The organism is Micromonospora echinaurantiaca, assembly GCF_900090235.1.
Lineage (GTDB): Bacteria > Actinomycetota > Actinomycetes > Mycobacteriales > Micromonosporaceae > Micromonospora > Micromonospora echinaurantiaca.
On the sequence record NZ_LT607750.1, the window covers coordinates 3470655 to 3585997 of the forward strand.

At 68.7% G+C, this 115343-nt stretch carries 85 protein-coding genes and 17 pseudogenes (1 of these 102 only partly in view); 38 read left to right on the forward strand and 64 right to left on the reverse strand.

Annotated features, from left to right (window positions below; genetic code table 11):
• The first annotated feature begins 64 nt into the window (after nucleotides 1-64).
• The 5 genes from GA0070609_RS15690 (at nucleotide 65) to GA0070609_RS15710 (ending at nucleotide 4724) form a co-directional block, all read left to right on the forward strand.
• Complete coding sequence (locus GA0070609_RS15690; protein ID WP_088994499.1) at nucleotides 65-1459, forward strand: ABC transporter substrate-binding protein; 1395 nt, start codon at nucleotides 65-67, stop codon at nucleotides 1457-1459.
• Nucleotides 1456-2415: a carbohydrate ABC transporter permease gene (locus GA0070609_RS15695; RefSeq protein WP_088994500.1), complete on the forward strand. Its 960-nt coding sequence runs from the start codon at nucleotides 1456-1458 to the stop codon at nucleotides 2413-2415. Before GA0070609_RS15690 ends, GA0070609_RS15695 begins: the two co-directional genes overlap by 4 nt.
• Complete coding sequence (locus tag GA0070609_RS15700) at nucleotides 2415-3281, forward strand: carbohydrate ABC transporter permease (protein WP_088994501.1); 867 nt, start codon at nucleotides 2415-2417, stop codon at nucleotides 3279-3281. The genes GA0070609_RS15695 and GA0070609_RS15700 overlap by 1 nt, the downstream gene beginning before the upstream one ends.
• 196 nt (nucleotides 3282-3477) lie before the next feature.
• A complete protein-coding gene (locus GA0070609_RS15705) occupies nucleotides 3478-4092 on the forward strand; it encodes a class I SAM-dependent methyltransferase (protein WP_088994502.1) in 615 nt (204 codons plus the stop codon).
• Nucleotides 4093-4121: 29 nt separating this feature from the next.
• A complete protein-coding gene (locus tag GA0070609_RS15710) occupies nucleotides 4122-4724 on the forward strand; it encodes a class I SAM-dependent methyltransferase (protein WP_088994503.1) in 603 nt (200 codons plus the stop codon).
• Nucleotides 4725-4767: 43 nt separating this feature from the next.
• Here GA0070609_RS15710 and eccB read toward each other — a convergent pair whose 3' ends face one another.
• Nucleotides 4768-6156, reverse strand: a complete 1389-nt coding sequence (gene eccB, locus GA0070609_RS15715) for a type VII secretion protein EccB (protein ID WP_088994504.1) — start codon at nucleotides 6154-6156, stop codon at nucleotides 4768-4770.
• A 109-nt stretch (nucleotides 6157-6265) separates the two neighbouring features.
• Nucleotides 6266-7270, reverse strand: coding sequence for a zinc-binding dehydrogenase (locus GA0070609_RS15720; RefSeq protein WP_197700363.1), 1005 nt, complete (start codon nucleotides 7268-7270; stop codon nucleotides 6266-6268).
• A gap of 146 nt (nucleotides 7271-7416) precedes the next feature.
• Between GA0070609_RS15720 and GA0070609_RS15725 the strand changes: the two genes are divergently transcribed.
• Both GA0070609_RS15725 and GA0070609_RS15730 read left to right on the forward strand, forming a co-directional pair.
• Complete coding sequence (locus GA0070609_RS15725) at nucleotides 7417-8136, forward strand: polyamine aminopropyltransferase (RefSeq protein ID WP_088994506.1); 720 nt, start codon at nucleotides 7417-7419, stop codon at nucleotides 8134-8136.
• Between the two features lie 147 nt (nucleotides 8137-8283).
• A complete protein-coding gene (locus tag GA0070609_RS15730; protein WP_088994507.1) occupies nucleotides 8284-9282 on the forward strand; it encodes a hypothetical protein in 999 nt (332 codons plus the stop codon).
• 63 nt (nucleotides 9283-9345) lie between these two features.
• Here the strand turns inward: GA0070609_RS15730 and GA0070609_RS33230 are convergent, their stop codons facing one another.
• The 7 genes from GA0070609_RS33230 to GA0070609_RS15760 all read right to left on the reverse strand — a co-directional run bounded on the left by GA0070609_RS33230 (nucleotide 9346) and on the right by GA0070609_RS15760 (nucleotide 17103).
• Nucleotides 9346-9507, reverse strand: a complete 162-nt coding sequence (locus GA0070609_RS33230; RefSeq protein WP_157748183.1) for a hypothetical protein — start codon at nucleotides 9505-9507, stop codon at nucleotides 9346-9348.
• 12 nt (nucleotides 9508-9519) lie between these two features.
• Nucleotides 9520-11340: an acyl-CoA dehydrogenase gene (locus tag GA0070609_RS15735; RefSeq protein WP_088994508.1), complete on the reverse strand. Its 1821-nt coding sequence runs from the start codon at nucleotides 11338-11340 to the stop codon at nucleotides 9520-9522.
• 181 nt (nucleotides 11341-11521) lie between these two features.
• Complete coding sequence (locus GA0070609_RS15740) at nucleotides 11522-12685, reverse strand: hypothetical protein (RefSeq protein WP_088994509.1); 1164 nt, start codon at nucleotides 12683-12685, stop codon at nucleotides 11522-11524.
• Nucleotides 12682-13206, reverse strand: coding sequence for a SigE family RNA polymerase sigma factor (locus tag GA0070609_RS15745; RefSeq protein ID WP_088994510.1), 525 nt, complete (start codon nucleotides 13204-13206; stop codon nucleotides 12682-12684). Before GA0070609_RS15745 ends, GA0070609_RS15740 begins: the two co-directional genes overlap by 4 nt.
• Nucleotides 13207-13285: 79 nt before the next feature.
• Entirely contained in the window at nucleotides 13286-14461 is a 1176-nt protein-coding gene (locus GA0070609_RS15750; RefSeq protein ID WP_088994511.1) for an alanine--tRNA ligase-related protein, read from the reverse strand.
• Nucleotides 14462-14848: 387 nt separating this feature from the next.
• Complete coding sequence (locus tag GA0070609_RS15755) at nucleotides 14849-16000, reverse strand: fatty acid desaturase family protein (protein WP_088994512.1); 1152 nt, start codon at nucleotides 15998-16000, stop codon at nucleotides 14849-14851.
• Between the two features lie 14 nt (nucleotides 16001-16014).
• The gene (locus GA0070609_RS15760) at nucleotides 16015-17103 is read right to left on the reverse strand and encodes a ferredoxin reductase (RefSeq protein WP_088994513.1); all 1089 of its coding nucleotides are present in this window, start codon (nucleotides 17101-17103) and stop codon (nucleotides 16015-16017) included.
• An 85-nt stretch (nucleotides 17104-17188) separates the two neighbouring features.
• Here GA0070609_RS15760 and GA0070609_RS15765 point away from each other — a divergent pair, with 85 nt between their 5' ends.
• Nucleotides 17189-18418: a PucR family transcriptional regulator gene (locus tag GA0070609_RS15765; RefSeq protein WP_088994514.1), complete on the forward strand. Its 1230-nt coding sequence runs from the start codon at nucleotides 17189-17191 to the stop codon at nucleotides 18416-18418.
• Nucleotides 18419-18481: 63 nt separating this feature from the next.
• On the opposite strand, the gene GA0070609_RS15770 is transcribed toward GA0070609_RS15765, so the two are convergent.
• The 10 genes from GA0070609_RS15770 to GA0070609_RS15815 form a co-directional block, all read right to left on the reverse strand.
• The gene (locus GA0070609_RS15770) at nucleotides 18482-19285 is read right to left on the reverse strand and encodes a sugar phosphate isomerase/epimerase family protein (protein ID WP_088994515.1); all 804 of its coding nucleotides are present in this window, start codon (nucleotides 19283-19285) and stop codon (nucleotides 18482-18484) included.
• Nucleotides 19282-20433: a DUF993 family protein gene (locus tag GA0070609_RS15775; protein WP_088994516.1), complete on the reverse strand. Its 1152-nt coding sequence runs from the start codon at nucleotides 20431-20433 to the stop codon at nucleotides 19282-19284. The genes GA0070609_RS15770 and GA0070609_RS15775 overlap by 4 nt, the downstream gene beginning before the upstream one ends.
• 147 nt (nucleotides 20434-20580) lie before the next feature.
• Nucleotides 20581-21735: a Gfo/Idh/MocA family protein gene (locus GA0070609_RS15780; RefSeq protein ID WP_088997761.1), complete on the reverse strand. Its 1155-nt coding sequence runs from the start codon at nucleotides 21733-21735 to the stop codon at nucleotides 20581-20583.
• A gap of 112 nt (nucleotides 21736-21847) precedes the next feature.
• Nucleotides 21848-23938, reverse strand: coding sequence for a PQQ-dependent sugar dehydrogenase (locus tag GA0070609_RS15785; RefSeq protein WP_088994517.1), 2091 nt, complete (start codon nucleotides 23936-23938; stop codon nucleotides 21848-21850).
• Between the two features lie 37 nt (nucleotides 23939-23975).
• A complete protein-coding gene (locus tag GA0070609_RS15790; protein ID WP_088997762.1) occupies nucleotides 23976-24932 on the reverse strand; it encodes a LamG-like jellyroll fold domain-containing protein in 957 nt (318 codons plus the stop codon).
• 135 nt (nucleotides 24933-25067) lie between these two features.
• Entirely contained in the window at nucleotides 25068-25817 is a 750-nt protein-coding gene (locus GA0070609_RS15795) for an ABC transporter ATP-binding protein (RefSeq protein WP_088994518.1), read from the reverse strand.
• On the reverse strand, nucleotides 25807-26547 hold the full coding sequence (locus GA0070609_RS15800; RefSeq protein ID WP_088994519.1) for an ABC transporter ATP-binding protein: 741 nt from the start codon (nucleotides 26545-26547) through the stop codon (nucleotides 25807-25809). Before GA0070609_RS15800 ends, GA0070609_RS15795 begins: the two co-directional genes overlap by 11 nt.
• Nucleotides 26548-26614: 67 nt before the next feature.
• Entirely contained in the window at nucleotides 26615-27892 is a 1278-nt protein-coding gene (locus GA0070609_RS15805; protein ID WP_231928799.1) for a branched-chain amino acid ABC transporter permease, read from the reverse strand.
• Nucleotides 27876-28763: a branched-chain amino acid ABC transporter permease gene (locus GA0070609_RS15810; RefSeq protein WP_088994520.1), complete on the reverse strand. Its 888-nt coding sequence runs from the start codon at nucleotides 28761-28763 to the stop codon at nucleotides 27876-27878. The genes GA0070609_RS15805 and GA0070609_RS15810 overlap by 17 nt, the downstream gene beginning before the upstream one ends.
• 6 nt (nucleotides 28764-28769) lie before the next feature.
• Entirely contained in the window at nucleotides 28770-29996 is a 1227-nt protein-coding gene (locus GA0070609_RS15815) for an amino acid ABC transporter substrate-binding protein (protein ID WP_231928801.1), read from the reverse strand.
• A 117-nt stretch (nucleotides 29997-30113) separates the two neighbouring features.
• On the opposite strand from GA0070609_RS15815, the gene GA0070609_RS15820 reads away from it, so the two are divergent.
• Nucleotides 30114-31151: a LacI family DNA-binding transcriptional regulator gene (locus tag GA0070609_RS15820; protein WP_088994521.1), complete on the forward strand. Its 1038-nt coding sequence runs from the start codon at nucleotides 30114-30116 to the stop codon at nucleotides 31149-31151.
• A gap of 134 nt (nucleotides 31152-31285) precedes the next feature.
• Here the strand turns inward: GA0070609_RS15820 and GA0070609_RS15825 are convergent, their stop codons facing one another.
• Nucleotides 31286-32233: a sulfite exporter TauE/SafE family protein gene (locus GA0070609_RS15825; protein ID WP_088994522.1), complete on the reverse strand. Its 948-nt coding sequence runs from the start codon at nucleotides 32231-32233 to the stop codon at nucleotides 31286-31288.
• A 250-nt stretch (nucleotides 32234-32483) separates the two neighbouring features.
• Between GA0070609_RS15825 and GA0070609_RS15830 the strand changes: the two genes are divergently transcribed.
• From GA0070609_RS15830 to GA0070609_RS15840, 3 genes are all read left to right on the forward strand, one after another.
• Entirely contained in the window at nucleotides 32484-33614 is a 1131-nt protein-coding gene (locus GA0070609_RS15830; RefSeq protein ID WP_088994523.1) for a DNA glycosylase AlkZ-like family protein, read from the forward strand.
• Between the two features lie 111 nt (nucleotides 33615-33725).
• The gene (locus GA0070609_RS15835; protein ID WP_088994524.1) at nucleotides 33726-34256 is read left to right on the forward strand and encodes a hypothetical protein; all 531 of its coding nucleotides are present in this window, start codon (nucleotides 33726-33728) and stop codon (nucleotides 34254-34256) included.
• 14 nt (nucleotides 34257-34270) lie between these two features.
• Nucleotides 34271-35254: an endonuclease/exonuclease/phosphatase family protein gene (locus tag GA0070609_RS15840; protein ID WP_157748184.1), complete on the forward strand. Its 984-nt coding sequence runs from the start codon at nucleotides 34271-34273 to the stop codon at nucleotides 35252-35254.
• Between the two features lie 60 nt (nucleotides 35255-35314).
• Here GA0070609_RS15840 and GA0070609_RS15845 read toward each other — a convergent pair whose 3' ends face one another.
• Together GA0070609_RS15845 and GA0070609_RS15850 are read right to left on the reverse strand one after the other, a co-directional pair.
• Nucleotides 35315-35830 (reverse strand): DUF3995 domain-containing protein, encoded by a 516-nt coding sequence (locus GA0070609_RS15845; protein WP_088994526.1) that lies wholly within the window; start codon nucleotides 35828-35830, stop codon nucleotides 35315-35317.
• Nucleotides 35817-36272 (reverse strand): hypothetical protein, encoded by a 456-nt coding sequence (locus tag GA0070609_RS15850; protein WP_088997765.1) that lies wholly within the window; start codon nucleotides 36270-36272, stop codon nucleotides 35817-35819. The genes GA0070609_RS15845 and GA0070609_RS15850 overlap by 14 nt, the downstream gene beginning before the upstream one ends.
• Nucleotides 36273-36527: 255 nt before the next feature.
• Here GA0070609_RS15850 and GA0070609_RS15855 point away from each other — a divergent pair, with 255 nt between their 5' ends.
• Both GA0070609_RS15855 and GA0070609_RS15860 read left to right on the forward strand, forming a co-directional pair.
• Nucleotides 36528-37106 (forward strand): TetR/AcrR family transcriptional regulator, encoded by a 579-nt coding sequence (locus GA0070609_RS15855; protein WP_088994527.1) that lies wholly within the window; start codon nucleotides 36528-36530, stop codon nucleotides 37104-37106.
• The gene (locus GA0070609_RS15860; RefSeq protein WP_088994528.1) at nucleotides 37106-38245 is read left to right on the forward strand and encodes a GDSL-type esterase/lipase family protein; all 1140 of its coding nucleotides are present in this window, start codon (nucleotides 37106-37108) and stop codon (nucleotides 38243-38245) included. The genes GA0070609_RS15855 and GA0070609_RS15860 overlap by 1 nt, the downstream gene beginning before the upstream one ends.
• Nucleotides 38246-38362: 117 nt before the next feature.
• Here GA0070609_RS15860 and GA0070609_RS15865 read toward each other — a convergent pair whose 3' ends face one another.
• The 4 genes and pseudogenes from GA0070609_RS15865 to GA0070609_RS35185 form a co-directional block, all read right to left on the reverse strand.
• Nucleotides 38363-38758, reverse strand: a complete 396-nt coding sequence (locus GA0070609_RS15865) for a VOC family protein (protein WP_088994529.1) — start codon at nucleotides 38756-38758, stop codon at nucleotides 38363-38365.
• Between the two features lie 532 nt (nucleotides 38759-39290).
• Nucleotides 39291-39860, reverse strand: coding sequence for a DUF4396 domain-containing protein (locus GA0070609_RS15870; protein WP_231928806.1), 570 nt, complete (start codon nucleotides 39858-39860; stop codon nucleotides 39291-39293).
• Between the two features lie 234 nt (nucleotides 39861-40094).
• Nucleotides 40095-42890, reverse strand: coding sequence for an AfsR/SARP family transcriptional regulator (locus GA0070609_RS15875; protein WP_231928807.1), 2796 nt, complete (start codon nucleotides 42888-42890; stop codon nucleotides 40095-40097).
• Nucleotides 42891-43178: 288 nt separating this feature from the next.
• Nucleotides 43179-43499: pseudogene (locus GA0070609_RS35185) on the reverse strand (helix-turn-helix domain-containing protein); the annotation flags it as partial.
• Between the two features lie 126 nt (nucleotides 43500-43625).
• On the opposite strand from GA0070609_RS35185, the gene GA0070609_RS15880 reads away from it, so the two are divergent.
• A complete protein-coding gene (locus tag GA0070609_RS15880) occupies nucleotides 43626-44624 on the forward strand; it encodes a helix-turn-helix domain-containing protein (RefSeq protein WP_197700304.1) in 999 nt (332 codons plus the stop codon).
• Nucleotides 44625-44836: 212 nt separating this feature from the next.
• Here GA0070609_RS15880 and GA0070609_RS15885 read toward each other — a convergent pair whose 3' ends face one another.
• From GA0070609_RS15885 to GA0070609_RS15910, 6 genes are all read right to left on the reverse strand, one after another.
• Nucleotides 44837-45565, reverse strand: a complete 729-nt coding sequence (locus GA0070609_RS15885; RefSeq protein WP_088994531.1) for a hypothetical protein — start codon at nucleotides 45563-45565, stop codon at nucleotides 44837-44839.
• Between the two features lie 58 nt (nucleotides 45566-45623).
• The gene (locus GA0070609_RS15890; protein ID WP_197700305.1) at nucleotides 45624-47255 is read right to left on the reverse strand and encodes an MFS transporter; all 1632 of its coding nucleotides are present in this window, start codon (nucleotides 47253-47255) and stop codon (nucleotides 45624-45626) included.
• The gene (locus GA0070609_RS15895) at nucleotides 47252-47779 is read right to left on the reverse strand and encodes a DoxX family protein (RefSeq protein WP_088994533.1); all 528 of its coding nucleotides are present in this window, start codon (nucleotides 47777-47779) and stop codon (nucleotides 47252-47254) included. Before GA0070609_RS15895 ends, GA0070609_RS15890 begins: the two co-directional genes overlap by 4 nt.
• 98 nt (nucleotides 47780-47877) lie before the next feature.
• Nucleotides 47878-48540 carry a hydrolase gene (locus GA0070609_RS15900; protein ID WP_088994534.1) on the reverse strand — a complete coding sequence of 221 codons (663 nt, stop codon included), beginning with the start codon at nucleotides 48538-48540 and terminating at the stop codon, nucleotides 47878-47880.
• 41 nt (nucleotides 48541-48581) lie between these two features.
• Nucleotides 48582-50456, reverse strand: coding sequence for an amidohydrolase (locus GA0070609_RS15905; RefSeq protein ID WP_172899521.1), 1875 nt, complete (start codon nucleotides 50454-50456; stop codon nucleotides 48582-48584).
• Nucleotides 50457-50508: 52 nt separating this feature from the next.
• Nucleotides 50509-51573, reverse strand: coding sequence for an alpha/beta hydrolase (locus GA0070609_RS15910; protein ID WP_231928808.1), 1065 nt, complete (start codon nucleotides 51571-51573; stop codon nucleotides 50509-50511).
• Between the two features lie 213 nt (nucleotides 51574-51786).
• Between GA0070609_RS15910 and GA0070609_RS15915 the strand changes: the two genes are divergently transcribed.
• Nucleotides 51787-52926: an LLM class flavin-dependent oxidoreductase gene (locus GA0070609_RS15915; RefSeq protein ID WP_088994537.1), complete on the forward strand. Its 1140-nt coding sequence runs from the start codon at nucleotides 51787-51789 to the stop codon at nucleotides 52924-52926.
• Nucleotides 52923-53546 (forward strand): FMN reductase, encoded by a 624-nt coding sequence (locus GA0070609_RS15920; protein WP_088994538.1) that lies wholly within the window; start codon nucleotides 52923-52925, stop codon nucleotides 53544-53546. Before GA0070609_RS15915 ends, GA0070609_RS15920 begins: the two co-directional genes overlap by 4 nt.
• A 243-nt stretch (nucleotides 53547-53789) precedes the next feature.
• On the opposite strand, the gene GA0070609_RS15925 is transcribed toward GA0070609_RS15920, so the two are convergent.
• The 5 genes and pseudogenes from GA0070609_RS15925 to GA0070609_RS34360 form a co-directional block, all read right to left on the reverse strand.
• Complete coding sequence (locus GA0070609_RS15925) at nucleotides 53790-54767, reverse strand: helix-turn-helix domain-containing protein (protein WP_197700306.1); 978 nt, start codon at nucleotides 54765-54767, stop codon at nucleotides 53790-53792.
• 306 nt (nucleotides 54768-55073) lie between these two features.
• Nucleotides 55074-55898 carry an alpha/beta hydrolase gene (locus GA0070609_RS15930; RefSeq protein ID WP_197700307.1) on the reverse strand — a complete coding sequence of 275 codons (825 nt, stop codon included), beginning with the start codon at nucleotides 55896-55898 and terminating at the stop codon, nucleotides 55074-55076.
• Nucleotides 55899-56015: 117 nt separating this feature from the next.
• Nucleotides 56016-56849: pseudogene (locus GA0070609_RS15935) on the reverse strand (alpha/beta fold hydrolase); the annotation flags it as partial.
• 41 nt (nucleotides 56850-56890) lie between these two features.
• Nucleotides 56891-57739 carry an alpha/beta hydrolase gene (locus GA0070609_RS15940; protein WP_088994541.1) on the reverse strand — a complete coding sequence of 283 codons (849 nt, stop codon included), beginning with the start codon at nucleotides 57737-57739 and terminating at the stop codon, nucleotides 56891-56893.
• A 985-nt stretch (nucleotides 57740-58724) separates the two neighbouring features.
• A complete protein-coding gene (locus GA0070609_RS34360) occupies nucleotides 58725-58877 on the reverse strand; it encodes a hypothetical protein (protein ID WP_231928809.1) in 153 nt (50 codons plus the stop codon).
• Between the two features lie 285 nt (nucleotides 58878-59162).
• Here GA0070609_RS34360 and GA0070609_RS35330 point away from each other — a divergent pair.
• The 5 genes and pseudogenes from GA0070609_RS35330 to GA0070609_RS15970 form a co-directional block, all read left to right on the forward strand.
• Nucleotides 59163-59342, forward strand: a pseudogene (locus GA0070609_RS35330) (IS701 family transposase); the annotation flags it as partial.
• A 281-nt stretch (nucleotides 59343-59623) separates the two neighbouring features.
• Nucleotides 59624-59868: pseudogene (locus GA0070609_RS15955) on the forward strand (transposase family protein); the annotation flags it as partial.
• A gap of 161 nt (nucleotides 59869-60029) precedes the next feature.
• Entirely contained in the window at nucleotides 60030-61214 is a 1185-nt protein-coding gene (locus GA0070609_RS15960; RefSeq protein ID WP_088994542.1) for an NAD(P)/FAD-dependent oxidoreductase, read from the forward strand.
• Nucleotides 61215-61340: 126 nt separating this feature from the next.
• Nucleotides 61341-61724, forward strand: coding sequence for a DoxX family protein (locus GA0070609_RS15965; protein ID WP_088994543.1), 384 nt, complete (start codon nucleotides 61341-61343; stop codon nucleotides 61722-61724).
• A 171-nt stretch (nucleotides 61725-61895) separates the two neighbouring features.
• A complete protein-coding gene (locus tag GA0070609_RS15970; protein ID WP_088994544.1) occupies nucleotides 61896-62789 on the forward strand; it encodes an RNA polymerase sigma-70 factor in 894 nt (297 codons plus the stop codon).
• A 139-nt stretch (nucleotides 62790-62928) separates the two neighbouring features.
• On the opposite strand, the gene GA0070609_RS15975 is transcribed toward GA0070609_RS15970, so the two are convergent.
• Nucleotides 62929-63531, reverse strand: a complete 603-nt coding sequence (locus GA0070609_RS15975; RefSeq protein ID WP_088994545.1) for a transposase — start codon at nucleotides 63529-63531, stop codon at nucleotides 62929-62931.
• A gap of 301 nt (nucleotides 63532-63832) precedes the next feature.
• On the reverse strand, nucleotides 63833-64213 hold the full coding sequence (locus GA0070609_RS15980) for a nuclear transport factor 2 family protein (protein WP_088997770.1): 381 nt from the start codon (nucleotides 64211-64213) through the stop codon (nucleotides 63833-63835).
• An 87-nt stretch (nucleotides 64214-64300) separates the two neighbouring features.
• Between GA0070609_RS15980 and GA0070609_RS15985 the strand changes: the two genes are divergently transcribed.
• The 3 genes from GA0070609_RS15985 (at nucleotide 64301) to GA0070609_RS15995 (ending at nucleotide 67452) form a co-directional block, all read left to right on the forward strand.
• On the forward strand, nucleotides 64301-65131 hold the full coding sequence (locus GA0070609_RS15985; RefSeq protein ID WP_231928810.1) for a helix-turn-helix domain-containing protein: 831 nt from the start codon (nucleotides 64301-64303) through the stop codon (nucleotides 65129-65131).
• Nucleotides 65132-65493: 362 nt separating this feature from the next.
• Nucleotides 65494-65718, forward strand: coding sequence for a hypothetical protein (locus GA0070609_RS33235; protein ID WP_157748185.1), 225 nt, complete (start codon nucleotides 65494-65496; stop codon nucleotides 65716-65718).
• A 279-nt stretch (nucleotides 65719-65997) separates the two neighbouring features.
• The gene (locus tag GA0070609_RS15995) at nucleotides 65998-67452 is read left to right on the forward strand and encodes an alkaline phosphatase PhoX (protein ID WP_088994548.1); all 1455 of its coding nucleotides are present in this window, start codon (nucleotides 65998-66000) and stop codon (nucleotides 67450-67452) included.
• 376 nt (nucleotides 67453-67828) lie between these two features.
• Here GA0070609_RS15995 and GA0070609_RS16000 read toward each other — a convergent pair whose 3' ends face one another.
• Complete coding sequence (locus tag GA0070609_RS16000) at nucleotides 67829-68116, reverse strand: DUF2277 domain-containing protein (protein WP_088994549.1); 288 nt, start codon at nucleotides 68114-68116, stop codon at nucleotides 67829-67831.
• Nucleotides 68117-68337: 221 nt separating this feature from the next.
• On the opposite strand from GA0070609_RS16000, the pseudogene GA0070609_RS33625 reads away from it, so the two are divergent.
• Nucleotides 68338-68490 (forward strand): annotated as a pseudogene (locus GA0070609_RS33625) (site-specific integrase); the annotation flags it as partial.
• A 2009-nt stretch (nucleotides 68491-70499) separates the two neighbouring features.
• Here GA0070609_RS33625 and GA0070609_RS16010 read toward each other — a convergent pair.
• From GA0070609_RS16010 to GA0070609_RS33240, 3 genes and pseudogenes are all read right to left on the reverse strand, one after another.
• On the reverse strand, nucleotides 70500-70709 hold the full coding sequence (locus tag GA0070609_RS16010) for a hypothetical protein (RefSeq protein WP_088994551.1): 210 nt from the start codon (nucleotides 70707-70709) through the stop codon (nucleotides 70500-70502).
• A 124-nt stretch (nucleotides 70710-70833) separates the two neighbouring features.
• A pseudogene (locus tag GA0070609_RS35335) lies at nucleotides 70834-71011 on the reverse strand (IS1380 family transposase); the annotation flags it as partial.
• 180 nt (nucleotides 71012-71191) lie between these two features.
• The gene (locus GA0070609_RS33240; RefSeq protein ID WP_157748186.1) at nucleotides 71192-71584 is read right to left on the reverse strand and encodes a VOC family protein; all 393 of its coding nucleotides are present in this window, start codon (nucleotides 71582-71584) and stop codon (nucleotides 71192-71194) included.
• A gap of 1265 nt (nucleotides 71585-72849) precedes the next feature.
• Between GA0070609_RS33240 and GA0070609_RS16015 the strand changes: the two genes are divergently transcribed.
• The 4 genes from GA0070609_RS16015 (at nucleotide 72850) to GA0070609_RS16030 (ending at nucleotide 78985) form a co-directional block, all read left to right on the forward strand.
• Nucleotides 72850-74139 carry an MFS transporter gene (locus GA0070609_RS16015; protein WP_088994552.1) on the forward strand — a complete coding sequence of 430 codons (1290 nt, stop codon included), beginning with the start codon at nucleotides 72850-72852 and terminating at the stop codon, nucleotides 74137-74139.
• 399 nt (nucleotides 74140-74538) lie between these two features.
• Nucleotides 74539-75738, forward strand: a complete 1200-nt coding sequence (locus GA0070609_RS16020; RefSeq protein ID WP_172899343.1) for an IS110 family RNA-guided transposase — start codon at nucleotides 74539-74541, stop codon at nucleotides 75736-75738.
• A gap of 725 nt (nucleotides 75739-76463) precedes the next feature.
• Entirely contained in the window at nucleotides 76464-76937 is a 474-nt protein-coding gene (locus GA0070609_RS35190) for an SCP2 sterol-binding domain-containing protein (RefSeq protein ID WP_088994553.1), read from the forward strand.
• A complete protein-coding gene (locus tag GA0070609_RS16030; RefSeq protein ID WP_088994554.1) occupies nucleotides 76934-78985 on the forward strand; it encodes an amylo-alpha-1,6-glucosidase in 2052 nt (683 codons plus the stop codon). The genes GA0070609_RS35190 and GA0070609_RS16030 overlap by 4 nt, the downstream gene beginning before the upstream one ends.
• Before the next feature lie 596 nt (nucleotides 78986-79581).
• Here the strand turns inward: GA0070609_RS16030 and GA0070609_RS34365 are convergent.
• Nucleotides 79582-79893, reverse strand: coding sequence for a transposase (locus GA0070609_RS34365; RefSeq protein WP_331716930.1), 312 nt, complete (start codon nucleotides 79891-79893; stop codon nucleotides 79582-79584).
• Between GA0070609_RS34365 and GA0070609_RS35340 the strand changes: the two are divergent.
• Nucleotides 79883-80530, forward strand: a pseudogene (locus tag GA0070609_RS35340) (IS5 family transposase); the annotation flags it as partial. The gene GA0070609_RS34365 and the pseudogene GA0070609_RS35340 sit on opposite strands and share 11 nt — an antisense overlap.
• 55 nt (nucleotides 80531-80585) lie before the next feature.
• Here GA0070609_RS35340 and GA0070609_RS16045 read toward each other — a convergent pair.
• The 4 genes and pseudogenes from GA0070609_RS16045 to GA0070609_RS16055 form a co-directional block, all read right to left on the reverse strand.
• Nucleotides 80586-81491 (reverse strand): nucleotidyl transferase AbiEii/AbiGii toxin family protein, encoded by a 906-nt coding sequence (locus GA0070609_RS16045; RefSeq protein ID WP_088994555.1) that lies wholly within the window; start codon nucleotides 81489-81491, stop codon nucleotides 80586-80588.
• Nucleotides 81492-81799: 308 nt separating this feature from the next.
• Nucleotides 81800-82016 (reverse strand): annotated as a pseudogene (locus GA0070609_RS34380) (IS5/IS1182 family transposase); the annotation flags it as partial.
• A 33-nt stretch (nucleotides 82017-82049) separates the two neighbouring features.
• A complete protein-coding gene (locus tag GA0070609_RS16050) occupies nucleotides 82050-83501 on the reverse strand; it encodes a nitroreductase family protein (protein ID WP_231928812.1) in 1452 nt (483 codons plus the stop codon).
• Between the two features lie 693 nt (nucleotides 83502-84194).
• Nucleotides 84195-85067, reverse strand: a pseudogene (locus tag GA0070609_RS16055) (IS5 family transposase); the annotation flags it as partial.
• A 242-nt stretch (nucleotides 85068-85309) separates the two neighbouring features.
• Between GA0070609_RS16055 and GA0070609_RS16060 the strand changes: the two are divergent.
• The 3 genes from GA0070609_RS16060 to GA0070609_RS34395 all read left to right on the forward strand — a co-directional run bounded on the left by GA0070609_RS16060 (nucleotide 85310) and on the right by GA0070609_RS34395 (nucleotide 87366).
• Nucleotides 85310-85735, forward strand: coding sequence for a DUF6924 domain-containing protein (locus GA0070609_RS16060; protein WP_157748188.1), 426 nt, complete (start codon nucleotides 85310-85312; stop codon nucleotides 85733-85735).
• A 508-nt stretch (nucleotides 85736-86243) separates the two neighbouring features.
• Entirely contained in the window at nucleotides 86244-86798 is a 555-nt protein-coding gene (locus tag GA0070609_RS34390; RefSeq protein WP_231928813.1) for a helix-turn-helix domain-containing protein, read from the forward strand.
• Nucleotides 86799-86949: 151 nt separating this feature from the next.
• Complete coding sequence (locus GA0070609_RS34395; protein ID WP_231928814.1) at nucleotides 86950-87366, forward strand: transposase family protein; 417 nt, start codon at nucleotides 86950-86952, stop codon at nucleotides 87364-87366.
• A gap of 188 nt (nucleotides 87367-87554) precedes the next feature.
• Here GA0070609_RS34395 and GA0070609_RS16070 read toward each other — a convergent pair whose 3' ends face one another.
• Nucleotides 87555-89294, reverse strand: a complete 1740-nt coding sequence (locus GA0070609_RS16070; RefSeq protein ID WP_088994558.1) for an AfsR/SARP family transcriptional regulator — start codon at nucleotides 89292-89294, stop codon at nucleotides 87555-87557.
• Nucleotides 89295-89633: 339 nt separating this feature from the next.
• Between GA0070609_RS16070 and GA0070609_RS16075 the strand changes: the two genes are divergently transcribed.
• Nucleotides 89634-90239 carry a CGNR zinc finger domain-containing protein gene (locus tag GA0070609_RS16075; protein WP_172899344.1) on the forward strand — a complete coding sequence of 202 codons (606 nt, stop codon included), beginning with the start codon at nucleotides 89634-89636 and terminating at the stop codon, nucleotides 90237-90239.
• Nucleotides 90240-90490: 251 nt separating this feature from the next.
• Here GA0070609_RS16075 and GA0070609_RS34400 read toward each other — a convergent pair.
• From GA0070609_RS34400 to GA0070609_RS16105, 7 genes and pseudogenes are all read right to left on the reverse strand, one after another.
• Nucleotides 90491-90706 (reverse strand): annotated as a pseudogene (locus GA0070609_RS34400) (integrase core domain-containing protein); the annotation flags it as partial.
• A gap of 30 nt (nucleotides 90707-90736) precedes the next feature.
• Nucleotides 90737-91531 (reverse strand): annotated as a pseudogene (locus GA0070609_RS35345) (IS5 family transposase); the annotation flags it as partial.
• A 104-nt stretch (nucleotides 91532-91635) separates the two neighbouring features.
• Nucleotides 91636-93019 (reverse strand): annotated as a pseudogene (locus GA0070609_RS35030) (NF041680 family putative transposase); the annotation flags it as partial.
• Nucleotides 93020-93123: 104 nt separating this feature from the next.
• Nucleotides 93124-94329: a CU044_5270 family protein gene (locus tag GA0070609_RS33250; RefSeq protein ID WP_172899345.1), complete on the reverse strand. Its 1206-nt coding sequence runs from the start codon at nucleotides 94327-94329 to the stop codon at nucleotides 93124-93126.
• The gene (locus tag GA0070609_RS16095) at nucleotides 94330-94914 is read right to left on the reverse strand and encodes an RNA polymerase sigma factor (protein ID WP_088997772.1); all 585 of its coding nucleotides are present in this window, start codon (nucleotides 94912-94914) and stop codon (nucleotides 94330-94332) included. It abuts the gene before it with no gap.
• Nucleotides 94915-94974: 60 nt separating this feature from the next.
• Nucleotides 94975-98517, reverse strand: coding sequence for a S8 family serine peptidase (locus tag GA0070609_RS16100; RefSeq protein WP_088994561.1), 3543 nt, complete (start codon nucleotides 98515-98517; stop codon nucleotides 94975-94977).
• Between the two features lie 487 nt (nucleotides 98518-99004).
• Nucleotides 99005-100239 (reverse strand): annotated as a pseudogene (locus GA0070609_RS16105) (IS110 family RNA-guided transposase).
• A gap of 318 nt (nucleotides 100240-100557) precedes the next feature.
• Here GA0070609_RS16105 and GA0070609_RS16110 point away from each other — a divergent pair.
• Nucleotides 100558-101697, forward strand: coding sequence for an ISL3 family transposase (locus GA0070609_RS16110; RefSeq protein WP_088994562.1), 1140 nt, complete (start codon nucleotides 100558-100560; stop codon nucleotides 101695-101697).
• Between the two features lie 54 nt (nucleotides 101698-101751).
• Here the strand turns inward: GA0070609_RS16110 and GA0070609_RS35035 are convergent.
• Together GA0070609_RS35035 and GA0070609_RS16120 are read right to left on the reverse strand one after the other, a co-directional pair.
• Nucleotides 101752-101976, reverse strand: a pseudogene (locus GA0070609_RS35035) (transposase); the annotation flags it as partial.
• A 1694-nt stretch (nucleotides 101977-103670) separates the two neighbouring features.
• Nucleotides 103671-104168 carry a pyridoxamine 5'-phosphate oxidase family protein gene (locus GA0070609_RS16120; protein ID WP_088994564.1) on the reverse strand — a complete coding sequence of 166 codons (498 nt, stop codon included), beginning with the start codon at nucleotides 104166-104168 and terminating at the stop codon, nucleotides 103671-103673.
• Between the two features lie 158 nt (nucleotides 104169-104326).
• On the opposite strand from GA0070609_RS16120, the gene GA0070609_RS16125 reads away from it, so the two are divergent.
• The gene (locus GA0070609_RS16125) at nucleotides 104327-104713 is read left to right on the forward strand and encodes an immunity protein Imm33 domain-containing protein (protein ID WP_231928816.1); all 387 of its coding nucleotides are present in this window, start codon (nucleotides 104327-104329) and stop codon (nucleotides 104711-104713) included.
• Nucleotides 104714-105087: 374 nt separating this feature from the next.
• On the opposite strand, the gene GA0070609_RS16130 is transcribed toward GA0070609_RS16125, so the two are convergent.
• The 3 genes and pseudogenes from GA0070609_RS16130 to GA0070609_RS35200 form a co-directional block, all read right to left on the reverse strand.
• Nucleotides 105088-108402, reverse strand: coding sequence for an AfsR/SARP family transcriptional regulator (locus GA0070609_RS16130; protein WP_157748191.1), 3315 nt, complete (start codon nucleotides 108400-108402; stop codon nucleotides 105088-105090).
• Nucleotides 108403-109004: 602 nt separating this feature from the next.
• Nucleotides 109005-109262 (reverse strand): annotated as a pseudogene (locus GA0070609_RS33875) (transposase); the annotation flags it as partial.
• Nucleotides 109263-109345: 83 nt separating this feature from the next.
• Nucleotides 109346-109773: pseudogene (locus GA0070609_RS35200) on the reverse strand (transposase); the annotation flags it as partial.
• Nucleotides 109774-110876: 1103 nt separating this feature from the next.
• Between GA0070609_RS35200 and GA0070609_RS16145 the strand changes: the two are divergent.
• Nucleotides 110877-112172: an MFS transporter gene (locus GA0070609_RS16145; protein ID WP_088994566.1), complete on the forward strand. Its 1296-nt coding sequence runs from the start codon at nucleotides 110877-110879 to the stop codon at nucleotides 112170-112172.
• A gap of 38 nt (nucleotides 112173-112210) precedes the next feature.
• Here GA0070609_RS16145 and GA0070609_RS16150 read toward each other — a convergent pair.
• From GA0070609_RS16150 to GA0070609_RS16160, 3 genes and pseudogenes are all read right to left on the reverse strand, one after another.
• Nucleotides 112211-113309 (reverse strand): annotated as a pseudogene (locus GA0070609_RS16150) (IS701 family transposase).
• Nucleotides 113310-113496: 187 nt separating this feature from the next.
• Nucleotides 113497-115029 (reverse strand): FG-GAP repeat domain-containing protein, encoded by a 1533-nt coding sequence (locus tag GA0070609_RS16155; RefSeq protein ID WP_157748193.1) that lies wholly within the window; start codon nucleotides 115027-115029, stop codon nucleotides 113497-113499.
• Nucleotides 115030-115284: 255 nt separating this feature from the next.
• Nucleotides 115285-115343 (reverse strand): IS5 family transposase gene (locus GA0070609_RS16160; RefSeq protein ID WP_408630666.1); it runs 819 nt beyond the window's last position. Within the gene, nucleotides 115285-115343 belong to an annotated coding region that runs on past the window's edge; the region does not span the whole gene.

A 115343-nucleotide genomic window follows, 5' to 3' on the forward strand; every position in this document is an offset into this window, starting at 1 on the left:
GTCTTGTAATTGATCAATCGACGGCGTTGAATCCCTCATGTACCCTTCGAGAGGAGTGCCACCGATGTCAGCACCTCCGATGCGGATGCTCGCCGCCACCCTGATCATGACACTCACCGGGGCCAGCCTGCTGGCCTGCGGGGACGACGATTCCGGCGGCGACGACAACACGATCACGGTGTGGAGCCTGGAGGACGTGGCCGACCGGGTCACCGCCACCAAGGCGATCATCGCCGACTTCACCGCGAAGACCGGGATAACCGTCGACCTGGTCACCGTCAACGAGGACCAGTTCCCCTCCCTGATCGCCTCCAGCGCCGCCGCCGGCGAACTGCCCGACGTGGTCGGTTCGGTGTCGCTGGCCGGTGTACGCACCCTGGCCGGCAACGAACTGCTGCACCCCGAGGCGAACGCGGAGGTGGTGGAGAAACTCGGCCGGCAGACGTTCTCGCCGCGGGCGCTGGAGCTGACCTCCGGCGACGGACGGCAGCTCGCCGTGCCCAGCGACGGCTGGGGGCAACTGCTCGTCTACCGCAAGGACCTCTTCGCCGCCGCCGGGCTGCCCGCCCCTGACACGTACGAGAAGATCACCAACGCCGCGCGGACGCTGCACCGCGGCGGCGTCGCCGGCATCACCGCGGCCACCGCCCCCGGCGACGTGTTCACCCAGCAGACCTTCGAGCACCTGGCACTGGCCAACAACTGCCAGCTCACCGACGACTCGGGCGCGGTGAAGCTGGACTCGCCCGAGTGCGTCGAGGCGTTCCGCTTCTACGGCGACCTGATGCGCAACTGGTCGGTCAAGGGCGGGCAGGACGTGGACACCACCCGGGCCACCTACTTCGCCGGCAAGGCGGCCATGCTGGTCTGGTCGCCGTTCATCCTCGACGAGCTGGCCGGGCTGCGCAACGACGCCAAACCCACCTGCCCGCAGTGCCAGGCCGACCCGACCTTCCTCGCCAAGAACAGCGGCTTCGTCACCGGGATCCAGGGCCCGAACGGCAGCGGGCCCGCCCAGTACGGCGAGATCAGTTCCTGGGCGGTGCTCGACGGCGCCGCCGCCGACCCGGCGAAGTCCTTCGTGTCGCACCTGCTCGACGAGGCGTACCCGCGCTGGTTCGGCATGTCGCCGGAGGGCCGCTTCCCGGCCCGCAAGGGCACCCCGGCCGAACCGGAGAAGTTCCTCACCGCCTGGAACACCAGCCAGGCCGGGGTGGACGCGAAGAAGCCGCTCGCCGAGGTGTACGGCGACGAGGTGCTCGCCGGGTTGCGCCGCAGCCCGGACACCTTCCAGCGCTGGGGCCTCACCCAGGGGCAGGGCAAGCTGGTCGGCGCGATCCTCGGTGAGCTGCCGGTGCCCAAGGCGCTGAGCGAGGTCGTCTCCGGCAAGTCGGACGCCGCCGCGGCCGCCGGACGGGCCAAGAAGGACGTGGAAGCCATCAAGGCGGGCGTCAATTGACCACCACCACACCCGGCACCGGCCGCTCCCCCACCCGGGAGCGGCCGGTGCCGGCCCGCCGCCGCAAGCCGCTCACCCTGCGCCGCCGCGAGTCCCGGGCCGGGCTCGCGCTGGTCGCCCCGACCCTGCTCGTCGTCGTCGCGGTGATCGGCATCCCGATCGTCTGGACAGTGGTGCTGGCCTTCCAGCGGGTCCGCCTGGCCACCCTGCGCCGGACGGGGCTGTTCGGCGAGTTCACCCTGGACAACGTCGAACGGGTGCTGAACACCCCCGGCTTCGCCGAGACGCTCTGGACCACCCTGGTCTACAGCGTCGGCGCCACCGCCGGCTCGATCGCGCTCGGCCTGGTGGCGGCGCTGGTGGTCCGCCGGCCGTTCCGGGGCCGCACCCTGGTCCGCGCGTCGATGCTGCTGCCGTACGTGGCCCCGGTGGTCGCGGTCACCTTCGTCTGGCAGGTGATGCTCGATCCGCAGCTCGGCATCGTCAACGACTGGGGCCGGCGGTTCCTCGGCTGGGACACCCCGGTGCCCTTCCTGTCCCAGGAGTCGACCGCCCTGGCCACCGTCGTCGCGTTCGAGGCGTGGCGCTACTTCCCGTTCGCGTTCCTGTTCCTGCTCGCCCGCCTCCAGGCGGTGCCCGGCGAGCTGGAGGAGGCCGCGCTGGTGGACGGGGCCACCCCAAGCCAGCGGTTCCGGCACATCCTGCTGCCCCAGCTGATGCCGGTGATCGCGATGCTCGGCGTGCTCCGGTTCATCATGACCTTCAACAAGTTCGACGACGTCTACCTGCTCACCGGCGGCGCGGCCGGCACCGAGGTGGTCAGCGTCCGGGTCTACGAGTTCCTCACCGCCCGTACCGACATCGGCGCGGCGGCGGCCCAGGCCGTGGTGCTGGCCGTGGTGCTCGTCGTGTTCGTGCTGATCTACCTGCGCTTCTTCGGACGGAGGGTCGGCTGATGGACCGGGACCGGGTCGAGACGGTGAGCCTGCGCTGGCTGCGCCGACTGGTGATCGCGGCCTTCCTGCTGGTCACCGTCTTCCCCTTCTACTACATGCTGGTGCTGTCGGTACGCCCCATCGAGCGGCTGCTGCTCGACCCCGGGTCGCTCGTCGTCGGCCTCGGCGAGCTGACCGTCAGCACGTACAGCGAGGTGTTGCGGGCCGCCGACGATGGCGGCCAGGGCTTCCTCACCTTCATGCGCAACAGCGGGCTGGTGGCGGTGGCGGCGACCCTGCTCACCCTGCTGGTGTCGATCCCCGGCGCGTACGCCGTCTCCCGGCTGCGGTTCTTCGGCCGCCGGCAGGTCCATTTCCTGTTCCTGGCGGTCTACCTGTTCCCGTCGATCGTCATCGCGATCCCGCTCTTCGTGGTCTTCACCCGGGCCGGGCTGCGCGGCTCGTTGTTCGGCCTGATCCTGGTCTACATCTCGCAGACCCTGCCGGTCTCGGTCTACATGCTGAAGAACTACTTCGAGACCATCCCGGTCAGCCTGGAGGAGTCCGCGGCCATCGACGGGGCCGGCCGGCTCGGCGTCATCCGGCGGGTCAGCCTGCCCCTCGCGATGCCCTCGATCATGGCGGTCGCGCTCTACGACTTCATGATCGCTTGGAACGAGTTCCTCTTCGCGCTGCTCTTCCTCGTCGACAAGCCCAACCGGTGGACCGTGTCGCTCGGGCTGGCGCAGCTCGCCGACGGGGTCGAGGTGCCCAAGACGGTGCTGATGGCCGGGTCGGTCATCCTCACCCTGCCCATCGTGATCCTCTTCTTCGCCAGTGAGCGGCTGCTCACCGAGGGTCTCACCAGCGGCGCGGAGAAGGGGTGACGGACGGCCGTCGGCGCGGGGCGTCGGTGACGCCCCGACACCGCCCGGTCACCCGGCGCACAGCTGCACAAACTGGCCGGTCAGTTACCCCACGGGCCGCCCCGGAGGCCGTAGCATCGGGGCCGGCCCGCCCCCGGGGCGGCCCCGGGGGAAACCGCGCGCACAGCTTCTACCGACGCAGATAGAGGATCCGGCGATGAGTCAGACAGGGCAGGAGAACCACACGGGCACCGCGGGCGAGGACTACACGCGCCGGCTGCAGCGACTGGGTGGCGCCCGGTGGAAGCAGCTGCTCGACGTGCAGGCGCCCTACCGCTGGAACCTGCGCCGGCTCCAGCTGGGCCGCACCCTCGACGTCGGCTCCGGCCTGGGCCGCAACCTGATCAACCTGGGCTCCGACAGCGTCGGCGTGGACCACAACCCCACCTCCGTGGCGCACTGCCGGGAACTCGGGCTGGAGGCGTACACCACCGAGGAGTTCCTTGCCTCCGAGTACGCCCGCCCGGACGCCTTCGACTCGATGCTCGCCGCGCACCTGCTCGAACACATGCCGGCCGAGCAGGCCCGCGAGGTGATCTCGATGTACCTGCCGTTCCTGCGCTCCGGCGGCCGGGCGGTGTTCATCACGCCGCAGGAGCGCGGTTACCGCAGCGACGCGACGCACGTCCGGTTCGTCGGCTTCGCCGAGGCGGCGGAGACCTGCCGCGAGCTGGGGCTGACCGTGGAGCGGCAGTACTCGTTCCCGTTCCCCCGCGCCTTCGGCAAGATCTTCACCTACAACGAGTTCATCACGGTGGCCCGGCTGCCCTGACCCGTCGGGGCGCTCGCTAGCGTTGGGGCATGGCGAACCCGACCCGCTGGGCCACCGACACCGGCCCGGAGCACTCGCAGTGGTACATCGACCGGTTCCGCCGGCTGGCGGCCGAGGGCGCCGACCTGGCCGGCGAGGCCCGGTTCATGGACGCGATGGTCGCGCCCGGGTCGCGGATCCTCGACGCCGGCTGCGGCACCGGCCGGGTCGGTGCCGCGCTCGCCGCCCGCGGGCACACCGTGGTGGGGGTGGACGCCGACCCGGCGCTGGTCGAGGCCGCCCGGGCCGATCACCCGGGGCCGCGGTGGCTGGTCGCCGACCTGGCCGAGCTGGATCTGGCCGCTGCCGGCGAACCCGAGCCGTTCGACGCGGCCGTGGTCGCCGGCAACGTGATGGCCTTCGTCGCGCCGGGCACCGAGCCGGCGGTGCTGGCCCGGGTCGCCGCGCACCTGCGTCCCGACGGCGCGGTGGTGGTCGGCTTCGGCACCGATCGGGGCTATCCGCTGACCGAGTTCGACGCCCACGCGGTGGCCGCCGGGCTGCGCCTGGAACACCGCTTCGCGACCTGGGACCTGCGCCCGTGGCGGGACGGCGCCGACTTCGCGGTCAGCGTGCTGCGCCGCCCGGCCTGACCGTTCCCGCCGCCGGGTTCGGCGCCGGGCGCCACGGCGAGCCTCAGGTCGGGGCGGCCACCACCCGGGCCGCCGCGGGGTCCAGGGTGGCGCCGGCCGGGACCAGGCTGACCAGTCCGGCGGGCAACCGGGCCGGCCGCACGTCGCGGTAGCCGAGCATGCCGAGCACCTCGCCGCCGGCCAGCACGTACCGGCGGCCCAGGTCGGTGACGACGGAGACGGCGCCGCCGGTGGCCCCCGGCGCGGCGACCGACTCGACGACCGCGCCCCGGCCCGGCTCGACCAGGACGTGGTCGGCCAGCACCCCGCCGCCGACCGGTGCCGGGGTCCGGGGCGTGGCCCCGAGGTCGGGCAGGGTCGCCCCGAGCCGGACGTCGACCACCGCGCCGTCGTCGCCGAACCGGGCGCAGAGCGCCGCCCCGTCCGGTGCGGCCAGCCTCGGCGGCACGGTCGGCGGCGCGGCCGGGCCGGTGGGCGCGAGGTCGGGCAGTTTCGGCAGCGCGGCGAACCGGCCCAGTGTGATCGACTCCGGCTCACGCTGGCCGGTGCGGGCGAGCAGCAGGCTGGCCTGTAGTTCGGTGATGCCGGCCAGCCCGTCCCGCAGGGCGACCGCGTACTGCCGGCCGCCGCCGGAGTTGCGTACCAGGTAGACGTCGCCGATCCGGGCGCCGGACACCCGCTCGGAGGGCTCACCCTCGTCGGGCAGCGCCAGCGGCGCCAGGTCGGCGCCGGCCGGCAGGACGTTGAGCAGCGCCGGGGCGACCGAAACCGCGCGGGCCCGGGTGGCCGCCAACGCCGCGAGCACCCGGTTGGCGTCCCGGACGAGGTGCCGCCGGTGCTGCCAGAGCAGGTGCAGCCCGCCGTCCGGGTGCCGCAGCAGCAGCGCGTCCTCGCCGAGCGGCCGGCCGCCGGCGGCGTCGACCCCGACCAGCAGCGCCGATCGGGGCGCTTCCGGCGCGGTCCCGGCCGGGGCCGCGGAGCAGACCGTCCAGGGCGCGGTGACCAGCCGGCCCGGGGCGGGCAGCGAGTCGGGGGCGTCGGCGATGCCGAGCGGAAGGCCGCGCGGCACGCCGTCGATGGAGCGGCGGGAGACCAGTACGGTCTTCGGCCGGTCCGCCCCGATGATCAGCAGCGCGGAGGCGTAGTTGAGCACCGGGTGCAGCTTCTGCTCCCGGTAGACGAACCGGGCGCCGGACTCCTTCTCCACGATCACCGCGCCGGCGTCGCGCCACTTGCTGCCGCCCCCGGCGAAGAGCCCGTAGAGCGCGGAGCCGCCCACTCCGATGGCCGCGACCAGGACGCTGGCCAGCGCGGCGCCGGCCAGCCGCCGGAACGGCGACTGCGCCGGGTCGGTTTCACGCATCACCAGCGCGGCGACCGCCCGCTGGACGGTGAACTGGTACGAGTGCAGCTGGTCCTGCCGCGACGGCATGGGATCCCTTCCGGCGAGTCGGTCGGGGCACAGGATAAGCGCTGCGTCGATATCCCGACGACCCTCCGTCGCGGGCTCGCGAGGGATTGGCGGGTGGGTGCCTGCGCGGTCAGGGCCGCAGGATCAGCCGGATCGGGTTGCCCTGCTTGCTCTGCACCCGCCGCACCGCCTGGTCCGCCTCGGCCAGCGGCAGCACGTCGCTGACCGAGGCGGACAGGTCCAGGCGTCGTTGCCGGGCCAGCGACACCAGCTGCTCCACGTGTTCGGCCTCCGAGCCGTAGTGCCCGAGCACCGCCTGTTGCAGGTAGTTGAACGGGCTGTCCGAGGGGATCGTGACCGGCTTGTTGGCGATGCCGGCCAGCACCAGCCGCCCGCGCCGGCCGAGCACGGTGAGCGCCTGTTCGCGGACCGCGGTCACCCCGGCGAAGTCGAACGCCACGTCCAGCCCGCGGCCGCCGGTCAGCCCCAGCACGGCGTCGCGGAAGGCACTGTCACCCGGGTCGAGCGCGGCGTCCGCGCCGAGGGACAGCGCCCGGTCGCGGGCCGCCGCGAGCGGCTCCACCGCGATCAGCGGGGCCGCGCCGACCAGCCGCAGCAGCTGCACGGCGTGCGCGCCCAGCCCGCCGACGCCCCAGACCGCGACCGCCTCGCCGGGCCGGGTCCGGCCGGTGTCGGTCACCGCCGCCCAGGGCGTGGAGACCGCGTCGGGGATGATGCAGGCCTGCTCGAACGGCAACTCGTCCGGGATCGGCACCACGGTCTCCTGGCTGGCCACGGCGTACTCGGCCCAACCGCCGTCGTAGTCCACGCCCCGGGTGAACACGGTGCCGCGCCGGTCCCGCTCGCCCGCCTGCAGCAGCACCCGCTGGCCGGGCTGCCACCCCTCGGCGCCGTCGCCGAGCGCGTCCACGACGCCGGCCACCTCGTGGCCGAGGGTGACCACGTCGCCGGGCAGGTAGAGCGGGGTGAGCGTGCCGTCGATCAGGTGTACGTCCGACAGGCACACCCCGGCCGCCGCGACCTTGATCCGCACCTGCCCCGGCGCCGGCTCGGGCACCGGCACCGTCTCCAGGCGCAGCGCCCGCTCCGTCAGGTGCAGTCGTCCGGCCAGCATCTCCGCCACGGTGCGTACTCCCTGTCCGGCTCCCGTCCGGGCGCCTCAGCCAGCCCGCATACCCGGTGCTGGCGGATCGATGCGTCGGCGCCCGCCGGCGCGCCCGCCGCCAACTCCGGACGTTCGGGCGGGTAGCATCCCCGCCGGTGAGCGCGCGATTCGAGGAACTGGCCTGGCGGGAGACCCCGATCGGCGCCATCAGCCTGCGCCGGCGCCGCGACCCCTTCCTCGACACCGAGGTGTACGAGGTGAAGCTCGACGACGAGTACCTGATGTCCAGCCTCTTCCCGGTCGCGGAGATCGAACTGGCCCGGCTGGGGCTGGCCGCGCTGACCGGCCCGGCCCTCGACGTGGTCGTGGGTGGCCTCGGCCTCGGCTACACCGCCCGCACCGCGCTGGCCGACGACCGGGTCCGGTCGCTGGTCGTGGTGGAGGCGATCGAGGACGTCATCGACTGGCACCGGCGGGAACTGCTGCCCTTCGCGGCCGGGCTGGCCACCGATCCGCGGACCCGGTTCGTGCGGGCGGACTTCTTCGCCGCGGTCGCCGACGGCACCGGCCTCGACCCGGACGCCGCCGAGCGGCGGTTCCACGCCGTGCTGCTCGACGTCGACCACTCCCCCCGCCAGGTGCTGCACCCGAGCCACGCCGCCTTCTACACGCCGGACGGGCTGCGCCGGCTCGCCGCCTGCCTGCACCCGGACGGGGTGTTCGCGCTCTGGTCGGACGACCCGCCCGACGCCGACTTCGAGGCGGTCCTCGCCGAGGTGTTCACCACCGCGCGGGCGCACGTCGTGCCGTTCGCCAACCCGCTCACCGGCGGGGAGTCGGCCAACACCGTCTACGTCGCGCAGACTCCGGCCTGACGACGCCGGGTACGGCCGTGCCCGGTTCCGCCGGCGGTAACCCGGCCGCTGTCGGCGATGCGACAGCGCTGCAACCCTCCGGTGCCGTTACGCGTCCTGCCGTGTATCGAGGCCTGGACAACCGGGCCACACACGGGGGAGGAATTCATGACCAACGTTTCCCGGCGCGGGATCCTGGCCAGTGTCGCCGCCGGCCTGATGGCTGCCTCGCTCGGCGTCGCCGCCACGCCCGGCGCGGCCACCGCTGCCTCCGGCCAGAGCATCCGCCTCTGCGCCCTCCGGCCGCTGGCCTACCCGGCCGACTCGTACCGGGCGTCGGCCGACGCCATCGACCCGACCGGCCGGTACATCGCCGGTTCCGGGCTGCGGACCACCGGTGGCGTCAACCAGCCGCTGCTGCTGGTCTGGGACGGCGGCCGGCTGACCACCATCGAGTCGTCCATCGCCGACACGGTGGTCGATGTCAACTCCAGCGGGGTGGTGGTCGGCAACGGCTGGGAGAACAGCATCGGCCGGCCGTGGCGCTACCACGCGGGCCGGGTCGAGTTCCTGCCCGTGGTGCCCTCGTACGGCATCTGGGTGACCGGGATCAACGGCGCCGGGGACATCGTCGGCTACGGCACCTCCGCCACGACGAACGAGAGCTTCCCGCTGCGGTGGCCCGCCGCCCGACCGGGCACCGTCGAGGTCCTCGACGCCCCCACCACCGGGCAGACGGACGGGATCACCGAGGACGGCACCATCGTCGGCACGGCCGGCTCGTTCACCGAGCCCACCGGCTGGCTGCGCGCCCCGGCCGGCGAGGTCCGCGAGCTGACCGTCCCCGGAGCGCAGTCAGCGCGGGTGCTGGGAGCCAGCGGCCGGTACGCGTTCGGTTGGGTCAACCTCGGCGGCCCGAACACCGTCAAGGTGCGCTGGGACCTCACCAGTGGCGCCAGCGCCGGCCTCGACCCGCGGTTCGAGTGGCTGACCGACGTCAACCGGCACGGCGTGGTGGTCGGCGGGAACCGGATCAGCCGGGGCGCCAGCTCGGTGGTGCTGACGGGCGGCGTCAGCGTCGGGGCCAACGCGATCTCGGACAACGGCATCGTGGTCGGCTTCCACCGGGGCACCCGGGTCAGCCCGGTCCGCTGGACCGGCTGCTGACGCACCCGCGCAGGTCCCGGTAGGTGGCGCGCGACCGTCCCACGGTCGCGCGTCACCGGCGGGTCAGCCGACGGGCGGGCCGATCCGCAGGACCCGCCGGGCCCGGCGCCGGTCCAACCAGTGCGGCGCCGACGGATCGGTGGGCTCGGCCCCGGTGACCAGGTCGAGCAGGATCAGCACCCAGAACCCGGCGGCGCTGGCGATGTTGCGGGCCCGGCAGCGCACCCACCGACCGGGTCAGAACCAGTCCTCGCGCATCTCCAGGGTGGTCCGGTCCAGACTCTCCAGCAGGTCGAACTGGGGGCCGGTACGAGGCAGCTCGTACCGGAAGAAGTACCGGGCGGCCTGCCGCTTGCCGGCGTAGAAGGCCACGTCGTCGCCGGAGTCGGTCGGGCCGGTCGCGGCCTCGACGGCGAGCAGCTGCTCCAGCCACATCCAGGCGATCACCACGTGGCCGACCGCCTCCAGGTAGACGCTGGCGTTGGCCAGCGCCAGCTCCGGATCGCCCCGCTCCCACAGCCGCCGCGTCACCAGCGAGACCCGGTCCAGCGCGCCGCCCAGCCGGGCGGCCAGCTCGGCGGCCTCACCCTCGGCCTTCCAGGCCCGGCCGACCGTGGCCCGGATGGTGTCGACCAGCAGCGCCAGGCCGGCCCCGTCCCGCATGGTCACCTTGCGGCCGAGCAGGTCCAGCGCCTGGATTCCGTGCGTGCCCTCGTGGATCGGGTTGAGCCGGTTGTCCCGCCAGTGCTGCTCCACGTCGTAGTCGCGGGTGTAGCCGTACCCCCCGTGCACCTGGATGGCCAGGTCGTTGGCGGCCAGGCACCACTGCGAGGGCCAGCTCTTGGTGATCGGGGTGAGCACGTCCAGCAGCAGCCGGGCCCGGTCCCGGTCGGCCTCGGCCGGCGCGGTCCGCTGCTCGTCGAGCAGCCGGCCGCAGTAGAGCACCAGCGCGAGCGCGCCCTCCACGTAGCTCTTCTGCGCCAGCAGCATCCGCTTGACGTCGGCGTGCGCGACGATCGGCACCTGCGGCACAGTCGGGTCCTTGTCGGCCACCGGCCGGCCCTGCGGGCGCTGCCGGGCGTATGCCAGGGCCTTCAGGTAGGCGGTGTAGCCGAGCGCCGTGGCGCCGGCGCCGACCCCGATGCGCGCCTCGTTCATCATGTGGAACATCTGCGCCAGCCCCTGGTGCGGCTCGCCGACGAGGTAGCCGACCGCGCCGGGGCGCCCGCCCGGGCGGTGCACCCCTTCGCCGAAGTTGAGCAGCGTGTTCGTGGTGCCCCGGTAGCCCAGCTTGTGGTTGAGGCCGACCAGCACGACGTCGTTGCGGGCGCCCAGCGCGCCGTCGTCGGCCAGCAGCACCTTGGGCACGATGAACAGCGAGATCCCCTTGACCCCCGCCGGCCCGCCGGGAATCCGGGCGAGCACCAGGTGCACGATGTTCTCGGCGAGCTCGTGGTCCCCACCGGAGATCCACATCTTGGTGCCGTGCAGCCGGTACGTCCCGTCGTCCTGCGGCTCCGCCCGGGTGGTGATGTCCGCCAGTGAGCTGCCGGCCTGCGGCTCGGACAGGCACATGGTGCCGAAGAACCGGCCCCGCACCATCGGCCGTACCCAGGTGTCGACCTGCTCGGCGCTGCCGTGCGCCAGCAGCAGGTTGGCGTTGCCCAGGGTGAGGAACGGGTACGCCGAGGTGGCCACGTTGGCGGCCTGGAACCAGGCGAAGCAGGCCGCCGAGACGGCGTGCGGCAGTTGCATGCCACCGACCGAGGAGTCCAGGCTGGCGGCCAGCAGCCCCGTCTCGGCGAACACGTCCAGGGCCGCCTTGACCTGCGGGATCAGCCGCACCCGCTGGCCGTCGAAGGTGGGCTCGGTGAGGTCGGCCGCCCGGTTGTGCGGGGCGAACCGCTCGGTGGCCACCCGCTCGGCGAGGTCCAGCACGGCGTCGAAGGTCTCCCGCGAGTGCTCGGCGTAGCGGGATCGTTCGGTCAGCCGCGCCACGTCCAGCCACTCGTGCAGCAGGAACCTCAGGTCACGGCGGGAGAGCAGAGTGGACGGCACGGGTCTCCTTCCTCGGCGGGCCGACGGCACCGCGATCCGGCCCGGCCGCCCTTCCGCAGCTCATCCTGGCCGATCGCGCCGCCCGACGCACCAACCGCGCGCCCGCGCCGCGTCGAGTCGGATCCGCTCGGGCCGGCCCGCCCCCGTCCCGCCGGGCCGGCCCGTCCGCGATCCCCGTCGGCTACGCCGGCCGCCAGGACGCCGGGTCGTCCCACCCGTCCACCAACCGGATGGACGCGGCCAGGTCGAGTGCGCCGGCCCGGCCACCCACCGCCGCCTGCCCCGCCACCGTCTCCGGGTTGACCTCGGCGACGCAACCGGTGCAGCCGCCGGGCAGCTGGGCGACCCGGTAGACGCCCGTACCGGAGAACTCGTCGGCCATGGCCCGCCGGCCGGCCACGGTGAGACCGGATGTGAACTGGCTGCCGTCCCCGGCGAAGATCCCATTGCTCACGCCGAGCATGTAGTCGGCGCGAACCTCCGCCGAGCCGACGTTCTCCGGCAGCACGTAGCGCAGGCTCGCGTCCAGCCACCCGCCCCGGAAGGTCCGGATCTCGGTGCCCTCCAGGACCACTCCCCCGGGGGCGGCGACCGACGCGAAGGGCACGGTCACCGCTCGCTCCTCCCAGACCAGCCCTTCGGCGATCTGGCGGGCGAGTTCCTCCGGGCGGTCGTACTCCCGGACGCTGATCGCGATCCAGCCGTCCGGGGCGTACTGCCAGGAGAGCACGGCAGCGTGCTGGTGGGTGTAGAAGAAGGCGGGCTTGCCGTTCACTGGCGCCACCGGCGCGCCGGGCAGCGGAACCTCCGGTGGGGGACCGCCCATTCGCCGGTCCTCGACCCGTTCCCGCTCGTTGTAGAAGACGTCCACCCCCCGGGCACCCATCCGGACGGTCACCGACGCGGAGAACGCCATGATCGGGCCCGCCTCGACCGGTCCGCCCGGGCTGATCGCGTCCGGCACACTCGCGTTGACCGTCACCATCCGGACGTCCGTCTCGTAGGTCTGGTGGCCCACGTTGGGGGGCAGCGAACCGAGCCGGAACGGCTGGCGGGTCGGGTCGAACCGCTCGGGCGCGACGGTGGGCGGCCCGGCCGGTGTCGGTGAGCCGCTGTCGGCCGGCGTCGGCGTCCGGGCGGCCCGGGGGCCACCGGCGAGGACGGTCCCGCCGAGCACCGCGACCACGGTCAGCACGGCGGCCGCCCCGGCGACGGCGAACCGCCGCCGCCGCAGCATCCGCTCGCCGCCGCTGACCAGTTCCGCCGCCGGCACGCCCCCGGCCGGCAGTTCGTCGGCCACCCGGCTCAGTAGGGTGCGCACCGCCCGCTCCTCGTTGTCGTTCATCGCGCCACTTCCTCCGCGTCCGTGTCCAGCGGCAGCCAGCGGCGCAGCGCGGCGAGGCCCCGCGCGGTCTGGCTCTTCACGTTGCCGGTCGAGCAGCCGAGCACCCCGGCGGTCTGCTCGACGGAGAGGTCCGCGTAGAACCGCAGCACCAGGACGACCCGCTGCCCCGGCGGCGCGGACGCCAGCGCGCGGCGAAGCGTGACCGCGTCCACCACGGCGTCGTCCGGGCCGCCCGGGTCGTCGCGGGGCACCGGCTCGGGCGTACGGTCCAGCAGCCGCACCCCCCACCAGCGGGACCGCCGTTCCTCCTGGAAGACCCGCACCAGCATCCGGTGCACGTACGCCTCGACGTCGTCGGCGCCCCGCACCCGTGGCCACTTGAGGTAGAGCTTGGTCAGCGTCTGCTGCACCACGTCGTCGGCCCGGTGCTGGTCACCGGTGAGCAGGTAGGCGGTGCGGCGCAGCTTCGGGGTGGTGGCCGTGACGAATTCGACGTACTCGTGCCGTTGGGTCGCCTGCATCCACCACTCCCGTCCACTGCTGTCACCGTAGGGATGGGCGCGGCGCCCGATCCGGTTGCACGCCTCCCGCGAAACGGTGTCAGCCCAGCTCACCGACCAGGTGGTCGACCAGGTCGCGGGGCAACCCGTGGGTGTCGTGCAGCCAGCGGTAGTCCTCGCCGGTCAGCGGCCCACGGGAGCGGCGCCGGCGGACCAGCGGCCGGCCCCGCCGCAGCAGCTCCCGGAACCGGCGCTCCTCGCCGCCGAACACCTCGCGCACCTCGCCGACGCCGGTCTGCTGCCCGAACCCGTCCAGGGTGTGCCGGATCGGCTCGGTCGGCAGGTCGGAGAGGGTGCGGGACGGGTCGTCGCGCCACAGGGTGGTGAGCACCCGGCGGACCAGTCGGCGCAGCACGTATCCCCGGCCGGTGTTCGATGGGCGCACACCGTCGCCGATGACGACCACGCCGGAGCGGAGGTGGTCGCAGACCTGGCGCAGCGGCACCTCGTCCAGCCGCCACAGGCCGCCGACGCCGCGCACCCACGGTCGCAGGCCGTCGCCCTCGAAGACCGACCGGGTGCCGCCCAGCACCATCTCCAGCCGCTCCAGCCCCATCCCGGTGTCCACGTTGGGCTGCCGCAGCGGCTCCAGCCGGCCGTCGTCGTGCCGGTGGTAGCGCATCTGCACGTGGTTCCAGACCTCCATCCACCGGTCGTCGGTGCCCGGGGTGCCGCGGGGCGGGCCGTCCCCGGTCCAGACGAAGATCTCCGAGTCGGGTCCGCAGGGTCCGGTCGGTCCGTTGGACCACCAGTTGTCCTCGCCGCGGGTCAGCTCCACCGGTACGCCGAGTTCCGCCCAGGTCTCCAGCGAGACCCGGTCCGGCCCGAGCTGCCCATCGCCGCCGAACACGGTCGCGTGCAGCCGGTCGGGTTCGACGCCGAAGCCCTCCCGTAGCAGCTGGTGGCCCCAGCGCAGGCTCTGCGCGACGTCGTAGTCGCCGAGCGACCACGAGCCGAGCATCTCGAACACGGTCAGGTGGGTGCGGTCGCCGACCTCGTCCAGGTCGGTGGTGCGCAGGCAGCGCTGGACGTTCACCAGCCGGCGGCCGAGCGGGTGGGGACGGCCCTCCAGGTGGGGCGTCAGCGGGTGCATCCCGGAGGTGGTGAACAGGACCGGATCACCCGGCGGCGGGATGAGCGAGCTGTCGGACACCGGCCGGTGGCCGCGCTCGCGGTAGAAGTCGAGGAAGGTGCGGACGATCTCGTCGCGGTTCATGGCGGGTGCCTCTCGGGTCGTGGTGACCGGAAAGGGTCCGCTGGCGCGGAACGGGCTGCCCCGGGACGCGACGAAGCCGGCGGACCGTTTCCGGTCGCCGGCGAAGGGGTCGGGAGATCAGGCGGCGGCGACCGACGAGCTGGCAGCTCGTGCGGTCGCGGCGATGCTTCGGCGCCTGGACTCCATGCCCCCGACTGTACGTCGCCCCGGGCGCCGCCGCCCACCCGGTTTCCCCGCCGGCGCCCGCCCCCTCCCGGGCGCCCGCGGGCTGCCGGTGGGCGGCGGGCCGGGGCCGACCCGGCGGGCGGAGTCCCGGCATCGGGGCCGGCCCGCGGGGCGGTGTCCCGGCGTCGGGGTCGACCCGCCGGGCGGCGCCGCGGTGCCGGGTCAGCCGCCCAGCGACGGCGCGAGGGCGCGCGCCGGCCGGTCGTCGGCCGGGCTCGGGTCGGCCGGGGTCCGGTTGGGCAGGGAGAGCCGGAAGACCTTCTTCCAGGCGGAGAAGACCTGCCGGGGCAGCGAGCCGGTGGTGTAGCGCAGCCCGTACCGGTCGAAGAGCGCCCGTACCTCGGGGGCGATCTCCTGGTAGCGGTTGCTCGGCAGGTCCGGGAAGAGGTGGTGCTCGATCTGGAAGGACAGGTTCCCGGTCATCAGGTGCAGCAGCCGGCTGCCGCTGATGTTCGCCGATCCGAGCATCTGCCGCAGGTACCACTCGCCGCGGGTCTCCCCCTCGATGGAGCGCTTCTCGAAGGTCTCCACGCCCTCCGGGAAGTGCCCGCACATGATCACCGAGTGGCTCCACAGGTTGCGGATCAGGTTCGCGGTGAAGGTGGCGGCCAGGGTGCTGAGGAACGAGGGGCCGGACAGCAGCGGGTGCAGCACGTAGTCCTTGAGCACCTGCCGGCGGATCTTGCGCCCGACCGCCCTGGCCCGGGCCCGGAACTGCGGATCCCGGTGCCGCCCCTGCTGCAGGTTCTTGCCCAGCTCCAGGTCGTACGCGGCGATGCCGTACTCGAAGAAGCACGCGTTGACGAAGTTCCACAGCGGCTGGCCGAGGTGCATCGGGTGCCACGGCTGGTCCTCGTCGACCCGCATGATGCCGTAGCCGAGGTCGTTGTCCTTGCCGACGACGTTGGTGTACCGGTGGTGCAGTTCGTTGTGCGAGTGCTTCCACTGGTCCGCCGGCGAGACGTGGTCCCACTCCCAGGTGGTCGAGTGGATCTTCGGGTCGCGCATCCAGTCCCACTGGCCGTGCAGGACGTTGTGCCCGATCTCCATGTTCTCCAGGATCTTCGCGACCGCGAGCCCGGCGGTGCCGACCACCCAGGCCGGCGGGAAGAGCGAGAACAGCAGCACCGCCCGGCTGCCCAGCTCCAGCCGCCGCTGGGTGGCGATGACCTTGCGGATGTACGCGGCGTCCCGCTCGCCCCGGCTGGCCACCACCCGGTCGCGGATCGCGTCGAGTTCCCGGCCGATGGTTTCGATGTCCTCGGCCGTCAGGTGCGCGATCGGGTTGTCGGACTTCTTCTGGATCACGGTCACGTCGAGGGCTCCGATCAGAGGTCGAGGTCGCAGGGGCCGGCGGCCGCCGAGACGCAGGTCTGCACGAGGACGCCGTCGCCGGGCACGGCGGTGGTGAGCTGGCCGCTGCGCAGGTCGCGGACGGCGCCCTGGCGCAGCGGCACGACGCAGCCGAAGCAGATGCCCATCCGGCAGCCCGAGGGCATCAGCACCCCGGCCCGCTCGCCGGCGTCCAGGATCGGGGTCGCGCCGCCGGCCTCGACGGTCACCGCGGCCCGGGTGAAGGTGAGCGTCCCGCCCTCGCCGGGCGTCACCACGGTCGGGCGGAACCGTTCGGTGTGCAGCCGGTCGGCGCAGCCGCGCGCCGTCCAGTGCTCCTCCAGCGCGTCGAGCAGGCCGACCGGCCCGCAGGCCCAGGTCTCGCGGTCCAGGTGGTCGGGCACCAGGGCGTCGAGGTCGGCGACGCCGAGCAGGCCGTCGGTGTCCGTGTGCCGTTCCACCAACCGGATCGCCCCGTCGGCGGCGAGCCGGCGCAGCTCGGCGCCGAAGATCACCTGGGCCGCGTTGGGCGCGGAGTGCACCACGACCACGTCGGCGCCGGCCAGCGCGCCAGCGCGGAGCATCCCCATCACCGGGGTGATCCCGCTGCCGGCGGTGAGGAAGAGGACCCGGCCCGGTGCGGGGTCCGGGAGCACGAAGTCGCCCTGGGCCTGGTCGAGCTGCACGATCGTCCCGGGCCGCAGCCGGCGGACGAGGTGGTTGCTGACCAGCCCGTCGGGGATGGCCTTGACCGTCACGGTGATCGGATCGCCGCGCCGGCCGGGCGCCGAGGTGACCGAATAGGCGCGCCACTGGCGTACGCCGTCGACGTCGACGCCGAGCCGCACGTACTGCCCGGGGGTGTGCCCACGCCAGCCACGGCCGGGGCGGATGACCAGCGTCGCCGCGTCCGGGGTCTCCGGGCGGACGGCGAGGATCCGGCCGCGCAGGTCCGCCGAGCGCAGCGGCGCGAGCAGGTCGAGGTAGTCCTCGGGCAGCAGCGGGGTGGTGACCGCGGCGGCCAGCCGCAGCAGTCCGCCCCGAACGGACCGCTTTGCCCGAGAGGCGGGGACTGTCGTGGTCATCTCTCGATGGTCGCGGCCCGCTGGCATAAAATCTTGGCTTTGGCGGGTGAAGCGATCCCGCATTCTTGTGCGGAGGGAACAACTCGTGACGGAGGGTACGGGAGCGACGTACCGCGCGGCCCGCTTGGAGCTCGACGAGCGGGTGGCCGACGCCCTGCGCGATCGGCTGCCGCTGCTCGCCGATCGCACGGTCACGGCGATCACCGCCGAGGTGCCCAGCTACTCCGGCGCCCTCACCGGCCAGATGCGCGCCAAGATCGCCAACGCGGTGCAGATCGCGCTCGGCACCTTCCTGCAGCTGATCGAGCGGCCCCGGACGGCCGACCCGAGCACCCCGCTGGTTCCCGCGCTGGAGGCCGCGTACGCCCTGGGCAGCGGCGAGGCGCGCTCCGGGCGGAGCATGGACGCGCTGCTGGCCGCCTACCGGGTGGGCGCCCGGGTCTCCTGGCGGGAGATGGCCGCCACCACCGTCGAGGGCGGGCTCGCCGCGGCGACCGTCGCCGAGTTCGCCGAGCTGATGTTCGCCTACATCGACGAGCTCTCCGCCGCCAGCGTCGCCGGTCACTCCGACGAGCTGGCCAGCGCCGGGCGGGCCCGACGACGCAACCTGGAACGGCTGACCCAGCAGTTGCTCGCCGGCGAGCCGGAGGAGGTGCTGCTGCGCAGCGCCGAGCGGGCCGACTGGCCGCCGCCGCAGACCCTCACCGTCGTCCTGCTGCCGCGGGCCAACCTGCGCTCGGCGCTGGCGCTGCTCGACGAGCACACCCTGGAGAGCCCGGAGGACCTGCCCACGGCGGAACCGGACGCGGAACTGGCCGTGCTGCTCGTCCCGGACGCCCACGGCGACCGGCGGCGCCAGCTCGCCCGGGTGCTGCACGGCAGGCGGGCCGTGCTCGGCCCGGCCCGCCCGTGGACCCGGGCCGCGTACGCCTACCAGCGGGCCGTGCGGGCGCACGCGCTCGGCATCGACCACCCGGCGGACGGCGCCCCGCTGGACACCGAGGATCACCTGGCCGAGCTGCTGCTCGGCACCGACCCGGAGACGCTGGCCGACCTGCGGGTCCGGGCGCTGGCGCCGCTGGCCGGGCTGCCAGCGGCCACCGCCGACCGGCTCGCCGAGACGCTGCGCTCCTGGCTGCTGCACCACGGCCGGCGTGACGACGTGGCGGCCGACCTCTTCGTGCACCCGCAGACGGTCCGCTACCGGATGGGCAAGCTGCGCGAGCTGTACGGCGACCGGCTCACCGACCCGGCCAGCGTCCTCGACCTCACCCTCGCCCTCGCCTACCCGATCAGCGCACCGCCTCCTTCGTGACGCCGGGCGACGGGAGCGGTGGCGACCGCGGAGGCGGGCCGGTCCCGGCCCGCCTCCGTCCGCTCAGGCCACGTGCTCCCGGTACCCGGCAATCGCCTCGTCCAGCACGACCCGGCCGGGCCGGGACCAGACCTCCTCGGCGAAAACCTCCACCTCGATCGGCCCGGTGTACCCGGCGGCGTCCACCGCCTCCCGGAAGCGCCGCAGCTCGACGCAGCCGGCGCCAGGCAGGCCCCGGCCGAGCAGCACCCCGGCGGGCAGCGGCGTGACCCAGTCGGCGACCTGGAAGCAGGCGATCCGCTCCGCCCGCCCGGCCCGGGCGATCTGCGCCCACACCTGGCCGTCCCACCACAGGTGGTACGTGTCCACCACGACACCCACCGCCTCCGGCGGGTACGGCTCGGCCAGGTCGAGCGCCTGGCCGAGGCTGGCGACCACGCACCGGTCGGAACAGAACATCGGATGCAGCGGCTCGACCGCGAGCCGTACGCCCGCGGCCAGCGCGTGCGGCACCAGCGCGCCGATCGCCTCGCCGACGTGCGCCCGGGCGGCGTCGAGATCCCGGCTGCCGGCCGGCAGCCCGCCGGAGACCAGCACCAGCACCGGCGCGCCGACGCCGGCCGCCTCGTCGATCGCCCGCCGGTTCTCGTCGAACCAGCCCGGCGCGTCGAAGAAGCCGCCGCGGCACAGCGAGGTGACGGTGAGGCCGGCGTCGCGGACCAGGGCGGCGGCCGCCTCGACGCCGAACCCGGACAGGTCCTCGCGCCACAGCCCGACGTTGTCGACGCCGGCGTCCACGCACCCGGCGACCAGGTCCGGCAGCGGCCAGCGGCGGGTGGTGGCCGAGTTCAGCGCGAACCGCTTCACTGCGCCACCCCCGCCGTGGTCAGGAACGCCCGCGCGCGGTGGGCGGCCAACTCGGCGTCGGGCAACAGACCGGCGGCGTCGGCGAGCCGCAGCAGCCGGGCCAGGTGCGCCGGCGACCGGCCCGACTGCAGGCCGCCGACCATGGTGAAGTGGTCCTGGTGGCCGGCCAGCCAGGCGAGGAAGACGATGCCGGTCTTGTAGTAGAAGGTCGGCGCACCGAACAGGTGCCGCGCCAGCGGCAACGTCGGGGCCAGCAGCCGGTCGTACCCGGCCAGGTCACCGGTGTCGAGGGCGCGCAGCGCGGCGGCGGCCGGCGGGGCGATGGCCGCCAGCACGCCGAGCAGCGCGTCGGAGTGGCCCTGCGCGTCGCCCCGGATCAGCGCCGGATAGTTGAAGTCGTCGCCGGTGTAGAGCCGCACCCCGGCCGGCAGGCGCCGGCGCAGCGCCACCTCGAACTCCTCGTCGAGCAGCGACAGCTTGATCCCGTCGACCTTGCCGGGGCAGCCGGCGATCAACGCCACCACGGTCTCCGCCGCGCCGGCCGGGTCGCCGTCGCCCCAGTAGCCGGCCAGCGCCGGGTCGAACGCCGGACCCAGCCAGTGCAGCACGACGGGACCGTCCGCGTCGTCGATCAGCCGGCCGTACACGTCGAGGTAGTCCTCGGCGGAGCGGGCCGCCGCGGCGAGGTGCCGGCTGCACATCAGCACCGGTCGGGCGCCGGCCTCCTGCACGTCGGCGAGCTGCTCGGCGTACGCCTTGCGGATCTCGTCGAGGGTGGCCGGGCCGGCCGGCAGTTGGTCGGTGGCGACGCCGGCGCAGATCGCGCCGCCCTCGGCCCGGGCCGCCGCCGCGGAGCGCCGCACCAGCTCCCGCGCCGTCGGGTAGTCCAGCCCCATCCCCCGCTGGGCGGTGTCCATCGCCTCGGCCACCCCGAACCCGTACGACCACAGGTGCCGGCGGAACGCCAGCGTCGCGTCCCAGTCGACGGCCGCGGGCGCGCCCGGCACGTTCTCGGCCCGCGGGTCGGCGACCACGTGCGCGGCGGCGTACGCCACCCGGCTGGTGAACGGCGCGCCCGGAGTGGCGTGCTCGCCGCCCGCCCCGGAGAGGGTGTACGCCCCGTCCGGCAGCCGCACCGTGGCGCTCATGCCGCCACTCCGCTTCGCTCCGTGCCGCCACGAGGCACCTTCGCGCTGAGCCCGATGATTCGCTCGCTCATGCCGGCACTCCGCTTCGCTCCGTGCCGCCATGAGGCACCTTCGCGCTGAACCCGATGATTCGCTCGCTCCGCTCGCTCATGCCGTCAGCCCCGGGATCTCCACCCGGCGGCCCTCCCGCGCGGACAGCAGGCCCAGCTCGGCGAGCTGCACGCCGCGCGCGCCGGACCACAGGTCCCAGCTGTACGGGGCGTCCTCGGCGACGTGCCGCAGGAACATCTCCCACTGCGTCTTGAAGCCGTTGTCGTACACCTCGTTGTCTGGCACCTCCTGCCACTGCGACCGGAAGTCGTCGGTGGACGGCAGGTCCGGGTTCCACACCGGCTTCGGGGTGCTGGCCCGGTGCTGCACCCGGCAGCGGCGCAGCCCGGCCACGGCGCTGCCCTCGGTGCCGTCGACCTGGAACTCGACCAGCTCGTCCCGGTCGACCCGGACCGCCCAGGACGAGTTGATCTGCGCGACGACGCCGCCGTCGAGTTCGAAGATGGCGTACGCGGCGTCGTCGGCGGTGGCGTCGTAGGGCTGGCCGTCCTCGTCCCAGCGGCGCGGGATGTGGGTGGTGACGTGCGCGGTGACCGCCCGCACCGGCCCGAAGACCTGCTCCAGCACGTAGTGCCAGTGCGGGAACATGTCGACCACGATGCCGCCGCCGTCGGCCGCCCGGTAGTTCCAGCTCGGGCGCTGCGCGGCCTGCCAGTCGCCCTCGAAGACCCAGTAGCCGAACTCGCCGCGCACCGACAGGATCCGGCCGAAGAACCCGCCGCGCACCAGCCGGTCGAGCTTGCGCAGGCCGGGCAGGAAGAGCTTGTCCTGCACGACGCCGTGCCGCACCCCGGCCGCGTCGGCGGCCCGGGCCAGCTCGACGGCGCCGTGCAGGGTGGTGGCCAGCGGCTTCTCGGTGTAGATGTGCTTGCCGGCCTCGATGGCCAGGCCGATGGCCTTCTCCCGCTCGCTGGTCACCTGGGCGTCGAAGTAGATAGCGGTGTCCGGGCGGGCGAGCGCCGCGGCGAGGTCGGTGGTCCAGTCGGTCAGCCCGTGCCGGTCCGCGACGTCGCGCAGCTTGGCCTCGTTGCGGCCGACCAGCACGAGTTCCGGCCAGAGCCGCCCGCCGCCGCGCAGCGGGACGCCGCCCTGCTCGCGGATCGCCAGCAGGGACCGAACCAGGTGCTGGCGGTAGCCCATCCGCCCGGTCACGCCGTTCATGACGATCCCTATCGGGATACGTGCCGTCATCGCCTCGCCCTCCAGGTAAGCGGGGTTCTCGCGCACCCGGCCGGGTGCCGCAGCTCGGGGTGCCCCGGCGGGGTACGGCGGCCGCGTCGCCGCCGCACCCCGCCGGTGCGGGTCAGGCCGGCGTGCCGGTCACCGTGAGGTGGCGCAGCCGGCCGACGTTGTCGAAGGAGCCGAAGCCGACCCGGCCGAAGCCGAACGTGGTGTCCTTCGCGGTCATCAGCGGGTCCTTGTGCCCGTCGACGTAGACCGCGATCTCCCCGGTGGCCGGCAGGTGCTTCACCCGCACCTTGTGCCAGTCGGCGTCGGTGATCGCCGGGTTGGCGCCGCGGGACCGCCCGTTCCACTGGTGGTCGATGCGTTCCCGGTCGGCGTTGTCGACCTTGAAGATGCCGTTGTGCGGGTAGATCGTGTGGTCGGTGGAGAGGTGGGCGTAGTAGAACTCGGTGTCCGACCGCCAGCCGAAGACGATGATGACGTCCCGGTTGGTGATCTCCACCGGCGTGTCCAGCCGTACCCGGGCCTCGACCTCGACCGACGACCAGGCCGGCCCGGCGGTCAGCACCGCGTACTCGAACGGCCGGCGCGGGCCGGGCCGGCTCTCCCCGGCCTCGGCGAGGATCACCTCGTCCTTGGTGAACTGCCACTTCGACGGGGTCACCGGCGCCCAGTTGTGCGCGCCGGCGGTCCGGCGCAGCCGGGTGTCGCCGACGTCGCCGGCGGCGAAGACCCGGGTGCCGGTAACCTTCCAGACCTTGCCGTTGGCCTTGGCCAGGATGTAGAGCTCGCCGGCGGCGTCGGTGCCGAAGCGCAGGTCGACCCGGTTGGGGTCGCCGGGCGCGCCGGGGCCGGAGAGGTCCTGCATCCGCACCGGGTTGCCGGCGGCGTCGAAGAGCGCGAGGCGGTGGATCGGGGCCAGGCCGGCACCCCGGCGCATCTTGTTCGCCTCGGTGTAGAGCACCCGGCCGTCGACCAGGTCGCCGAAGACGTACTTGCCGCGCAGCGCGGGCAGTTCCCTGCCCCGGTAGACGAACCCGCCGGCCACCGCGACCCCCACGTCCGAGGCGCAGTTCCAGCCGGGTGCCGGGTCGTGGTCGTACGCGGCGACCGGATAGGTGTAGCCGTGGTCGGCGTCGTCGGCAGGCAACGGCAGCAGCTTGTCGCAGGGGTTGGTCGCGGTCTTGTCGAAGACGTACGCGCCCTCCCGCTCGCTCCAGCCGAAGTTGTCACCGGCGCGCACCTCGTAGATCGCCTCGACGGCGTGCTCGCCGATGTGGCCCAGGTACATCCGGCCGGTGGCCCGGTCCCAGCTGAACCGGTGCGGGTCGCGGAAGCCGACCGCGTAGATCTCGCCGAGCGCGCCGGCCCGGCCGACGAACGGGTTGCTGGCCGGGATGCCGTACTGACCGTTGGCGGAGTCGCTGCCGCGCGGGTCGATGCGCAGCAGCTTGCCGTGCGGCATGGCCAGGTTCTGCGGGTCGGTGTTGCGCACCCCGAGGCCGCCGTCGCCGACGGCCAGGTACAGCAGCCCGTAGTCGCTGTCGTGGCGCTTCGCCGTGGGGTTGAAGTTGATCTCCTGGACGCCGTGGATCTGGCCGCCGAACCCGATCCGCAGGATCTCCCGGCGGCTGCCGGCGAAGGTGTCGGCGGCCGGGTCGGTCGCCGTCCACTCGGTGATCACCCCGTGGAACAGCGTGGTGGACTGGGCGTAGTCCGGGACCTCGGTGGTGGCCGACGCCTGTTCGGTGTGGATGGTGTAGAACCGGCCGTTGCTGCCGAACTCCGGGTGGAAGGCGACGTAGCCGAAGCCCTGGCCGAGCCCGCGGCCGGAGAAGAACTGCGGTGCGAAGGTCGCGGCCACGTCCAGGTAGACGTGCGGCACGCCGTCCTCGACCAGGTAGAGCTTGCCGTTGAGGTCGGGTACGGCCCGCCGGCCGGATCGGTCGGGCAACTCCATGATGGTGTTGATCCGGGCGGTGCGCATGAGCCGCTGGTCGGTCGGCGCGGGGGTGGGGAACGACTGCGGGAAGCTGGCGTACTCGGTGAGCACCAGGCCGAGCCGGGACTGGGTGGGCATCTCGGTGACCGGATCGTCGATCGGGTCGGCGGCCCGGGCGGGCGCGGCGACCAGGGTGGACAGGGCCAGGGCGGCGGCCGTGAGCCCGGCTGCCAGCGCGGATCTGCGGATGTTGCCGATACTGTGCACGCGGGTCTCCTTCTCGGTGGGGTCGTGCCGAGGGTGGTCAGCGGGCCAGGTAGCGGTACTGCTTCTCGACGTCACGGGCGGAGGCCGCGGTGTCGAGGAACATCAGGGCGTCCATGCGGCAGTCGCACGGGTTGCGTTCCAGGTTGTCCTGCGGAAAGCTCCCGCCGATCTTGATGCCTCGCGGGTCGGAGGCGGTGGTGACGTGCGGGCCGGGTCCGGCCACCAGCCACGGGTCGTCGGTGCGGGTGTAGAAGCCGTCCAGCGGCCGGCCGTTGCGGTAGAGCGCCATCGTTCCGGTGGTGAAGTCGAAGGTGGCGGCCAGGTGCACCCACTCCCCCTTCGGCAGCAGGCTGCGCCAGTCGGCGCTGGCGGCGAAGGTCTGCGAGTTGCCGCCGTCCAGCCGCCGGCCGAGGGCGACCAGGCGCAGTTCGCCGTTGACGTCGATGAGTTCGAGCAGCGCCCGGACGCCGTGGCCGTCGGAGTCCCCGGTCAGCACGCCGGCCAGACCGATGGCGTTGAACCGGTCGTCCGGGTTCGGGGTGGTGGTGTTGGGCAGCGGGGCGTCCATCTCCAGCTTGAACCAGCCCATCACGGTGGTGCCGGCGACGGCGCTGAACGGGCGCAGGGTGCGTACGCCGCTGGCCGAGAAGATGCCGGCCTTCCAGTCGTCGTTGCCGGCCTGGGCCGGGTCGACCTGCCGGGTCTGCAGCGCCCTGCCGCTGCCGGGGTAGGCGCGGTCCGGTACGCGCATGGCGGCGCCCCCGTTGACGAGTTCGATCTCGGTGCCGGAGCGGCCCTGGTCGCGCTCAAGCGCGACGTCGCCGGGCACCGGGTGGTCGAAGTCGTAGTAGGCGACCAGGTGCTCGCGCAGGGTGGGGTGGACGTCGCGGGGACGGTTCCGGTCCGCCTGGGCCGGCGCTGTTCCGGCGCCGGCCAGCACACCGGCCGCCAGCAGGGCGGCGGTGACGGCGGCGGCGCGTCTGGCTCTGGTCATCGCGTACACCTCTCCTCGTGTCCGCGTGGCGCGTAACCGCTTTCGTAAGCGCTTACGCGTCGCGCCCGGATCATCTCGTCGTGCCGTTCGTCGCGGGGTCGCCTCGGAAGTCGCGGGGTCGTTCGCGGGTCGGGGTCAGCGCTTCGGCGTGACCGCCGGCTCGGCGGGCCGCCCGCCGAGATACAGCTCGCCGAGCTGGGGGTCGGCGAGCAGTTGCGTCGCCGGCCCGGAGATGTGCACCCGCCCGAGGTCGAGTACGCAGCCCAGGTCGGCGGTCTCCAACGCCCGCCGGGCGTTCTGCTCCACCAGCAGCACCGCGGTGCCGGCGTCGCGCATCCGCACCACCTGCTCGAACACGGTGCTGGTCGCCTTCGGGTCCAGCCCCATCGAGGGCTCGTCCAACAGCACCACCTTCGGGTCGACCATCAGCGAGCGGGCGAACTCCACCTGCTTCTGCTGGCCGCCGGAGAGCAGCCCGGCCAGCGCGTTCCAGCGCTGCGCGACCACCGGGAACAACTCCCGGACGAACTCGGCCCGCTCGGCGATCAGCGCCTTGTTCCGCAGCGTGTAACCGCCCAGCAGCACGTTCTCCGCCACGGTCATCTCGCGGAAGACGCTGTGCCCCTGCAGCACGTGGGCCACCCCGGAGGCGAGCATCCGCTGCGGGCCCTGGCCGGTCACGTCCACCCCGCCCACCAGGATCCGCCCGGAGCGCGGCTTGAGCAGGCCGCTGGCCACCTTCAGCACGGTGGACTTGCCGGCCCCGTTCGGGCCGACCAGGCAGACGATCGTGCCGGCCGGCACCGAGACGGTGAGGCCGCGCAGCACCGGCGCCGCGCGCCCGTAGCCGGCGTGCACGTCGACGAGTTCGATTTCAGACGCCAAGGTAAGCCCCCAGGACGCGTTCGTCGGAGCGGATCAGCGACGGCGGACCCTCGGCGATCGGACGCCCGCGGTCGAACACCACGATGTGGTCGCTGACGCTCATCACCAGGTCCATGTTGTGTTCGACGATGACGAAGGTCCGCCCCTCGGCGTTCAGCTCGCGCACCAGGGAGCCGATCCGGTCCAGCAGCGCCGGGTTGACCCCGCCGGCCGGCTCGTCGAGCAGCACGGTCTCCGGGTCGCTCATCAGCACCCCGGCGAGTTCCAGCAGCTTCTGCTGCCCCCAGGACATGGTGCGCGCCTCGGCGTCGGCGAGGTGCTCGATGCCCAGCCGGGTCAGCCATCCCCGGGCCCGGTCCACCTCCGCCCGGGTGTGCGCGCCGCGCAGCAGCCCGGCCAGCCCGCCCGGGCGGACCGCCGCGAGCACGTTGTCCAGGGCCGACATCCGGGGGAACACCCGGCACAGCTGGAAGGTGCGGCCGATGCCGGCGCGGGCGATGGCGTGCGGCGCCCGACGGGTGATCTCCTGCCCCCGGTACGTCGTCCGCCCGCCGTCGGGCCGGATCATCCCGGTGACGCAGTTGAAGAACGTCGTCTTGCCCGACCCGTTCGGCCCGATCAGCGCGTTGACCTGGCCGTGCCGGAATGTCACGGTGGCGCCGTCGAGGGCCACCACGCCGCCGAACGCCTTGGTCAGCCCCTCGGTCGCCAGACCGGCCAGCCCGCTCATGCCGCCACTCCGCTTCGCTCCGTGCCGCCCGGGGGCAGTGCCGCGCTGAGCCTGATGACTCGCTCGCTCATGGCCGCTCCTTCGTCGGTTGCGCGCCGCCGGGGGCCGCGGCGGCGTCGACCGGTTCCCGCGCCCCCGCCGTACGCTCGTCGCGCAGTTGCGCGGCGGTGACCTCGCGGATGGAGCTCTGCGCGTTCCCGGACAACCGGTTGGCCAGCGCGCCGATCGCCGGCAGCACGCCGTCGGGCATGAACAGCACCACGAGCGCGAGCAGCAGGCCGGTCGCGACCAGGTGCAGCGGGGTGTTGCCGAACTCGACCTTGAAGTACTCCAGCGCGATGCCGACCACCAGGGCGCCCACCAGCGGGCCGAACAGGTGCCGGACGCCGCCGAGCAGCGCCATCAGCACCAGGTAGGAGCCGGTCAGGATGGAGAACTGGAAGACCGGGTCGAGGTCGCCGAACCAGAGCGCGTAGAGCCCGCCGGCCAGCGCGGTGAAGCCGGCCGAGACGACGAACACCACGAGCTTGTACGCGAAGGTCGGTGTGCCCAGCGCCTCGGCCTTGTCCTCGTCCTCGCGGATCGCCTTGAGCCCGAGGCCGAACCGCGAGCGGTCGATCAGCCACCAGGCCAGCAGCGCGAGCCCGAGCAACCCGGCGAAGAGGAAGTAGAACACCCGGTGGTGCTCCGGGCGCAGCAGCCCGGGGAACGGACGCGGCACCACCAGGCCCCGCGAGCCGCCGGTGAGCGAGGCCCAGCTCTGGAAGACCAGCAGCAGGATCAGCACCAGTGCGATCGAGACGATGACGAACGACGCGCCGCGCACCCGCAGCGCCGCGTACCCGATCGGCACGGCGAGGGCGGCCACCAGCAGCGCGGCGACGGCCAGCGCCACGAAGCTGGGCAGCCCGGCCCTGGTGACCAGCAGCGCGGTGGCGTAGCCGCCGAGGCCGGCCAGCGCGCCGTGGCCGAGGGAGATGTAGCCGGTGAACCCGCCGACGAAGTTCCACGACGTGGCGAGCACCGCGTAGTTCAGCACCACCACGCCCGCCGACAGGATGTACGGGTTGGGCGCCAGTGACGGGAAGGACAGCACCGCGGCGGCGAGGGCCAGCAGCGCGACCGCGCGGAGGACGGGCCCGATCCGCCCGCGTCGTACCACCGTGGTCGCCGGGTTGGCCGCTGCGGTGCCGCCGCCCGTCGCCGGCTCGGCCTCGGCGCCGCCGCGCGGCACGGCGCCGGCCGGGGTGGTGGCCGGGTCCGGCCGGGCGACGCTGGCCGGGGTGACGGCCGGGTCCGGGCCGGTGGGGGCCGGGGTGACGGTGGGGTCAGAAGCGCTGGGCAAGGCGACCTCCGAAGAATCCCTGTGGCCGGAACGCCAGCGTGGCGAACAGGGCGAGGTAGAAGATCGTCTGCGCCCAGGTGGTGCCGAGCGGGATCTGCAGCAGGCTCTGTGCCATCCCGAGCACCATGGCGGCCATCGCGGCGCCCGGCACGCTGCCGAGGCCGCCGACCACGATGATGGCCATCAGCGGGCCGATCCAGTGCCAGTGCAGCGACGGGTAGATGGTGGTGTCCAGCGCGAGGGCGGTGCCGCCGACCGCGGCGGTGGCCAGGCCGATGCCGAAGCCGTACCCGGCCACCTTCTCGGTCTCGATGCCGACCAGCCGGGCGGCGTCGCGGTGCTGGATGGTGGCGCGCAACGCCCAGCCGAACGTGGTCTTCTTCATCAGCAGGTAGAGGGTCGCCAGCGCGACGGCGGCGAGGCCGAACGCGATCAGCTTCACCACCGCGATCCGGGCGCCGAAGAGGCCGAAGCTGGCCGAGCCGTAGCCGAGCTGGATGCGCCGCTGGGTGCCGGTGAAGGCGTAGCCGAGCAGCCCCTCGATGGTGACCGCGATGGCGAACGTCAGCAGCACCGACATCATGGTCAGCGTGGCCGCGCGTAGCCGGGCCAGCAGCAGCCGTTGCAGCAGCACGCCGGCGCCGAAGAAGAGCGGCACGGTGACCACCATCGACAGCAGCGGGTCGACCCCCAGCCGGGTGTGCGACCACCAGGCCAGGTACGCGGCCAGGATGAGGAACGCCGAGTGGGCGATCATCACCACCCGCATGATGCCGAAGTAGAGGGTCAGGCCGGCTGCCAGGAGGGCGTAGAGCCCACCCAGCAGCAGACCCAGGATGACGCTCTGGAAGAGCAGCGCACCGGAGGGCATCGCCGCCTACCAGGCCGGCTTCGGGTAGACGAGGTCGGCCTCCTTGGCCTCGGCCGGGAGCACGATCTGGATCTCGCCGCCGACCCACTGCTGGATCATGTGGGCGCCCTTCGGCTTGCCGGTCTCGTCCCAGGACAGCGGGCCGACCACCGTCTCGACGGTGTTGCCGCGGACCCACTCGACCAGCTTCTTCTGGCACTCGCCCTGCTCGGCGCAGCCCACCGCGGTCACCGCCGCCGCGACGACCTGGCCGGTCGTGTACGCGTTGGCCTCGTCCTCCTCGGGCGCGGTGCCGAACTGCGCGGTGTACTTCTCGACGAACTCCTTGTTACTGGGGTAGGGCGCCTTCTGCGTGTAGCCGGTCGGCGAGAGGATGCCCTCGGTCTTGTTGCCGATGGCCGCGGCGAACTCCGGGTTGGTCGGGGCGGTGGAGAAGGCCGCCAGCTTCGGCTGGTACTTCAGCTGCTGGAGGGCGACGATCAGGTTCACGCCGTCCTGGTACTGGGAGCCGCCCACCACGATGTCGGCCCGGGAGGCCGCGATCTTCGCGGCGATGCTGCCGAAGTCGGTGGTGTTCGGCGGGTAGACCTCGTCGACGACGGTCCGGATGCCGGCCGCCGCCAGCTTCTCCTTGAGCCCGTACGCCGTGCCCTGCGCGAACGGGTCGTCCATGGCCGCGTACGCCGCGGTCTTCGGCCGCTGGTCGGCCGGCAGCGCCAGCAGGTACTCGGCCAGGTGGTTGTAGTGATCGTTGGCCACCGCCGGGGCGGCGTAGAACAGGTTCTTGAAGCCCTGCTCGAAGACCTCCTTGGCGGCGCCGGCCGGCTCGACGAAGAGCATGCCGTACTCCTCGGCCACCCGGGCCGCGGGCACCACCAGGCGGGTGGAGAACGGCCCCACCACGAGGTCGACCTGGTCGGAGCCGATGAGCTGCTCGTAGTCGGCGACCACCCGGTCGGCGTTGGACTGGTCGTCGAGGATCTTCAACTCGACCTTGCGGCCGAGCAGACCCCCCTTGTCGTTCGTGATCTTCGCCCAGGCCTCGTACCCGCGCTGCACGCCCTTGCCCGGCTCGGAGAAGTCTCCGGTGAGCGGGAGGGAGATGCCGACCACGATCGGATCGTCGCTTCCGGCGGAATCCCCGCCGCCGTCACCACCGCAGGCCGCCAGCGCCAGCGTCATCGTCGCGCCGATCGCCGCCATCCATCGGATTCGTCTGTATCGGTTCGTCATCCCGCAACGCTCCTTTGCCGGGGACGGAAGCGCTTACGAAAGCGCTTTCGTAGCCTAGGCTGTGTTCTGCACCACTGGCAATACCGTCGATGCATCGATGTTTCCGGGGAGTTGCGGATGCCCAAGCCTGGCCCGAGGCTGCGCCTCGTCGACGTCGCCGAGCGCGCCGGCGTCTCGCTGGCCACCGCGTCCCGCGCCCTCTCCGGGCGGGAGGGGGTGAGCGAGGAGGTCGCCCGCCACGTCCGCCAGGTCTCCCGCGAGCTGGGTTACGTCGCCAACCCGTACGCCCGCACCCTCGCCGGCGGCGCCAGCTCCACTGTGGGCCTGGTGGTGCACCAGGTCGACGACCCGTACTTCTCGGAGATCGCCGGCGGAGTCATCCAGGTCGCCGCCGAGGAGGGCCTGCTCGTGCAGATCTGCCACTCCGGCCGCGACCCCGACAACGAGCTGCAACAGCTGCGGCACCTGATCGCCCAGCGGGTCGGCATCATCCTGATCGCCGGCTCCGGCTACAACGATCCCGGCATCGAGGCGGCGGCTCGCGCCGAGCTGTCGGAGTTCCAGCGCGGCGGGGGTCGGGTCGCCGTCATCGGCCGGCACGCCCTCGGCGTGGACGCCGTGCTGCCGGAGAACGAGGCGGGCGGCCGGGCGCTCGCCGAGCACCTGCTGGAACTCGGCCACCGGCGGATCGCGGTGGCCGCCGGCACCGCGGCGCTGACCACCGTCGCCGACCGGCTCGCCGGCGTCTCCGCCGCGCTCGGCCGGCACGGCCTCGCCCTCGCCGACCTGCCCGTGGTGCACTGCGACTTCACCCGCGACGGTGGCCGGGCGGCCGCCGAGCAGATCCTGCGCGAGCATCCGGAGACCACCGCGATCATCGCGCTCAACGACGCCATGGCGATCGGCGTGCTGTCCACGCTGCGCGCGCACCGGGTGCCGGTGCCCGAGCGGATGTCGGTGGTCGGCTTCGACGACGTCTCGGTGGCCGCCGACCTCGCGCCCAGCCTCACCACCATCCGGCTGCCGATGACCGACATGGGCCGGATGGCGCTGGGCCTGGCACTCAAGCCCCGCGCGGCCCGCCCCCGCCGCCGCCCCACCGGCCACTCCCTAATCGTCCGCGACTCCACCGCCCCCGCCCCCGCCCGCGGTTGATCATGAAGTTATCGACGCGACACGCCGAGGCAGCCGTCAACAACTTCATGATCGACGGGCCGGGTCGGGTGGGGTGGGTACGGGGGTCGGCCCCGTCCCTCGGTGGGGACGGGGCCGATCGGGGTGGGTGTGGTTCAGATGGCTGGGGCTGGGGTCTTCTGGTCCGGTTCGGCGGTGGCGGCCGCCTCGGCCTCGGCGATGATCCGCCGCTCCTCCTCCCGGTTGGCCAGGTACCGGCGGACCGAGTAGGCGAGGGCGGCCGCCCAGACGACGTAGATGACGGCGTAGACCGGGTAGCGGACGCTGTCCGGCGCGTCGATCCAGTCGCTGCGCAGCAGGGTGCGGGTGTTGGTCAGGATGATGATGCCGCCGACGGCTGAGCCGAGCACCCGCGGTGGGATGTGCCGCACCAACCAGGCGGCGATCGGCGCGGCGATGATCCCGCCGGCCAGCAGGGCCACCACCCAGGCGAAGTTCACGCCCTCGGAACCGATGCCGACGATGAAGCCGATGCTCGCCGCGACGGCGACCAGGAACTCGCTGGTGTCGATCGAGCCGATCGTCTTGCGCGGCTCCAGCCGGCCACTGGCCAGGATGGCCGGCGTGCCGACCGGCCCCCAACCCCCACCGCCGGTGGAGTCGACGAACCCGGCCACCACACCGAGCGGGGAGAGGAACCGCTTGCGCAGCGGCTTGCCGAGGTTGCCCTTGGGCAGACCGACGGCGGTGAACCGGATCAGGATGTAGAGGCCGAGCGCCAGCAGGATGAGCGACATCAGCGGCGCGGCGGTCTCGGTCGACAGGCTCGACAGGAACGTGGCGCCCGCGAACGCGCCGATGGCCCCCGGAATGCCGATCTTCCAGACCACCTTCCAGTCGACGTTGCCGAACCGCCAGTGCGCGGCGCCGGAGACCAGGGTGGTGCCGATCTCGGCCAGGTGCACGGTGGCCGAGGCGGCGGCCGGGTTGGTGCCGATGGCCAGCAGCAGCGTCGTCGAGGTGACCCCGTACGCCATGCCGAGACTGCCGTCGACGAGCTGGGCGCCGAGGCCGACGAGCGCGAGCAGGATGAGTTTTCGCATGTCAACCACCAGTCCGGTGTGAGGGTTGGTCAGGTTCGTCGGTCGATCGGTCGTCGTCGGTCCGTCGGGCGGCGCTGCCCGGTCGGCGGATCCACGCGGGGTGGGCCGCGCTCGGCTTCCCGATATTTCCCACTGGTTAGGTGGAGAATAGGAGTGGGAGTCGGCCGGGACAAGCCCCCGTCCCAGGTACTGGTCGCCGAACCGGTCGCGGGCGTGGCCTTCCGCCGTACCGGTCCCCTAGCCTCGATCCGTGACCGTCCATGAGCTGTCCCGCGCCGACGCGCGTCGCATCGCCGTACGGGCGCAGTTGCTGGACGGTTCCCGGCCAACCGATCTGCTCGCCGTGGTGCGGCACCTGACCCTGCTCCAGATCGACCCGACCGCCGCCGTCGCGCCGAGCGCCGACCTGGTGGCGTTCAGCCGGCTCGGGCGGTCGTACGAGCCGGCCCGGTTGGCGGCGGCGCTGGCCGACCGGGTCCTGCTGGAACTCCGCGCGATGATCCGGCCGAGCGAGGACCTGGCGCTCTACCGCGCCGACATGGCCGACTGGCCCGGTCGCGGAGAGTTGCGCGCCTGGCAGAAGGACACCCGCGACTGGGTACGCGCCAACGACGCGTGCCGGCGTGACATCCTCGAGCGGCTCGCCGCCCAGGGGCCGCTGACGTCCCGGGAGATCCCCGACACCTGCCAGGTGCCGTGGACGTCCACCGGGTGGACCAACCACCGTAACGTCATCCAACTGCTGGAGCTCATGGTGCGGCGTGGCGAGGTGGCGACCGCCGGGCGCCGGGGCCGGGAGCGGCTGTGGGACCTGGCCACCCGGGTCTACCCGGCCGACCCGGTGGTCCCGGCGGACGAGGCGCGCCGCGTCCGCGACCGACGACGGCTGCGCGCGCTCGGCATCGCCCGCGCCCAGGGGCCGGAGTGCCCGGTCGAGCCGATGGACGTGGGGGTGGCCGGGGAGCCGGCCGTGGTCGAGGGCGTCGCCGGTCTGTGGCGGGTGGATCCGGCGTACCTGGGGCAGCAGTTCGCGGGGCGCGTGGCACTGCTGTCCCCCTTCGACCGGCTGATCCACGACCGCAGGCGCACCGTCGAACTCTTCGGCTACGACTACCAACTGGAGATGTACAAGCCGGTGGCCAAGCGCCGTTGGGGCTACTACGCGCTGCCGATCCTGTCCGGCGACCGGCTGGTCGGCAAGCTCGACGCCACCGCCGACCGCCCGGCCGGCGTGCTCCGGGTCGACGCGATCCACGAGGACGAGCCCTTCGACCCGGCCACCGCCGCCGCGGTGCGCGCCGAGATCAGGGAGCTGGCCGACTGGCTGCACCTGGACCTCGCGCTCCCCGGAGGCCGACCCACGCGACGGTCGTCCGGGTAGCCGGGGGCAGCAACCGCGAACGGATCCCGGTACCAAGCTGCGGCGAAGCTGTGTGCCGATCGTGATCGCTCGGGACCCGGCTGGTGACGTCGTGCTGGAAGCATCGGAGTCGTGCGCAGGCTGACTCTTCCCGGGATCCTGGTCCTGCTGCTCGGGCTGCTGGCCGGCTGCACCCCGCCGGACCAGCCGATCGTCGCCCTGTCCGTCCAGGATGGTCGGCCAGTGGGCGTCCTGGTCACCTGCGACGGCGCCTTCTCCCAGCTCAGCGTCCACGAGGACGACGCCTACGAGGGCACCGGCACGTCGACCCGCTGGCACATCAGCGGCAGGCCGGCGCAAGAGGTGGTGGAGGTTCCGCTACTCGGTCCGCCACCGCAGGGTTGGGACCTCCATGGCAGCGGCGAGACCCCCGCCGCAGGCGGTGGCGGCACGGAGAAGACCCGACCGCTCACCGAACTGCGGCCCGGCGCCAGCTACGGCCTCGGCGGGCGGAGCAGCGGTAACGCCATCACCGTGACGTTCACCATCGCGGACTTCGACCGGATCGGACCGGACCAGGTGCTGGCGCCGAAGGACTACCGGACGACGAGAGTCATGACGCGGAACGACTTCGTGCGCGCGGCCCGGAAGAGCTGCGACTGAGCCCGCCGCAGGGGATGTCGACACGTCGAGCCGTCCCGTCGCCGCCGGTCGACCGGCGGCGACGAATCCGGGCCCTGGTCGTGCCGGGTGTGCTGCTGCTGGTGGCGGCGCTCGCCGGGGACGCGTACGTCCGCCCGAGCGACCCGGCCGAGCAGACCGCGCCCGGGGTGCGGACGTTCTGTGCCGGGTCGGGCCCCTGCGCCGAGCTCGGCGGCCTGACCGGACACCGGCGGGACGAGCCGGCGGCGTCCCGGCCGGGCGCGCCGTTCGCCGCGCTGCAACTCAACCTCTGCAACAGCGGTTTCGCGTCGTGCTACGCCCAGGTCAACAACGGCCGGGCGGTGGCCGAGGCGTACGCGGCGATCACCGAGCTGCGTCCGCAGGTGGTGACCCTCAACGAGGTCTGCCGGGACGACGTGGTGACCGGCCTCCACCCGGCGATGCTCCGCGCGTTCCCGGGTGACCCGGTGTTCTGGGCGTTCCAGCCGGCGGCCGACCGAATCGTCCGCTCGCGGCCCTACCGGTGCCGCAACGGCGAGCCGTACGGCATCGGGATCCTCGGCCGGGTCGACCCCGCGGCCCGGGGTGGCGTCTCGGTGTTCAACGGGCTCTACCCGCAGCAGGCCGACGGCCCGGACGAGTTGCGGGTCTGGCTCTGCGTGGCGGCGGCCGACCGCTACCACGCCTGCACCACCCACCTGACGTTCGCCTCCGCGGCGGTCGCGATCCGGCAGTGCCAGCACCTGCTGCGGGTCGAGATCCCCGCGATGCGGGCGGCCGTGGGATCGTCCACTCCGGTGCTCGTCGCCGGCGACCTGAACCTGGCCGCCGGCGGCTCGCCGGACGTCCGGGACTGCGTTCCCGCGGGCTACCACCACGTCGGCAACGGCAACGTGCAGCACGTCATCGCGACCAGCGACCTCAGCTTCGCCGACGCCCGCTCGCACCCGATGCGCCACACCGACCACAACGGCTGGTTCGTCAGCGCCGAACTCTGACCGCTCCCGGCCACCGGCGTTCCGCGCCCCGGCCCTGATCGGCGCGGTCCGACCCGTGCGTCAGCCCCGGGCCGGAGCGCGCGCCGCCAGGCCGCGTCCCGTCGCCGTCCAGCAAATCCCCCACAGCAGGAAGAACGGTGACCACAGCAGCAGGTCCCAGCGCGCCAGGTCGCGGGCCAGCGCGGCGTGCTCGACCGGCGGCGGGCGGACCCCGGCCAACAGCAGCCCGTCTCCGACGAACCCGAACCCCAGCACCCCGACCGACCGGGCGATCATGAATATCCCCAGCCCCCACGCGACCACCAGCAGCAGCCGACGCGGGACCGCCGCACCCCACGGGCGTACGGCGGCCAGCGCGACGACGACGCCGACCACGGCCGCACCGGCCAGCACCCAGTGGCTCGCCACGAACAGCGGATCCCGGGCCAACAACCGCTCGCGCAGCTCCGGGGGCAGCGGATCCTTGTCGGCCAGCGCGTTGGCTCCCAGCGCCTGCGCGAGCTTCATCGATCCGTACGCCGCCGCGCACACCGCCGCCCCGTACGCCCCGAGGACCGCCCGGTCAGCCCGCGACACGTCGCCTCGTCGCCGTCTCATAGGAGCGGATCGTCGCCAACAGCAGCCCGATGACGACGATCCCCAGCACACCGTGGTGCCACTGCCAGCCGACCCCGAGGCCGACGAACCCGTCCAGGATCATGATCAGGGCGCCGCCGCCGACGGCGAGCAGCATCCCGGCCAACGCCAGCAGCATCACGCCTCGCGGCAGCCAACGGCCCAGCGAGGTGACGGTGGCGAGGGCGAGGCTCGCCCCGAGCACGCCGGTCGCGGCGGCGGTCCACTGCGCCACGGCCGGGTCCAGGAAGTAGCCCTCGGCCTCGGCAGCCGAGACGGGCGGGCCGCCCGGGAACCCGAGCCGGGACTGCACGGCGAAGACGGCCTTGCCCAGGGCGTAACCGAGGAACAGCACCGCCATCGCGTACGCCGGCCAACGACGGGGATAAGCACGATCGACCATGATCGCGACGGTAACCACCACCCACCGGGCCTCGACTCCCGCCGAGCGGGGAGACCTCTCCCCCACGGGAGGGAGCACCACTCAAGGGTGTGGCACGAGCCGAGCCGGAACTGGACCACCGGCCAGGCTCTCGGCCCTGCGTCGGCTCGGAGGGCCGGAGGACGTCGGGGACGCCTTCCTTCCGTCGGCACCTCGGGTGTCGTGGCCTCAGCCGAATGGCCTTAGGTTTTTCACTACTAGGGGTAGGATGGGGGCATGGGACGAGCGAACCTGACCTCAGCGGTCGTCATCGCGGCGGCGGCGGAGCTGGCGGACCGCGAAGGTTTCGACGCGATCACCCTGTCGGCGCTGGCCCGCCGCTTCGGGGTGCAGACCGCGAGTCTCTACTCACATGTCCGCGATCGGTCCTCGCTGCTCGACGGCGTGCACGAGCTGGCACTCGGCGAGCTCGCCGACCGGGTCGCGATAGCCATCGGCGGCCGCTCAGGGCGAGACGCGCTCATCGCTCTCGCCGACGCACACCGTGACTACGCCCGCCGGTTCCCCGGCCGTTGGGCCGCTCTGCAACGCCCTGCCGCGTCATCGACCGTCGAATCGGAGGCGGCCGGCCACCTGGTCGCGCTGACGCTGGCGATGCTCCGCGGCTACCAGTTGCCCGAGACCGAGCTCGTGCACGCCACCCGGCTTCTCGGCGCCACCATCAACGGCTTCCTGGCGCTCGAGGCGAGCGGCAACCTCGCACACCGCGAGCCCGCCACCGAGCTCTCCTGGCGACGCGCGCTGGATGCGCTCGACACCGCCTTCCGCTCCTGGCCGACCGAAGGAAAGCCCTGATGCACGTCCTCCCCGAGCTCCTCCGCGGCGTCGCCGAGGTCGAGGTCACCCCGCGCGGCATCCGGCCGCACCGGCTACCCGCCTGGGTACGCGAGCAATTCCCGGACGGACAGCTGCTCTCGATGGAGAGCCAGCCCTCGGGCGTACGCATCGTGTTCCAGACGACGGCGAGCGCGATCGAACTGGTGACCCACCCGACCCGGATCGCCTACGCGGGCGCCGAGCGACCACGTGGGCGCATCGACGTCTACGCCGACGGCGAGCTCATCGTCCGCGACGTGCTGGACGGCGGCGATCGGGTCGAGGTTGACCTCACCAGTGGCCAGACCGCTCTCCACACCGGCGAGGCGCACACGACCACGGTCTCCGATCTGCCCGGGGGCCGTCACCGGATCGAGGTCTGGCTGCCGCACAACGAGACCATCGAGCTGGTCGAGCTGCAGGCCGACGCCCCGATCGAGCCGGACGACGTCAGGATGCCGCTGTGGGTGCATCACGGCAGCTCGATCAGTCAGGGCTCGAACGCGCTGGCGCCCAGCGAGATCTGGCCGGCCGTCGCCGCCCGTCACGCCGGTGTCGAGCTGCGCAATCTGGGCCTGGGCGGCAGCGCGGTGGTCGATCCGTTCCTGGCCCGCGTGATCCGCGACGCCCCGGCCGACTACATCAGCGTCAAGCTCGGCATCAACGTCGTCAACCTCGACGCGATGCGGCTACGTGCCTTCGTCCCCGCCGTCCACGGCTTCCTCGACACGATCCGCGACGGCCACCCGGAAGTCCCACTGCTCCTGATCTCGCCCCTGTTCTGCGGTGTCCACGAGGACACTCCCGGCCCGGGCGCGATCGACCCCGCCTCGATCGGCACCGACCAGGTACGGTTCGTCGCGACCGGAACACCCGGGGACGTCACCCTGGGACGCCTGACGCTCCAGGTCATCCGGCGCGAGCTGCGCTCGCTGACCGACCGCCGCGCGGCCGACAGGAACCTGCACTACCTCGACGGCACCTCCCTGTACGGCTCAGCCGACGCCACCGAACTTCCGTTGCCCGACGACTTGCATCCGAGCCCCGAGGCCCACCAGCGCATCGGCACCCGATTCGCCGCGTACGCCTTCACCGGGACCGGCCCGTTCGCCCGATGACCCAGCTGATCGCCGGCCGTCCAGTCGTAGTCGGTTGATCCGGCGTCTTCGCTGGTAGCTGTGGCCATGAATCCCAGGCACCCATTACGCAAGGTGAAGGGTGGGCGCGCCAGCGGCCTAGTTCTGTGGCGCCAGGGTGCGTAGGACGCAGAACTCGTTGCCTTCGGGGTCCGCCATGACCACCCAGTTTCGGTCCGAGCCTTGGCCGACATCCGTCTTGGTGGCACCGAGGCCGAGCAATCTGGTCACCTCGTCCTCGGTGCCGCCGTCGATCGGGCTGACGTCGAGGTGGAGCCGGTTCTTCACGGTCTTGCCCTCGGGCACCTTGATGAACAGCAGGGTGGGCGGCATCTGGCGGGCCCGAACATCCTCAATGGTCGGCACCCAGGAGCCGATCTCGACCTTGCCCTCACTCCGGTCGATCACCTTGAAGTCCAATACCTCGCACCAGAAGGCCGCGAGCCTCTCCGGATCGTGGCAATCAACGGCCAACTCGGTGAACCGACTTGTCATGACTCTCCCAGATAGTGCGGACGGGGCTCAGAGTATCGGCCGATGAGCCCCTGCTGTACTTAGCTGCCGCGCAAGATCGAGAGAGGCCGTCCGGACGCTTCCGAATGGCCCCTGAGCTGCGTCGGGACGGCCCGATCCGTACCGACGAATCCTTGGGCCCCAGACGCCAATGACGCCCGTGACGGTACCGACGACGAAGCTCCGGGTCGCCAACGTTGCGTCCCGGTGACGGATCTCGCGCGCGGACGGTCCGCGCTGGTCCGGCTACCGCCTTCAGACTGTGTAGAAAGCCCCCACCATTTCGCCGGCCACCATCGCGCTCGGCGCGTTGCTCGGCGGCGTCGTGGTTGACGCGACGTCCTGGCCGCCCAATGCCGCGAACGCGCCCGTATCCGCAGCGAACGACAACGACTGCTGGGGCCCACCCACCACCCACGCAGCACGAGCCCCACACCGTGAACATTCGTGGGTCAGAGCGCTGACGTTTCCTGAACGGCCGGGCCGGCGGTGGCGCGGTCGGCGGCGACCTGGGTCAGTGGTGATGCGGTGTGTAGGCATGGCCTCGGCCGTGCGCGATCAGCCACCGGTTGACCGGAAGCGTGACGATGAACGCCACTATCAGCGCGCTGCCCAGCGAGAGCCAGAAGAGGGGACTTCCGAGTCCGGCGCTGACCGCACCGGGTATGAGTACCAGGACGACATTCTCCACGGACACCATCACGGTGATCGAGACCGTCTCGGCGGCAAGTGCGACCCGGGTCGCCTGGCCGAGGGTGAGGCCGGCCTTCATCACCCGGCGGGCTGCCAGCGCGTACCCGAAGAGGACCGCCAATGCGACCGACAGCACGATCCGCGGTGTGTCGTCCAAGTCGATCAACGTTCCGATCGCCATGCCAAGGATCTCGCCGATGGCACAGCCGGTGAGGCAGTGCAGGGTGGCGGCGAGCGCCATCTGCCACGCGGCGTGCGCTGCCGCGTAACCAACAGGTTCGTTCACAATTGTTCCGTTCTTGTCGTGGTTGAGGGGGACTGGACGCGGGTGGGTGTCGCTGCGGATGGCGGCCGCACGGGCCCTGGTGTGGTCAGAGGTCGCCGAGGTCACCGCCCTACGGACGTTCCTCCCCACGAGGTGGTCGTGACGGAACTCGGCCTTCGCCAAGATCCAGCCCGACCGTATGCCGCGCGCCGTGCTCAATCAGTGCGCAGACTGTGACTGAGCCCGAGATCGCCCGACGAAACGGGACAGAAGCGCGCGACCGAATACAGCGCGGATCCGCCGACTCGTTTCTGGGAGCGGCGACTCGCGGTCACCCCGGCAGCCGAGGGCGTCTCCACTTCACGAGAGCTTGGCTCCAACCGCTTCCGCGTCGGGATGCTCGAGGTCGGTGAGGATCTCCAGGGCCGACCGCCAGGCGTGACGCGCTGCCAGGAGGTCACCCGAGGCGTGCTGGACGTCTCCGAGCCGATTGAGGCTGACCGCCTCGGGATAGCGGTCGCCGGTCTCTCGCCGCAGCCGGATCGCCTCTTGGTAGGCGACGATGGACTCCTGGTGAAGCCCGAGCCGGTGAAGCGCGAGACCGATGGTGTCCCGGGTGGCGGCCTCGCTACGCGCGTCGCCCGACACGTTCAGCAGATCAAGAGCCTCCTCGGCACGGGCCAGACCACCGGCGGCGTCCCCGAGCAGCAGGCAGGTCCAGCCGATTTCGTTCAGGCAGTTCGCTTCCCCGACACGGTCACCGACCGACCGGTAGAGCTCCAGCGCCTGGCGTTTCAGGGCACGTGACTCCTCGTGCCGGCCACACCGGTTCAACTCGTAGCTGAGGTTCCGCAGCGTCGTCGCCTTGCTCACCTGGTCGCCGAGCTCCGCGTACACCTCGATCGCTCGGTTCAGGTGCGCATGCGCCTCGTCATGCCGGTCCAACCTGCTCGCGGCAATCCCCACCAGCCGATGGCTCAACGCCTGCGCCGCCCGGTCGCCAAGCCGCTCGGCGGCGGCCAACGCAGCAGACTGCGTGTCAAACCACTCCTGCCAACGGCCCTGCCGGTCGAGGAACTCGCCCACCGACAGCGCCAGCGGCAAGGCGTGCGCGTCGAACCCAGCGCGTCGCGCGGCCTCGACGGCCGCGAGCAGGGCCGGGCGTTCCCCGGCCAGCCAGGCGACTGCGGCCGCCGCGCTGTCAAGCGGCGTCTCCGGTACGCCGGACAGCGGTGTGGGCAAGGTCAACTCGTACCGGCGGGGCGGCGCCAGCAGCCTATACGCGGTGTGGCAGGTCTGCAGATAGTAGTCGAGCAGCCGGTGCAGGGCCGCCCGGCGGTCCTCCTCGGACTCAGTCACTTCGGCGAGTTCCGCCGCGTACGCGTGCAGCAGGTCGTGCAAGACGTAGCGGCCCGGCGCGGGCTGTAGAACGAGGTTGGCGCGGTGTAGGCCCGCCAGCGCAACCTGAACACCCCCGACGGGCCGGCCGGCAAGCGCCGCGATCGCCCCCACTCCCACGTCCGTGCCACCGCCCGGATGCAACGCGAGCAAGCGGAACAGCCGCGCGGCATCGTCGCTGAGCGCATGATACGACCAGGAGAAGGCCGCTCGGGCATCGGTGGCGGCGGCCGGACCGGCGAACGCCTCGAGGCTTCCCCGCGCTCGCCGTAACTCGTTGGCGATGGCGGAGAGCGGAAACGCTCGGTTCACGGCAGCCTGTGCGGCGACTGTGGCCAGTGCCAGTGGCAACCGCGCCGACCGCGCGACAATTTCGTCGACCGCCTCCGGTTCGGCAGCCACCCGATCGGCGCCGACGCGACGCGCCAGCATGTCTCGAGCGTCCTCGGCCGACAGCAGGTCGAGGGTGAGCGGATGAGCGCCCTGAGTAGCGACGAGTTCGCCCAGGTCGTTCCGGCTGGTGACGAGTACCAGTGAACCGGGGGTCCCGGGGAGCAGCGGGATGACCTGCTCCGCATTCCGCGCGTTGTCGAGCAGGATCAGCATCCGACGGCCGGCCAGATGGCTTCGGTACAACGCGGCAGCCTCGTGCAGGTCGGCCGGGACGCGCGCGGCGGGCACTCCCAGGGCGTCCAGAAAATTGCGCAGGGCATCACCGGGAGCGACCGTCGACCCGATCGGACCGAATCCCCGCAGGTTCGCATAAAGCTGTCCGTCGGGGAATCGGACGGCGAGTTGGTGGGCCAGGTGCACCGCCAGCGTCGTCTTGCCGATTCCCGCCATGCCGGAGATCACGTGGATCACCAGCGACGGGAACGCCGTCGACTCGGCGGCGGTGAGCACTCCCAAGAGCTCGGCGATCGCTGCCCGTCGGCCGGTGAAGGTGGGCAGGTCGGCGGGGAGTTGTGCGGGAGCGGGGCGGTCCCGGCCCGACCATCGCCGCAGCGGCTCCGCCGGCGCTGCACCGTCGTGACCGCGCAGCACGGAGGTGTGCGCGGCGGCCAACTCGGGGCCGGGTTCGACGCCCAACTCCTCGGCCAAACGGATGCGCACCGACTGAAAGGCGCTGAGGGCCTCTGCCTGACGGCCGGACGCCGCCAGCACGAGCATCAACCGTGCCAGTACCGACTCGTCGAGCGGATGAGCGTCCGCAGCCCTCCGCAGCAGCGGCTCCATCGGCTCGGGTACGTGGACGGCGAGCGCGACGTCGGTGGCGTGCCGTACGGTGCGCAGTACCTCGCGGTCCAGCGCCGCGAACAGTGGTCGGCTCCGCACCTCAGCCGCAATGCCGGCGGCGGCCGGGCCCTGCCACAGGTGCAACGCCTCGACGAACAGAGCAAGCTTCAGTTCCGGTTGCTTCTCGCCCTCAGCCTGCGCCACCAGCTCCCGAAAGCACAGCAGGTCCAGGCTCGCCGCGTCGGTGGCGAGCCGGTAGCCTCTGCCGGCCCTCACCAGGAGTCGCCCTCTTGAACCCTCGGGCCGGTCAGGTTGCATTACCCGCCGAAGTCGCCCGATGTACCGCTGGACAATGTTCACCGCGCTAGCTGGCGGCGCATCGGCCCACAAGGCGTCGACCATCTCGCTCAGGCTCACCGGCCGGCCCGCGTGCGCCAGCAGCACGGCGAAGAGGGCGCGCTGCTGTGGTGGCCCCAGGTCCAGCTCCGTGTCGTTCCGCCAACCCCGCACCGGGCCCAGCACGGTGAAACGGTTCGTTCCCTGGTGCACGTGCTCTGAAGGCCCCGACCCGTCCCTGCCGTTCCGCAGGGAAGGCCATGGGAACGCCCTTCCTTCCCCCGCCCTCTCACCCACCATCACCTGCGCTGGAGGGTCAACGGACCCGGCCAGCCCGTGCCGGCGGAGCACCTCCGACTCCCGCAGCCGACCGACAAAGCCACTAACCCCACGCGGCAGCTCACCCACCCGGGGGCGCCCGCCCCTGTTCTCCAACCGCCCCGAACGCGCCAGCTCGACGAGAACAGCACGGTCACCGTCACCCAGCCGCAGCGCGTCAGCCAGCGCCGCCAACGTCCGCGCCTGTGGGGCATGACTGCGCCCCCGCTCCATGTCACTGATCGCCCGCCCGCTCACCCCGGACGCCTCGGACAATTCCTCGATCGTCATGCCCGCCGAGCGCCGCAACGTCCGCAACCGCCGGCCGAACGACAAACCAGTCACCACACCTCCCCGACAGCGCCGACCGCAGTCCACGCCAGCTCGGCGCGTCGGAAGCGAGTCACCGGTGACCGTGATCCCCTCCGGCGGTAGAGCGCTCCCAGAACGGTAGTAGCGGCGGTCGGCTCCTGTCATGTACCTGCGCGCACAGAAGCTTGGTCAAGCCGGCATGGCCTGATGAACAGCCGGCCGGTCATTGTCTCCGGGAGCACCGCGTGCCACCGTTGCAGCACCGAACGACAAGCGCGGTGGTGATGAGGAATGACGTCCCAACAACTGGCAACAGCAATCAGTACGGCGGAGTTGCCACCCCGGCACCGCGCCGAGGCTGTTCGCGCCCTGGTCTGGGAGTCCGTCATCCAGGTCGAGATCGACCACCATCTCCCGCCGGAACGCATCGGCGTCAATCTGCGTCTCGGCAGCCTGGGTTCACTGGATGTCTGCTCGGTGCGGGCGACATCGACCACCGTACGACGCACGGAGCGGCTGGCGCGCCGCGACGACGACCCGGCGATCTTCCTCGGGCTGCAGATGTCGGGGACCAGCCTGGTTGTACAGGACGGGCGGGAAGCGCTGCTCCGGCCGGGCGACTTCGCCATCTACGACACGGCCAGCGCCTACAGCCTGCTGTTCCTCGACGGCATGGACGCGGTCTTCTTCCGCATCCCCCGTACCACGCTGGGAATTTCTGCGCGCCGGTTGCGCGACGCCACCGCGGTCACACTCGGTTCGGGCAACGCTGTGGCCGAGGTGACCTCGGCATACCTGACCCGGCTTGCCGTCACCGAGGCCTTGCCGTACAGCCGGCACCTGGTTCTGATGGCCGAGCCGACGATCGATCTGATCCGCGCGTCCGTCGCCGCCCGTCTGGACGACCGTGACCTGTTCGGTGAGGCGGCCACCGGCACCTTGCCGTACCAGATCATGAGTTACCTGAGGGCGAACCTGGCCGACCGGGAGTTGACCCCGGCGGCCGTAGCCGCAGCGCATCACATCTCTGTGCGTTACCTCTATCAAATCCTAGGCCGGCAGGGTGTCCGGTTCGGCGAGTGGGTGCGCCACAACCGGCTTGAGGAAGCCCGCAAGGACCTGGCGAACCCGGCCTATCGGTCGTTGACTATCTCAGCGATCGGCCGCCGGTGGGGCTTCACCGACTCCACCCACTTCAGCAAAGCGTTCAAGCAGGACTACGGAATGTCGCCGCGCGACTGGCGGGCGCACCACCACGAGTCTCTCCAGCCTGGTGAGGTTCCCCGGTAGCTCGTAGGCCGCGCGCGGCAGTTGGGTGTGCATCACGAGGCGTTGCGAACCTGAATCCGCCAGGACGAGGCTGACCGGGGCCAGCGTGACGACCGGCTGCCACCTCGGGAGCAGGGCTTCGGCGGCAGCGTGCGGACGTTGCGTCGCAAGCGTCGACATCGGGCGGTGCGGCCGGACGGGTCACCATGCGCGACACGGGACTGCCGCGGCCGTCACAGGGTTCGCCGTACCCCCGCCCTCCGTTCCAGATTGCGGAGCTGCACCGCGAGGTTGCCCTCGACGGCGGCGTGGGCGGGTCCGGTGCGACCGATCGGCAGGATCTGTTCGTCCTTCATGTCCTCGAGCATCAGTGCGTACGCGGCGTAGAGGCAGAAGCCTGCGAGCAGGAGCCCAAGCGCTCCCGCGACGTGGCCGAGCCAGGCCACGCCGGTCAGCCCGTAGATTCCGGCCACCAGATGGCGGGGCGTGGCGATCAGCAGTACGAACCAGAGCGCACGTTTCGGCATGGTGACCGTCACCATGAGACCGGCGAAGGCGGCTAGAGAGAGGTTGAGGACGCCCAGGACCTTCATCCCGCCGGATGCGTCCGTGGCCAGGACGAGAGAGGTGGCGAGCCAACTGCCGGCGAAGACGGCCATCAGGGTGGCCGCGACCACATCCCGGGCGCCGAAGGCGAGGACGCTCACGACCAGTTGAAGTGCGAACGCAGGTAGGATCGTGAGGGCAACCGCGCGCTCGTCGGTGGCGTCGAACAAACCCAGCTGCAGGAGGCTGGCGATCGCGGAGGCGATCGCGATCGTGTAGAAGCCGAGCGGCATGGGAGAAGCGATCGGCCTGAGGTTGATCCGCGTCATGGGTCGTAGATCGGGCTCGAAGTGGCGTGCCACGGCCGGTCTCTTGCCGTCTTCCGCGGTCTGGGCATCACTGGATGTGGAACTCATCTGTTGCAACCTCCAGAGTTGGATCGGCGACGTGTCGGGCCGGTGCGCCGCGGCGGCGTCAGGTGGCCGTCATGGCGTCGAAAGCGTGGGCCACCGTCGGCTTCGTGCCCTCCTTGAGCAGCGCGCGGGCCACCTGCTCCGCGCGGCGGTCGTCCGCGGTGAGCCGGTCGCGGTGCTGGGCGAGGTGGTCGTTCCAGGTGACGACCACGTAGTGTTCGATGAGCCGTTCCGGATCGGAGCTGTCGCGGTAGAGCCCCCAGGTGACGGCGCCGGTGCGGCGTCGCGACCGGGCGACGGCCGTCATGGCGGCGATGAAGCGATCGATGTCGCCCGTAGCGACGCGGTACTCGACGGTGACGAGGACCGGGCCGCCGTGGGGCTGTGGATCGAGGACGGACACCGGCTCTGGCCAGTGGCTGGAGGGGTTCGTGTCGGCGCTGCCACCCGGTAGGGGCCACCAGCGGACGCTGGCGGCGCCGAGCAGGAGCGCCACGCTGGATGTGAGCAGGGCGGGAGCGAGGCCCCACCGGTCGGCGAGCAGACCCCACACGGGCGCGGCGAGCGCCATTCCGCCCTGGAAGACGACCAGGTACACGGCCAGGCCTCTCGCCCGCACCCATGCCGGCAGCCGTGTCTGCATGGTGGCGCTGAGCAGCGACACCACGAGGATCCAGGCGAGTCCCGCCGCCGGTAAAAGCAGGACGGCCGCCCAGACGGTGCGCGTGAGGGTGAGCAGGGTAAGGACGGACGCAGCGGCGAGGCCGGCGAACGCCAGTGATCGGCCCGCTCCCCACACACGGCGCATCGACGGCAGCAACACCGCACCGACCACCGCCCCCGCACCCACCGCACCGAGCAGCAACCCGTAGCCCGACGCGCCGAGGCCCAACGAACGACTCGCGACGAGTGGCAGGAGAGCCCACAGGGCGGACGCCGCGGGGACGAACAGCAGGCAGCGCCACAGCACCCCTCGGATGTCCGGGGAGTGCCACACGTAGCGGCGACCCGCGTCCAGGGCGGTCAACAGCCGCTGGTCGCCGGACGGGGTCTCCCGGGGGCCCGGCGGCCGATGCCAGGCGGCGAGCACGGCCACGGTACCGAGGTAGGACAGGGCGTTGATCGTGAAGACCCATCCGGTTCCGGTGAGGGACAGCAGCAGGCCGCCGAGTGCGGGACCGACCGCGCGCGCGAGGTTCATGCTGACCGCGCCCAGGGCGGCGGCCTGCGGCAGGGACGGGCGATCGACCAGTTCCGGCTGGATGGCCTGCCAGGCCGGGCCCATGAGGGCGGAGCCGCAGCCGGTCAGGAACAACAGGGTCAGCAGGGAGGCCGGTTGTAGCACGTCGGCGAAGGCGAGGCCCGCAAGCACCGCGGAACACCCGAGCATGGCGTACTGCGCGGTGATGAGCAGCCGTCTACGGTCCAGTTGATCTGCCAGCACTCCGGCCGGAAAGGCGAGCAGGAGCAGCGGCAGACTGGCCGAAGTCTGGACGAGGGAGACGAGCACCGGCGATCGGCCGACCAGTTCCCACTGGGCGGCGACTGTCGACATCCAGGTGCCGATGTTGGACACGAACTGGGCGATCCACAGGGCGCGGAAGACCGGTGCGGCGAAGGGCTTCCAGGCCTCCCCGCGTCCCTCGTGGGCGCCGCGACGGGACGTCGTACGCGAGGGCGCAGTCTCCGTCACCGGTGTCTCCAGGACCGGGAGCCGTGATCTTCCCGGCCAGGGCGCCCCGAGGACAACACGAGACGGGCGAGCAGACCGCTACCAAGCCCCAGCGTGACCGCCGCGAGGGCACTCCACGCCGGCCAGGGGGTGAGGCCGGCCACCTCGTCAAGCGCCCACTCACCCGGTCCGGTGAAGGCCAGGGCGGCGGCGGCGATAACGAGGACGAGCGGATACTCGTAGCCGTCGTTCTGTACCCACAGTCCGTGCGGCCATTTCACGCTGACCGCAACGGTCATGACCCCCACCGCGCCCGCCACCGCGAGGGGCGTGACCAGCCCGGCAGCCAGCAGCAGCCCGGACCCGATCTGGGTCGCTCCGGCGAGCACCGCCGTGACCGTGCCGCCCCGGAAGCCGTCGCGCCGGAACTCCTCGGTGCCTGCGTCCAGCCCGCGCCCGCCGAGCCACGGGCTGACCTTCTGCACGCCGTGTGCCGCTATCAGCAGCCCGGTCACAACGCGCAGCAGCATCAGGCCGGTGTCCACGCTTCTTCTCCTCAGGTCAGGGGATCGAGCGACCGCGGTGCCCCTGGCGGGCCGGGCGCGATGCGACACCGTGCCCGGCCCACCGAGGGCTGTTCGTCTCAGCCGGCGGCGTTCGCGCCGATGAAGTGCTTGGCGTAGACCACGCCGAGGCCGTATGCGCCGGCGTGCGCCTTGACGATGTCCATCACGCCGTCGTAGGTTTCGCCGCGCGCCCAGTCCCGCTGGAGCTCCAGCAGCACCTGGACCCAGGTGACGGGCACGGCACCTGCGCGGATCATGCGGTCGAGGGCGTGCTCGTGGGCGGCCGGGGTAACGCCACCAGAGGCATCCGCGACGACGTACACCTCGTAGCCCTGATGAAGCGCGGACAGAACGGGCAGCACCAGGCACACCTCCGTCCACAGACCGGAGATGATGATCTTCGTGCGGCCGGTGGCCTTCACCGCGTCTACGAGGGACGGGTCCTCCCAGGCGTTCATCGTCGTGCGGTCGATGAGCTTGTGGTCCGGGAAAACCTCCACGAGCTGAGGCATCGCCGGGCCGGAGAACGACTCGGCGGCGACGGTGGTGATGACCGTCGGCACGTCGAACAGCTGCGCCGCCTTCGCGAGGCCGACGGTCGCGTTGATGATCGACGTGCGGTCGCCGCTTCCCGTGCCGAAGAACATCTGCGGCTGGTGGTCGACGAAGAGCATCATGGCGTTGCCGGAAGTGAGCAGATCCGGGCTGGGCGCGGCCTGGACGTTCGCGAGGTTGGTCATGCGAGTTCCCTTTCTGTGCGCGGAGAAATCGGGTGAATTGATCAAAGGTCGAAGCAGGGGTCGAGAGGCATCGACTGCTGTTCGGGGATGAATCTGCGGGCGACGCGCCACTGCCGGTGCCGCTCGGACTCCGCGACCGCTTCCGCGATCAGGTCTGCCTGCCGGGCGCCGCTGGGCTTCGGCGTCGCGTGGTAGCCGCCGAACCGGGCGACGGGGCTCCACTCAGGCCTCAGCGCAGGCAGGGTCTCGTCCAGGCCCTCGTACTCGGCTGCGGCGTAGACGATGCGTCCGCCGACGACGGTGAGCACGGATTCGATGTGCGGGATGTCCTCATCGGTGACGGTGAAGTAGTCGTCGGACAGCACCGTGAGGTCCCCGAAGTACCCCTCCCTCAGGATGCCCTTCAGGTGTTCCTCTCCGGTCAGGCGCGCCCCACCGACGGTGTAGAGCTCCAGGGCCTTCTCGCGGGAAAGCCGGTTCGCCGGCGGATACAGCAGCAGGTCTCCGACGGTACGGCCGGTGACGAGCCAGTGCAGCGCCACCCACGGGTTGTACGACGACACCCTGGTGGCATCCGTGCCCGCCGCGACCGTGATCCCCGTGCCGAGCATGCGGCGCACCGGTGGCGTACGGGCCGCCACGTCCGCGCCGTACCGCTCAACGAATGCCCTGCCCTGGAAGGACATCCGGTTCTGCACCGACACCGCGCCGCCGAGCGCCGCGATGCGGTCCAGACTCGCGTCGCTCACCGTCTCGGCGTGGTCGAACAGCCAACAGTTGCCGGCCGGAAACAGGCCGTCGGCGGCAAGCTTCTCGAAGACCGCCAGGTCCCGCCGGATCGTCTCGTCGTACGTGGCATGCAGGCGGAAGCCCCAGCCGTTCTCCATAAGCAGCCGGACGGCCTTCTCGAATTCGGCTTCGTAATCCCCGAGTTCGGGACGCGGCTCGCTGAAGTTCTCGAAGTCAGCCGCCGCCCAGGTGAGGTTCTCGCCCGCGCCGCGCAGCCGCAACCACTCATCCCCGTCCGCCGGGCTCACCGTGTCGATCCACCGGGTCAGATCGGCGATCTCCTGCCCGGCCGTCTGCGGAAACAGGTGGTACGCGATGCGCAGCGACAACTCGCCGGTGCGGGCCAGGTCGATGACCGTCCGGTAGTTGTCCGGGAAGTTCTGGAAACCGCCCGCCGCGTCGATCGCCGACGTCAGGCCGAAGCGGTTGAGCTCCCTGAGGAAGTGCCGGGTAGAGGTTCGCCGGTCGTCCTCGCCGAGCACCGGGGCCTTGGCAAGCGTCGAGTACAGGATGAGTGCGCTCGGCGCGGCGAGGAGAACACCGGTCGGCTCTCCGTCCCGGCCGCGCACGATCTGGCCGCCGCGGGGGTCCGGCGTATCGCGGGTGAACCCGGCCGCCCGGACCGCGGCGCGGTTCATCAGCGCCGACTGGTACAGGTGCAGGACGAAGACCGGGGTGTCCGGGGCGGCGGCGTTGAGCTCCGACACCGTCGGCATGCGTCGCTCGGCGAACTGGTCCGCCGTCCACCCCCCGACGACCCTGATCCACTGTCCTGCGGGGGTTCGACCGGCCTGTTCCCTGAGCATGGCCAGGGCCTGAGCGAGCGAGGGCACGCCATCCCAGCGCAGCTCCAACACGTAGTTCAGGCCGCCCCGGATGACATGCAGGTGCGAATCGTTGAGCCCAGGCAGCACACGCCGACCCAGGGCGTCCACGACTCTGGTCTCGGTCCCCACGTACGGGGCGACGGCACGGTCGTCGCCGAGCGCCACGATGTTGCCGCCGTGCACGGCGACCGCCTGGGCCTCGGGCCGCCGTGGATCACCGGTGAAGACCTTGGCGTTCCGGACGAGTAGATCGGCAGGCTTGACAGTTCCGTCGGCCGGTGTCATACCGCCGACCGGCATGCTGGTCACGCTGTTCTCCTCTCTTCGGATCGACGCGACGCTGCAGGCCGGGTCAGATGCTGTAGAAGGCGGTGACCAAACTGTCGATCGCCGTCTTGATCGCAACGTCGGCGCCCCGGGTGGCCCGCATGCTGTTGACCATGACGAAGTCGTGGATCACGCCCTGAACGCGCAGCGCGGTGACCGGTACGCCGGCGGCGCGCAGCTTGTTGGCGTACGCCTCGCCCTCGTCCCGCAGCACGTCCGCCTCGGCCGTGATCACCAAGGCCGGCGGCAGGTCCGCCAACTGCTCGACAGTCGCCCGAAGCGGCGACGCCGTGATCTCCGCTCGCTGTGCTTCGTCGGTGGTGTACTGGTCCCAGAACCACTTCATCCCGTCGCGGCGCAGGAAGTAACCCTCCGCGAACTGGTGGTACGACGGGGTGTCGAACGCCGCGTCGGTCACCGGGTAGAACAGCACCTGAGCGACCAGATCGAGGTCACCGCGCTCCTTGGCCATGAGCGTGAGCGCGGCGGACATGTTGCCGCCCACGGAGTCGCCTGCGACCGCCACCCGCGTGGGGTCGAGGCCGTAGGCCGCGCCCTCTCGCGCCACCCACTGGGCGACCAGATAGTTCTGCTCGATGGCCACCGGGTACCGCGCCTCGGGCGACAGGTCGTACTCCGGGAAGACGACAGCCGCGCGGGCACCGACAGCAAGCTCGCGCACCAGTCGGTCGTGCGTGTGCGCGTTACCGAACACCCAACCCGCGCCGTGGATGTAGATGACGACCGGCAGCTGATCGGGCGAGCCGGCGGGCCGCACGATACGGGCGCGGACACTGCCCGTCGAACCCCCGTCCAGCGTCATCCACATCTCGTCGACGTCGGGCTTGGCGATCGGTTCGGACTGGACCTCGTCCACCGCCTTGCGCCCCTCGGACACCGGAAGCTCGTACAGGAACGGGTGATCCGCGGTCGCGGCGGCGAACGCCGCGGCCTCAGGCTCCAGGACCGGCTCCGTGAAACGTGACTCAGACATGGTCACCCTCCTCTTCAACAACCCCCAGACGACGCCCGACGACGCCGCGCACCACGAAGGTATGGATCGAGCGACGATCACGTGTTTGCTGAGCACGCACACCCCATGCCTGAGAAGGAACAGAAGGACCGAGGGGTGTCCGGCGGGAGCGAGCACGGCGGAAGTCGGCGCCTCCGCAAGTCGGGGTGATAATTCCGGGAGCCGAGCGTTGAGCGCTGGGAGGCGGTTCCTATGCACCGGCAGTCAGATCGGCCGTGCCGCTGGCACCTACCGTTCCAGGACACGGAATCGTCAGGAAAGAGGAGCCGCATGCAGTTCGGAGTCTTCACCGTCAGCGACATCACCACTGACCCCACCACCGGCCGCGCTCTCGGCGAGGTCGAACGGATTAAGGCGATCATCAGGATCGCCGAGAAGGCGGAGGAGGTCGGGCTGGATGTCTTCGCCCTCGGCGAGCACCACAATCCGCCGTTCTTCTCCTCCTCCCCCACTACGACGCTCGGCTTCGTCGCGGCTCGGACGTCCCGGCTGCTGCTTTCCACCGCCACCACCCTGATCACCACCAACGACCCGGTGAAGATCGCCGAGGACTACGCGATGCTGCAGCACCTGGCCGACGGCCGGGTGGACCTGATGATGGGTCGGGGCAACACGGGCCCGGTCTACCCGTGGTTCGGGCAGGACATCCGCAACGGCATCCCGCTCGCGATCGAGAACTACGACCTGCTGCGCCGGCTCTGGCGCGAGGACGTGGTGGACTGGAAGGGTCGGTTCCGCACCCCGTTGCAGTCGTTCACCGCGACGCCGCGCCCGCTCGACGGGGTGCCGCCGTTCGTCTGGCACGGCTCGATCCGCAGCCCGGAGATCGCCGAGCAGGCCGCCTACTACGGGGACGGCTTCTTCGCCAACCACATCTTCTGGCCCAAGGAGCACACCCAGCGGATGGTCGGGCTCTACCGGCAGCGCTTCGAGCACTACGGCCACGGCTCCGCCGACCAGGCCATCGTCGGGCTCGGCGGGCAGGTGTTCATGCGCCGCAACTCCCAGGACGCGGTCCGCGAGTTCCGGCCGTACTTCGACAACGCGCCGGTCTACGGGCACGGCCCGTCGCTGGAGGAGTTCACCGCGCAGACCCCGCTGACCGTGGGCAGCCCGCAGCAGGTCATCGACCGGACCCTCGGCTTCCGCGACTACGTCGGGGACTACCAGCGGCAGCTGTTCCTGATCGACCACGCCGGCCTGCCGCTGAAGACGGTGCTGGAGCAGCTCGACCTCCTCGGCGAGGAGGTGGTCCCGGTGCTGCGCAAGGAGTTCGACACGCTGCGCCCGGCGCACGTGCCCGAGGCGCCCACGCACGCCTCGCTGGTCGCCGCGGCGGGCGGCGCCAAGGACAGCACCGTGCACGCCGTCGACGACGTCACCGGCAAGGCGCCCGGGGCCGCCCGATGAGCCGCACCCTCGCCGTCGTCTCGGCCGGCCTCAGCCAGCCGTCGTCGACCCGGCTCCTCGCCGACCAGCTCGCCGCGGCCACCCGCGACGGGCTGGCCGGGCGGGGCGAGCTGGTCGACGTGCACCCGGTCGACCTGCGCGAGCACGCCCACGACGTGGTGAACCACCTGCTCACCGGCTTCCCGTCGGAGTCGCTGCGGGCGACGCTGGACACGGTCACCGGCGCCGACGGCATCATCGCGGTCACGCCGATCTTCAACGCGTCGTACAACGGGCTGTTCAAGTCGTTCTTCGACCTGGTCGACGCCGAGGCCCTGGCCGACCGGCCGGTGCTGGTCGCCGCGACCGGTGGCACGGCCCGGCACTCGCTCGCCCTGGAGCACGCGCTCCGGCCGCTGTTCGCGTACCTGCACGCGGTGGTGGTGCCGACGGCGGTCTTCGCCGCGCCGGAGGACTGGTCCGGTGGCACGGCCGACGGGGCGCTGCGGCGCCGGATCGACCGGGCCGCCGCCGAACTGGCCGAGCAGATCCACCGGCGGCCGGTCTCCACCGGCCCGGCCGACCCGTTCGCCCTCACCGGCACCTTCGAGGACCTCCTGGGCGGGCTGCGGGACGGCTGACCGCCCGGGCGGGACCGCGGGGTCACCTTCTGGCGATCCGGCACCGTGGTCGACGATGCCCGACCGGGGCAGCGGGCGGGTGCACCGATTTGGCCGTTGACAGGCCCGTCCGGGGCCGGCTCACTGTCATGGAGCGCAGCACGGACTGCCCCTCGCCGCTGGCGCTCCAGCGCGGCCGTTCACCCACCGCCGGGCCGCGGATCCGCGAGCGCGAACTCCTCGATCCGGCATGCCCACCCCGAGTCATGCCGCCGTCGGCTGATGCTGGCCGGCCGTTGCCGCGGCACGCTGGTGCTTCCAGTCGCGCGGCGAGACGCCATACGCCGCCTTGAACGTACGGCTGAAGTGGGACGTGTTCACGAAGCCCCAGCGTTGGGCAACCGCCGACACGAGGGCGTCACGGCCGGCCAGTTCCCGGCGGCACTGCTCCAAGCGGCGTTGTTGGATCCACCGGCGCACCGTAATCCCATCCCGCTCGAACAGCTTGTGCAGATAGCGCACCGAGATGTGATTCGCCGCGGCCACACTTTCCGGAGACAGGTCCACGTCGCCAAGACGCGAGGAGATATAGCGCTGTATCCGGTGCATCAGCGCGCCCTGCCCATCGCGGACGTCAACGGCCAGCGTTCCAGCCTGTTCCATAATCAGCGCGGCCAGCAGATCCGCGGTCGTTCCCGCAAGCCGCTCGCTGACACTGGGCACCAGCAGCGAGGCGCTGTCCGCGAGTCGGGTGAGAAACGGCGCGAGGAGCGCGCCCACCCCGCAATCCGTATGGATCGGCGAGGCGGTCACGCGGCGTAGGACATCCGACCGGATACCCACGGCGGTACGTGGCAGCCGGAACACCAGCGCACGGAAGCGCTCGGGCTGGTCAAGGACGTACGGACGGTCGGTGTCGCACACAAGGAGACCGCCCGGTTCCAGCCGTGTTTCCCGCCCGTCCTGGATCGCCAACGTGACTCCACTCAGTTGTTGGACGACGATGACGGACTCCCCCGGGCAGCGGGTGATCAGACGCATCGGGCGGACCACCCGCTGCGGATCGGCCTCGATCGCCGAGACTCGCAGAACCCCCACTTCGTCTGCGGTGATACTCGCCTGGAACGGCACCCCCCGCGCTGTGGTGACGATGACGGGCGCCAACGACCGGCTCACCGACTCGTTCCAGCGCGCGAACTCCTCGTGGCGGGCGACATCGTCCCTGCCCACGGTCACGCTCACGGCTGGTCTCTCCCAGGCCGGATGCCCGCGCCCTGCCACCGTCCCGGCGTCTCGGGTGGGCTCAAGGACAGGCTTGGACATGGTGTGCTCCAAACGGTCCGTACAACAAGCTTGGGTATGCGTCAGTGGGCCAGTGCCTGGCTGTTGCCGCACCCGCCGTTCACGTCGATGCACCGGTCGTCGCCGCCAGCCGGGCGGGGCAGGTGTCGTAGGTGTTGAGAGCCGAAGCAATTCGGCGCCGGATGGTGGAGGACGGTCGGTGGTGGGTGCCGTCGCGGTCGCCCGTGACGACACCCACCGCGTGGATCAGGCTGTCGTGGCGGCGGTGACGATGATGTGCGTGACGGCGTCCGGACGGCTGATCATGGGCACGTGGGAGCTGCGTACTTCGGTGGTGCGGGCTTGGGCGCGGGCGGCCATGACCCGCTGAGCCTGCGGCGGGATGGTCTGGTCGTCCTTGGCGACGACGTACCAGCTGGGGATGGTCTTCCAGCCGGGCACGCCGGACGGGGTCAGCAGCGTCGACAGCGCGGCGGGCCGCTGGGCGGTGGCCATCACCGCTGCCTGCGTGGCGGGCAGATCAGCGGCGAACAGCCGCCGGAAGTGAGCTCGGTCGATGTAGCCGTCGGCATCGCCCTCCCCGGCACCGGGGAACGGGCGCAGGACGACGTGGTTGATCAGGTCGCTGTGGCCGCCGCCGAGGTCGTTGGCGGCCGCCACGGCCTCGCCTTCGTCGAGGGCGTACGCGGCGATGTAGACCAGGGCCTTGACGTTGTGGCTGCCGACGGCGGCGTTGGTGATGACCGCGCCGCCGTAGGAGTGGCCGACCAGCACGACCGGTCCAGTGATGGTGGACAGGAACATGCGGAGGTACTCGGCGTCGCTGTGCAGGCCGCGCAGCGGATTGGCCGGGGCGTGCACCGGGTAGCCGCAGCCGAGCAGTCGCTTGGTGACCGCCGCCCAGCCGGACGCGTCGGCGAACGCACCGTGCACCAGCACGATCGTGGGCTTGCTCGCGTCCTGGCCGCTGGTCGATCTGCTGGCGGCGGCCGGAGCGGCCGCGACCAGCGGGACCGTGGCCACGCCGATCGCGGCGCCGGCGATCGCGCCCAGCAGTGGCCGGCGCGGCATGCGCGGCTCGCTCTGGTTATCGTTCATTACGGCATTTGCCTTTCGGTGGGTGCGGGGGAACGGGAGGGCAGGCACGTCGGTGGGCCCGTTCGGCAGGGCCTGCCGCCGGGATGTGATTCAGCGCTTGAAGCTGTCGACGAACTCGAGCAGGTCGTCGCAGAGCTGCTGCTTGTGGGTGTCGGTGATGCCGTGCGGCGCGCCGGCGTACACCTTGAGGGTGGCGTCCTTGACGATCGCCGCGGAGGCGCGGCCGGCGGCGTCGATCGGCACGACCTGGTCGTCGTCACCGTGGACGACCAGAGTCGGCACGTCGAACCGCTTCAGGTCCTCGGTCAGGTCGGTCTCGGAGAACGCTTTGATGCAGTCGTAGGCGCTCTTGTGCCCGGACTGCATGCCCTGGAGCCAGAAGGCGTCCTGCATCCCCTGCGACACCTGTGTCCCCGGCCGGTTCGCGCCGAAGAACGGCCCAGCGGCGAGGTCCTTGTACAGTTGGGACCGATCCGCGATCGATCCCGCCCGCAGCCCGTCGAACACCTCGATCGGCGTACCGTTCGGGTTGTCCGGCGTCTGAAGCATCAGCGGCGGCACCGCCGAGATCAGCGCCGCCTGCGCGACCCGGCCGGTGCCGTGCAGGCCGATGTACCGGGCCACCTCGCCGCCGCCGGTCGAGAACCCGACCAGGGTGGCGTCCCGTACGTCGAGCGCCGTCAGCACCGCGGCCAGGTCGTCCGCGTAGTGGTCCATGTCGTTGCCGTCCCATGTCTGGGTGGAACGGCCGTGCCCGCGGCGGTCGTGGGCGATGACCCGGTAACCGCGCTCGGCCAGGAAGAGCATCTGCGCCTGCCAGCTGTCGGAGTTCAGCGGCCAACCGTGGCTGAACACGACCGGCCGGCCGGAGCCCCAGTCCTTGTAGAAGATCTGCACGCCGTCGTCGGTGGTCACGTAGCCCATTGAGGGCCTCCTTTTCTTGCCGTTACTGTGGTGTGTCGGGATCAGGCGAAGCGGCGGACGAAGGCCAGGGCGGTCTCGGCGACCTCCTGCCAGCCGCCGTCGATGGTGATCGAGTGGCCGCGGTCGGCGATCTCCACGAGCTCGGTGACGCCGTTGTTGCGCTGCTGCCGGTGGTACGCCGCCTCGGTGATCGCCCGCGGCACGGTGTGGTCCCGGGCCCCGGAGATGAACAGCAGCGGCCCGCGGTCGGGGTTCTCGGTGTCGACCTTCGCCTCGGTCCACGGGTTGAGGTTCGCCACCGCCGCCTGGAACAGCGGCGCGCCGGGCGCCGGCACGGCGAACGTCTCGTACAGGTACTTCGCCTCCTCCTCGCTGACCGCGTTGGCGAAGCCGTACCGGAACTGGTCGTAGGTCAGCGGCACCGCACGGTGCCAGTTCGCCGGGTTGCTCAGCACCGGCGCCGCGGACCGCAGCGACGAGATCGGCAGCGGCAGCACGCCCTGGAACGGGGCGGGCGAGATCGCCACCGACGCCACCGACAGACCACGACCCGCGATGATGTTCGTCAGCAGACCGCCGAACGAGTGACCGATCACCGCCGGCTTACGGTCCAACCGAGCGATCACCGTGGCGTAGTGGTCGGCGACCTGACCGATGGTCTTGCCGGCGAACACCTCCGGGTGCGCGTTGGCCTCCTCGACGGTGTCCGGGTCGTCGGGCCACCCGGGGGTGACCGCCGCGTAACCGGCCTGCTCGAACAGCAGGGCCCAGCGCTCCCAGCTGCTGGTCAGCAGCCACAGGCCGTGGATGAAGACCACCGGGGTACGCCCGGAAGCGTTCGCCCGCTCGATCTGCTCGACGGTGTGCGCCGGCAGTTGATGCTCCGACATGTTCCTTCTCCTTCGTGGGTGCGGGTGTCGTGGTGGTGGTGGCGGAAGGCTCGGCGTCAGCGACCTGCAGGACCCGAGCGGCGGTGAGGACGACGCCGGCGACCGCGGTCGGCTGCGAGACGGTGACGGCGTGGGAGCCGGCGGTCCGGAAGGTGTGGGAACGGGCGCGGCGCGCCATGAACCGCTGCGCGTCGGGATGCAGGCACCTCTCGGTACCAGGACGGCAGCCGCCGCGTGGGCGACCGCGCCGGCTCGGTTAGGCAGGCCATCGCGGCGGGACGCTGGGCAACGCCCATCAACGCGCCGGCGGCCGGCGGCCGATCCTGGGCGTACGTGTGGACGAACGATCCCGGGTCCAGGGCGACCTCCACCGCCCACGTACCGGTGTCGGTGCGGTAGGTGGGCGGTCGGAGCGACCCCGCCGACGGGGTCCGCGGAAGCCGGCCGGTGATCTCCTCCGCGCTCTCCCCCACGTCGAGCGCGAACCCGGCGGCGTGAACCAGGCCGACCGCGTTGTCAGCCTGGGCCGCGGCGTCGGTGATGACCGCGCCGCCGTACGAGTGGCCGACACCTGCCGGACCTGCCGGGCCACCGGCGACCACGACGACGCGTCGGTGAACCAGCGGACCACCACCAGCACCACCGCCAGCCGTACGGCACCGATGGAAGTACCGGTCATGGCAAGCCCCTTCCCTGCTCCCCGCGGATCGCGGCATCCTTCGCTCTCGGGTGGGACCGTAGGCGCGCCGCAGTGCGCAAACCGTGCGCAAACTCTGACCGGCTCACCCGCAGCGCCGTGGATGTAGATGACAAGGGGCAGCTGACCGGACGAGTCGGCCGGGCGCACGATGCGGGCGCGACCCGTTCGCTGATCAGCTCCGCGGCGACCCGGCGTCGGGCCTTGCCGACCGCGTCCCCGGGTCTAACCGTGATCAGCAGTGCCTTGGCCTGGCGGCGGACAGGCCCTTCTTCGCTCCACGGGGAATCAGCTGAGCAGCAGCTGGTGCAGCTGGGAGACCATCCGGGTGTGATCCTCACCGAGGGAGCGGCGTCGGTCGACCAGGATCCGCAGCAGAGCTAACTGCTCGTCGTTGACGACGGGGCGCAGCCCGGGCCATCCGAATGCCGACCAGCGCAACGGAGTGGGCGTCGCTGGTGTCGGTCCTGCGTCCCTGCCCGGAGGCGAACACCCGCGCCCGGGCGGACGACTTCGGCGGGACATCCACGACCTGTTCGCCGTCGGCGAGCACTCGATTAGCGATGTGTCGACCAATGCCCTGGCAGCCCTCGATCGTCCAGACCCGATGCGGCCACCGGTTTGCGTACTTCCTCATCGCCGCATAGCCGTCTCGGCCGGTGTCGAAGCGGCCGCCGTCGATGACGGTCTCGTCGCCGGCCATGACCTCGATCGTGGCGGAGCGTGATCATCGCGTTTACCGTCGCCGAAATCCGCCGACTCCTCAACGCCTTCGTCCTCACCCTGCCGCTACCACCAGCTCACACCCTGCACTGGTCAACCTGGCGACGAACATCCCAAGCCCGAGCCCGACGATCCCACTACCAGCGCAGACTCGACCGCCACGCCAGCCGACAGGGCAAGTGACGTTGGAGTACTAATGGAAAGGCTCGATGGCCTAACGTCCGATGAGCCGTCCTTGATCCCAGCGACCGGTACGGCTCCCCGTCTTACGTCGAGGGCTCCGGGCCCCAGATGACCGAGGGATGTTCCGTGCTGGCGGGCTCGAACCACGGAGGAATCCAAGCGGATCCGGCTTCGCCGAACGGGTCGGGCCCTGCCGAAGCTCCCGCCCTGTGACGAGGCATCGAGTGCCGGGGATACCAAAGGAGTCGCGGCAAGAGCCCGACCCGCTCTGAACCCATTAGGGCTACCAAGGCGCCGCGGCACCATCTGGACCCTGTTCAAACGCCGCCGCACCCACCTGTCCCGCCGACAGAAATCCGTAAACCGGCACCACGCCAAGATCCGAGCCCTGGGCGAACGCGCCGTCTCCACCCTCAAGACCTGGAAAATCCTTGCCAAGCTCCGCTGCTGCCCACGCCGCGCCACCCCGATCGTGCAGGCCATCCTCGTCCTCCAAGCCACCGAGGACGCCCGCTACCCACGATGAAAATGGCTCAGTGTCGCCTCAGCTCAGGTGTCCGGGAAACCGGGGAAAGCTCAACGCCGCGTGTCGAGCCCACGCCGGCGCAGTGGTCTGCCTCACACGCTGTCAGAACCATCGGTCACCCGGTGTCTTGAGGCCGAACCCCTGGAAACGGAGGAGCCACAATGACTGGGAACATCGATGTGGTCGTGGTCGGCGGCGGGTACGCCGGTGTCATGGCGGCCAACCGCCTGACACAGCGCGACGATGTGGCCGTGACGTTGATCAATACGCGCCGGACGTTTGTCGAGCGACTCCGCCTGCACCAACTGGTGGGCGGGTCCGACGACGCGGTCGTCGACTACCGAGAGATCTTGGCCGAGGGCGTTCGGCTGGTGGTCGACACGGTGACCCGGATCGACGGGGCCGAGCGCAGCGTGACGTTGGCGGAGGGTGGCACGGTCGGCTACGACTACCTGATTTATGCGGTGGGCAGTGGCAGCGCCGACCTGGACGTGCCCGGAGCGGCCGAGTTCGCCTACCCGATCGCCAGCCTGGAGGACGCGCAGCGGCTGCGGCCGGTCGTCAACGCCGCTCCCAGAACGGCCCCGGTGACGGTTGTCGGAGCCGGTCCGACCGGCATCGAGACCGCCGCCGAGCTGGCGGAGGCGGGCCGTACGGTGACCCTGGTCTGCGGCCGGGTGCTCGGCCCTTATCTGCACACGCGGGGTCGGCGCTCGGTTGCCAAGCGTCTGGCCAGGCTCGGTGTGACCGTGCTCGACGGCCCGGACGCGAAGGTGACGGCGGTGGCGCGCGATGCCGTGCGGCTCGGCGGCGGTCGAACGGTTCCGAGCACCGTGACCATTTGGACCGCCGGGTTCGGCGTGCCGGACCTGGCCGCCCGCAGCGGGCTAAGCACCGACGCGCTGGGCCGCCTGCTTACCGATGAGACGTTGACGAGCCTGGACGACGTGCACATCGTCGGGGCCGGGGATTCGACGGCCCCGTCGGACCTGCCGTTCCGGATGAGCTGTCAGGCCGCGACGAGGATCGGCGCGCACGCCGCCGACACGGTGCTGGCCCGGATCGCGGGTGAGCAGCCGGCGCCGATCAACCTGGGGTTCTTCGGCCAGTGCATCAGCCTGGGGCGTCGCGCCGGCATCTTCCAGTTCGCCTCTAGAGACGACACCGCGAACGGGTTGTACATCGGCGGCGGCCCGGGCGCGAAGCTCAAGGAGTTCGTCTGCAAGCACACCGTCAAGCATCTGGCGGTCGAGGCACGCAAGCCCGGCTCGCTCACCTGGGTCAAGGACGACACGCGTCAGGAGTTGCTGCGGGCCAAGCGCGGCGAGGCGCCGGCCACCCGCTGAACGGACTGGCTGGGTCACGCGTCGGCGATACCAGCCCGGACGGCCACCAACTACCGAGGGTGTCCCAATGGGAGCTCCGGCCGCGCCGGAGGTCCAAGCCACCTATACACGGCAAGGAGAGACTACATGAACCTCGCTCTGTGGATTGCTACCGGACTGCTGGCAGCAGTCTCCCTAACCGGCGGCATCACCAAGACGTTCATACCTAGGGAGAGACTGGCTGCGATCAAGGGCGGGGAATGGACCGGACACGCCAGCGTCGGTTTTATCAAGACCATCGGGGTCCTCGAACTCCTGGCCGCGGTTGGCCTGATCCTGCCCGCCGTACTCAACATCGCACCGTTCATGGTGCCGGTTACCGCCGTCTGCTGGGTTCTGCTCATGGTCGGCGCGGTGATCATCCATGTCCGCCTCGATCAGTTCAAGTTGGTAATGGTGAACCTCGGCTATGTTGCTCTTGCTGCCTTCATCGCTTGGGGCCGCTTCGGCCCTGAGCCTTTCAGCGGCTGACGAAGATGTGTCGCTGGCGGGGTGGTGTCGTGTTGGCGCGGGTGATCCGAAACACGGGCTACCCCGGCGGTGGCTTCCGTTGGATTTGACCGACGATCAGGACCTTGCTGTTGATGCAGGATCAAAGGCTTCGGCGACCAGGGCCTCCTGCGAGAGGGGAAAGGTCGAGATATGAGCCACGCCACTGACTCGGCGACCGACACCTTCGTCGCCCACCGCAACCTGCTCTTCACCGTCGCGTACGAGATGCTCGGATCGGCGGCCGACGCCGAGGATGTCCTCCAGGAGAGCTGGCTGCGGTGGATCAAGGTCGACGCGGAGCACGTGCGCGACCAGCGCGCCTACCTGGTCCGGATCACCACCCGGCAGTCGCTCAACCGGTTGCGCACGATGAAGCGCCGCAAGGAGGCGTACGTCGGCCCCTGGCTGCCCGATCCGCTGCTCACCGCCCCGGACGTGGCCGAGGACGTCGAGCTCGCCGAGAGTGTGTCAATGGGGCTCATGATCGTCCTGGAGACGCTGGCGCCCACCGAGCGTGCCGTCTTCGTGCTGCGCGAGGTCTTCGACATCAGCTACGACGAGATCGCGGCCGCCATCGGCAAGAGCCCCGGGGCCGTCCACCAGATCGCACGCCGGGCCCGCCAGCACGTCGACGCCCGCCGCCCCCGCCAGGTGGTCTCCCAGAGCGAGACCCGGGCGGCTCTGGGAGCCTTCCAACGCGCGGTCGAAACCCGGGATCTGCAGGGTCTCCTCGACGTGCTCGCCCCTGACGTCGTCCTGGTGGGCGACGGCGGCGGCGTCAAGCAGGCCGCGCTACGGCCGATCAGCGGCGCGGAGAAGGTGGTCCGTATGTTCTTCGGTGGTCTGGCCAAGGTCGAAGGCACGCTCACCGGTAAACCGACCATGGTCAACGGCAACCCGGCACTCCTCGTACGCCTCGACGGCGAGATCGACGGCATTATGGCGATCCGTGTCGAGGACGCCCGCATCACCGGCCTCTACTACGTCCGCAACCCGCAGAAGCTGACCCGCCTCGAATCCGAGACCCCGCTCACCCTGCGCTGAACACCGGTCTCCTGCGCCGAGGTGGCCTCGGGCGTCATCCGGCTTTCACCCTTGATCCGTCGACCAGCCGCCACTTGTAGAGTGCCGGCAGCCTCGGGGAGGTGCAGAGACGCCCGCCCATGTCGGTGACCGGTTGCCGTTAGATCGTACTAGTACGGCAGCCGCCGTTCGGGATCATGGCTGAAGCTCGAGGTTGAGGCGGCGTGTGTGGTGGGATCGTCGGGCTCGGGCTTGATCCCGGCGCCGCCATTGTGACCAGTGCAGACGATGGGCGAGGTTGCTGATCGGGCGGATGATGCAGGCGTTGATCAGGCGACGGACTTCGTTGACCGTGAGTTTGATCAGTCCGGTGTCGGCAGGGTCGTGGTGGGCCGCGTCGGCTCGCAGATCGCCAGGACGGCGAGGGCAGCCAGGGCGAGGGTGGTGAACCGGTGCCAGGAGTCCCAGCGGCGGACCTGGTGCTGGTCCAGGCCGACCTGGCCTTTGGCGGCTTGGAAGCTCTCTTCGACGGTCCAGCGGATCCCGGCGACGCGGGCGAGTTGGGCGAGGGTGGCCGGGCGCGGGGTCCAGCAGCGGTAGAAGGCCGCTGCACCCCCACCGTGTGGGTGCCCTTCTTCAGATCACCGGTCTCGCCCACGGCCAGGACCGCATCCAGGCCACCGAACCGGTCGACGATCAGCTGCCGCAGGTCGTCGCGCACTGCGTCGGCGTCCCAGACCGCCCGGTACAGCAGCCGCTGCATCCCGTCGGGCCCGGGCGTGTCCGGCCTGCTCGGCCAACTGCCAGCACGTCTTGACCTCAAGCTCAGTCAGCAGCCCCGTCACGAACGCCGCCGCCGCACGACGCGGCTCCACCCGCCCGAACCGTCCCGCGAAACACCCGAGCACCCCGGCCAGCACACGCTCCCACCGAGCAACGGCTACGCTGTGGCACGTGGCCACCGCAAGATCTGATGTTGTGTCCACAACGCACGGACGATCACGCGGTGGCCGTCTCGCGTCCACTCCACCTCACCAGCAACATCTAAAACGGCGGCTGCCGTACTAGAACATCCCGTTTGGGGTTCTGGATGGCTCGGGAACGGGTTGGACGACGTCCCAGTGTTCGACGATCTGCCCGTTCGCGAGCCGCCAGATGTCGACGACGGCGGTGCCGTGCTCATCTTCCGGGGTGCTCATGTGGTAGTGCACGGCGACGTATTCGTCGTCGGCGACAATCCGCTTGAGGTCCAGCTTCGCGCGTGCGACCGGCGCGGCGGCGATGAACTCGACGAAGGCGTCCCGGCCTGACGGGTTGTCCGGGCTATGCTCGACGAAGTCCTCCCGCAGCAGGGTCCGCAACACCTCGATGTTGCCAGCGGCGAATTCCCCGAAGCCGCGCAGGATCAGATCCTTGTTGCTGTGCGCTGTGGTCAGGTCAGTCATGCCCCAGACAATCGCAGCCCCGCCCATCCGCCGTCGATGACATCAGACGTAATAGCCAGAGCGGCGATCCTCGGCGACACTCGGGACGTGCCCACCGAGGAAACCGTCGGCCAACTGCTGCGCAGATGGCGCCTCTCACGCACCCTCAGCCAGCTCGACCTGGCGATCCAGGCCGACGTTTCAGCCAGGCACATCAGCTTCGTGGAGACCGGCCGGACCATCCCCAGCAGCGCCATGGTGCTGCGGCTAGCCGAGCATCTGAACGTACCCTTGCGTGAGCGCAACCGCCTCTTGGTCGCCGCCGGCCATGCCCCGGTCTACCGGGAACGAACGCCGGGCGATCCTGACTTCGATCGCGTACGCGAGGCGCTGGGCAGGATCCTGCGGGCGCACGAACCGTACCCGGCGATCGCACTCGACCGCCGGTGGAACGTGCTGATCGCCAATGCAGCGTTCGACATCCTCCTCGAAGGTGTCGACTCCGAACTACTACAACCGCCAATCAACATGATGCGGCTCGGCTTCCACCCCAGAGGGCTCGCGCCGCGGATCCGCAACCTCGCCCAGGTACGGGCCCACCTACTGCCCAGACTCGGCCGACAAGCGGCGCACACCGGCGACCCACACCTGATCGCACTTCACGAAGAACTGCTCGCCTACGGGCAGGATGAGCAGCCGCCGGGACCGGACCCCGCCGACATCGCCCTGCCGATCCAGCTCGACCACCACGGCACCGAACTGTGCATGATCAACACCGTCACGACGTTCGGGGCCGCATTCGACCTCGCACTCGAGGAAGTCACCATCGAGACCTACCTGCCCGCGAACGAGACGACCGCCCGTCACTACCGCCACCTCGGCCGATTACGCGCCGACAACGACACGGACAGCGCCTGCCCCCGCACGCCGGGAAGCTGACCGAAGACCCGCTCCGACGGCACCAGCAACGTCGATCCACAGCCACCCGTTATCCGCTGCTTGCCAACGTTTGACGGTGTGTTGTGCCCCATCTGTGCCCGAGCAGGTTTGCAGCACCTCCAGTCGCCCCGAGGCGGTATCGGCGCACACAGTTCAGGAAGGGTTCAGCGGCAAGCAGCGGACCGTTGGATCTATCAGGCAGAACAGGTCGGGCGCTTGCAAGACCTCACTCCTCTTCATCAAGCCCACTGGAATGGGCTGCGAACCCAAGGAGAGCCGAGGGTCTCCCGATCGGCCTGCTGTCCGCGCTCAAGGTCCGCGAGTTCGAAAAGCGTCCGGTCAAGCTCCACAAGATGGCTCAGATGGACAAGATCCATAATCTCGGCGGAGTCCGGCTCGTTGATGCCATCGCCAACGAGCCACAGGTCATCGTCAGACCGGGCAACGACGAGCGCCGGAAGTTCGCCCCGGATGACGGTGTGCATGGTGATCGCTGGGCGGTCACCTGGGAACCGACTACGCCGGAAGCTCGGCAGACGCATATCGAACAGTATGTACCGGCCGCCTGGCCCTGCCGTGACCGGTGACTGTCAGCATTGGAATCGGATTGATCACGGCGTTGAGTGGCCGTGTCACCTGGCTACCGAGCACGGCAGATACCGGTCGATGTATCGCGACAGGCCGCTGTTGATCCCTGCTGACCGCTCGATCGGGCACGAGTCGGGCACGACGGGGTGTGCCTCGCGTGACTGACCCAACTTTTCACGTCGATGTCGCCGATACACCCCACGGATGACGCGTCCGGGTAGGCCGGCACGGGTTGGTTGCAAGGTGTCGTCCCCGTCGTCAATCAGGAGCTGATAGGCGTGCCTTCGTCTCGTCGTACCTTCCTCGCCGGTGGTGCCGTCGCCGGTGTAGGCCTCGCCGTCGCCGGTGGTATCCCCTCCCTGGCACAGGCCCACCCGGGCCGGCCCCGTCCACCGGTCCGGCCGGGTCACTTGCCCTTCCCGCCGCTCGTGGACGATCCCGACGGCATCCTGGCGCTGCCGGCGGGCTTCCGCTACACCATCGTGACCCGGACCGGTGCCACCCGCCTCGACCGGGGCCAGGGCGTGACGCCGGCCGAACACGACGGCATGGCCGTCTACGACACCGGCCGGGGCCGCTACACGCTGATCCAGAACCACGAGTGCGATCCGGGCACCGAGTTCGGCGTACCCCATGTCGAGGGCACCGTCTACGACCCCGGCGCGGTCGACGCAGGTGGCTGCACCGTGATCAGGACCGACCGCGCGGGGCGCAACCATGGTGAGTTCGTCGCCCTCTCCGGCACCGTCGCCAACTGCGCTGGCGGGCCCACCCCCTGGGGGACTTGGCTGACCTGCGAGGAGACCGAGGACCGGGCCGGTGACGAGTGGGAGGAGGGCGGCCGGTCCGGCGTCTTTCAAAAGGACCACGGCTACGTCTTCGAGGTCTGGGCCGACGGCAGCGCCGACCCGAGGCCGATCAAGTGCCTGGGCCGGTACGCCCACGAGGCCCTGGCCATCGACAAGGAGCGCACCCGGATCTACCTCTCGGAGGACGCCGACGAGCCCAACGGCCTCTTCTACCGCTGGACCGCGCCTCTGGGCGTCCGGCTGGGCCCGGGTGTGCTGACCCGCCTCGCGCCAGACGCCGGCGTCCTCGCCGCGATGCAGATCATCATGGACGACGGCTCCGTGCTACCGGACGTCGCCTACCTCACCTCCGCCCAGCTGGGCCGCCCATTCCCGGTGCGGTGGATCGAGGTGCCCGAGCGCGACGCCCGGACCACGCCCATTCGCGAGCAGTTCGCCGACGGCCAGGTCACCCGCGGACGCAAGTTTGAGGGCGTGTGGGGCACCGACGAGGGCGTCTACGTCGTCAACTCGTACGCCTGGGAGGAGGCCGACCTACCCGCAGACGCGGCCCCGCACGACGGCATGGTGTGGTTCTACGACTACCGCGCCGAGACCATCCAGCTGGTCACGTACTTCCCCCATCAGGCGCAGTCCGAGGAGGGAACGCCGACCAAGTACTCCGACCTCACCTTCGACGGCCCGGACAACGTCACGGTCACTCCCTGGGGAAGCCTTTTGCTCGCCGAGGACGGCTCGGGCTCCTCCCACGTGCTCAGCGCAATCCCGGGCGGCCCTACGTACGCGATCGCCCGCAACCAGCTCAACGACTCCGAATTCTGCGGCCCGACCTTCACCGCCGACGGCAAGGTGCTCTTCGTCAACATGCAGGATCCCGGCTTGACCCTGGCCATCACAGGCCCGTGGGAGAAGTACCTGGGCTGACCGCGCGCCCGGCGGGGGCCGGGCGAGCCGCCCAGCCTGACCGAGCGTCGCCGCCATGAGTCGACCGGGTCGCCGTACCACCGGGCACCGCGCCGGCGGCCAGGCCGGGTGCCACCAGCAGACACCTTGTTCAACGCCGCCGCGACGGCCCTCGGCCACCGCGACCTCGCAGCGCAGCGTTGATCGCCGCCCGCGCCGCCGCCGAGCCGGGCTGCCGGTGGCTGTTCGCCGAGACCGGACACGCCGCGCCCGGTCGGCGGAACCCGTCGCTGAACAACATTCGGCGGGGCCGGGCTGGTGCCGCCAGGTGTGGCACCTGTCGTCGAAGGCCGTTGGAGCAGGAAGGCGTGACCCAAAGCGTGGCCGGGAGGTCGGGTCAGCCCGAGACACTCGCTCGCGGCCCGTACCTTTCGGCCGCGCGCGCCTTAGCCTTGGCCGCCTCCACTTCCCGGTCACGGGGAGGTGCCTTCGTCACGAGGTTGTCCAGTAGGGTCCGCGTGGCCGCCGCGACAGCGCTGACCGCCTCGCCGAACGCCTCCTCGTTGACCGCTGCGGGCCGCCTCGTGCCGCTGACCTTGCGCACGTACTGGAGGGCGGCGGCTTCGATCTCATCGTCGGTCACGGGCGGTTCGAAGTTGTGGAGCGCGCGTATGTTCCTGCACATGCCTCCACCATGCCACGCAGAACCATCTGGCCAGCGCGCAGAGGGCGAGAGTGACATGGCATCGACGGGTTCACCTTCCTCTTCGTCGATCCGGACGAGGAAGGCACGTGGTGGTTGACAGGGGTAGGTCACTGTCGCCGCCGCGCCCCGACCGCGCGGGTACCCGTCGGCCACCGCTGCACAGCATGAGCAGCCGGGCCCGCACCCGCAGGCATCCGCGTCTGTCGGACAGCGGCGTGAGCATCGAGCAAATCGCCGACCTCTGCGGCCACTCCGGCACGACCGTCACCGAGAGCGTCTGCCGGCACCAACTGCGGCCGGTGCTCCTCAGCGGTGCCGTCGCCATGGACCGGATCTTCGACGCTGAGGCGTAGTCACTCAGATAGTCACCCAGCTACGACAAGAGGGCACGTCCGTCGATCGGATGTGCCCTCTGAGCTGTGTCGGGACGGCCGGATTCGAACCGACGACCCCTTGTTACCAACCGTAGCCACCCCGAGATTGTCATTGCTTGCCGCAAGTGTTCATTTACCTGCACAGATGCGGTTAGGCGTTTGTCTCTACTTGTCAATGGTCGTGAGCGTCAGGACGGGGTTATCGGGGGATAAACGGGGGTTGCGTCGGGATCCGTTCACGTCTCACCGCCCCCCACCACTGCGCAGTTCCCGCGCATCAAGAGACAGGCCGGCCCTCACCTCAGCGGCAGTCGAACCATGGGGGTTCGTGTCTGCGGGGCAACGTCGACCGCGAATCCATGTTCGTCGTTCGTTGCGAACTACAACTCGCGCCGAGGTAACCGCATCAGCCGATTGCTGCAGCTGTTGTTGTCCCGACTCGTGTGCGAGGGGGAAGCGTGGGACTTGAACCCCACGTCCAGCATCCATGCCCGAAATGCGTGCTCAGCAGGCTGCAAGCTCCACGGTTGGCTATGGATGGACCCGGGGCCAGCTCGCCCTCGGTCGACGCCTCCTCGCCCGGCTATTGCCCACCGTCGCCACCGCCGCTCTCCGGGCCGTGCACCGTCACGGGCAGGTCGTCGAACTCGGAGGCCACCTGCACGAAGGCCTCCTCGATCCGCGCCCACTCGGTTCGGTCCTCACCGACTGGACCAACGTGGCCAGCTCCCGCAGGCGGGTCAGGTCGTCCAAGGCCGGGCCGCCGCTGAGCGCGTCGAACTCGCCACGGCCTACGTCTCCAGCTGGCCCAGAGCGTCGAGTTCGAGCCCTTCCCTGCTCTCAGAGATCTCAATTCCACTGTCGGCTCCTCAGCACGGTAGGGATCTCGTCCCGACCGGCCCACGCCAGCATCGGTGGTTAGCGCACAGCGTAACGCAGGGGCGGGTCGCTTCCGATCAAGCCTGCCGGGGCTGCACCATGGTGGAGAACCAAGGGATCCCGATACCTGGGTGAGGTCGCGGGATCCTCGGCGTAACGGAGGCGGTCTCACCCCGTCCCCAAGCTTACGCCGGCGCGGGGAGGCGATACAGAAACACCTAGAGCTCCAGTCTCTGTCCGTGTGGTGCGCCCCGGCGGTCCAGTACCCGACCGGATCCTGCGAGTGAGAGGTCGGCGCATGACCATGCCCATGACGAAGATCTGGGCCCGCAACCGTGGGAGTCACCGCGAGCGTGTACGCCGCGGTCACTCCCCTGGCGATCCCGCTTTCGCTGATTGTCCTCGCGTTCCTGCTGGTGAGTCGGGCCGAGAGGAACGGCGGATCTGTCGAGGTCGACTGGAAAGCCGTTGCGTTCCGCATCAAGTATTCGTCCGTACCTGACGGCCTCGCTGAGGCCGAGGACCAACCAGCGCCACCCGAGGCAAACGCTACGGCCCAACCGCAGCCCGCCGACGGGGCCGCTCAACCTCTCGAGGGGGTGGCGGCCCGTGACATAGACGCGAGGCGGTGCGGTGCCGAGTGGGCGCGCCGTCTTCCTCCTTCTGCACATGGTGGCTCGTGCCGCCGCGCTTCTCCACGTCGGCGATCTCCGCCCGCCGTCGTCGACCTGTACTCGTCGCCCTTTCGGCCATCCTCCTAGGACAACAGCACGAGCCCTGCTGCGCGTCTTCCCACCGCAGGTGCAGGCCACCGGTGCCTCCTCCACTACTTCCGGTGCACCGTGGCGGTCAGTGCCGCTACGAGCGTCTTGCGGTCCTGGCCTATGCCCGCCGCGATCCGCTCGGCCGCGAGCCCGGCGACCACGGCGCGGTGCGCCGCTTCGACTTCCCGCGATGCCAGAGCCGCCACCAGCCGGTGAGCCGCTCGCCCAGCAAGAACTGGACGTTCTGGCGCCGCCCGTCCGGGCCGACCCTGGACCGACCCGCTGCCCGACCGCTCGACCCGGATCGCGGCCACGACTGGCTGGAGCGGGTGCAGTCGTTGACGTTTACAACGGACAGCATGAATGCCAGTGGTGCCGCGGGCGAGGGTGCAGCGCGGTCATCTCGTCGATACTGACGGTGTCGATGGCGGCGCTGGCCAGCAGCAGTGCCGCGATGACCCGTTGCTCGTCGGCTTCGACCGCGTGCATCAACTCCGTCCGTCCTCGCCCGTCGCTGGAGTCCACGTCGACGCCCGCCTGCAGGAGCGCGTCCACCGCCGCGTGATCGGCGCGTTCGGTCCCGCCGATCGACCGGTCCAGCGAGTACTTCCCCTGTGCGGCGGGCAGTGTTGCGCCCGGTCTGCTAGCCCAGCACGACATAAGTGGCCGCTACGGAGTTCACTGCGGATGAGCAGCGTGTCGGCGTTGCGATGCAGGAACCTGCGCGATGGCCTGGGCGAGCACGTAGAGATGATCGGCGGCGGTGTTGCCCGGCCGCACCTTGATGGAGAGTAGACCCCCGGGTGCTGTCGCAGGTCATCAGGATCGGATAGGAACCCGTAGGAGTGCTTGTAGGTGCCGCAGTCCGGCGGGTGTAGGCGGCAGGTGTAGATATATTCGCTGGATTTGACGAGGTCGGGCGGACTGCGCTGATGGCGGGGCTCTGAACTGAGGCGGATAGTCTTAGCACACGATCTGGCGGTCGTAGTCAGCAGACGATTGGATGCGCAGCAACGTCGATCGCCTGCCTCAATACCTCAATGGCGCTGCATTATACACAGGACGTTTCCTGCCGGATCGGCGAGCCATACAATTAATGGGGACCACTCTTTTTCTAATCCCAGCCCATCCCCCACCTCGTAATCGTGTGACGAGAAATGCACACCCCGGCTGATCAACTCGGGGAGTACGCCGGCGATGCTATCGACGACGAAATAGAGGACTGCGTGCCTAGATGGAACGTGTCCGCTTTTTAGTAATATAGGGATATCGACGCCATTGGCGGCATGGAGAGTCAGAGCGTCATGAACCCTCGTTATGGAAATGCCGAGCTTTTCGCCATAAAAGGCGGTGGCCGCCTCTATGCTATCCACCCACAACCCGCTCGACCGATCTCCAGATAAAAAGATGCTTGCCTTGGCCAGCACCATGCCCAAAATCCTCCTCACTAATACCGTAAGAGCAAGTCCTTTGATTGTCGTAATCTAGACGCCCTCGACGGTGCAACTCGCTGGCTACCAAGCCTTCCTTGCCATAAGAGTTCCGTGAAGCCGTAACCTAACCAAGATGCCACTAGCCACCGGTTGAGCCGATTGGATCCATTTGCACCAAAGGTGCGGCACATCATTGCTGGACCAGGATTAGGCCGCAGAGCTGGCAGCAACTTGCAAAGCAGTTGGAATCGTCTTGCAAAGCAGTTGGAATCGTCAAGCCGTGGCATGGCCGATCGCGGCAGAGGTGAACAGAGCCATGCAAGTTGACACCGGTGCACCATTCCGCTCGACACACTGAATTGCCAAGCGTCAGCCGCTCCCAGTTCTAAGGCTGTCTCACACTCGCCCTATAGACTCGACCACCCCCTACTCCCAACCCTTCATCGTAACCACCTTCACCCTGAGAGAGGTTACGGTAACTCCGCCGGCTACGCAAGCCCCCGTTCCTTACAAGCGGTCAATCCGTCTGGTCGTGGAAGGCATGCCCGGGGGGCAGACAACTCGAGCCACCGTAGATGGCGGGCGAACGCCATTGTTTACGCGGACAGGCCCGGATTGCCGAACCAATCGTGGACAGTTCCGATACGGGACCAATCCTGGATCCCATTCTGGAACATGCGAATCCGAATGGATCTCGGGCTCCGGCGCCGGGCTGCTGCTGACCGGCTGACCTCGTACCTGCCGAGCCGCAGGCGGGAACGTGCCGGCAAACCACCCCGGGTCCGCCCAGCCCGACCCCGGCGCGCCGAGGGTGGTCGTCCTCGCTGGCGCCACCTGCCCGGCGCGGCCACTGGAAGCGGCGCAGCTCGTCCGCGCTCTCTCTTCCTGGCGCCGGCTGATCCGCACCATCTGCCGCGACGGGCGTCCCATCTACTACCGCACCGTCGGCCCGGCCGGGGGCGCTTCCCCCTTGGAGGTCAACGAGAGGGGGTTCAGCACCGTAACATCAACGCCCGCATCGGCTATTTCAGCGCCGTCCGGCGTTTCGCTGACGCCGGGCTGACCTGTCACAGCGTACGAGGGGCCGCTGATTCTGACCGACACAGAAAGTCAAGCCTGACTCACCCGCTGCTTGCCTTGCCGAGGCACGCGCCCACTTTCGGGTTGAGGGCACCGCCGCGCACTCGTGTCGAAAATCGCCCACGCCGTTTCGTCGCCTAGATGTGCGGTGCCGCGACGAGCGCTGCGGAAGGGATAGTCGCATGCGGAAGACACGAACGGACCGGCCCACGATCCGGGCGCGCTGGGCGATCACTACCGTCTTCGGCGCCAATGGCCTGCTCATCGCAAGCATGGCGGTCCGGACACCATCGTTGAAGCTCGACCTGGATCTCACATCCGGTCATCTCGGTGTGCTTTCGGCGATATTTGGGCTCGCCGCCGTGATCAGCATGCAGATTGTCAGTAGCGTGGTCGCCCGCGCTGGTAGCCGGACCATCGTGCGGCCGGTGGCGTTGATCCTGCCGCTGCTGTTGGTCGGGATCGCCGTGGCGCCGAACTTCCCGGCTCTGGTCATCGTCCAACTTGCTTTCGGCGCCGTGCACGGAATGCTGGACGTCACCATGAACGCGCATGCCGTCGCGGTCGAGCGGAGACTGAAGCTGCCGATCATGAGTAGCTGCCATGCGGCCTGGAGCATCGGTGCCATCGCCGGCGCGCTCTTCGGCGCGGGGGCGGCCCAAAGGGAGATGTCCCGTACACTGCACTACCTCCTGGTGGCGGTGGCGCTGGTGCCGCTGTTGGCGCTGTGTGGGCGGGTATTGCTGCCGGCCCACGCCGACCACCCCCCGCAGAGCGCCGGACATGGTCCCCGTTCCGAGTGGCGTACCGGTTGGACGCTGCCGGTGCTGGTGTTCGGCGCGATGGGCGCTACCGTCCTAACAGCGGAGGCGGCGGTCGCCGGTTGGAGCGGGGTGTTTCTACACGAGAGCCTGGGCGCATCGCTGGGGGCCGCCGGGCTGGGGTACGTCATGTTCGCCGCCTGCCAGACCATCGGCCGGCTGGTGGGTGACCGGCTGCAGGTTCGTGCATCGACCGTCCGGCTTTTGCAGAGAGGCACGCTGGTCGCGAGCGGTGGCATGGCGGTAGCGGTGTTAAGCCCGTGGCCGGCGATCGGCGTCGCCGGCTTCGCGATCGTCGGCATTGGCCTGGCCACGCCGCTCCCAGTGCTGTTCAGTATTGTTGGTCACCTCGGCTCGGACCAAAGCGGCGAGGCCGGTGCCGCCGCGATGGTCGCCCGGTTTACCACCCTGACGTACAGCGGAATACTGCTCGCCCCGGCCATGATCGGCTGGTTCGCCGAATTGGTAGGTTTACCCTGGGCCCTGGGCGCCCTCGTCCCACTGCTCGCCGCGGTCGCGGCGACCGCAGGGCCGGCGACCCGCTCCTGCGGACATCGGGCCCCCGAGCCGGACGCCGTGGAAGCAGCACGGTCGCCGACAAGTTGTGCTGATGCCCTGGGCGAGCAACCCTCCCCCGCCGCTACTGCCTGAGCACCATCCCACAAGCGCAGCCGGTGCCGGCCGTCACGGCGAACCTGCACCCACCTATCGGTCGATGCCATCGTCGGCCTGAGAAAGCAGGGACCGCTTGGCGCGCTCCATCGGTGCCGGGGTGCCTCGCGGTGCCGGTGCGGTCGGCTGGACCGGTCCATCACCCGTTACCTTTTGATCGTCCCCGGCCGGGGCCCTTGGTCGCCCGGCCCGGTATGACTTACTGCCCCTGTCGTGCGGATGATCCGGGGGGGTGTTGTCGCCGGGTCGGGTGGCGTCGGCGGACCGCTGATAGGGACACGGCCACCCTGCGGGTAGGTCGCTTCGTAACGTGGCTGCCGGCAGTCCGACGCCTGGACCAGCGGCCGAGGTAGGTGGCGTGGGTGAGGAGGGCGTGGGGTGCACGGCGACTACGGCGTGTTCCTCGGGTTGGACGTCGGCAAGGGTGATCACCACGCGGTGGGGTTGGCTCCGGATGGCAAGCGGCTGCACGACGGGCCGCTGCCGAACACCGAGGCCCGGCTGCGGCAGCTGTTCGACAAACTCGGCCGTCACGGCCGGGTCCTGGTGGTGGTCGACCAGCCGGCCTCGATCGGCGCCCTGCCGATCGCGGTTGCCCGGGCGTGTGGTCATCAGGTGGCCTACCTGCCGGGACTGGCCATGCGGCGGATCGCTGACCTGCATCCCGGTGCCGCGAAGACCGACGCCCGCGACGCCTACGTCATCGCCGACGCGGCTCGCACCCTGCCGCACACCCTGAGGCGGGTCGACACCGGCGACGAGACCCTGGCCGAGCTGGAAGTCCTCGTCGGCTTTGACGACGACCTCGCCGGCGAGGCAACCCGCATCGCGAACCGGATCCGGGGCCTGCTGACCCAGATCCACCCCGGCCTGGAACGCGTCCTCGGCCCGAAGGTGCAGCACAAGGCCGTGCTGGAACTGCTGTCGCGCTGCGGCGGCCCGGCCGGGCTGCGCAAGGCCGGCCGGCGCAAACTGGCCTCGATCGCCGCGGTGCACGCGCCCCGCATGGGCCAACGGCTCGTCGAGCAGATCATGACCGCACTCGACGAGCAAACCGTCACCGTTCCCGGCACCCAAGCGGCGGAGACGATCCTGCCCCGGCTGGCCGACAGCCTCCGCGAGGTGCTGCGTCAACGTGACCAGGTCGCCGTCGAAGTCGACAGGATGCTTGATGCGCACCCTCTTGCCGAGGTCCTGACGTCGATGCCCGGCATCGGCGTCAGGACCGCCGCCCGGATCCTCCTCGAAGTCGGCGACGCCACAGCCTTCCCCACCCCCGGACACCTTGCCGCCTACGCCGGGCTGGCCCCCGTCACCCGCCGTTCCGGCAGCAGCATCCGCGGCGAACACCCACCCCGAGGCGGCAACAAGCAGCTCAAACGCGCCTTCTTCCTCGCCGCGTTCGCCGCCCTGGCCGACCCAGTCAGCCGCGCCTACTACGACCGCAAACGAGCCGAAGGCAAACGCCACAACGCCGCCCTCATCTGCCTCGCCCGACGCCGCTGCGACGTCCTGTTCGCCATGCTCCGCGACAAGATCCCCTACCAACCACGCCCGACAACCCCCGTCCCCACTTGACGAAACCCATAGGGACACCCCCCGGGCAGTTAACGCGGTGTCGATCGGCCCACCGCTTCGCCGTGGTCGGATTGACTGGAACCGATCAACTGCCCGCTGCTGCGGGTCCTGCTCATCACGCTTGTCCTACAGCAGCGCACATTGGGCGTGGTGGCTGCAAAAGCGGGCCGGCGCAGGGCCGTTGCCGCTGCTCTGTGCGATATTCGTCGTCACTACCTTGATCCGCGTGGCCCCAGGGGGTAAACCCCGCACTGTCGCAACGTCTTCTCACCCGCCCCGCTGAGGAGGTCGGTAGCCGCGCGCGAAGACCACCTGCCGGTGCACACTTGCCTCGTCTTGGGTCAGAACCAGATGATCGCCACAACCAACTCCATCCGCGTCCACACCGCAACTACATGAACGCTAAGACATCGGCTGCAAAGAGGCCGAAGTCAGTCAAACCCAATCCAGCCTGCACAGGTGAAGGAGCAAGCTTGCGGTCCAGCCAAAGCGCGCGTCGCGCGCAGCGCCGAACGGGGTGCAACCAGGCGATAGCGGAGCCGGCGATCACCTCCGGGCGGCAAGTGCGGCAGTCTACACGCTTGCCGAACATGCTCGAGCGAAACTTACCAAACCTACAACTAGCACGTTCGGGAGCGTACTGTCGACTACAGATCCTGAATGCGAAATGATATCCCGTTGGTACGCGGGGAGCGTGTTGCCTGTATGGGTCGGTCGCCAAGCGGATGCGTCACGCCCCTGCGTCCGGACGCATCGCTCCAGGGTTGAGATGTCGGTCACTTTCCTCAAGCCTTGCACCAGGAGGAATAGGAGGAATCGGAGTGGAAATCACTGGAGATCCGACAGCCGAATACTTTGAGGCGATCCGTCGACACCCACACCAACCCTTATTGTCCAACTTCAAGGGCACGCTACGTTTTGAAATCGAGTCCGGCGATCGTGTTGATAAATGGAGAATCGAAATTCGATACGGCGCCGTAGCGATATCAACGGACGAACTAGAGGCGGACTCGATCATACGCAGTAGTCGAACCTTGTTCAATGAGATCGCAACCGGCCAAGAGAACATTCTCGCGTCACTCCTCCGGGGGGCGCTGACCGTCGAAGGGGATCTACAGGCTGTATTCCTCGCCGGGCGCCTTCTAGCGCTGCAACCGTTGCGATCCGGAGAGCCGGGTTCCGCTAGGTCGAGCCGATGACCGAGCCGCTAGTTCGAATATTGGACGGCAGCACGTTTTTGGTAAGCGACGATCGCGGGGACATAGATGAGATACCAACCTCTTCTCCCACCGGCTTTTTTGTAATGGATACACGCCACCTGTCGAGATGGGTGTTGACGGTTAATGGCAAACGTCTCACCCGACTGTCCGTGGACGACGTTCAGTACTATGAGGCCCGCTTCTTCCTCGTTCCGGGCCCTGCAACTCAGTATGTAGACGCGAAGCTGTCAATCTTCCGTCACCGCTGGATTGGCGGAAGTTTTCACGAAAAAATCACTATCATCAACCACGGTGAAGAAGTAGCCAACCTGACAGTTCGAGTGGAGGCGCGGTCGGATTTTGCGGATCTCTTCGAGGTAAAGGGTACGCTAAACAAGAAGGGTCGATATTACCAGAAAGTTGAGCCCGGGCGCATTTGTCTCGGATATGAACGGGAAACATTCCGGCGAGAAACGGTGATAACCACTGCGAGGCAAGCCGAAGTTGATGAGAACGGGTTGACCTACGTCGTTCGCATCGAGCCGTTGAAAGATTGGACGGTCGAGTTGACCGTAGAGACTCACGCGCTAGATCAAGCGGGGCACGACATCCGAGCCAAGCTGAAGCAGCGCAAGCGGCGATCAATGAGAAACGATCTCGAAATGTGGCAGGCGCAGATGCCACGGATTGAGTGCGATTGGGAGCCGTTGACGATGACTTGCCAGCGCAGCATCGTCGACCTCGCAGCGTTGCGCTTGTCGATTTTCGGATCGATGGAGGGCAGCCTCCCGGCGGCAGGGCTCCCCTGGTTTATGACAGTGTTCGGGCGGGACAGTATATTCACTAGCCTACAGGTCCTACCGTTCGCGCCAGAGCTCGCGGCAATGACACTCCGACTTTTAGGGTCCCTGCAAGGAGTTCGAGTAAATGACTTCCGGGAGGAAGACCCGGGAAAGATTCTACATGAATTGCGGTTCGGCGAATCCTCGGCATTCTACGAACAGCCTCATTCGCCATACTTCGGCTCGGCCGACTCGACGCCACTATGGGTTATCCTCCTCGACGAATACGAACGTTGGTCGGGCGATGTCGAACTCGTTCGCACTCTCGAGCCGGAAGCTCGTGCGGCTTTAGATTGGATCGACCGGTATGGCGACCTGATGGGGAATGGCTACCTCTCCTACCGTCGTCGCAATGAGATAAACGGCCTGGAAAATCAGTGCTGGAAGGACTCCTGGGATTCGATCTCCTTTCGCGATGGCAGGTTTCCTGGGTTTCCCCGGGCAACATGCGAGCTGCAGGGATACGCGTATGACGCCAAGGTTCGCGGTGCTCGACTAGCGCGGCTAATCTGGGGCGACGATGAGTATGCTAATCGGCTAAACGCTGAGGCGACGGATCTGAAGAGGCGCTTCAACCGCGACTTCTGGATAGACGAACGGAACTTCTACGCACTCGCACTGGATGAAAACGGGCGCAAGGTCGATGCTCTTTCGTCGAATATCGGACATCTGCTGTGGAGCGGAATCGTCGACGAACCGAGAGCGAAGATGGTTGTGGATCATTTGCTCGGTCCCGACCTGTTTTCAGGTTGGGGCGTTCGTACGCTTGGCCGCAGCGAGAGGCGGTTCAATCCAGTCGGCTATCACGTAGGGACGGTGTGGCCCTTTGACAACTCGCTAATCTCGTGGGGGCTTAGGCGATACGGCTTTCTTGAAGAGGCTGGGCGGATTGCGAAAGCAATATTCGACGCAGCTCGGTATTTTCAAGGTCGGCTTCCGGAAGCCTTCGCAGGATATGATCGACAGTTGACAATGCATCCTGTTGAGTATCCAACTGCCTGCTCTCCCCAAGCTTGGTCAACGGGTGCCCCCTTGCTGCTCGTGCGAACGCTACTTGGTCTTGACCCGCTGGAGGAGCACTTGATCGTTGCCCCAAAACTGCCAGTTGGAATCGAACGGCTGGCATTGCTCGACATCCCGGGACGCTGGGGGCGAACGGATGCCTTCGGTCGGTACGTTACTCGCAGAGGATGGCGGCCTCGATGAATGCGGACGCGGTACGATTGGGCGTGAGATCCGAAGCGGCTCCGTGGACGGTTGATTCTGGCCGCCGAGCCACTCTCGGCCAAATAAACGCGATCTGATCTACCCGGCGCAGATCCTGGCTCTCACCCAACAAGCTCGAGTGCGCCTTGGTCAGTACGTCGGCTCAGGAACCACCCCGCCTGCACGCGAGATCGGCATTCACATTCCGTCGAAACCAAGGTGCCCTACAGCTTGGCGCGGCGGTTTGCGTCCTGGTCGACCTTGCACGGATGCAGGCCTTGATCCCACGTCGGCGCAGGGAGGCGCGGTCGCCGCGGGAGGTGTAGGCTCGGTCGGCGATGCCTCGGTGAGGCCGAACGCGCGGACACCAGCGCCTAAGAGAGGAACGTAAACACCTACTAGCGCTGCGGGAAACTGGGGGTGTCACCGCGGTACCGTGGTCGGTCGGCTCGATAATCGCCTCGCCCGGCGGCTCAATCTGCTGCTGCGGGCGCCGACGCGCGCCGGCGGCGTGCTGGTGGGCGCGGGCGATGGACGAGTCGATGCCTACACCCGACCTAATGAGCCGGTCGAGTAGGCGCGGGCCTGCAACCCGGTCACGATCTGCTGCCAGACGCAGCCCCCTGCCAGAGCCGAAACAGCGCATAGACCGCTTGCCAGGAGCCGCAGTATGTTGGCACGTCCCGCCGTGGCGCACCAATTCGCACCCGCCACCGGATCACGTCGATGAGCTGCCGCCTTCTTCGCTGCGACGGTCGACCTGGACGCCATGATCCCGAACGGCGGCTGCCGTACTGGGCAGTGTCTCGAGGTCGGGTGCGGCGTTTCGGTGCGACAGATGGCGAGGTCTCCGGTAGTGGGTTCATCGCCAAGAAGAACGTGAACACCGGAGACCTCGTGGCCACCATAGCGGTGACGAGGCGGCACCACCTGGCCGACGCCCAGTGGAGGGTGTTGGAGTCGCTGCTGCCTGCGGGTAAGCGGCCGGGCCGATCGGCCCAGTGGAGCAAGCGCAGCTCATCGACGGCATCCGGTGGCGGGTGCGGGTCGGTGCACCGTGGCGGGACGTGCCCGCCTGCTACGGCTCCTTGCAAGCGATCTATGCGCTGTTCCGACGCTGGCAGCGGACCGGGGTCTGGCAGCAGATCGTGACCAGGGTCGCAGGGTCGTGCGGACACGGCCGGTTGATCACGCGGGATGTGAGCGACGATTCCACTATCGCTCGAGCGCCAGCACGCTGCGAACGCACGTCGTCGCCCGCAGCAGCAGATCGAGCCGCCCGGCGGAGTCGGTGCCGAGCCAGGTGACCATGCTCTCGGCCACCAAGCTGCACTTGGCCTGCGAGCGGGGCGGCAGACCGCTGTCGATGCCGCTGAGCGTCGAGCATCGCGGTGACAGCACGCAGTTCGCCGCCCTGCTGCCGGCATCCGCGTGCCCCGCCTCGGTGTCGGTCGTCCCCGCGTGCGACCCGATCGGGTCATGGCCGACCGGGCCTACACCTCCCGCGCCAGCCGGACCTACGTACGCCGCCGTGGGATCAGGGCGCCTACGATTCGAACGTCATCAACTCTAAGCCGTTCTCCACTGTGGAGAGGGACGCTCAATCACTGAATCCTCGGTCGAGAGCGAGAGCCAGCCGGTGCTTCCAGGCTCTGGCGCTGCCACGAATACCGGGGTAATCGTCGGTGAACGTGTTCCAGTCGATATCCCAGTCGAGAACCGATTCGGCGGCGAACTCATCGGCTTCGGTGCTCAGTTGCCGTTGGAGTAGATCCCGTATGAGCTGCAGACTCACGGTGGTGTATTCGGCGAGTAGTGTAGCGTCGTAGAGGTCCTTACCTTGCGGGTGTATGTCCGTCGCGAGCCAGCGGAGCTTCCAAGCAAGTGACAGCGCTGGGCTTGCCGAAAGAACGGGATGATCGACGCCGCTGAATCGGATCGTGACAGGCTTAAGAGGAAGAGGCTCGTTGAAAACGAAGTCGATTCGCATCGCTCCGGTTAGCCCGTCTTCGGTGGTGAACGGGATTGTCAGCCGCTGCCCGTTGATACGTTCGTAGGTCCATGTGGCAGATGCCTGCGCTAATTCAGGGGCCAGGCCGGCGCCGGGCCGGTTGCGCATCTCACGCACAATGCCGGTTAGCATTGCCTCGGCCTCGCCGCTGTGGATGTTCAACGAAAACGGCGTGACTACGAAATCGATGTCGCCGGGCTCTCGAGCGGCTGCTCCAAACCACGCCGTCATGGGGAAGCTGCCAAACATGACCAGTTGCTGCCTCCAAGGAGTGTCGGCGATGATGGTAATCAGGTGGTACAACGCGGCACGGCGCGCAGCGAGCCATCGCTGACCAGCAGCTGGGTCCAACAACTCAAGCTTACCCGCGCGGTAGGCGTTGTCGTATTGCTTGAGCACGGGATCGAACGCTGCCCGCTGCAGCAGTCCGGCCTGGCGCGGCAGCGGACAATAGGCACCCAAACGGCCGGGCGTACCGGCGTGCGCAGACCCCATCCTCTTTCCCTCCGATCATCAACTTATGCGATAGGAGCAGGTCGGAAACCCTGCGTTGGACCCCAATTCTCCGCCACAACAAGAGTGTACTTTAGATTAGAAATCTTTGGGCAATCCTACATCCCTGGCACCGGCACACTGCCGCTTTACCCGTAGCAAGCAAGGGCACAATCTCCGCTCGCTGGGCGCTGGAAGGCCGTACGGCTCGTCAGCGCGATGGGTGGCCACGAGGTGTCCAGTAGCGGGTTCCTTCTTTAGTTGATAGTTCCTATCCCAATGCCTTGCCATCCACCGAAGACTCGTGGATCTGAGTCCACGCTAATCGTTCTCTGCATCGGGGTGCCGTCGTCGTGGACCTGAGCCGCCGCATGGATCCGATCCCACGTAACGTCGGCGCTCCGCCGGCAGGCGTACGTGGCAGGTCTTCGACGGCTCGAATCCTTCCATCAGTCACGCGCAACGGCGCCCCGATCTGCGGCTTCACAAAATCCCATTCATGACCTGACAGCTATCCCGCCACGGCCCCGACTACTGCCCGCACACCGATCCGACCCAGGCTCAGGACCGGCCGAGGCGGGGCACCACCGGGCGGATCTCGACCGGGGCGCCCGGCCGGCCCCCGGCGCGGGAGCGGTATGCGGGGACGCCGACGCAGGTGAAGAGCAGGGCCGCGAGCTCGTCCGGCTCGGCCAGCAGGCCGGGCACCTCGGAGTCGATGAAGGTCATCCCGGACGCCCCCGCGCCCAGCGCGTACGCGGCCAGGTGCAGCCGCCCCTCGACCAGCCCGGCGGCGAGCTGGGCGTCCCGGTAGCCGCGGTCGTCCAGCCCGGCCAGCGGCGTGGCCGCGATGACCACGTACGCCGCGTCGCCGGCGAGCGACTGGTCCAGGCAGATCCGCAGCAGCTCGTCGCGCAGGTCGCCGGCGCGCAGCGGCCGGGACAGGTCGGGCCACCGGTAGAGGCCGGGCGGCACGCCGTCGACGCCGTGCACGGCGACCCAGTGCGGCACCGGCACCCCGCGCAGGGCCGCGGCCAGTGGCCACTCCAGCGCGGCGCGGGGCAGGGTCCGGGAGCGGTCCATCCGCCGCTGTGAGCCGCGCCGGCGCATCACCTCGTCGAGCGTGTCCGACGGCGGGAAGTCCGGCAGCGGGGCCGCCTGCGGCCACGGCTGCCCGAGGTCGGTCCGGTCGCCCGCGCGCTGCGCGGCGGTGCAGAGCGGCAGTTCGACCGGCGGCAGGTCGCCCGGGGCGGCGGGCCCGGCCGGCCCGATCGCCGGCTCGCCGTCGCCGAGGGACAGCAGGGCCAGCGGGTACTCGTGCACCCCGTCCGCGCCGACCAGGGTCCGCAGCACGGCGTCCGGGAAGCGTGACCGCAGCCGGGCCGGGAGACCGGCGCTCGCGGCGGCCGCCGACAGCTGGGACAGCAGCGTGCCGGCGTCCCAGTAGAGGTGCCGCCAGCCCCGCTCGGCGTAGCGCCAACCGGTCCGCCACGGCACGCCGGTCACCACGAGCGTGGTCACCGCCCCGGCGGCGGCGGGGGCGACCTGGACCAGCGCGTGCCGCGCCGGGTCGTACCAGTGCACGCCGTCCGGGACCCCGGCGACGCCGCGGGTGCTCGCGTAGACCTCCAGCGGGAAGCGCGCCCCGGCCGACCCGGCGGCCCGGTAGTAGATCGGCCGGCCGTCGCGCCGGGCGGTGCGGACCACGCCGGCGCCCAGGAACAGCACGCGCCCGAGCTGCGCCGCGTCGAGTGGCCGGGCCGGGCCGGTGACGCCGGCGAGAACGGCCGTCGCCGGTACGCCCGGGTCGGGCAGGTCCCGCGGCAGCGCCACGACGGGCAACCCGTCCGGGTAGCCCTTCACCGGCGGAGGCAGGGTCGCGGGATCGTTCGGCACGAGGTCCTGGCGCACCCGCGGGTCGTCCGCCGGCACGTTCCACTCGCGGCTCGGCAGGTAGGACGTCAGCCGGTGCAGCAGCCCGGCGCCGGAGTCGAGATCCATTCGGGTTCGCATGGTTCATGATCCAATTTCGCACTATAGGTCCCGTATAACGGCAACTCCACTGCCTAGCCTCACTTAACCCACGTCAACAATGGCGTTCGATATTGCCTGCCTGCACCCGTCGGACTGTCGACGTCGCCGACATTCTCCTATGGCTGTTTGGGGTTGACGTGCTCTAACGAATCGGCGGCTTGTGCAACTGACAAGCCTAACGAAACGACTTAACAACGGAGGTGCCGGCAAATCCGTTCCCGACTTCCACACTCGCTGCTGCCGATCGAGCCATCACCGGTTCCCGGGCACGCCATGGGCAAGGCCGATGATGAAGGTCGGCACGAGCAGTGGCGCCGAGTCACGCCAACCCGACACCACTGCTCGCCCCCGATTGAGTCGCCTATCACCGTCTCACCCTCGATCTAGCTCCGTGACATTGGGTAATGGCTTGACTCCGACTGGAAGTAACCACCTCCGGCCTCTAGCAGGTTAGACCTGGCGACCACACACTGCAAGATGGTTCGCGGACCTGGCTCAGGCTGGGGCCGAACGGAGTCGAACGCCGATCGCCGCGCGATCAAGAGGGAAGGGGGATAGACAAGATCAGGTTTTCGGCCTCACCGACTGTAGCCAGATCAGATGTATCGAAGGCGGCATTGGCGTAGGGGCGCACCACGGACCGGCTAGAGCGTGTCTCGAAGTGCGTGCGTGTAGCCACTCGTTGATGGCGGTGACGTGGATGGTGGCTTCGTAGCGGACGGCCAGCTTGTCGTATCGGGTGGCCAGGCCCCGGTGGCGTTTGAGCCGGTTGATGCCGCACTCGATAGCGTGGCGCTGCCGGTAGACCTCGGGATCGAAGGCGGGTGGCCGGCCGCCGGCGGAGCCTTTGGCGCGGCGGTGCGCGTCCTGGTCGACCTTGCTGGGGATGCAGGCCTTGATTCCACGGCGGCGCAGGTGGGCGCGGTTGGCGCGGGAGGTGTAGGCACGGTCGGCGATGACCCGGTCCGGTCGCACGCGGGGGCGGCCCGTGCCGAGCCGAGGTACGCGTATACCGGCCAGCACCGCGGCGAATTGTGGGCTGTCACCGCGGTGCCCGGCGGTCAGCAGCATCGACAGTGGCTTGCCGCCCTGCTCGCACGCCAGGTGCAGCTTCGTGGTCCACCCGCCGCGGGAACGCCCGAGGGCGTGGTCGGCTCGCTCCGCCCCCACCCCACCCGGCGGCTCGGCCTGCTGCTGCGGGCACCGACGTGCGCCGGCGGCGTGCTGGTGGGCCCGAGCGATGGTGGAGTCGACGCTGACATCCCAGGTGATCAACCCAGCCAAGTCGGCGCAGGCCTGAAGCTCGGTGACGATCTGCTGCCAGACCCCGGCCCGCTGCCACCGTCGAAACAGCGCGTACACGGCTTGCCAGGAGCCATAACACGCCGGCACATCCCGCCACGGCGCACCGACGCGAACCCGCCACCGGATGCCGTCGATGAGCTGCCGCTTGCTCCACTACGACGGCCGACCTGGCCGCTTGCCCGCAGGCAGCAGCGGCGCCAGCACCGCCCACTGCGCGTCGGTCAGGTCGTGCCGCCTCATCACCGCTATGGTGGCCACGAGGTCTCCGGTATTCAGGTTCTTCTTGGTCGAAAAACCCTCTACCGGAGACCTCGCCGTCTATCGATCACCGACACGCCGCCCCCGACTTCGAGACACTGCCTAGGGCCATGCCGTAGACCGAGGCGTCGGAACCCTACGTATTGAAGCTTAGAAAAGGGCGATCAGAACGCTTGGCCTGGCCGGGGTTCAGTCGCAAGGGCGGCATGACCTAGGCTGTGCACGTGGCTCATCTGCCAGAGACGTGGTGCCTTCCAGTCATACGTGCGGACTTTCGCGACGACGCTATCTGGGGGCAGATAAAGGACGAGATCCTAAGCCCCACGAAAGAGGGCTTCGTTGCCAGCGTCGAGTTCGTCGAAGACCGAGCGCTGATTGGCCTCAGCGAGACGGCAATCGCAGCCGGCTACCCCCGCGCCTACCCGCGTCAGTACAGGCACCCGGTCGTGTTCATCGTCGACGCCCTCACCGTCTCTCTGCCGGAGCGTCCCCTGCTTGTCGTCAATCTGAACGAGAGAGACGAGACAGGACCGTTTAGAACGCTGCCGAGGCAGGTCCATGCGATTGGAAACAACCTATCGATTGCGAACATGGACTTCTTTGAATTTGCGCGATCGACAGGATCGGATGGCGTCTTTCGAGGCTTCTAATCAAACTGCTATACGGTCCGCAGAATCTGTCCCTTGTAAACTATAATTACATTGATTGGTAATGATGAGTGGTCTGCATCGTCTTGATCGTCTCGGACGGCCTGTGAGCCGAGTCGAGCGTTGCTGCCGTGACTCCCGCCTCTTCAGTGGCGCTACCCCTCGCAGTAAGCCGCTTGATGACCGGAACGTGTCGTGCGGATCGCGCTCGTACTCACACCAGGTTCCTCCGGGAGTACCCGCTCCGGGTACTCGGGTTCGGATCAGGCGTGACCTGTTGGCATCGGCTACGAGACTGCAACGACGCGGGCGTGTGGGACCGACTGCACGGTGTCCTACTGGGCAAGCCCTGGGCCGCCGGCCACCTGAACATGTCCCGGGCGTGGTGAGCGACGGCTCCTGCATCCGAATGATCAACGAGGGTGCCCAATACCGGCCCGAGCTCGCCGCGCGAACTCGAAACATCAATTAATCACTGACGGAGATGGCATCCTCCTCGCCGCGGACTCGGATGCCTCTGGTCAATGGGGACATTGTCGATCAGGGCAGCAGCAAGGGTGACGTCGTGGCGATCGTGGCCGGCCACGGCACCGGGCAACGCCTTCACCGGATACGAGACAGCCCTTACGACCTCGTGCACGGTTGCGGATCTTTAGGTATCGATGATCGTTATTCGAGTCATGGTCGGTGCTGCGATCCTGATGAATCGTCGGATGAGGGGGCTGTCCCGGCTGGTGATCGAGGGCTGGTTGTGGAGCTGGCGCCGCGCTGGCAGGCCCGGCACCGTGATCGGCTTGCCGCTCGGACGCGTCGGCGCGGGATTGGCGCTGGGGCGAAACACCGGTTCGAGTTCAGGGATCGCCTGTTGGCCACGCTGGTGCATCTACGGCACGGGTTGACCCATGACGTGGTGGCCGACTGGTTCGGAGTGCACCGCTCAACGATCACCCGCAGTTCGCCGAGGCGCGGCCGCTGCTGGCGAGCGCGGCTGCCGGGTGCCCGACGGCGTGACTACGCACCCTCGCCGACATGGCGGCCTACCTGGGCCACCACCCGCAGGCGTTGATGGACGCCACCGAGGTGCGGGTCCGCCGACCGATCGAGGGCCGGGCAGGCCGGGACCGTTTCGTCTCCGGCAAGGCCCGGCTGAACACGGCCTGGCGATCTGCGATCCGGCCGGTCGGCTGCTCTTCTGCGGCGAGACCCGGTCGGGCTCGATGCACGACATCACCCAGGCACGGACCGCAGGCCTCGTCGACCTGCTTCTCCACACGCCGATCGGGGTTCAGGTCCTCGCCGACGCCGGCTACCAAGGACTCGGTACAGACACCGCTGGCACGGTGATCACCCCAAGACCCAAACCGCGGAAAGGCCATAAGTCGCTGCCACCGAGCGTCATCGCCGCACACGACGCGGCTCGAAAACGGCACTCGTCACAGCGCATCCGAGTCGAGCACGTCATCGGCCACCTCAAGAACTGGCGGATCCTGGCCCGCTACCACGGCCGACGCGAACTTCGACGCCTCCGTCGGCGCCATCGCAGGCCTGCTGTCCGACCACCAACACACCAACCGCACCAGAACACACCGCCAAGCGACCGAAGGCCCTACCAGCCACAGCCCACCACCCGATGAAGCGGCCAATCTCCGAGGAGACGGTGACCCCAGACAACCGTGCACGAGGTCGTTATACCGGGGTGATGATCGACCAGGGCCCATGGGCATCATCAACCAGGGCCAACGACCGACACCATCGAAATCAAGGGAGACATATTCATGGGCCGAGGGTTCCGGTGTGATCAGCTGCGACACCCTTGAACGGGCTAGAGACAAGCGCAAGCGTGAACATGTGCGCGTACCAGGTCGTGAAAGCGGTATCGACCTGGTACCTGCTGCGTCAGGAGATGCATGTCACACAGGGTCTCGAGCAGCACCTCGGCCCGCGCTAAGGAAAGGCCGGCTAGCGCCGCCGCAGCGTGCGCATCGATGTCCGATCCTGCTTGTAGACCCAACAGATGAAAGAAGCGTTGCTGCTCCGGAGACATCCGCTGGCAGGATTGGGCAAACGCGGTCGCCACTCCGTCATCGCCAGCGACTAGCAGTGCATTCCCGCCAATTTGGTCCTGTAGTCGCTCAACCAGATGCTCGACGGGCCAGCTAGGACGGTTCCGTAGCCGCATCGCGACGGCCTTCAGCGCTAGGGGCAAGCCGCCGCACAGGCGAGTTACCTCCACGACAGCATCGCGTTCCTGTTGAACGCGATCGATGCCGACTATTCCGGCAAATAAACTGATTGCGTCCGCTTCGTTCAAAACATCCAATGATAGAACTTCAACGCCGTCCAATCCCGTGAACCTGCGCCGACTGGTAATCAAAACCAGGCACATAGCCGAACCAGGCAGGAGAGGTCGCACCTGGGCGGCGCTTAGGGCATCGTCGAGTAGAATAAGTAGGCGACGCTTAGCTGTTTCGGCTCGCCAGAGTGCCGCCTTTTCATCTATGCCCTTCGGTATTTTCGATTCAGGTAGCCCGACCGCATGCAGGAGCAGATCTAAGGCGGCCTCCGGGGCAAGCGGTGATCGATCAGGGGTATGCCCGTGCAGGTTCACGAATAGCTGTCCGTCAAGATAGCGAACTGCCAGACGGTGAGCGGCGTGCACAGCCAAGGCCGTCTTCCCAATGCCCGCCATACCATAAATCGCGTGAATCGCAGGCGCCCGCCCCGCGTCCGCGCCGGACGTCAGTCGCCCTAGCTCCGTCGTCCGACCTGCGAAATGTGGGAGGTCTCGCGGCAGGTCGTTGCGGCGCGCCGGGGCGGCCGCGTGATGACGTAGGGCCGGATCGGAGATCAAGATCCGTTCATACAACCTCAGCAGTTCCGGCCCGGGCTCGATTCCTAACTCGTCGATCAGCGCACGACGAACCCGATGATAACGGACTAGCGAATCGGCTGTCCGTCCGCAACGGTACAAGGCAATCATCAGCAAGCCGGCCAGTGGCTCGCTAAGCGGATTAGCTTCTACAGCGGCAGTGATCTCGTCAACAACCTCGGCGTGGCGGCCCAATGCCAGTTTGACCTCCGCCCACTCGGTAATGGCTGCTAGGCGGCGTTCCTCTAGCTGAGCCGCCGCTGCACTAGCCACCGCCCCGCCGACACCCGCCAGCACGGGCCCTCGCCACAGCATCAGACCCGCTTGCAACGCTTCGGCTGCCCCGGCTAGGTCACGGTCAGCCCGAGAAGCGCCCGCCAGAGTTAGGCATTCCTCAAACTGCCATGCATCGACTTGCTCGATTCCGGCACAAATCGCGTAGCCCGGACCCTGTGCAATCACAGCTGTTCCGATCGCAGTCTGCCGCAATGCGGAAACTGCATTCTGAACTTGCTTTCGGGCCGTTGAGGGCGGCTTGCCATCCCACACGGCATCCACAAGCCGCTGGATCGGCACCACTCGGCCGCGCCCCAGGATTAGCGCTGCCAACACCCGTCGCTGCTTCGGTCCACCCACAGCGATCTGTTGTCCGGCCTCCCAGACTTCCAGGGGACCCAAGATCCGAAACTCCATAGCCTGTTTCACCTATCCGGCAGCAACACTTGCTTGACTAGCAAGCGCTGCGAGTTTCAAGCTTCACCAGCCAGTGATCGGTTTCTGAATGCAATCGAGGTGCTCTCCTTCGTGAGAAGCACTGCTTCGCTAGCGCTTGTTGGCAACTATGGACGCCTGCGCAAGATCCACCTCAGGGATCGAGCGCTACGCGCGTAACGCGCAGGAGCAAATCCGTGGGCGTAGGTTGTACCCCCCGTCGTGCAATCGCTCGCCCATCGCTGACAGTAACCGCTACAGCCGCCTAGCAGGTTAGGCCTGATCGACCTCAGGCGCAAGACGGTTGCTATGCTGCTTCTCATGACCGAGCTGAATCCTCAGGCTCCGGGACGGCTCGAGCTGGTACGTAGGTTCGTCAACACGCTAGACGTCGAAGCCGGCACTGATCGGCTGGCCTCGACTGATGGACTACTGAAGTGGCTGCGAGAGGTGGACCTACTCCAAGCCGAGCAATCGGTCAGCGACGCCCAGCTGCGTCGAGTGATCGCCGTCCGGGAAGCGCTGCGCGACCTGCTGCGCGCAAACCATACCGACACCCCGGCGCCTGAGTCCGCCGTCCAAGTGCTCGACCAGGCTGCGCGCAAGCTGTCGATCTTGTTCACCCGTAGCGGGGGGTGGACCATCGGTTCGGCCGGTACGGGGGTAGATTTTCTGGTCGGTGAGCTAGTGACAATCGTGATCGGGGCCATGAACGACGGGACTTGGCGCCGATTGAAGGCTTGCGCTAACGACACCTGTGAGTGGGCCTTTTACGATCGTTCGCGGGCGCGTAGTGGGAAGTGGTGTTCCATGGGTTCGTGCGGCAATCGAGCGAAACAGCAGACATGGCGACACAAGCACGCTCATGCGGGGCGCTATGCTCCAAGCGCTGTCGTCAGCGACGGGACTTCAACAGATGTGAGGTGAGCGCCGCGGCGGACCGCGTCAAGAGGTGCCTCGTGGCGGCCGTGGGGGTCTGGATAACCAGGTGGTGAGGGCCTGCCCATGAGCTTGATCTCCAAACCGTGCAGCGCGGATCGGGGCTCACCAAGGTCTTCGGTCTATCAACGCGATCGCCGGTATACACGTCGTTGCGTTAGGCCGGTTGCTTGTAACTCGGCCCGAGCCGCTGTTGCCGAAGCCAAGCCCGGAATGCAGCGTCAAGCGACGACTACCGGCTAGGCGTTCTGTCCGGAGAGGTTGGGAACGCGGCTGGCGGGTGGGCCGCCGAGCCGGTGTGGTAGCGGTGATTGTTGTAGGCGTGCAGCAAGGTGGGCAAGGCGGCTCGGCGGCGCAGCCTGAGGCGTAGGCCTTGGCGTAGCCCATTGGTCGGTGAGGGTCCGGTGGAAGCGTTCGACCTTGCCGTTGATTTGTGGGCGGAATGGCCGGGCCTTGTTCACGGCGGCTCATTTCAAGATCCCGCCTGCGTCACCAACGTCCACGTCGTGGCGCTGATGGTAGGTGTCAGGGCTGAAGGCGGGTGGCCAGCCGCCGCGGGAGCCTTTCCGCGAGGTGGTGGGCGTCTTGGTCGCTCTTGCTTCGGGGTGGAGGCCTTGATTCCTCGTCGGCGTAGGTAGGCGCGGTTGGCACTGGACGTGTTATGCCCGGACCGCGAGAACCTGCTGTGGGCGGTTCGGGGCCGGCCGGACCCGCAGCGGGTGACCCGGATGCGGTCGAAGGACCGTGGTGAGATCGCGGGCTGTCACCGCGGTGGCCGGCCGTGACGACGGCGGCGAGGACCTTGCGGCCTGGTTACAGGCAAGATGGGTCTTGGTGGTCCACCCGCCCCGCGAGCGGCCCAGCGCGTGATCGACGGGCTCGGCATGGATCCCGCCGAGTGGTTCTTTCTGCCGGTCGCCGTCACGACGGGAGCCGGCAGCGCGTTGATGGAAGCGGCTGATCGTGGAGTCGACGCTGACGCTGTCGACGCGCCCGGCCGCATCGGCAGCGGCTTGCAGTACCGGCCAGGACGCGAGCCCACGTGCCGTCACGCTGTCAGCGCCGGAACCATCGATGCAGCGTCTGCCAAGGGGCGTAGTTCGCGCGCAGGTCACGCCATGACGCACCGGTGCGTACCTACACCGTATGCCGTCGATGATCTGTCGTCTGGTCCACTTGCACGGTCTTCCCCGCGACGATTCCTCAGGCAGCAACGGGTGCAGGTGCTGCCACTGGATGTCGCTCAGGTCATGCCGCTCCGCCGCCGCTCGGCTGGCCACGAGGTCTCCGGCATTCAGGTCTCCTTGGTCGCTAGCCCACTTTCCGAACATCTATTCGGTTATCGGTCGCCGCCACCCCGTATCCCCACCCGGCCAACATCCACTTACGAAACGCGCCTTTCTTGATCTTTACCTGTTCGGCATGGGCGGGATTCGCGGTCCTCGTCTTCTTGGTGCCCGGTTTGTTGTTCTTCTTGGTGGTCGCGATGTGGACGTCGTGACGTGGGGTGGGCTGGGTGTTGCGGCGGCCGGGTGACCGTCCAGGTCCTGGCCGGGAGGGTTTCGGTGCGCCAGCGGGGCAGGTGCCGTCGCGTGGAGGTGTCGAAACCCTCGCCGGACGCGGGCGGGTGACAGGCGCTGCGGTGGTGTCGGTTTCTCCCGCGGGCGGCGCAGGTCGGCGGCCGCGGTGCGGGCCAGGCGGAGCTGGGTGTAGGCGGCGAGGATCAGCCAGGTCCAGCGGTTGGCTGCCTGCGGGGTGCGGATCTTCGGGCAGGTCCAGCCGAGGGGGTCTGCTTGAACAGGTGGAACGTGTGCTCGATGTCGAAGCGGCGCAGGAGGGTCTGCCAGAAGCCGGTCGACGTCAGCGGCGGCGAGGTCGACGCCGGACCACCACATCCACACCGGCTTCGGGGTCGCGCCGCTGGGCAGGTGCTCGGCCTCAAGGCGGATGACTGTTCCCTCGATTACCGGCAGTGCCTTCGCCGCGTCTATCCAGGCGTTGCGGTGGGTCAGCCGGGGATGCAGCCGGTTCCAGGCTCAGGCCCATGCGGTGCCGTAGAGGCGGATGTCGGTGACGGTGGCCGCGTCGGGCTCGCCCCAACTGGCGGGATCACCGAAGGCGAACTCGCCGCCGTGACGGGGCGGCCGGCCGATTGTTCCCGGCTGCCGTGGTGGCGCGGCTCCGCGGAGTACCCGGTCCGAGCGCATCCGCGCCAGGACCTGCACGGGCAGATCGGCCAGGAGGAACGCGGGGCGGGGCGCGTCGTAGCCGGCATCTGCCACGACCAGCACCTCCGGATCACCCGGCCGCCACTGCCCGGCCGATACCAGCCGGCCCACGATGTCCCGCACCTGCCCGGCGGTGACCGTCGCCGCGTCAACACCGGGCGCCAGCCGCACCGCGTCCAACGGCGCGGTCCATGAACTGCGATCCGACTCCAACTCCACGACCACCGAATACGGCCAGCCCGGAACCATGATCGTCCGGTCCTTACCACGGCCGTAGGTGTGACACAGGATCCGCTGCGGTGAGGTGTGCACGTCCGGCCGCAGCCAGCAGATGATGCCCACCGCCAGAACGAGACGCCCGTCGGCCGCGCGCGGCAGCGGCACTCCGGCGAGGGCGGTACGCAGCCGGTCGATGTCCAGCTGCCCGCAGGCGAGGGTGTCATACAACGCCCCGTGACTCCGACAATGCTCACCCATCAACGACCGGGCCGGCCCATCGGCGCACAACACGGCGTCCGCCAGGTCGAACAACGCGTCGGCACACACAGGTCCCCGACGGAATCAGCTGGAGGATGGTCGCCCGCACAGGAGGCGAAAGGCCCACCCCTGCTGCCAGGGGCGGGCCCCGCACTCAATCAAGTAGCTCAGTTGGTCTGGCCGGGCGCGTCCACGATCTTGCCCGTGACCCGGATTAGCTCAACCTCGACGTCACCCTCCTTGAGCCTAACCTCCTCCGGCACAGCGCGGCCCGTTCCTTCGGGACGAGCCCCCGGGGGCAAGTCGTCAGGGCGTCCCCCAGGCTGACGGCCCTCGCCAGCCGGGGGATACAGCGTGTGGTCCTTGACCACGACGGTCCGGCTTCCGAGGAACTCGTGGGTGGCCGGGTCGAGCAGGATGTCCTCGCGCCGCCACCCGTCCTGAACCATGCCGACCGCGATCGCCGGGCGTCCGTCAAAGTCGACCGGTCCAACGGACTGGGTGACTCCGGGGATCAGGGCCAGTACCCGCAGCAGCGTCGCCTTCAGACGGGGAGGAAGCACGTTTTCCCGCAGCATTGAATTGATCATGTTGAACGAGGCGGCGTCGCGTTGGGCTTTGTCGTCCTGGCCGGTCGAATCCCGGGCCCGCAGCCAGTCGAGTAGTGCCTGCGGTTCGGTGGGCAGCCCGGCCAACGTCCGGTAGTCCTGGGGCACCCAGGTACGCGGGGGATCCAGAGTCTCCGGGAGGATATGGAGCTTGCCGTCAATCATCTCGGCGCTCTGCCGGCCGTCCGCGCGTACCCAAGACCGGGTCGTCTCATTCCTTTTCTGTCCTTTTTGTTCGGCGCCCTTGCCGCGAACCATCTTCACCTCAACGTAGGTCCACTGATCGGGGCGCGGCGGCGTGAACGGCTCGGTCTCGGCGTGCATAGCTGCCAGTTCGAAGCTCTGAGCGACCAAACCACTCGGCGGTGGTTGCTGCGCCGCGTGAATGCCCGCTGGCGGGGTCGCCTGCCCTGTGATGCCGACTGTAATCGCCCCAACCATCAGCGCAGCGGCTCCAAGGGTCGCAAAACCCGACCGCCATGCCCAGCTCGGCAGGCGCTGGCCGGGTGATTCGACCTCCGGTCGGTGCTGCACGGCGATCTCGGGGAGCGCGGTAGGCCGAGAATGCGGGAACCGAAGCAGACCGCTCGAACCGCCAGCCCGGTTGTGCAACGTCCCGTTGAGTACCGCGTGCCGCATACGGTCCTTAGCGTCGGTGGGCGCGCCTGTGAGTTCTCGCCTGAATTCGGTAAGCACCCGCAGACTGGACGTGTCCAGGTCTGCTGGTCGATGCGCATCCATCTGATCGTCCACTTCCTTCGCCAATCAATCGCGGGAACATTCTTCGTGTATGTGTCGGTCGCTCAAGGCCTTCCGAAGGCGGGCCTTGGCACGATGGAGCCGGGATCGGACCGTTCCTGGTGGCACGGCGAGCGCGGTGGCGAGCTCTGGGTAGTCCAAACCCGCCCACACGTGCAGGAGAAGCACATCCCGCTGGTTACGGGGCATCGACGCGAGAGCGCCGGCCAGCGACTGGATGAGGGCCTGCGCGTCAAGCCGTTCGGTGGCTCGATCGTCGAACGCCTCACTGATCGGCTGTGTTTCGGCAAGCGGGTCGACACCGGAGCGAGCGAGGGCCTGCAGCCATCGAACCTCCGACCGACGGTGGTTGCGCAGCAGGTTCGTGAGGATGCCGCACAACCACGGGCGGGCGCTCGAGACCGACAGGTCGTACCGATCACGCCGCGAGAACGCCACGAGGAACGTCTCGGCCACCAAGTCTTCGGCCAGTTGCCGGCCGACCCGGCGGGCGCTGTAGTCGTACAGCCAACCCGAGTACCGCTCGAACAACTCACCGAACAAATCAGGCGGACCCGCCACGAGAGCCGCGTCTGAACGGCGAGCCAACATGGCGTCCACTGGAGTCTTCCTGTCATTGGAATTGTCACAGCTGCTTCGTGTACGCATCGTTTAGAAGGCTCCCCGTCGGCCCGCCGTGCCGCCAATTTCGTACGCGCGGAGTACCGTCTGCTCAACGGTGTTGCCCTCCGCGTCGGTGGCCTTCGCCCGCAGTGAGACGAAGCCGGTAGCGGTGTGGTTGACTGAAATCTTCCAGTGGTCGCGGACAGCCCGGACGATTGCAGGTCGCCAGGTCCGCCCGTCGTCGTACGACACGTCTACCGTGAACGCGGTGACGTCGACGGTCTCCTTGTCCTGTCGTTCCACATACACGGGGAAGGAGAAGTCACCGCCGACGGGCGCCCGATTTTGTAGGTCCACCGCCGGGTCGAACCGCGCGGTGAGCATCGGGAGAGCGTTCCCGTCATCGGCCGCAGATGAGCGGAAGGTCCACACCGCGGTCACCTTTGTCGACAGCGGCCACCACTCAACCTTTCGGTCGGCCTCGGCGACCAGCCGGTAGTCGGCGACCGCGTCTGGAACCTCGAAGACAGCCGTGTCGGGCACCGGAACAGTGCCCGCATGCTGGCCGTTCCGGTAGAGGCTGATCGAGCCACTGTCGCCTACAGCCGTCCATGGCATCCGCGGGCGTCCCGCCGAGTCAGCGAACATCGGCAGGATGACGTCGATCGCGTCATCCTTACGCCACGCCAACGGCCGGTTCGAGACGTTCTCTACAACACCGCGTAACGACGGTCCGGCAACCGCCTTATTCCATGCGATGTCGTAATAGCGCCCGGCCTCGAAGCGCAGACGTTCGATCGCAATATTCGACGGGCCCGCCTGCTCGAACATTTCCCAGGTGCCAGGGGTGAAATACTCGGTGCGCTCTCTGCCTGCGTGAACGGGCAAGAACCATGAGATTCCGCCGCCAATGGTTTCGGCGAATCCAGGGACCGCCGCCACGCTATGCACGGCGTTGACCGCGTTATCGTGGTAGGCGGCCCGCACCGCGAACAAGTCCCGGGTCTTCGGCTGGTGAACCTGGTCTGTGTTGAGCTGGTGCTCCGCCCCGTATGCCAGCTCGTAGCGGAGGTTCGGGACCGGCGTGCTGACGTACGACGCCTGCGTCGACTCCGCCTTGACCACGTCGACAAATCGCTGCACTGTCGGGCCGACGCCGACCATCGTCGGTAGCGCCGGGTCGGTCATTGGGTTCTCGCCACCGGCCAACCCGGCAAGGGCCGGATCAGCTAAGGTAACCATCGCCATCTCGCCACCGGCGTCCTTGATAGCCGCTGTGCGCAGTAAGATTTCCTCCCAGGCGATGCCCTCGGGAACCTGGAACAGCACTAGCTTGCCTCTGGCGTCAATCTTGGCCAGGTCTTCTGGTGTGCCCGCGCCGCCGTACACCACAGGCAACGCACCCCGCCCGGCCGGCGGAGATTCATTGACCCAAAGGGCCGGGACCTCGAACGGCTGTGCGGTCTGCGCGAACAGCTCCAGCCTAGGCTCGTACGCCTGACGTGACTGCAAAAAGAGAAAGCTCGTCGAACTCGTGCCGGGCACTGTGGCCGCAAACACCGCACCAAACCGCGCATCCAGCTCGGCATACATCGAATAGGTGCAGGAGCAGTCACTGATCTTGCTGACCATACCTACGGAATGTTCGCCGCCACGGGCCGCCAGATTGTCAGTTGTGATTGACATTGGCTTGCCGACACGGGCGTCCAGGGTCTGCACCGCGTCACGATCGAGCTGCAACTCCGGGTGGGAGATGAGGCTCACCGTCGGCTCCTGCCCGTCACGATGCGTAGAGATGTTTCCGTGCAGGGCGTACCTGCCGCGCGGCACCCGGATCTTCTCACCATGCGCAACAAGGTGATTGTTCTCCACCCGGTCCAGGTCGACGAGGAGTGCGAAGCTAGATGTGGGTGCATTACCGTCGCGGTCGATCAGATTGACGGTGAGTTCGTACTTTTCCTCTTCCTGATACACCGACAGGGCGGTTCGGGTACTGACCGTTCCGTTGGAGCTGCGGGCGGTAAGGACACCAAAGTACTGGCCCGCAGCGGTTTTGTCCTGCGCCGTAATGGTCACCTGCACTGACGCGTCACTGCCGGCGGGGATGGTCACTGTGTCGGCAGCCAGGGACAACAACCCGACCGGAGCGGGTTCACCATCACGCCGGGTCAACCGCGCCGCCAGCGCCAGCGTCACCGGCGCCGTTCCGGTATTCCGCCAGGTCAGCGTCTGCCTCTTGACCACGCCCTGGTTCGGCCACGGCAGGTAGGTCGACACACTGCCCAATGCGGTGACCGGCTGGCTGGTCGCCCGCGCCACATCCACCCGACCTGCACCAACCGCGTACGGACTAACCTCCGTAACCTCGGCAGCGGTGCTCATCAACGCTGCCTTCAACCGGCCCGCCGTCCAGTCCGGGTGCTGCTGCGCCAGCAACGCCGCAGCCCCAGCCACGTGCGGCGCCGCCATCGACGTACCGTTCAATCGCTGATAACCGTCACCTACCGGCTCGCCAAGCGGTGGGATGTTAGCCGGCCGGGCAGCCACAATGTCTTCACCGGGCGCGGCCACGTCCGGCTTCAGGGCTCCGTCGCCAATTCGCGGGCCACGGCTGGAAAAGTCGCTCAATCGGTCACTCTTACTCACGCTGGCCACCGCCAACGCCTCATCCGCCACCGCTGGCGAGGACACCGCCTCGTCAACGCCGGAATTGCCGGCAGAGATGACGAACAGGGTGCCATGCTGGCGGGTCAACTCGTTCACCGCAACCGACACCGGGTCAGTACCGTCCGACCGACCAGCGCCGAGGCTCATGTTGACCACTTTGGCGCCGCTCTCGGCCGCCGCCCACTGCATCCCCGCGATAACACTGTCGAAGGTGCCAAACCCGGTGTCGTCGAGGACCTTGCCTACCGCGAGCCGGGCACCCGGAGCGACCCCCTTGTACGCACCCTGCGAGGCCGCCCCCACCCCGCCCACCGTCGACGCCACATGCGTCCCGTGCCCGTTGCCGTCCTCAACATTGCCCTTACCCGAGAAATCCTTCGTCGGCCCGACCCGCCCCACCAAGTCCGGGTGGTCTGTGTCGACGCCGGTGTCCAACACCGCCACGGTGATCCCGGCGCCAGTCAACCCCCGACTCCAGGCGGCCGGCGCGCCGACCTGCGGCACGCTCTGGTCCAGATTGGCCCAAACCTTGCCGTTGAGCCACACTCGCCCAATGCCATTGCTCAGCCGACGGGCACCAGACCCCGTCGACCCAGCGGCACCATCACCAGCCACCGTCAAGGTTTGCGTCCAGAACTGGGACGCCGTTGCCTTCTTCTCGTCAAGCGCCATCAAAGCAACACCCGGCAGCAGTCGACGAACTGTCGCCCCCGCCGACTTCGACGCTCCAGCCGCCGCTCGACCCTTCGTATACTGCACGAGGAGCGGGACGCTGGCGGAATGGGCGTCATCGTAGCCCTGCCGCACCAGGCCGGTCACATTGAACAACTCCAGGTCCAATACTCCGGCGCGCACCAGCCCTGCCGCATCGCCTGGCAAGACGTACCGGTCACCACCCCGGCTGAACTGCTGGAACTGGGTCACCCCGAACCGCGGCGCTGGATCCACTACGACATCAGCCCGCGTCCCAGACCCGCGAACCAACGCACGATCACCCGTCACCAAGGTCACCCACGCCACCCGGCCCCCATCACCGGACTTCGCGGTCACGAACGGCGCCGTAGCCGAGCTCGCAGCAGCCGGAACAAAACCCTGCGTGGCCACGGCGACAGCGACTACGCCCAACACCAATCGTCTGTACCTTCGCACTGACCCTCCCTGCCTGAAGAGGCCACCGCTCGCACAGGGACCGCATGCACGAGACACCGACAGCACTCGGCGCCACGGCGACTACGTCCGCGCCCCCACGCGAGCAGGGCAGGCGGTCTCACGCCACCTGCCCTGTTGTTGTCGGAAGCAGCCGCCAGGTTCCCCCGACCCCGATGGGCCACCGTCGGCCAGGCACCGCCCCACGATCTGATTCGGCTAACAGCCACCCTGACCTGGGCGGGTCTGAGTCGAAAATGAGCCTCTACTGGACCGGGGTGACGATCGCCTGGTAGCCGAGTTGGTGGAGCTGGCCGATGAGGCGACGGGCCTGTCGTGCGGGGTCGGTGCGGGTCAGGAAATGGGCCGCGCCGAGATCGTTGTAGTCGGTGTCGTTGCTGATCATGTGCCAAATAGCGGTGAGGATGCTGTGTCCGACGGCGACGACTGCCCGTTTGGTGCCGCGGCGGCTGGCGATCCGCCGGTATCGGGCTTGCAGGTAGGTGTCCTTGCTGCGGGCTGCTCCGGAGGCTGCCTCGCCAAGGGCGCCGCGTAGCCAGGAGTCGCCCTTGCGGATTGCTCCGCCGTGGTGCTCGCCGGCGGATTCGTAGTTTCCGGGACACATCCCTGCCCAGGAGGCGAGGTGACCTGGGGTTGGGAACCGGCTCATGTCGGCACCGATCTCGGCCAGGATGACTTGGGCAGTGCGAGCGTCCACGCCGGGGATGGTGTCGAGCCGGGCGATGACGTCCTGAAAGGGCTCGATTTCGTCGTGGATCCGTGCTGACACAGCGTCAATCGTTGCTGCGGTGGCATCGATGCGGTCGAGCATCGCACGGCAGATGAATGCGTGATGATCGGTGAACCTGCCCACGAGGGCGTCGCGTAGGGCGGGGATCTTCGCGCGCATCCGTGCGCGCGCGAGGTCAGCGAGAACCTGAGGGTCACGCTCGCCGGCGATCAACGCCTCGATCATCGCGCGTCCGGAGACGCCGAGGGTGTGTGACGCCACGGTCGACAGCTTGATCCCGGCGTCTTCCAGGACCTTCTCCAGCCGTTGGATCTCGCGGGTGCGTTCCTGGACCAGGGTGGTGCGGTATCGGGTGAGGTCACGAAGTCGGCGGATTCGTGGCGGTGGAACGAAGCTGGGGCGGACCAAGCCGTGCTCTATCAGCCTGGCGATCCAGGCGGAGTCGGCGACCTCTGTCTTGCGGCCAGGGACGTTACGCATGTGCCGGGCGTTGAGCAGCTGCACGTCGAAGCCGTCCTCGAGCAGGGGTAGTAGACCGGCTTCCAGTAGTCGCCAGTCGCTTCCATCCCGACGACGGTGACCTCGTTGGCGCTGAGCCAGTCACGTAGCTCCAGCAGTGCCGGGGTGGTCGTCGCGAATGTGCGGATCTCTTGGCGGCGGCGGCCTCGCTCGCCGGGAATCCGTACGCAGGCTTTGAGATCGGCTTTGCCGATGTCGAGTCCCGCGCATCGTTGGACCAGGGTGTCCACGATCTCACCGTCCTCGCTCAGGGTGGGCGAAGCGTGGACGGTCCGGAGAACCGCGCAGGCGAGAAGAGTCTGAGTCGCGTACTCGTAGCAACAATCAAGAACGCCTGACGCACGGTTCCGGCGTCCCGCTGTCAAACGGGCTCGAAGCACCACAGACCCACGACGTCGCAAGACTGTCCGCACACTCATTTTCAGCCCGTCAAGGGAGGCCTCACCAGAGGCAACTCCCGCTGTCAAACGAACGGCTCTGGCGCAGAAACGGTGGTGGACAATGTCCCGAGTGGTCAGTGCTGGGCGTGATCATGACGCCCGTGTGACTTGATCAAGTCCGTATTCCCTGGGCTGTCTTCGCTGGTCATCGAGCAGGTAATCGATCAAGAGACGGTCGTGCAGGTCCTGGCCCGAACGGCGGGGACGCCGGCGGCCTGCCCGCAGTGCGGGCAGCTCAGCGACCGCCTCCACGCCTATCACCAGCGCCAGCTGGCTGATCTCCCGGTCGGCGGGCGGGGAGTGATCGTGCAGGTCCGCGTTCGCCGGCTGGTCTGCGCGGCGGCGTCCTGCTCACAGCGGACGTTCCGCGAGCAGGTGCCCGCGCTGGCGCAGCGGTGGGTGCGGCGGACCCGGCAGCTGACTGCCCTGGTCGCCGATCTCGCGGTGATCACCGCTGGCCGTGCCGGTGCGGCGGTGTTGTTGAGGCTGGGTGTGCGGATCTCGCGCAGCACGGTGCTGCGGGTGCTGATGGCAATCCCGATACCGGACACGCCGGCGCCCGCGGTGCTCAGCGTGGACGCCTTCGCGCTGCGCCGCGGCCGCCGGTATGCCACCTTGCTGCTGGACGCGGTCACCCACGGCCGTGTTGACGTCCTGCCAGACCGCAAGGCCGAGACCCTGGCCGCGTGGCTGCGTGAGCATCCCGAGGCGGAGGTGGTCTGCCGTGATGGATCTGCCGCCGACGCGATCCGCGACGGCGCATCCCACGCAATGCAGGTCAGCGACCGGTGGCACCTGTGGAACAACCTGGCCAAGGCCGTGGAGAAGACCGTGGTCGCGCACTCGGGCTGCTGGCAGCATGGCCCACCGCGCCCGGACCGGCCACTGGACGAACGCACCCGACAACGCCACGCCGCCGTCCACGCGCTGCTCGACGAGGGTGTTGGCCAGCTGGAGTGCGCCCGCCCGGCTCGGCTGGGCACTGAACACCGTCAAACGCTATGCCCGCGCCGCCTCCGCCGAGGACCTGCAGCGCCCGCCGCGCTACCGCGAAACACTGGTCGACCCGTCCCGCGACCACCTGCGCCGCCGCCGGGCCGAAGAACCCGACGTGGCAACGACCCGGCTGCTGGCCGAGATCCGCGACCACGGCTACACCGGGCAGCGCCAACCTGCTCGTGCGGTACCTCAATCAGGGCCGCGCGGACGCCGAACGCCCCGCGCCGTCGCCCGGCGCCTGGCTCATGACCGCGACCGAGAAACTCGCTGCTCATCAACGCAGTCACCTCGACGACCTGCTCGCCGCCCGCAGGCGAGGGCGTCATACAACGCCCCGTGACCCCGACGATGCTCACCCACCAGCGACAGCTCCACCAACGACCGGATCGGCCCATCGGCGCACAACACGGCGTCCGTCAGGTCGAACAACGCGTGGGCACGCGCGGTCAAGCAGTCGTAGGACTCCCGCCGGAACCTGTCCAGGTCCCCGACAGGATCAGCCGGACGATGGTCATGCACACTGATCACCGGAACAGCCCTTGGTTATTGATGTTCTTCCCTAGACAAGAAGTCATCGGCCAAGGGCTGTTTCCGTGATCAGCCAGGGTCCCCAAGGGGCCCTCGGAGGTTAAAGATCAAGCTAGCAAAGTGGACCCACAACTTCCTGCGCACGACGCTGGAGGTCGTCCGTGGACCTGCAGCAATCTTTGCCTACGCGCAACATGGAACGGAAACTGTTCGAATCTTGATTCGTGTAACTGTGGACCGAGAGCGCTCGCTCAAGTGTCGCATCGTGTTTCGCTAGAACGGTCATCCGCCGTGTTCGAACGGAGCTCCCAAGGTGTAGAGGAACATCGCCATAGCCGCGAGCGTTAGCGCAACTCGAACCTCAAACTTCATGCGCTGCGTCCTTTTCGATATCTCTGTCGGAACGATGATCGAGTGGGATAATCGCACTTGCTGGTATAGCCGCGCTATAAGGGAGATATCTGGTTGGTTGTGAAAGCGGATCGCGCCGCTGATCTCGGCTCGTGCCAGCCAGATCCGCTTCGGGGCGGTTGGCTCGTGACGGTCGGATGATCGTCGCGAGGATCGTGTTTGTACGATCTGTGGGGCGAGATCGAGCCGTCGCTGCCGCATATCCACGCGAGCAAGCATCGATTCCCGGACCGTAGGCCCTCGGCAACGACCGCAGGTGCCACAGTGCCTTGTCGTACCGCGATTCAGTGGGTGTTTCGCCTCAGGACTCGGATTCGGGCCGGGTTGATGCTCGCGTCGGCTACAGACCGCAACGACGCCGGCGTGTGGCGGCGACCGCACGAGGTCCTGCTGAGAAAACTGCGGTCCGCCAGTCACTTTGACATGTCGACGGTGATCAACGGCTTCCAATCCAGGCGATCAAAGGTGGTACAAACCGGCTCGAGCCCCGGTCGGTGGGCCACAAGCTTCGCTGGCGTGCGAATAGGGCGGCAAGCCGCTGTCGATCCTGCTGACCACGGGCACCGCGGTGGCAGCCCCAGTTTCCAGCAGCGCCGCCCGGTCTTCACGCGCCTCTCTTGGGCGCCGGCGTCCGCGCGTTTGGCCCGATCGACTCATCGCCGACCGCGCCTACACCTTTCCGCGGCGACCGCGCTACCTGCGCCGACGTGGAATCATGGCCTGCGTCCGCGCAGCGTCGACCAGGAAGCACACCGCCGCGCCAAGGGTTCCGCAGGTGGCCGGTCACCGGCCTTCGACCCTGTAGTTCATCGACAGCCGTCGCGACGGGATCGACAGGCTCAAACGCCACCGCAGCCTGGCCGCCCGCCACGACAAAGTCGCCGTCCCTACGAAGCTACCATCCACGTCACCGCCATCAAGGAATGGCTACGCGCACTTCCAGATACGATCTAGGTCGGGGTGGGGTGGTTTGTCGGCCTGGTGGTTGGAGTGTTGTGCCGGTGATTTCGGCCTGCGGGCGGGTGCTTCGGAGTCTGCGGGGCGCGTTCGTAGGCGCGGACCAGCGGGTGGGAGAGGGTGAGCCAGGCCAGGTGGAATTGCGCGACCCATGCGGTGGAGATGAACCGCAGAGCCGCGCTGGCCGGCCGGGCTTGCGGATGACCTCAAGCGTGGTGCGCGGGGTGTCGCGGATCAGTCGACCACGCGGGCGCCCCGGCCAAGGGTGCCGGCGCCCTTCACTGTCGTTGGGTCGATAATGAGGTATGCCTACCGCTCGGCGATTGCTAGTCGAACCGCCAGCGCGTGGAGTTGAAGGAAGCGGTGGTTTGAAAGCCGTAAACGATGGCAGGCTTAACCGCGTAGACATCATAGGGGGGAGGGCCAGCGGTGGGCGCTCCCTCCGTATCGTGGAAGGCAGAGTCCCGCACCGTTACATGCCAGTCGTACTTTGCGGAATATTCATGTGCGACTTGGCGAAGTTTGACCGCCTCGACCACCCTAATGGCTCTACCCTCCACAACCATGTCGAGCGACTCGGCATTAGTGCTCAAGGTACAGCGAGGGTTCAGTGCGAGGTTGCGGGCCTTCCGTGATTTGTTGTTTGCCGCAAAATGCAATGCGTAGTCGTGCCACACGGCCAGAACCGGAACCACGTGCGGGATATTATCCTTGCCAATGGTCACAAGCCAGTATGTATCCGCCGCAGCTAACTGCGCTCTAGCGTTGGCCCAGCTCGTCGGCGGTCCTGCAGACGTGAGCGGGTCACTTGCGCTTGGCTCCATACGGTCACTCCTTCTCTAGATGACCCAACCGCACTCGCTCCGCTGTGGAGATGGCCGGCGTACAGCCCCTCCGGCACCACGTACACTATATTGTACCTGCGGTAACGTTGCCGCACTTGTCGCACTCCGATTGACCCATGACGGTTTGACTTCACATGATGGGCGACATGATCAGTTGGCGTCGGCGTAGGCCGGCCTTCAGTGCCTCGGCAGCGCAGCACGACATATGTCGACGCTTCGCCGTCGAGCCATCGCCGCCCGGCCAGGGAACGATGGTCGGCTTCGCACTCTCGCGTCCACGCGAGCTGGAGCCGCTCAACGCCCTGCGCCACCCGATCGCAGGCAGCAGCAACGGCTGGTTCGTGTGGCGCGGCCCGGCGATCCCGCAGGAAGACGACAAGTTCTTCGCACCCTTGCACGTTGAGCACCTGGACGACTACGCCCCGCAGCTTGAGCCGTACCTTGCACTCCCCCCAGGCTGGGGCGTGGTGCTGGCACCCGACTACGAGGACGTCTGGTACGACGAGACTCTCCTCGACGTCTGACATCGGCACGACGAACCAGTTCCGCAGGTAGGTCAGCCCTAGCCGATCATGTAATGCATCATCCGACACAGATCCATCACGCACCAACTGAAGCCCGGCCGTAACGTTGCCGCACGCTCGATGCAGAGTACCCATGTGCGGCGCCAACGGCGGCGCGGAGACCCGCTTCCCTGGCCATACATCGGTCTTCCCAAACCAGAGTTGCCACCAGCGGCACATGACTGAAGTCATCCTCGTCAAGGTCAAACGGTTGTCTTTATCGAGACGGCTGTGCGCGAGGCCGTGCCAACCCGGCGGGCTCCCGATCTACCGATAACGTTGGAATACCTGCTCACTGCTTGGCTGACCTGCCTGCACCGAATCCACGCCCCAAGTCAACTTGCACGGCATTCTGCTATCGCGGGGTTCCCGCCTCGTACGATCCGGCCCCTAAGCGCCCGGGCGATGTCGCCGTGATGCATGGCGGCAGGCTCGTTTCCAAGGTTCCGCAGGATCGATTCGAGCAACTCGCGCGTCTCGGCTTCGCCGATTCGATGTCCTGTTCGTTGGTGGTTGTTCAGCGCCAAGGCAGCGCGCTCCAAGGCAAGAGCAGAATTCCCCAAACTGTGGTACGCCCTGGCCAGGATAGTTAGGGCACATCCTTCGATTACATTGAAGCCTGCCTGCCTGGCCAGTTCCATCGCCCGGCAAGCGAGGTCGATAGCTGCCTGATGATCGCCGCAACTACCGTGGGCGGTCGCCAAGCCCAGAAGGATCTCTCCAGCCGTGTACCGAAGATTCCGACTATCAGCGATAGCGAGTGCGGTCTGATGGAGACGCATCGCTTCGGTATAATCGCCTTCCGCGTAGTGAACAAGCGCTACGGCATGGCGTGCCACGGCCTGGAGTCGAGGGTCACCCACTCCGTCGGCTAGCTTCAATGCGCGCTGGGCAGAGTGGGCCGCATCCTTCAACCTTCCCATATCACGATCGACGCGCGCGAGCCAGGCGTGACACATCGCCTCACTGTGTCGACTGCCCAACGCACAGAAGGTGGAGAGTGCGGATCTAAGAAGCCGAGACGCGTCCCCCAGTCGTCCGAGAAGGGCATAGAGCTCGCCAAGCGAGGCGACGGCGTGGGCTTCACCCAATCGCGCACCGCTCGCGCGCCAAAGGGCGCGTGCATGGACAGCCAAACGGCAGCCCTCATCGAGTCGGCCCATGTCCCTATAAGCGCTCGCTAGGGTCTCCGTGACCCGTGCGCGTCCAGACGGCCAATCAATGCGTTCGTGAACCTTCAGTGCGCGATCTACGTATTCAATCGATTCGCGCGTGTGGCCTTGAAGAACCAGCGCGATAGCCAGGTTGCTCGACGCTGCGGCTTCCAAGCGGTCCCAGCCTGCCTCGGCAGCGAGCAGCAGAGTACGCTGCAGGTAGATAACTGATTGCCGATAGCTGCCAAGGCAGAAATGAACCTGGGCTAACCCATGGTAGGCTGACGCCCTCGCCAACGCATCCCCGTCGGCACGCGCGGCCGCCGCCGCGGCACGTGCCACAGTCAGCCAGTCGTTGCGATGCCTTCGCTGATCAAAATAGCCGCGCAGGGCGTCGGCGTAGCGCCATGCAGCCGCGCGTGGACCAGAACGAGCCGCGTGGACAGTGGCGGCCACCAGGTTCCGCCGCTCCGCGTCTAGCCATCTGAGAGCTGACTCGACGTCTCTCACCCCAACGGTTGAAGCCGCTCCACCCGCAGACGGCGGCAGCCGTAGCACGTGCGGATATACAGACTCCACAGCGGCAACTGTTTCCGACAAAAACCAGGCGTGGAGCCTTTGTACGGCGGCGTCACGTTGCGCCGCAGTGTCCTCGCGCTCCGCGAGTTCTGCGGCAAACTGGCGAAGCAGATCGTGCATCGTGAAACGGCCGTCGCCCCCCTGCTGCGTGAGCAGATGTGATGCGGAAAGCTTTTCCAGCGTACGATGAGCCTCTGACTCGCTTGTGTCTGCCAGCGCGGCGACGGCGCTCGAGGTGAAATCGCGTAGAGGAACCAAACCGAGTCGCCGGAACATCCGCTGCGCCGATTCGGGCAGGGTGCGGTAGGAGAGGTCAAAGGTGTTTCGAACTGCGATATCATCATCACCGTCCACGGCGAGTGCGGCCAACGGCTGACGCAATTCGAGGTTCGCCACATAATTGGCAATCGGACGACGAGGCTGGTCGGAGAGGGCCGCTCCGGCAATCCTCAGTGCAAGTGGAAGATGAGCGCAAATACGGGCCAGGCTAGTCGCTGCAGTGACCTCCGCCGACACCCGCCCGTTTCCGAGTAAACGACGGAGAAGATCCACAGATTCTTCTAGGCGGAAAACATCTAGAACGAGCCTGCGGGCTCCTTGAACGGCTAAGCCACCTAACCTATCTCTACTCGTAATCAGAACGAAACACCCAGTATTGGCAGGCAGAAGGGGCTGAACCTGGGCCGAGGACCTGGCATTATCCAACAGGATGAGCATTCGCCGGCCGGCGAGAAGAGATCGAAATTGTGCCGCAGCCGCAGCAACATCAACCGGCACGTGTTGAGGCGAGACTCCCAATGCTCCTAAAAGCGTAGTGAGCGCCTCAATCGGACGCATCGGCTTCTCAGTAGCGAAGCCCTTCAGATCTATGTATAGCTGGCCGTGTGGAAATTCGCTGGCCACCATGTGCGCCCAATGAAGGGCAAGCGTAGTTTTACCGACGCCCGCCATGCCGGTGATCGCAGAGATAGCGACGGATCCCGCATGCTGACTTGCAGCGTCGGCTAGCATTTTGTCGAGAACCTTCAGCTCGTCCTCGCGGCCTGCGAAACCGGACACGCTGGCAGGAAGCTGACGAGGAAGTAGTATCTGAGGCTTGATATCGACAGCGGCCACCCCCGACTCTTTGCCTCCGAATTTATCGACGTCACCGCGCAGCATCTGCTCGTGCAGACGCTGCAGCTGCGGCCCAGGCTCGATGCCGAGCTCCTCTGCGAGTAGACTCCTGGTGCTTCGGTACAGTTTTAGTGCGTCCGCCTGCCGGCCAGCGCCGTACAGAGCACGCATCAGGCTGGCCCGCAGGTCTTCTCGGTATGGGTGGGAGCGAGTAAGTCCGGACAGAGCTTCAATCGTTACCCCGTAGTTCCCCAGCGCCAGCTGCGCCTCTGCCCAGCGCTCGTACACCGAGAGCCGAAGCTCTTCCAGCCGAGCGGCCTCGTCATGTACCAACGAGCTTTCAGTAAATTCCGAGTATGCTGGCCCCCGCCACAGATCTAACGCCTCCCGTAAGGCGTCGGCGGCTCGTAATGGGTCACCCTTTTCAAGCGCGGAAGTTCCGTCGACTGCAAGGCGACCGAACCGGCTCGCATCTAGGGCGTCTCCGGCGTGAATCCGGTACCCACCAGGGCCACTCGAGATGAAGTCTCTTCCAATAGCCGACCGCAGTTGATGAATGTACAGCTGCAGGTTGCGCCGCGCCGAGGCCGGTGGTTTGCTGCCCCAGACGGCGCCTATAAGAAGTTCCGTCGTCATCGTTCGCTCTGCGGACGACAGTAGCGCGGCTAACAAGAGCCTGGGTTTGTGCGCCGAACCGATCGGCAGTATCGCGCCATCATGAGTCACCTGGAGATGGCCTAAAACGTGAAACTCCATCCCGCCCCCAAAGAAGTCGGTCACCATTGTTGGCAGCCGCTCCACGCTCTCACGAATAGTATCGGCGTGGCGCTCGCACTTGCTGGCGTCGGCTACGTGAACCGTGGCGTCGACTACCTCAGGATTCTCGCCATCCCACGAATCGGGCACGATCCCGGCGCCGCAAGACGAGCTTCCCAGCTATCATCACCAGAGCTTGCCCTTATTGCGCATCGGCACCTTCGATTGCGGTTGTCCAGATGGCACTTCTACGCGCTCCAGTAAATCGTCGTAGTCTCCCGAGCTACGGCACTCTTAAATGACTCAGCCGGCTTATGCATTCCTATCCTCGCATGCATTCTTGTGTCGCGTCGCGACGAATCAGCCACCTTCTCCGGAAGAATCTGCCCTCGACGATGACGCACCCTTCCCTGTGTCAGGTGTGGCGGCAGACCTACCGAAGGCATGGTCTGGGAGTCTCTCTCCGCAACTTCGCCGCTTGACGGTTGCTGATGACATCCTTTATCTGTCCTCACTCTCTCCCCGGTGCGGTATGCGGCGCTGCTCCCAGCATCTTCTTGGCTACCGTGGTGGCCCTATGTCGCCGTACGGGTTATGCCCCGTTACCTTTTTGGATCTTGCGTTCGATGTGTGGGTGGCCCCTGGGATCAGCGTCTGCGTAGGTGGGGTCGGTGGCCGCCGAGGCTGAGCATGGCCAGGGCGATGAGGGCGTGGGGTGAGTGGAAGCCGAAGGCCGCCTGGGTGGTCAAGCGGATCTTTGCGACGGACTCGGTGCGGCCGTTGGGCATCCCGCGCTCGATGACATCTCGACGACCGGCGCCGCGGCCGGCCGTGGCGTTCCACACCTGTCGGCGAACCTGGTCGACGGCGTCGGTGGCCCACGCAACGAAGTGGAAGGGGTCCGCCCGCGGCCACCTCGCTAACGAAGCCGCCGCGCTAAAGTGCGTCTACCCTGGCCAATCGCCTAGACCCGACGGGGCGGGGCCGCCGACGCTGGTGACCGTGGGCGATCTGCTGCGCCGCGTACGGCGCGGCCGATGCGGGCGTTGACGGACTCGATGGCGTTGGTGGAGCAGACGACGGTGGGGATCTCGGCGTCGAAGGCCAGGAGCGGCACGAACTCGCTGCAGCCAGAACTTGGCGCCTTCGCCAACCTCACCGGCCCACAGGCCGACGATGTCCCGGGTGCCCTCGACCGTGACGGCCAGGGCGAGGTAGATGGGCCGGTTGGCGACCGTCCCGTCGCCAACCTTCACGTGCACCGCGTCGAGGAAGGTAATCGGATAGACCGGGTCCAAGGGAGGGTTCTGCCACTAGGTCAATGCCCTCGACGACCTTGTCGGTGATCGTTGAGATCGTCTGCCGCAACACGTCGGTTCAATAGACCTCGGCCTGGTGGGCCTGGACCTCGCCGGTGGCGCTGACTCCAGAACCCGCTTCGTGAGCTGCTGCAGCAGACCACCGTTCCCGATCAGCTACAGACCCGCCGCACGGGCCTACACTGCTCCACCAGATGGGCGGCCAGCTCCGCATCCACACCCTCCGCCGCGATTGTCCCGGCGCGTTGTTCGCCAGCTCGGCAGTATCGACGGCGACCATCGATCCCTCGGACATCAGGTGCTGCTCCTTAGTAAGGAGCAGCACCTTCGTCTTACAATCCCGCCCAACCACTCACAGACACATCGCCCTTCTCGTCGCCGCATTCGCTTAATCCATGCAGCTCAGCGAGATCGCCACCAACTGGCACGATGAGGGCTTCGCTAACGTAACAACTCAACTGGTGCGCAACTGGTAGTGGTGGCTTAAGGTGATCGGCGAGGCCCCGTACAGGCCGGCAAACCGCTACGGAGCCCCGCCGTGGCACCCCCTCCCGTAGACGAGGGCAAGCCCGGGAGGACGTGCCTGAACTCCGCCTGCGCCTCGTCCGGCTCACCGAAGCACTTGCAGAGCCACCCACGCTGGCTCGCCCGATTCCCGCCAACGTGCGCTCCCTATTCCTATACAGGCCGCCGCGCAGTCCGCAACGCCGACATGGCCGACCTATACCGCACCTATACATAGCGACTTGGTAGCGGCACCTCTCATGTCAGGGCGTTGGCCACCAAGGTCTCCGGGAGCCGTTTTCGACCGCGTGGCGGCCGAGCGCGTCGAACTTGTGGGCCCTTCCCGATGGCGACCGTGCCGTCCACCTCCAGACGGCGAAGACCAGCGGCACCCAGTGCTAATACGGTCATCGCCAAGGGAGTTGCGTAGCCTAGCAGGTCGACGTCCAGCGCCCGCGACGCGCACTACTCCCTACCGACGGCGACCTCGGACGTCTCCCCGCGCTGTAGGGCGCTCGCGCCATCCCCCAGGCGCCTGACTCGTCCCGGAACCCCGGGCCGCGCGGGCGAGACCTTGCCGGCGCCGTGGGTAAACCGGCTCGAGTCGGTTCGGTGCTGCAATCGCGGGGCCAGCAGACCCCGCTACCAGCATAACCGGCTTGCCCCTTAACGCGGTTATCCGTAACCTCATTGCCCATGGTATCGGTTACGCCGGGTGCGCCGAAGGAGGTCGACGGCGACCGCAGCCAGGCACCTGCCTGGTCCAACCCGCACTTCCGCCGGCTGTGGCGCGGGTCCGCCGCCTCGACCCTCGGTGCTGAGATGGCCGAACTCGCACTGCCGCTGTTCGCCCTGGTCACGCTCTCCGCCTCCGCGGCGCAGGCAGGCATTCTGCGGGTGGTCCAGTTCCTGCCGTTCCTGCTGGCCACACTGCCGGCCGGACTGCTGGTGGACCGGTTCCGGCGCGGCCGGCTACGCTTGATGATCATCGCCGATCTGGGTCGCGTGTTCCTCGTCGCGCTCGTCCCCGTCGCCGCGTGGACGGGCGTGGCCAGCATGCCCGGTCTCTACGTCGTCGTGTTCGCCGTCGCGTTGCTGACCGTTCTCTTTCAGGTCGCCGATTTCGCCGTACTGCCGGCGATCCTTGCCGAGGAGCAACTCGTCGACGCCAACGGCAAACTCTCCGCGGCGCAATCCGCGGCCGAAATCGGTGGCCGTGGCCTCGGCGGCCTGCTGGTGCAGGCGCTCTCCGCGCCAGTCGCGCTACTGCTCAACGCGTTCGGGTACCTCATGTCGGCTGTATCCCTGAGCCGAATCCGCTTAACCGAGCCCGACAGGCTGCCGGTCGTCCGCGGCTCGGCCTGGCGCGATGCGGTAAACGGCATCGGCGTAACGATCCGCCACCGGTACGTGCGACCGCTGCTCGGCGAGGCCGCAACGTTCAACCTATTCAACGAGGCGTTCATCCTCGGCCTCCTGCTCTACGCGGTCCGGGACGCGCACCTGAACCCGCTGGCGATCGGCGCGGTGTTCACGGCCGGCGGCCTCGGCTCCTTCGCCGGCGCCTGGTTCGGCGCCCGGTTCACCGCCCGCTTCGGGTACGGCAGGGTCCTGCTCGTCACGCTTGTTCTCGGCAACGGCGCACCGCTAGGCGTGCTGTTTGCCAATCGGGCCGGTGCTGGGCTACTGCCGCTACTCTGCGCGGTCTTCGTCGTCATGGGCGTCGGCATCGGCATGGCCAACGTCCACGCGGTCAGCCTGCGCCAAGCCGCCATACCCGAAGACCGACGGGGTCGGGTCAACGCTGCCTACCGGCTGATCTCATGGGGCGCCATCCCGGTAGGCGCCGCCCTCGGCGGCGCCCTCGCGACGCAGGCAGGCCCGTTCGCTGCGATGGCCGTCGGCGCGGTCGGCGTCTCACTCGCCACGCTGTGGGTGGCCCTGTCGGGGATACCGACCCTGGCCAGCATCCACGACGCGGCCCGGCCCTAGTAGCTAGGTTCGGTGGCGTTTGTTGCAGCGTAAGGGTTTCACGGGTTGGTGGCAGGTGATGCAGGCGCCGGTCCAGGTCGCGTGAGTCGTTGCAGCTCGCGGATGACGGTGTAGAGGGTCAGGCCGGCGCAGCCGCTTTTGGGTCCAGGCGTTGTTCGGTGATGAACAGGTGCGCGGCCGTGACGTGGGTGACGTGGCGGTGCCAGCCGGTGAAGGAGCGGCCTTCGAAGTGGTCCAGGCCGAGGCCGGTCTTCAGTTCCTGGTAGTCGTGTTCGATGCGTCAGCGGATCTTGCCGTAGCGGACCAGGTCGGGGTGGCTGGTGGTGGCGGGCAGGCTGGACAGCCAGTACTTGACCGGCTCGGCCTCGTTGTCGGGCCATTGGGCGATCAGCCACCGCTGCGGCAGGGTGCCGTCGGCGTCGCGCGCGACGCGGTGGCCTGCCGGGCGCACCCGCGGGAAGATGAACCGCCCGCTGGTCCAGGCCGCTGCGGAACTGGTTGTTGTCCCCGTATCCGGCGTCAGCGGCCAGTAGCGGTGGGCGCAGGCCGGAGCCGGCCAGCTCATCGCGCATCTCCACGACCAGCGACCACTTCGGCCGATGACGCTCATCCTCAGGGATCCCGCAACGGCCACGGCGAGCAGCCACCTCGGGCCGATCGGCCTCGTCAACGGCGTGGTCGTCCCACGACGTCGGCAGAAACAGCCGCCAATCGAGGGGGCACGGTGCGGTGTCGGTGACGGTGGACGCTCACCCCGATCTGGCAGTTCGCCACCTTCCCCAGAATGCCGGAGTACTGCCTGGCCACGCCCGGCGAGCTCTTGCCGTCCTTCGGGAAGCCGGTGTCGTCGACCACCCACGCCACCGGCCCAACCACCTCGAGGGCCCGGCGGGCCAGCCGCATCCGCACTGCCGTGGTGTCCCACGTCGAGGTCGTCACAAATTGCTGCAGCCCTTGATGATCCACGCCGAGCCGATCCGCCATCGGCTGCATCGACTTACGCCGCCCATCCAGCAACAGCCCTCGCAAGTACGTCTCACCCTTCGCCCGCTGATCCGACCGCACCAGCGGGGTGAAAACGTCTACGGCGAACGTCGCAAGCCGTTGCCGCACAACGGAAAAGCTCGTCAGGGGCACCGCACCATCGAACTACCCTGAACGATTCCAACGAATCAGCGACACGCCGACCTAACAAAGCACTACTAGGCTGCCGGGGAGGTGTGGGCCGATAGTGGCCGAGGCCGCTTGGTGAGGAAGCGACCTCGGCCAGCGTCACGGATTCCTTTTAGAGTGGGCGTTTCACCAACTGCGGTCTAGATGCAGGTTAAGCTGGGAACCCTGACGTGATCGACTTCCGATCCGATCCCACAATGAGCGCCGTGGAGGACCATCCCTGGTTGCGGTAGGCAGTATGGTCATTGTTCACGCCGCTGACGGCGACGACATCCGAACGTAGATCCCCATCCATGTCGGCAAGCTTGAGGGGCCACAGTGCTCCGAACCCGCTGACGAGTGCTTTGCGGTCCCAACCGACGATGACACCGCTGGAAGCGTTCCACCCCTGATTCCGATAGACCGTGAGGTCGTTGTTCGCACCACTTGCGGCTACGAGGTCAGCGCGCCGGTCGCCATCGATGTCCGCGAAGTCAAACTCGAGCGGCCCTCCGAACCCACTGACGAGTGGCTTACGGTCCCAACCGACGATGACACCGCTGGAAGCATTCCATCCCTGGTTGCGGTACACAGTAACGTCGTTGTTCGTGCCCGTGGTTGTGATCAAGTCGGCTCGCCGGTCGCCGTCGATGTCGGCGAATTTGAGGCCATTGAGCGAGCCAAACCCACTGACAAGCAGCTTACGGTCCCAGCCAACAATGACACCGTTGGCAGAATTCCATCCTTGATTACGATACGCCGTAATGTCATTGTTGGGTCCACTCACCGAAATCAAATCCGCCCGACCATCCCCGTCGATATCGGCGAACGTGGTCCGAGATGCATCCCCGAACCCGCTGACAAGCGACTTACGATCCCAACCGACGATCACGCCACTGGAAGCGCTCCACCCCTGATTACGATACGCCGTGAGGTCGTTATTAGGGCCACTCACCCCGATAAGATCCGCCCGGCCATCTCCATCAATATCAGCATACTCCGTCTGCTCGACGACACCTAGATCGTCAACGATGTTCTTGTATCGATACGGTCTGTATTGGCTGGTGGGGTGACCATCAATCTGACCGGCGCCGTTGCCGCCATCGTCCGACTGCGGCCAGGCGCCGCCGAGGGCAGGCGTTGCAGCACCGCTGAAATCACCGATACGGTGCCGAAGGCCGTTGCGCTGGCCATCCGTTCCGCCGAACCCGTAGTAGGTGAACCTATCGTGGTCGATCCACGCTTCGAACAGGACGACATGGCCATCCGTACCCCCGCCGCTGCCGTCGTCATCGACGGTGAGGTAGTCGCCCGGCCTGAGATCCTGCCGGCTGATCGGGACACCATAGGTAGAGGTACTCAGAATAAAGGAACTCGGACTAGAGGCGAGGTGCAGTGACATCGAGACGAAGCCCGAGCAGTCCCGCCGATACCTATGATGGCCATCGACGTCAGCAAGCCACAAGCTAGTATCCCCGCCGTCGTAACGGGCTGGGTCCTGCGCATACCAGTGGCGCGCTCGGTCCAACACTTCGGAACGAGTGATCGGACCACCTGCCGTAGAAGCGGCATGCGCGGGCATCGGGTCGGCAGTAGCTGCGACCGCGGCAGCGGCCAGACCAACCGCTGCAGCAACCACCCCGCAGAACACGGAAGATAGGAGACGATGAATCTTCACAAGAACCCTTCCCTTGAGATATCCCACGTTAGGAATCTTGGGAACCACGGTGAGTCGACCTGGTATAGCCACCGCACAACGCGCTTATATCGGATGCATTTCTCTCGACTGGAGGTCAGCGCTGGTGATACAGAGGTTCAGGGGTTGTGGCGAGACGCCAATTCGATCCGGAGCTCGTGAGTGAACTGCGGATGGTGTGGTAGCCCCCTGGGGTGTCGCTATGGGGTTGGTCAAGTGGTGAACGTGGCCGCTGGTCGCGGCTAGGGCCTGTGTCGAAGTCCGTCACAGCCACTCGTTGATTGCGGCGAGGTGGATGGTGGCTTCGTAGCGGACGGCCAGCT

Bases quoted from the DNA above. Each gene is read 5' to 3' on its own strand.
- GA0070609_RS15690 (WP_088994499.1), top strand. From the start codon at position 65: ATGTCAGCACCTCCGATGCGGATGCTCGCCGCCACCCTGATCATGACA.
- GA0070609_RS15700 (WP_088994501.1), top strand. From the start codon at position 2,415: ATGGACCGGGACCGGGTCGAGACGGTGAGCCTGCGCTGGCTGCGCCGA.
- GA0070609_RS15705 (WP_088994502.1), top strand. From the start codon at position 3,478: ATGAGTCAGACAGGGCAGGAGAACCACACGGGCACCGCGGGCGAGGAC.
- GA0070609_RS15710 (WP_088994503.1), top strand. From the start codon at position 4,122: ATGGCGAACCCGACCCGCTGGGCCACCGACACCGGCCCGGAGCACTCG.
- eccB (WP_088994504.1), bottom strand. From the start codon at position 6,156: ATGCCGTCGCGGCAGGACCAGCTGCACTCGTACCAGTTCACCGTCCAG.
- GA0070609_RS15720 (WP_197700363.1), bottom strand. From the start codon at position 7,270: ATGCTGGCCGGACGACTGCACCTGACGGAGCGGGCGCTGCGCCTGGAG.
- GA0070609_RS15730 (WP_088994507.1), top strand. From the start codon at position 8,284: ATGACCAACGTTTCCCGGCGCGGGATCCTGGCCAGTGTCGCCGCCGGC.
- GA0070609_RS15740 (WP_088994509.1), bottom strand. From the start codon at position 12,685: ATGAACGACAACGAGGAGCGGGCGGTGCGCACCCTACTGAGCCGGGTG.
- GA0070609_RS15745 (WP_088994510.1), bottom strand. From the start codon at position 13,206: ATGCAGGCGACCCAACGGCACGAGTACGTCGAATTCGTCACGGCCACC.
- GA0070609_RS15750 (WP_088994511.1), bottom strand. From the start codon at position 14,461: ATGAACCGCGACGAGATCGTCCGCACCTTCCTCGACTTCTACCGCGAG.
- GA0070609_RS15760 (WP_088994513.1), bottom strand. From the start codon at position 17,103: ATGACCACGACAGTCCCCGCCTCTCGGGCAAAGCGGTCCGTTCGGGGC.
- GA0070609_RS15775 (WP_088994516.1), bottom strand. From the start codon at position 20,433: ATGAGCGCCACGGTGCGGCTGCCGGACGGGGCGTACACCCTCTCCGGG.
- GA0070609_RS15780 (WP_088997761.1), bottom strand. From the start codon at position 21,735: ATGACGGCACGTATCCCGATAGGGATCGTCATGAACGGCGTGACCGGG.
- GA0070609_RS15790 (WP_088997762.1), bottom strand. From the start codon at position 24,932: ATGACCAGAGCCAGACGCGCCGCCGCCGTCACCGCCGCCCTGCTGGCG.
- GA0070609_RS15800 (WP_088994519.1), bottom strand. From the start codon at position 26,547: ATGAGCGGGCTGGCCGGTCTGGCGACCGAGGGGCTGACCAAGGCGTTC.
- GA0070609_RS15810 (WP_088994520.1), bottom strand. From the start codon at position 28,763: ATGCCCTCCGGTGCGCTGCTCTTCCAGAGCGTCATCCTGGGTCTGCTG.
- GA0070609_RS15815 (WP_231928801.1), bottom strand. From the start codon at position 29,996: ATGACGAACCGATACAGACGAATCCGATGGATGGCGGCGATCGGCGCG.
- GA0070609_RS15820 (WP_088994521.1), top strand. From the start codon at position 30,114: ATGCCCAAGCCTGGCCCGAGGCTGCGCCTCGTCGACGTCGCCGAGCGC.
- GA0070609_RS15825 (WP_088994522.1), bottom strand. From the start codon at position 32,233: ATGCGAAAACTCATCCTGCTCGCGCTCGTCGGCCTCGGCGCCCAGCTC.
- GA0070609_RS15840 (WP_157748184.1), top strand. From the start codon at position 34,271: ATGTCGACACGTCGAGCCGTCCCGTCGCCGCCGGTCGACCGGCGGCGA.
- GA0070609_RS15850 (WP_088997765.1), bottom strand. From the start codon at position 36,272: ATGGTCGATCGTGCTTATCCCCGTCGTTGGCCGGCGTACGCGATGGCG.
- GA0070609_RS15855 (WP_088994527.1), top strand. From the start codon at position 36,528: ATGGGACGAGCGAACCTGACCTCAGCGGTCGTCATCGCGGCGGCGGCG.
- GA0070609_RS15860 (WP_088994528.1), top strand. From the start codon at position 37,106: ATGCACGTCCTCCCCGAGCTCCTCCGCGGCGTCGCCGAGGTCGAGGTC.
- GA0070609_RS15865 (WP_088994529.1), bottom strand. From the start codon at position 38,758: ATGACAAGTCGGTTCACCGAGTTGGCCGTTGATTGCCACGATCCGGAG.
- GA0070609_RS15880 (WP_197700304.1), top strand. From the start codon at position 43,626: ATGACGTCCCAACAACTGGCAACAGCAATCAGTACGGCGGAGTTGCCA.
- GA0070609_RS15885 (WP_088994531.1), bottom strand. From the start codon at position 45,565: ATGAGTTCCACATCCAGTGATGCCCAGACCGCGGAAGACGGCAAGAGA.
- GA0070609_RS15900 (WP_088994534.1), bottom strand. From the start codon at position 48,540: ATGACCAACCTCGCGAACGTCCAGGCCGCGCCCAGCCCGGATCTGCTC.
- GA0070609_RS15905 (WP_172899521.1), bottom strand. From the start codon at position 50,456: ATGCCGGTCGGCGGTATGACACCGGCCGACGGAACTGTCAAGCCTGCC.
- GA0070609_RS15915 (WP_088994537.1), top strand. From the start codon at position 51,787: ATGCAGTTCGGAGTCTTCACCGTCAGCGACATCACCACTGACCCCACC.
- GA0070609_RS15920 (WP_088994538.1), top strand. From the start codon at position 52,923: ATGAGCCGCACCCTCGCCGTCGTCTCGGCCGGCCTCAGCCAGCCGTCG.
- GA0070609_RS15930 (WP_197700307.1), bottom strand. From the start codon at position 55,898: ATGCCGCGCCGGCCACTGCTGGGCGCGATCGCCGGCGCCGCGATCGGC.
- GA0070609_RS15940 (WP_088994541.1), bottom strand. From the start codon at position 57,739: ATGTCGGAGCATCAACTGCCGGCGCACACCGTCGAGCAGATCGAGCGG.
- GA0070609_RS15960 (WP_088994542.1), top strand. From the start codon at position 60,030: ATGACTGGGAACATCGATGTGGTCGTGGTCGGCGGCGGGTACGCCGGT.
- GA0070609_RS15965 (WP_088994543.1), top strand. From the start codon at position 61,341: ATGAACCTCGCTCTGTGGATTGCTACCGGACTGCTGGCAGCAGTCTCC.
- GA0070609_RS15970 (WP_088994544.1), top strand. From the start codon at position 61,896: ATGAGCCACGCCACTGACTCGGCGACCGACACCTTCGTCGCCCACCGC.
- GA0070609_RS15975 (WP_088994545.1), bottom strand. From the start codon at position 63,531: ATGCAGCGGCTGCTGTACCGGGCGGTCTGGGACGCCGACGCAGTGCGC.
- GA0070609_RS15980 (WP_088997770.1), bottom strand. From the start codon at position 64,213: ATGACTGACCTGACCACAGCGCACAGCAACAAGGATCTGATCCTGCGC.
- GA0070609_RS33235 (WP_157748185.1), top strand. From the start codon at position 65,494: ATGGACAAGATCCATAATCTCGGCGGAGTCCGGCTCGTTGATGCCATC.
- GA0070609_RS16000 (WP_088994549.1), bottom strand. From the start codon at position 68,116: ATGTGCAGGAACATACGCGCGCTCCACAACTTCGAACCGCCCGTGACC.
- GA0070609_RS33240 (WP_157748186.1), bottom strand. From the start codon at position 71,584: ATGGTGCTGGCCAAGGCAAGCATCTTTTTATCTGGAGATCGGTCGAGC.
- GA0070609_RS16015 (WP_088994552.1), top strand. From the start codon at position 72,850: ATGCGGAAGACACGAACGGACCGGCCCACGATCCGGGCGCGCTGGGCG.
- GA0070609_RS35190 (WP_088994553.1), top strand. From the start codon at position 76,464: ATGCGTCACGCCCCTGCGTCCGGACGCATCGCTCCAGGGTTGAGATGT.
- GA0070609_RS16030 (WP_088994554.1), top strand. From the start codon at position 76,934: ATGACCGAGCCGCTAGTTCGAATATTGGACGGCAGCACGTTTTTGGTA.
- GA0070609_RS34365 (WP_331716930.1), bottom strand. From the start codon at position 79,893: ATGGTGGCCACGAGGTCTCCGGTGTTCACGTTCTTCTTGGCGATGAAC.
- GA0070609_RS16045 (WP_088994555.1), bottom strand. From the start codon at position 81,491: ATGGGGTCTGCGCACGCCGGTACGCCCGGCCGTTTGGGTGCCTATTGT.
- GA0070609_RS16050 (WP_231928812.1), bottom strand. From the start codon at position 83,501: ATGCGAACCCGAATGGATCTCGACTCCGGCGCCGGGCTGCTGCACCGG.
- GA0070609_RS34390 (WP_231928813.1), top strand. From the start codon at position 86,244: ATGCCTCTGGTCAATGGGGACATTGTCGATCAGGGCAGCAGCAAGGGT.
- GA0070609_RS34395 (WP_231928814.1), top strand. From the start codon at position 86,950: ATGCACGACATCACCCAGGCACGGACCGCAGGCCTCGTCGACCTGCTT.
- GA0070609_RS16070 (WP_088994558.1), bottom strand. From the start codon at position 89,294: ATGGAGTTTCGGATCTTGGGTCCCCTGGAAGTCTGGGAGGCCGGACAA.
- GA0070609_RS16075 (WP_172899344.1), top strand. From the start codon at position 89,634: ATGACCGAGCTGAATCCTCAGGCTCCGGGACGGCTCGAGCTGGTACGT.
- GA0070609_RS16095 (WP_088997772.1), bottom strand. From the start codon at position 94,914: ATGTTGGCTCGCCGTTCAGACGCGGCTCTCGTGGCGGGTCCGCCTGAT.
- GA0070609_RS16120 (WP_088994564.1), bottom strand. From the start codon at position 104,168: ATGGAGCCAAGCGCAAGTGACCCGCTCACGTCTGCAGGACCGCCGACG.
- GA0070609_RS16125 (WP_231928816.1), top strand. From the start codon at position 104,327: ATGGGCGACATGATCAGTTGGCGTCGGCGTAGGCCGGCCTTCAGTGCC.
- GA0070609_RS16145 (WP_088994566.1), top strand. From the start codon at position 110,877: ATGGTATCGGTTACGCCGGGTGCGCCGAAGGAGGTCGACGGCGACCGC.